Annotated in this window: 107 protein-coding genes, 2 tRNA genes, 2 pseudogenes and 1 other annotated feature (2 of these 112 cut by a window edge); of the genes and pseudogenes, 71 read left to right on the top strand and 40 right to left on the bottom strand. The window is 64.9% G+C overall.

Going from position 1 to position 114809, the window contains the following annotated elements; translation table 11 throughout:
- Positions 1-1327: the 3' portion of a DUF5719 family protein gene (locus ACOGI7_RS04055; RefSeq protein ID WP_419850645.1), read on the top strand. Its footprint begins 212 nt before the window's first position; 1327 of the gene's 1539 nt are visible here — the last part of the coding sequence; the start codon falls outside the window, past its left edge; it ends in the stop codon at positions 1325-1327.
- A 33-nt stretch (positions 1328-1360) separates the two neighbouring features.
- Positions 1361-3022 carry an AMP-binding protein gene (locus ACOGI7_RS04060; protein ID WP_419850646.1) on the top strand — a complete coding sequence of 554 codons (1662 nt, stop codon included), beginning with the start codon at positions 1361-1363 and terminating at the stop codon, positions 3020-3022.
- Between the two features lie 9 nt (positions 3023-3031).
- On the opposite strand, the gene ACOGI7_RS04065 is transcribed toward ACOGI7_RS04060, so the two are convergent.
- From ACOGI7_RS04065 to ACOGI7_RS04090, 6 genes are all read right to left on the bottom strand, one after another.
- Positions 3032-3763 (bottom strand): SCO6745 family protein, encoded by a 732-nt coding sequence (locus ACOGI7_RS04065; protein WP_419850647.1) that lies wholly within the window; start codon positions 3761-3763, stop codon positions 3032-3034.
- A 21-nt stretch (positions 3764-3784) separates the two neighbouring features.
- Positions 3785-4108, bottom strand: a complete 324-nt coding sequence (locus tag ACOGI7_RS04070) for a hypothetical protein (protein WP_419850648.1) — start codon at positions 4106-4108, stop codon at positions 3785-3787.
- A gap of 184 nt (positions 4109-4292) precedes the next feature.
- On the bottom strand, positions 4293-4577 hold the full coding sequence (locus ACOGI7_RS04075) for a hypothetical protein (RefSeq protein WP_419851451.1): 285 nt from the start codon (positions 4575-4577) through the stop codon (positions 4293-4295).
- The gene (locus ACOGI7_RS04080) at positions 4528-4827 is read right to left on the bottom strand and encodes a hypothetical protein (protein ID WP_419850649.1); all 300 of its coding nucleotides are present in this window, start codon (positions 4825-4827) and stop codon (positions 4528-4530) included. The genes ACOGI7_RS04075 and ACOGI7_RS04080 overlap by 50 nt, the downstream gene beginning before the upstream one ends.
- A gap of 172 nt (positions 4828-4999) precedes the next feature.
- A complete protein-coding gene (locus ACOGI7_RS04085; protein ID WP_419850650.1) occupies positions 5000-6205 on the bottom strand; it encodes a CaiB/BaiF CoA transferase family protein in 1206 nt (401 codons plus the stop codon).
- Positions 6202-7209 (bottom strand): D-2-hydroxyacid dehydrogenase, encoded by a 1008-nt coding sequence (locus ACOGI7_RS04090; RefSeq protein ID WP_419850651.1) that lies wholly within the window; start codon positions 7207-7209, stop codon positions 6202-6204. Before ACOGI7_RS04090 ends, ACOGI7_RS04085 begins: the two co-directional genes overlap by 4 nt.
- 342 nt (positions 7210-7551) lie before the next feature.
- On the opposite strand from ACOGI7_RS04090, the gene ccmA reads away from it, so the two are divergent.
- The 11 genes from ccmA to ACOGI7_RS04145 all read left to right on the top strand — a co-directional run bounded on the left by ccmA (position 7552) and on the right by ACOGI7_RS04145 (position 17727).
- Positions 7552-8256, top strand: coding sequence for a heme ABC exporter ATP-binding protein CcmA (gene ccmA / locus ACOGI7_RS04095; RefSeq protein ID WP_419850652.1), 705 nt, complete (start codon positions 7552-7554; stop codon positions 8254-8256).
- Positions 8246-8914: a heme exporter protein CcmB gene (locus tag ACOGI7_RS04100; protein WP_419850653.1), complete on the top strand. Its 669-nt coding sequence runs from the start codon at positions 8246-8248 to the stop codon at positions 8912-8914. The genes ccmA and ACOGI7_RS04100 overlap by 11 nt, the downstream gene beginning before the upstream one ends.
- On the top strand, positions 8911-9714 hold the full coding sequence (ccsA, locus tag ACOGI7_RS04105; protein ID WP_419850654.1) for a cytochrome c biogenesis protein CcsA: 804 nt from the start codon (positions 8911-8913) through the stop codon (positions 9712-9714). Before ACOGI7_RS04100 ends, ccsA begins: the two co-directional genes overlap by 4 nt.
- Positions 9711-9857: a hypothetical protein gene (locus tag ACOGI7_RS04110; RefSeq protein WP_419850655.1), complete on the top strand. Its 147-nt coding sequence runs from the start codon at positions 9711-9713 to the stop codon at positions 9855-9857. Before ccsA ends, ACOGI7_RS04110 begins: the two co-directional genes overlap by 4 nt.
- Positions 9850-10404 (top strand): cytochrome c maturation protein CcmE, encoded by a 555-nt coding sequence (locus ACOGI7_RS04115; protein WP_419850656.1) that lies wholly within the window; start codon positions 9850-9852, stop codon positions 10402-10404. Before ACOGI7_RS04110 ends, ACOGI7_RS04115 begins: the two co-directional genes overlap by 8 nt.
- A 37-nt stretch (positions 10405-10441) precedes the next feature.
- Positions 10442-12409, top strand: a complete 1968-nt coding sequence (locus tag ACOGI7_RS04120) for a heme lyase CcmF/NrfE family subunit (protein WP_419850657.1) — start codon at positions 10442-10444, stop codon at positions 12407-12409.
- Positions 12402-12989 carry a TlpA family protein disulfide reductase gene (locus ACOGI7_RS04125; RefSeq protein WP_419850658.1) on the top strand — a complete coding sequence of 196 codons (588 nt, stop codon included), beginning with the start codon at positions 12402-12404 and terminating at the stop codon, positions 12987-12989. Before ACOGI7_RS04120 ends, ACOGI7_RS04125 begins: the two co-directional genes overlap by 8 nt.
- Positions 12986-13477: a cytochrome c-type biogenesis protein gene (locus ACOGI7_RS04130; protein WP_419850659.1), complete on the top strand. Its 492-nt coding sequence runs from the start codon at positions 12986-12988 to the stop codon at positions 13475-13477. Before ACOGI7_RS04125 ends, ACOGI7_RS04130 begins: the two co-directional genes overlap by 4 nt.
- Positions 13470-14564 carry a tetratricopeptide repeat protein gene (locus ACOGI7_RS04135; protein WP_419851452.1) on the top strand — a complete coding sequence of 365 codons (1095 nt, stop codon included), beginning with the start codon at positions 13470-13472 and terminating at the stop codon, positions 14562-14564. Before ACOGI7_RS04130 ends, ACOGI7_RS04135 begins: the two co-directional genes overlap by 8 nt.
- Positions 14565-14699: 135 nt before the next feature.
- Positions 14700-16448, top strand: a complete 1749-nt coding sequence (locus tag ACOGI7_RS04140) for a GmrSD restriction endonuclease domain-containing protein (protein ID WP_419850660.1) — start codon at positions 14700-14702, stop codon at positions 16446-16448.
- Between the two features lie 76 nt (positions 16449-16524).
- Entirely contained in the window at positions 16525-17727 is a 1203-nt protein-coding gene (locus ACOGI7_RS04145; protein WP_419850661.1) for an HNH endonuclease, read from the top strand.
- 351 nt (positions 17728-18078) lie between these two features.
- Here the strand turns inward: ACOGI7_RS04145 and ACOGI7_RS04150 are convergent, their stop codons facing one another.
- Positions 18079-18909, bottom strand: coding sequence for an RCC1 domain-containing protein (locus tag ACOGI7_RS04150; RefSeq protein WP_419850662.1), 831 nt, complete (start codon positions 18907-18909; stop codon positions 18079-18081).
- Positions 18910-18951: 42 nt separating this feature from the next.
- Between ACOGI7_RS04150 and ACOGI7_RS04155 the strand changes: the two genes are divergently transcribed.
- Complete coding sequence (locus tag ACOGI7_RS04155) at positions 18952-19227, top strand: hypothetical protein (RefSeq protein WP_419850663.1); 276 nt, start codon at positions 18952-18954, stop codon at positions 19225-19227.
- A gap of 47 nt (positions 19228-19274) precedes the next feature.
- On the opposite strand, the gene ACOGI7_RS04160 is transcribed toward ACOGI7_RS04155, so the two are convergent.
- The 4 genes from ACOGI7_RS04160 to serC all read right to left on the bottom strand — a co-directional run bounded on the left by ACOGI7_RS04160 (position 19275) and on the right by serC (position 21613).
- The gene (locus ACOGI7_RS04160) at positions 19275-19502 is read right to left on the bottom strand and encodes a type II toxin-antitoxin system HicA family toxin (protein ID WP_419850664.1); all 228 of its coding nucleotides are present in this window, start codon (positions 19500-19502) and stop codon (positions 19275-19277) included.
- Positions 19502-19831 carry a type II toxin-antitoxin system HicB family antitoxin gene (locus ACOGI7_RS04165; protein ID WP_419850665.1) on the bottom strand — a complete coding sequence of 110 codons (330 nt, stop codon included), beginning with the start codon at positions 19829-19831 and terminating at the stop codon, positions 19502-19504. Before ACOGI7_RS04165 ends, ACOGI7_RS04160 begins: the two co-directional genes overlap by 1 nt.
- Before the next feature lie 94 nt (positions 19832-19925).
- Entirely contained in the window at positions 19926-20486 is a 561-nt protein-coding gene (locus ACOGI7_RS04170; protein ID WP_419850666.1) for a YqgE/AlgH family protein, read from the bottom strand.
- Between the two features lie 2 nt (positions 20487-20488).
- A complete protein-coding gene (serC, locus tag ACOGI7_RS04175) occupies positions 20489-21613 on the bottom strand; it encodes a phosphoserine transaminase (protein WP_419850667.1) in 1125 nt (374 codons plus the stop codon).
- A 99-nt stretch (positions 21614-21712) separates the two neighbouring features.
- On the opposite strand from serC, the gene ACOGI7_RS04180 reads away from it, so the two are divergent.
- The 4 genes from ACOGI7_RS04180 to leuA all read left to right on the top strand — a co-directional run bounded on the left by ACOGI7_RS04180 (position 21713) and on the right by leuA (position 28347).
- Positions 21713-22894: a pyridoxal phosphate-dependent aminotransferase gene (locus ACOGI7_RS04180; RefSeq protein WP_419850668.1), complete on the top strand. Its 1182-nt coding sequence runs from the start codon at positions 21713-21715 to the stop codon at positions 22892-22894.
- Positions 22891-24804, top strand: coding sequence for a S9 family peptidase (locus tag ACOGI7_RS04185; protein WP_419850669.1), 1914 nt, complete (start codon positions 22891-22893; stop codon positions 24802-24804). Before ACOGI7_RS04180 ends, ACOGI7_RS04185 begins: the two co-directional genes overlap by 4 nt.
- Positions 24805-24875: 71 nt before the next feature.
- Positions 24876-26456 (top strand): phosphoglycerate dehydrogenase, encoded by a 1581-nt coding sequence (gene serA / locus ACOGI7_RS04190; RefSeq protein WP_419850670.1) that lies wholly within the window; start codon positions 24876-24878, stop codon positions 26454-26456.
- A 187-nt stretch (positions 26457-26643) separates the two neighbouring features.
- Positions 26644-28347, top strand: a complete 1704-nt coding sequence (leuA, locus tag ACOGI7_RS04195) for a 2-isopropylmalate synthase (protein ID WP_419850671.1) — start codon at positions 26644-26646, stop codon at positions 28345-28347.
- 6 nt (positions 28348-28353) lie between these two features.
- Here leuA and ACOGI7_RS04200 read toward each other — a convergent pair whose 3' ends face one another.
- Complete coding sequence (locus tag ACOGI7_RS04200; RefSeq protein ID WP_419850672.1) at positions 28354-30660, bottom strand: beta-propeller domain-containing protein; 2307 nt, start codon at positions 30658-30660, stop codon at positions 28354-28356.
- 202 nt (positions 30661-30862) lie between these two features.
- Between ACOGI7_RS04200 and ACOGI7_RS04205 the strand changes: the two genes are divergently transcribed.
- Complete coding sequence (locus tag ACOGI7_RS04205; protein WP_419850673.1) at positions 30863-31300, top strand: hypothetical protein; 438 nt, start codon at positions 30863-30865, stop codon at positions 31298-31300.
- A gap of 19 nt (positions 31301-31319) precedes the next feature.
- Here the strand turns inward: ACOGI7_RS04205 and leuD are convergent, their stop codons facing one another.
- From leuD to ACOGI7_RS04225, 4 genes are read right to left on the bottom strand one after another with little or no spacing between them, the layout of a single operon-like run.
- Positions 31320-31913: a 3-isopropylmalate dehydratase small subunit gene (leuD, locus tag ACOGI7_RS04210; protein ID WP_419850674.1), complete on the bottom strand. Its 594-nt coding sequence runs from the start codon at positions 31911-31913 to the stop codon at positions 31320-31322.
- Positions 31910-33310, bottom strand: coding sequence for a 3-isopropylmalate dehydratase large subunit (gene leuC, locus ACOGI7_RS04215; RefSeq protein WP_419850675.1), 1401 nt, complete (start codon positions 33308-33310; stop codon positions 31910-31912). Before leuC ends, leuD begins: the two co-directional genes overlap by 4 nt.
- A 32-nt stretch (positions 33311-33342) precedes the next feature.
- Positions 33343-34287, bottom strand: coding sequence for an alpha/beta fold hydrolase (locus ACOGI7_RS04220; RefSeq protein ID WP_419850676.1), 945 nt, complete (start codon positions 34285-34287; stop codon positions 33343-33345).
- Positions 34288-34325: 38 nt separating this feature from the next.
- Positions 34326-34799 (bottom strand): GreA/GreB family elongation factor, encoded by a 474-nt coding sequence (locus ACOGI7_RS04225; protein ID WP_419850677.1) that lies wholly within the window; start codon positions 34797-34799, stop codon positions 34326-34328.
- Positions 34800-34855: 56 nt separating this feature from the next.
- On the opposite strand from ACOGI7_RS04225, the gene ACOGI7_RS04230 reads away from it, so the two are divergent.
- The 7 genes from ACOGI7_RS04230 to ACOGI7_RS04260 all read left to right on the top strand — a co-directional run bounded on the left by ACOGI7_RS04230 (position 34856) and on the right by ACOGI7_RS04260 (position 40845).
- Positions 34856-35836 (top strand): 3-isopropylmalate dehydrogenase, encoded by a 981-nt coding sequence (locus ACOGI7_RS04230; RefSeq protein WP_419850678.1) that lies wholly within the window; start codon positions 34856-34858, stop codon positions 35834-35836.
- A gap of 45 nt (positions 35837-35881) precedes the next feature.
- Positions 35882-36802 (top strand): branched-chain amino acid transaminase, encoded by a 921-nt coding sequence (locus ACOGI7_RS04235; protein ID WP_419850679.1) that lies wholly within the window; start codon positions 35882-35884, stop codon positions 36800-36802.
- Positions 36789-38423, top strand: a complete 1635-nt coding sequence (gene cimA, locus ACOGI7_RS04240) for a citramalate synthase (protein WP_419850680.1) — start codon at positions 36789-36791, stop codon at positions 38421-38423. The genes ACOGI7_RS04235 and cimA overlap by 14 nt, the downstream gene beginning before the upstream one ends.
- Complete coding sequence (locus tag ACOGI7_RS04245; protein WP_419850681.1) at positions 38420-38959, top strand: hypothetical protein; 540 nt, start codon at positions 38420-38422, stop codon at positions 38957-38959. Before cimA ends, ACOGI7_RS04245 begins: the two co-directional genes overlap by 4 nt.
- Positions 38956-40344 (top strand): glutamate--tRNA ligase, encoded by a 1389-nt coding sequence (locus ACOGI7_RS04250; protein WP_419850682.1) that lies wholly within the window; start codon positions 38956-38958, stop codon positions 40342-40344. The genes ACOGI7_RS04245 and ACOGI7_RS04250 overlap by 4 nt, the downstream gene beginning before the upstream one ends.
- A gap of 46 nt (positions 40345-40390) precedes the next feature.
- Positions 40391-40465 (top strand) — tRNA-Gln (locus ACOGI7_RS04255).
- 74 nt (positions 40466-40539) lie between these two features.
- Entirely contained in the window at positions 40540-40845 is a 306-nt protein-coding gene (locus ACOGI7_RS04260) for a DUF7124 domain-containing protein (protein ID WP_419850683.1), read from the top strand.
- Here ACOGI7_RS04260 and ACOGI7_RS04265 read toward each other — a convergent pair.
- Complete coding sequence (locus ACOGI7_RS04265; RefSeq protein ID WP_419850684.1) at positions 40842-41978, bottom strand: cysteine desulfurase family protein; 1137 nt, start codon at positions 41976-41978, stop codon at positions 40842-40844. The genes ACOGI7_RS04260 and ACOGI7_RS04265 overlap by 4 nt on opposite strands.
- A gap of 39 nt (positions 41979-42017) precedes the next feature.
- Here ACOGI7_RS04265 and ACOGI7_RS04270 point away from each other — a divergent pair, with 39 nt between their 5' ends.
- Genes ACOGI7_RS04270 through ACOGI7_RS04280 form a run of 3 tightly spaced genes read left to right on the top strand, consistent with a single transcriptional unit; the run spans position 42018 to position 44644 of the window.
- Positions 42018-42860: an Mrp/NBP35 family ATP-binding protein gene (locus ACOGI7_RS04270; RefSeq protein ID WP_419850685.1), complete on the top strand. Its 843-nt coding sequence runs from the start codon at positions 42018-42020 to the stop codon at positions 42858-42860.
- Between the two features lie 36 nt (positions 42861-42896).
- On the top strand, positions 42897-43127 hold the full coding sequence (locus ACOGI7_RS04275) for a DUF3107 domain-containing protein (protein WP_419850686.1): 231 nt from the start codon (positions 42897-42899) through the stop codon (positions 43125-43127).
- A 26-nt stretch (positions 43128-43153) separates the two neighbouring features.
- Positions 43154-44644, top strand: coding sequence for a sensor histidine kinase (locus ACOGI7_RS04280; protein WP_419850687.1), 1491 nt, complete (start codon positions 43154-43156; stop codon positions 44642-44644).
- Here ACOGI7_RS04280 and ACOGI7_RS04285 read toward each other — a convergent pair.
- A complete protein-coding gene (locus tag ACOGI7_RS04285; protein ID WP_419850688.1) occupies positions 44631-44936 on the bottom strand; it encodes a WhiB family transcriptional regulator in 306 nt (101 codons plus the stop codon). The two genes, ACOGI7_RS04280 and ACOGI7_RS04285, sit on opposite strands and share 14 nt — an antisense overlap.
- Positions 44937-45036: 100 nt before the next feature.
- On the opposite strand from ACOGI7_RS04285, the gene ACOGI7_RS04290 reads away from it, so the two are divergent.
- Positions 45037-45747: a glycerophosphodiester phosphodiesterase gene (locus ACOGI7_RS04290; protein WP_419850689.1), complete on the top strand. Its 711-nt coding sequence runs from the start codon at positions 45037-45039 to the stop codon at positions 45745-45747.
- A 15-nt stretch (positions 45748-45762) separates the two neighbouring features.
- On the opposite strand, the gene ACOGI7_RS04295 is transcribed toward ACOGI7_RS04290, so the two are convergent.
- The 3 genes and pseudogenes from ACOGI7_RS04295 to ACOGI7_RS04305 form a co-directional block, all read right to left on the bottom strand.
- On the bottom strand, positions 45763-46581 hold the full coding sequence (locus tag ACOGI7_RS04295) for a copper resistance D family protein (RefSeq protein WP_419851453.1): 819 nt from the start codon (positions 46579-46581) through the stop codon (positions 45763-45765).
- Between the two features lie 375 nt (positions 46582-46956).
- A pseudogene (locus ACOGI7_RS04300) lies at positions 46957-47289 on the bottom strand (copper resistance CopC family protein); the annotation flags it as partial.
- A 157-nt stretch (positions 47290-47446) separates the two neighbouring features.
- A complete protein-coding gene (locus ACOGI7_RS04305) occupies positions 47447-48706 on the bottom strand; it encodes a DUF222 domain-containing protein (RefSeq protein WP_419850690.1) in 1260 nt (419 codons plus the stop codon).
- A 218-nt stretch (positions 48707-48924) separates the two neighbouring features.
- Here ACOGI7_RS04305 and ACOGI7_RS04310 point away from each other — a divergent pair, with 218 nt between their 5' ends.
- Positions 48925-50697 (top strand): hypothetical protein, encoded by a 1773-nt coding sequence (locus tag ACOGI7_RS04310; protein WP_419850691.1) that lies wholly within the window; start codon positions 48925-48927, stop codon positions 50695-50697.
- The gene (locus ACOGI7_RS04315) at positions 50694-51011 is read left to right on the top strand and encodes a hypothetical protein (RefSeq protein ID WP_419850692.1); all 318 of its coding nucleotides are present in this window, start codon (positions 50694-50696) and stop codon (positions 51009-51011) included. The genes ACOGI7_RS04310 and ACOGI7_RS04315 overlap by 4 nt, the downstream gene beginning before the upstream one ends.
- Positions 51012-51032: 21 nt before the next feature.
- On the opposite strand, the gene ACOGI7_RS04320 is transcribed toward ACOGI7_RS04315, so the two are convergent.
- The gene (locus tag ACOGI7_RS04320) at positions 51033-53837 is read right to left on the bottom strand and encodes an N-6 DNA methylase (RefSeq protein WP_419851454.1); all 2805 of its coding nucleotides are present in this window, start codon (positions 53835-53837) and stop codon (positions 51033-51035) included.
- 112 nt (positions 53838-53949) lie between these two features.
- Positions 53950-54808, bottom strand: a pseudogene (locus ACOGI7_RS04325) (integrase core domain-containing protein).
- Positions 54393-54506 (bottom strand) — a sequence feature (AL1L pseudoknot). Its footprint overlaps the pseudogene before it by 114 nt.
- 56 nt (positions 54809-54864) lie before the next feature.
- Between ACOGI7_RS04325 and ACOGI7_RS04330 the strand changes: the two are divergent.
- Entirely contained in the window at positions 54865-55194 is a 330-nt protein-coding gene (locus ACOGI7_RS04330) for a hypothetical protein (RefSeq protein WP_419850693.1), read from the top strand.
- 5 nt (positions 55195-55199) lie between these two features.
- On the opposite strand, the gene ACOGI7_RS04335 is transcribed toward ACOGI7_RS04330, so the two are convergent.
- Positions 55200-56336: a diacylglycerol/lipid kinase family protein gene (locus tag ACOGI7_RS04335; protein ID WP_419850694.1), complete on the bottom strand. Its 1137-nt coding sequence runs from the start codon at positions 56334-56336 to the stop codon at positions 55200-55202.
- On the opposite strand from ACOGI7_RS04335, the gene ACOGI7_RS04340 reads away from it, so the two are divergent.
- Complete coding sequence (locus ACOGI7_RS04340) at positions 56236-57015, top strand: electron transfer flavoprotein subunit beta/FixA family protein (RefSeq protein WP_419850695.1); 780 nt, start codon at positions 56236-56238, stop codon at positions 57013-57015. The two genes, ACOGI7_RS04335 and ACOGI7_RS04340, sit on opposite strands and share 101 nt — an antisense overlap.
- Positions 57016-57038: 23 nt before the next feature.
- A complete protein-coding gene (locus tag ACOGI7_RS04345; RefSeq protein WP_419850696.1) occupies positions 57039-58001 on the top strand; it encodes an electron transfer flavoprotein subunit alpha/FixB family protein in 963 nt (320 codons plus the stop codon).
- Between the two features lie 7 nt (positions 58002-58008).
- Here the strand turns inward: ACOGI7_RS04345 and ACOGI7_RS04350 are convergent, their stop codons facing one another.
- Genes ACOGI7_RS04350 through ACOGI7_RS04360 form a run of 3 tightly spaced genes read right to left on the bottom strand, consistent with a single transcriptional unit; the run spans position 58009 to position 59896 of the window.
- Complete coding sequence (locus ACOGI7_RS04350; RefSeq protein ID WP_419850697.1) at positions 58009-58764, bottom strand: SCO1664 family protein; 756 nt, start codon at positions 58762-58764, stop codon at positions 58009-58011.
- The gene (locus ACOGI7_RS04355) at positions 58764-59255 is read right to left on the bottom strand and encodes a DUF3090 family protein (RefSeq protein WP_419850698.1); all 492 of its coding nucleotides are present in this window, start codon (positions 59253-59255) and stop codon (positions 58764-58766) included. The genes ACOGI7_RS04350 and ACOGI7_RS04355 overlap by 1 nt, the downstream gene beginning before the upstream one ends.
- Positions 59252-59896: an MSMEG_4193 family putative phosphomutase gene (locus ACOGI7_RS04360; protein WP_419850699.1), complete on the bottom strand. Its 645-nt coding sequence runs from the start codon at positions 59894-59896 to the stop codon at positions 59252-59254. Before ACOGI7_RS04360 ends, ACOGI7_RS04355 begins: the two co-directional genes overlap by 4 nt.
- An 11-nt stretch (positions 59897-59907) precedes the next feature.
- On the opposite strand from ACOGI7_RS04360, the gene ACOGI7_RS04365 reads away from it, so the two are divergent.
- A complete protein-coding gene (locus tag ACOGI7_RS04365) occupies positions 59908-60594 on the top strand; it encodes a uracil-DNA glycosylase (RefSeq protein WP_419851455.1) in 687 nt (228 codons plus the stop codon).
- Positions 60595-60645: 51 nt separating this feature from the next.
- Entirely contained in the window at positions 60646-61017 is a 372-nt protein-coding gene (locus ACOGI7_RS04370; RefSeq protein ID WP_419850700.1) for a hypothetical protein, read from the top strand.
- 35 nt (positions 61018-61052) lie between these two features.
- Here ACOGI7_RS04370 and ACOGI7_RS04375 read toward each other — a convergent pair whose 3' ends face one another.
- Positions 61053-62183, bottom strand: a complete 1131-nt coding sequence (locus ACOGI7_RS04375) for a Coenzyme F420 hydrogenase/dehydrogenase, beta subunit C-terminal domain (protein ID WP_419850701.1) — start codon at positions 62181-62183, stop codon at positions 61053-61055.
- A gap of 106 nt (positions 62184-62289) precedes the next feature.
- On the opposite strand from ACOGI7_RS04375, the gene ACOGI7_RS04380 reads away from it, so the two are divergent.
- Positions 62290-64041 carry a trypsin-like peptidase domain-containing protein gene (locus tag ACOGI7_RS04380; RefSeq protein ID WP_419850702.1) on the top strand — a complete coding sequence of 584 codons (1752 nt, stop codon included), beginning with the start codon at positions 62290-62292 and terminating at the stop codon, positions 64039-64041.
- Between the two features lie 422 nt (positions 64042-64463).
- Here ACOGI7_RS04380 and ACOGI7_RS04385 read toward each other — a convergent pair whose 3' ends face one another.
- Positions 64464-65033, bottom strand: coding sequence for a hypothetical protein (locus ACOGI7_RS04385; protein ID WP_419850703.1), 570 nt, complete (start codon positions 65031-65033; stop codon positions 64464-64466).
- 158 nt (positions 65034-65191) lie between these two features.
- Between ACOGI7_RS04385 and ACOGI7_RS04390 the strand changes: the two genes are divergently transcribed.
- Both ACOGI7_RS04390 and ACOGI7_RS04395 read left to right on the top strand, forming a co-directional pair.
- Positions 65192-65860 carry a response regulator transcription factor gene (locus ACOGI7_RS04390; protein WP_419850704.1) on the top strand — a complete coding sequence of 223 codons (669 nt, stop codon included), beginning with the start codon at positions 65192-65194 and terminating at the stop codon, positions 65858-65860.
- Positions 65861-65871: 11 nt separating this feature from the next.
- A complete protein-coding gene (locus tag ACOGI7_RS04395; protein ID WP_419850705.1) occupies positions 65872-67485 on the top strand; it encodes a sensor histidine kinase in 1614 nt (537 codons plus the stop codon).
- Between the two features lie 91 nt (positions 67486-67576).
- Here ACOGI7_RS04395 and ACOGI7_RS04400 read toward each other — a convergent pair whose 3' ends face one another.
- Complete coding sequence (locus ACOGI7_RS04400) at positions 67577-68944, bottom strand: serpin family protein (protein WP_419850706.1); 1368 nt, start codon at positions 68942-68944, stop codon at positions 67577-67579.
- Positions 68945-69028: 84 nt separating this feature from the next.
- Positions 69029-69101: transfer RNA gene (locus ACOGI7_RS04405), tRNA-Arg, on the bottom strand.
- Between the two features lie 50 nt (positions 69102-69151).
- Between ACOGI7_RS04405 and argS the strand changes: the two genes are divergently transcribed.
- Complete coding sequence (gene argS, locus ACOGI7_RS04410) at positions 69152-70774, top strand: arginine--tRNA ligase (protein WP_419850707.1); 1623 nt, start codon at positions 69152-69154, stop codon at positions 70772-70774.
- 10 nt (positions 70775-70784) lie between these two features.
- Positions 70785-72053, top strand: a complete 1269-nt coding sequence (gene lysA / locus ACOGI7_RS04415; protein ID WP_419850708.1) for a diaminopimelate decarboxylase — start codon at positions 70785-70787, stop codon at positions 72051-72053.
- A 15-nt stretch (positions 72054-72068) separates the two neighbouring features.
- Here the strand turns inward: lysA and ACOGI7_RS04420 are convergent, their stop codons facing one another.
- The 6 genes from ACOGI7_RS04420 to ACOGI7_RS04445 form a co-directional block, all read right to left on the bottom strand.
- Positions 72069-72347: a hypothetical protein gene (locus ACOGI7_RS04420; RefSeq protein WP_419850709.1), complete on the bottom strand. Its 279-nt coding sequence runs from the start codon at positions 72345-72347 to the stop codon at positions 72069-72071.
- A 44-nt stretch (positions 72348-72391) separates the two neighbouring features.
- Positions 72392-72523, bottom strand: coding sequence for a hypothetical protein (locus ACOGI7_RS04425; RefSeq protein ID WP_419850710.1), 132 nt, complete (start codon positions 72521-72523; stop codon positions 72392-72394).
- Positions 72524-72659: 136 nt separating this feature from the next.
- Positions 72660-76826, bottom strand: a complete 4167-nt coding sequence (locus ACOGI7_RS04430; protein ID WP_419850711.1) for an FtsK/SpoIIIE domain-containing protein — start codon at positions 76824-76826, stop codon at positions 72660-72662.
- Between the two features lie 62 nt (positions 76827-76888).
- Positions 76889-77158: a WXG100 family type VII secretion target gene (locus tag ACOGI7_RS04435; RefSeq protein ID WP_419850712.1), complete on the bottom strand. Its 270-nt coding sequence runs from the start codon at positions 77156-77158 to the stop codon at positions 76889-76891.
- Positions 77159-77256: 98 nt separating this feature from the next.
- A complete protein-coding gene (locus ACOGI7_RS04440) occupies positions 77257-78507 on the bottom strand; it encodes an amidohydrolase family protein (protein ID WP_419850713.1) in 1251 nt (416 codons plus the stop codon).
- A gap of 113 nt (positions 78508-78620) precedes the next feature.
- Positions 78621-78983: a hypothetical protein gene (locus ACOGI7_RS04445; RefSeq protein WP_419850714.1), complete on the bottom strand. Its 363-nt coding sequence runs from the start codon at positions 78981-78983 to the stop codon at positions 78621-78623.
- Between the two features lie 98 nt (positions 78984-79081).
- Between ACOGI7_RS04445 and ACOGI7_RS04450 the strand changes: the two genes are divergently transcribed.
- The 26 genes from ACOGI7_RS04450 (at position 79082) to ACOGI7_RS04575 (ending at position 107814) form a co-directional block, all read left to right on the top strand.
- Positions 79082-80392 (top strand): homoserine dehydrogenase, encoded by a 1311-nt coding sequence (locus tag ACOGI7_RS04450; RefSeq protein WP_419850715.1) that lies wholly within the window; start codon positions 79082-79084, stop codon positions 80390-80392.
- Positions 80393-80394: 2 nt separating this feature from the next.
- On the top strand, positions 80395-81795 hold the full coding sequence (gene thrC, locus ACOGI7_RS04455) for a threonine synthase (protein ID WP_419851456.1): 1401 nt from the start codon (positions 80395-80397) through the stop codon (positions 81793-81795).
- A gap of 45 nt (positions 81796-81840) precedes the next feature.
- Positions 81841-82971, top strand: coding sequence for a 2,3-bisphosphoglycerate-independent phosphoglycerate mutase (gene apgM / locus ACOGI7_RS04460; RefSeq protein WP_419851457.1), 1131 nt, complete (start codon positions 81841-81843; stop codon positions 82969-82971).
- 276 nt (positions 82972-83247) lie between these two features.
- The gene (gene rho / locus ACOGI7_RS04465) at positions 83248-84990 is read left to right on the top strand and encodes a transcription termination factor Rho (protein WP_419850716.1); all 1743 of its coding nucleotides are present in this window, start codon (positions 83248-83250) and stop codon (positions 84988-84990) included.
- Positions 84991-85003: 13 nt separating this feature from the next.
- Positions 85004-85264: a type B 50S ribosomal protein L31 gene (locus ACOGI7_RS04470; RefSeq protein ID WP_419850717.1), complete on the top strand. Its 261-nt coding sequence runs from the start codon at positions 85004-85006 to the stop codon at positions 85262-85264.
- 66 nt (positions 85265-85330) lie between these two features.
- Positions 85331-86398: a peptide chain release factor 1 gene (gene prfA, locus ACOGI7_RS04475; RefSeq protein ID WP_419850718.1), complete on the top strand. Its 1068-nt coding sequence runs from the start codon at positions 85331-85333 to the stop codon at positions 86396-86398.
- A 2-nt stretch (positions 86399-86400) separates the two neighbouring features.
- The gene (gene prmC / locus ACOGI7_RS04480; protein WP_419850719.1) at positions 86401-87273 is read left to right on the top strand and encodes a peptide chain release factor N(5)-glutamine methyltransferase; all 873 of its coding nucleotides are present in this window, start codon (positions 86401-86403) and stop codon (positions 87271-87273) included.
- A 2-nt stretch (positions 87274-87275) separates the two neighbouring features.
- A complete protein-coding gene (locus ACOGI7_RS04485; protein WP_419850720.1) occupies positions 87276-87809 on the top strand; it encodes an L-threonylcarbamoyladenylate synthase in 534 nt (177 codons plus the stop codon).
- Complete coding sequence (locus tag ACOGI7_RS04490; RefSeq protein WP_419850721.1) at positions 87806-88816, top strand: molybdopterin-dependent oxidoreductase; 1011 nt, start codon at positions 87806-87808, stop codon at positions 88814-88816. Before ACOGI7_RS04485 ends, ACOGI7_RS04490 begins: the two co-directional genes overlap by 4 nt.
- A gap of 61 nt (positions 88817-88877) precedes the next feature.
- Positions 88878-89336, top strand: coding sequence for a ribose 5-phosphate isomerase B (gene rpiB / locus ACOGI7_RS04495; protein WP_419850722.1), 459 nt, complete (start codon positions 88878-88880; stop codon positions 89334-89336).
- 35 nt (positions 89337-89371) lie between these two features.
- Positions 89372-90583: a serine hydroxymethyltransferase gene (glyA, locus tag ACOGI7_RS04500; protein WP_419851458.1), complete on the top strand. Its 1212-nt coding sequence runs from the start codon at positions 89372-89374 to the stop codon at positions 90581-90583.
- Positions 90584-90610: 27 nt separating this feature from the next.
- Entirely contained in the window at positions 90611-91717 is a 1107-nt protein-coding gene (locus tag ACOGI7_RS04505; protein ID WP_419850723.1) for a glycosyltransferase family 4 protein, read from the top strand.
- A 99-nt stretch (positions 91718-91816) separates the two neighbouring features.
- Complete coding sequence (locus ACOGI7_RS04510) at positions 91817-92107, top strand: AtpZ/AtpI family protein (RefSeq protein WP_419850724.1); 291 nt, start codon at positions 91817-91819, stop codon at positions 92105-92107.
- Positions 92100-92546 carry an ATP synthase subunit I gene (locus tag ACOGI7_RS04515; RefSeq protein WP_419850725.1) on the top strand — a complete coding sequence of 149 codons (447 nt, stop codon included), beginning with the start codon at positions 92100-92102 and terminating at the stop codon, positions 92544-92546. The genes ACOGI7_RS04510 and ACOGI7_RS04515 overlap by 8 nt, the downstream gene beginning before the upstream one ends.
- Positions 92543-93310, top strand: coding sequence for a F0F1 ATP synthase subunit A (gene atpB, locus ACOGI7_RS04520; RefSeq protein ID WP_419850726.1), 768 nt, complete (start codon positions 92543-92545; stop codon positions 93308-93310). Before ACOGI7_RS04515 ends, atpB begins: the two co-directional genes overlap by 4 nt.
- A 33-nt stretch (positions 93311-93343) precedes the next feature.
- On the top strand, positions 93344-93592 hold the full coding sequence (gene atpE / locus ACOGI7_RS04525) for an ATP synthase F0 subunit C (RefSeq protein ID WP_419851459.1): 249 nt from the start codon (positions 93344-93346) through the stop codon (positions 93590-93592).
- Positions 93589-94341 carry a F0F1 ATP synthase subunit B gene (gene atpF / locus ACOGI7_RS04530; protein ID WP_419850727.1) on the top strand — a complete coding sequence of 251 codons (753 nt, stop codon included), beginning with the start codon at positions 93589-93591 and terminating at the stop codon, positions 94339-94341. Before atpE ends, atpF begins: the two co-directional genes overlap by 4 nt.
- Before the next feature lie 4 nt (positions 94342-94345).
- The gene (gene atpH / locus ACOGI7_RS04535; RefSeq protein WP_419850728.1) at positions 94346-94870 is read left to right on the top strand and encodes an ATP synthase F1 subunit delta; all 525 of its coding nucleotides are present in this window, start codon (positions 94346-94348) and stop codon (positions 94868-94870) included.
- 45 nt (positions 94871-94915) lie between these two features.
- The gene (gene atpA, locus ACOGI7_RS04540) at positions 94916-96541 is read left to right on the top strand and encodes a F0F1 ATP synthase subunit alpha (protein ID WP_419850729.1); all 1626 of its coding nucleotides are present in this window, start codon (positions 94916-94918) and stop codon (positions 96539-96541) included.
- A 3-nt stretch (positions 96542-96544) separates the two neighbouring features.
- Positions 96545-97480: a F0F1 ATP synthase subunit gamma gene (locus ACOGI7_RS04545; protein WP_419850730.1), complete on the top strand. Its 936-nt coding sequence runs from the start codon at positions 96545-96547 to the stop codon at positions 97478-97480.
- 14 nt (positions 97481-97494) lie between these two features.
- Positions 97495-98922, top strand: a complete 1428-nt coding sequence (gene atpD / locus ACOGI7_RS04550) for a F0F1 ATP synthase subunit beta (RefSeq protein ID WP_419850731.1) — start codon at positions 97495-97497, stop codon at positions 98920-98922.
- Positions 98923-98930: 8 nt separating this feature from the next.
- Complete coding sequence (locus ACOGI7_RS04555) at positions 98931-99182, top strand: F0F1 ATP synthase subunit epsilon (protein WP_419850732.1); 252 nt, start codon at positions 98931-98933, stop codon at positions 99180-99182.
- A 91-nt stretch (positions 99183-99273) separates the two neighbouring features.
- Positions 99274-100965 (top strand): GmrSD restriction endonuclease domain-containing protein, encoded by a 1692-nt coding sequence (locus ACOGI7_RS04560; protein ID WP_419851460.1) that lies wholly within the window; start codon positions 99274-99276, stop codon positions 100963-100965.
- A gap of 223 nt (positions 100966-101188) precedes the next feature.
- Entirely contained in the window at positions 101189-102847 is a 1659-nt protein-coding gene (locus ACOGI7_RS04565) for a hypothetical protein (protein WP_419850733.1), read from the top strand.
- Positions 102848-102867: 20 nt separating this feature from the next.
- Positions 102868-104472: an Eco57I restriction-modification methylase domain-containing protein gene (locus tag ACOGI7_RS04570; RefSeq protein WP_419851461.1), complete on the top strand. Its 1605-nt coding sequence runs from the start codon at positions 102868-102870 to the stop codon at positions 104470-104472.
- Positions 104473-104538: 66 nt separating this feature from the next.
- Entirely contained in the window at positions 104539-107814 is a 3276-nt protein-coding gene (locus ACOGI7_RS04575; protein WP_419850734.1) for a helicase-related protein, read from the top strand.
- A 78-nt stretch (positions 107815-107892) separates the two neighbouring features.
- Here ACOGI7_RS04575 and ACOGI7_RS04580 read toward each other — a convergent pair whose 3' ends face one another.
- The 3 genes from ACOGI7_RS04580 to ACOGI7_RS04590 all read right to left on the bottom strand — a co-directional run bounded on the left by ACOGI7_RS04580 (position 107893) and on the right by ACOGI7_RS04590 (position 110178).
- Positions 107893-109389, bottom strand: a complete 1497-nt coding sequence (locus ACOGI7_RS04580; RefSeq protein WP_419850735.1) for a fibronectin type III domain-containing protein — start codon at positions 109387-109389, stop codon at positions 107893-107895.
- A 148-nt stretch (positions 109390-109537) separates the two neighbouring features.
- Positions 109538-109942: a type II toxin-antitoxin system VapC family toxin gene (locus tag ACOGI7_RS04585; protein ID WP_419850736.1), complete on the bottom strand. Its 405-nt coding sequence runs from the start codon at positions 109940-109942 to the stop codon at positions 109538-109540.
- A 5-nt stretch (positions 109943-109947) separates the two neighbouring features.
- Positions 109948-110178: a FitA-like ribbon-helix-helix domain-containing protein gene (locus ACOGI7_RS04590; RefSeq protein WP_419850737.1), complete on the bottom strand. Its 231-nt coding sequence runs from the start codon at positions 110176-110178 to the stop codon at positions 109948-109950.
- Between the two features lie 242 nt (positions 110179-110420).
- Here ACOGI7_RS04590 and ACOGI7_RS04595 point away from each other — a divergent pair, with 242 nt between their 5' ends.
- The 3 genes in view from ACOGI7_RS04595 to ACOGI7_RS04605 are tightly spaced (at most 23 nt apart) and all read left to right on the top strand, a layout consistent with a single transcriptional unit that may run on beyond the window.
- Positions 110421-112136, top strand: a complete 1716-nt coding sequence (locus tag ACOGI7_RS04595; protein WP_419850738.1) for an ABC transporter substrate-binding protein — start codon at positions 110421-110423, stop codon at positions 112134-112136.
- A gap of 12 nt (positions 112137-112148) precedes the next feature.
- Positions 112149-112955 (top strand): SDR family NAD(P)-dependent oxidoreductase, encoded by an 807-nt coding sequence (locus tag ACOGI7_RS04600; protein ID WP_419850739.1) that lies wholly within the window; start codon positions 112149-112151, stop codon positions 112953-112955.
- A gap of 23 nt (positions 112956-112978) precedes the next feature.
- On the top strand, positions 112979-114809 hold the 5' portion of the coding sequence (locus ACOGI7_RS04605; RefSeq protein WP_419850740.1) for an ABC transporter substrate-binding protein. 137 nt of this gene lie beyond the right edge of the window; the window shows 1831 of its 1968 coding nt (coding positions 1-1831); its start codon is at positions 112979-112981; the stop codon falls past the right edge of the window.

Consider the following 114809-nt stretch of genomic DNA (forward strand, 5'->3'; position numbering starts at 1 on the left):
CTCGGTCATCGTGGCCAATCCGACTGAGATCGCGGTGGCCGCCGCGGTGTCGGTGTTTCCGTCGACCCCGGTTGGATCGGTGAGGCCATCGGCCGGACCCGAGAAGGTCTTGCTGAACGTGCCGGCCAGGTCGCAGGCCACTCTTCGGCTCGCCGAGGTCGTGGAGTCGCAGTACACCGCGGCGCTGGTGGAAGTCGACTCGGGTTCCGCCGTGGTCGAACAGCGGGTACAAGGGCCTACCGGCATCGATGTCGTTCCCTGTGCCACCCGATCATCGGTGGTCTGGAACTTCGCCGCCGGGTCGACTCGACGAGACGCTCGGCTGATCTTCACTCTGTTCAACCCCTTCCCTGATCGAGCTGTGGTGAAGTTCACGTTCTCCACCGATGAGGGAATCCGCGAGCCGCAGGCGCTGCGAGGGGTTCTGGTTCCGGCTGGCTCGCTGGTAGTGGTGAATGCCACTGACTTGGTGCCCCGGTTCTCGTCGGTCGCCACCACCGTCGAGACGCAGGCTGGACGGGTCGTGGCCGGCAGGCTCCAGCTGTTTGACGGCACCGAGGGGTTGGAGGGCTTGACGGCGGGGCCGGGAATCCCGGAACCCCAGACACAATGGGTGTTCCCCACCGGACCTGCCGATGCGAAAGTGGCTGAGCACATCGTCTTGTACAACCCCTCAGACCGGGCGGCAGCCGCCGATGTCAGCATTCGGATGGACGCGTCCGGCATCGGCGATGCTTTGGCGCCTTTCGAAGTGTCGGTGCCTTCCCAGCAGCGAGTGGTCCTGGTGCTCGGGAACCAGGGCGGTTACCCCGTGCCACCCGCGCCCTTCTCCTATAGCGCAGCGGATTTACTGCCCGAAGGGGCGGGGTTCTGGGTCGCTGTCCAGGTGTACAACGGGGTTCCCATCGTCGCCGAGCGGGTGGTTGCCGCGTTGGCGGCAGAGTCTCCCGCGGGGGTGGCGACCACTGCGGGGACCTCGGTGACCGCTATGCGCCACCTGGTGGCGGGGAACACGGCCGACGGCGCGGGGGTGGTGCTGGTGGTGGTGAACCCGTCGGCTGACTCCATCGCGCGGATCACCGTTTCACAGGTCGCCGACGGGAGAATAACCCCGGTCGATCAGCTCGATCCCCGAGAAGTGGCCCCGCACAGCCGCCTCGTCGTGCCGGTGGACCGGCTTATCGACGGTGGCTCCTACGCGTTGCTGGTGGAGGCCAGCCAGCCGGTTGTCGTGTCCCGCTCGCTGCTGACCCGGAACGGCACAGGAACGGCCTCTGCCAATTCGGTTCCCATCGATCCCATTCTGCTCGATCCCTCCGCGTTTTAGCAGGTTGGCTCGACCTGTCTACGATCCCCGGTTGTGGACGCTCCAGCCGAGACCCTTCCCACTGTTCGAGACTTGGTGCTGAGCCGGGCCGACGACGACGGCCTGGCCATGCTGTTCGAGGACGAACAGCACACTTATCGGGAGTTCACCGCTGGGTGCGTGGCCCGAGCCCACCTGCTGCTGGACCGTCGGGGAGAGGGCCCGTTTCACGTGGGTGCGCTGCTGGACAACGGGCCTGAGTACTCCATGCTGCTTGGAGGAGCGGCCGTCGCCGGGGCAGCGGTGGCGGGCATCAACCCCACCCGACAGGGCGCGGAACTGGCCCGCGACATCACTCACGCCGACTGCGGCGTCATCGTCACCGAGAGCCGCCACCGCGGGCTTTTGGAGGGACTGGATTTGGGCGCGGCCAACGGGAAAGTGTTGGACGTGGACTCACCGGACTGGGCTGCCGCCCTGTCTGCCCACGCTGGTGTCGAGCCACCGGCGGTGGAGATCGACCCGCTGGCCCCCTATCTGCTGCTGTTCACGTCGGGCACCACTGGCGACCCCAAGGCGGCCATCTGCTCGCAGGCCCGGCTGGCCCGGATCGGCCAGGTGATCACCGAGATGCGAAGGCTGACGCCCGACGACGTGTTCTATCAGGCCATGCCCATGTTCCACTCCAATGCGCTGATGGCCGGCTGGGTTCCGTGTCTGACTGCGGGGGGCATCGCCACCTTCCGTCGTCGGTTCTCGGCCTCGGGTTTTCTGCCCGATGTGCGTCGCTTTGGCGTCACCTATTTCAACTATGTGGGCAAGCCCCTCACCTACATCCTGGCCACCCCCGAGCAGCCCGACGACGCCGACAACACCTTGCGAATCGTGTTCGGCAACGAGGGCGCGGTCCACGACCTGGAGCGGTTCTCCCAGCGCTTCGGGGTCCCGGTGGAGGACTCCTACGGCTCCACGGAGGGAGGTGTGGCGGTGAGCCGCACCCCCGACACGCCGCCCAACGCCTTGGGTCGGGCCGATGAGAGCGTGAAAGTCCTCGACCCCGACACCGGGGAGGAGGCGCCATTGGCCGTTTTCGACGACACCGGCAAGCTCCTCAATCCCGATGAGGCCATCGGCGAGTTGGTGTCGGTAGTGTCGGCGCCGACGTTCGAGGGCTATTGGAACAACCCCGAGGCCGATGAGGAGCGCACTCACGACGGCATCTACTGGTCGGGCGATCTGGCCTATCGGGATGCCGAGGGGTTTGTGTATTTCGCCGGCCGCAACTTCGACTGGCTGCGGGTAGACGGGGAGAACTTCGCGGCGGCCCCGGTGGAGCGCATTCTGGTGCGCCATCCCGACATCGACCTGGCCGCGGTGTACGCCGTGCCCAGCCCATCGGTGGGCGACGACGTGATGGCCGCGGTGGTGCGCCGCCCGGGTGCGGTCTTCGACCCGGAGGGGTTCGTGGAGTTCTTGGCCGGCCAGGACGATCTGGGCACCAAGTGGGCCCCCCGTTACGTGCGCTGGGCCGACACCCTGCCCCAGACCGAGACCAACAAGATCCTCAAGCGCGCCCTGCGCCGGGAGCGCTGGGAGTCGGGCGACGAGACCTGGGTGCGTGATGGCGACGGTTATCGGCGGCTGGCTGCTGGGGATGTAGCGGCGATCAGGGCCGAGTTCGAGGCTCGGGACCGCCTGTCGGTCTTGGACGTCTAGCTTGGACGCCTAGCCCAGGGCGATTTCGGCGATGGCCGCGACGGTGGCCGCCATGTGGGACCGTTGGCCGGCGTCGATGGCCTCGTAGACCTCGTTCATCCGGGCCGAAGTGATCTCCTCAGCCCGCTGGTGTACTGCTTTGAGGGGCTCGGGGTCGGGGAAGGGTCCGGGCCAACCGAACATCTGGGCCTGCTCGGACCCGAGTTGGGCGACCACAGCCTCGACGGGGGACATCCCCACCGCGCTCAGCCCATGTATGTGGAATCCGAATCGCAGTTCGCGCAAAGTCTGGAGGGCGAGGCCGGTCGCCGCGGCCGGATCATCGGGCACGGGCATGGCCTTCCACCCGGCGTACAGAACCTGGCTCATCGGGTCGGTGGCATCGAACACCGCCCGGGCTGCGGAGGCGAAGTCGGCCAGGCCGTCGAGGTGCCCGAACGTGTCGCTGGCCCACTGGCCGATGCCGCTGGCAAGAGCCGCAGCCGCATCCGGCGGCGACCCCTGCTCCTTGGTCTGGCTCCAGCCCATCTCGACAAAAGATGGGCTGAACAGGGCGAAAGCCGACACCACCACGTCGGCAGCCACATCACCCAAGACCCCGCCTCGGCCACCCACATATCCGGATAACCCGGAAAAGCCGGCTTCCGCCAGAGCGGCGTTCGTCGTTTCGCTGAAGTAATAGCTGCGTCCGAGACCAGCGATAGGGAGCGCAGTGGCAGCCGCCACTTCCTCTGGGGTCATGGCGCCGCAGCCTATCTGGTGCTATGAGGCGATGAGGAAGGGAAGCACAAGGCCCCAGTTGGTGAGCAGGAATCCAGCGAACATCATGATGTTGAGGCGCGTCTGCTTGGCCAATGAGGAGTCGATGTAGGCCCGGAGTTCCGCGAACTCGGCGCGATTCTCCGCCCGGTGCTCGGCGAACTCACCTCGCAAGGTGGTTTCGAGCACCCTCAGGTCGTCTTTGGTGGCGAGTTGATCACGCCCTTCGGGGAGGATGCACTGCATTAGGGTTTCAGTGGGCTCCTCTCCTATAACGGTGACCAAGCGGTTCACCAGCTCGGTGCGCTGTATTTCGCTGACCGGCATGTCGGGGTCCTTCTATGGCTATAGAGGGGGAACCCTGGTGCCGATAAGGCCGATGCCGGTTCCGATGCCATTTGCAGGCTAACGGCAGCAGTTCTTGCCAGCAACAATCAAACGAGTGAGACGAAACTGGCCTATCTTGCCTGAGCCGGACCCTCAAATGCGGATTGTCACAGTTGCCGGTCCTCTATTCAGGCACAGTTCCCCAACATGTGACGGTGGTCCGGTCGGCGCGGATGCCGCAGGAATGCTGGCCGCCGGTTGCGACGGCGATGAACTGGCCGCTGGGTGCGTCGGCTACGCCCGAGGCGTTTTGACCCCAGCAGGTGACGGTCTTGTTTGGGCGGAGGGCGCACGAGTGGATGCCGGAACTAGCGATAGCAGTGAATTGGCCGCGGGGCGGGTTGGCTTGCCCCTTGTCGTTATCGCCCCAGCAGGTGATGGTCAGGTTGGTGCGCAGCCCGCACGGGATTGGAGGAGTCTGAGGGGGGCTGCCCGTCTAGACAGCCCCCGGGGACGGCGTGGGTGTCGATGTTGAATCGGCAGCGGTAGGCGTTGAGCAGCGATTCCTGGGCGCGGACCAACTGGTCACGCACGGCGACGTCCCGTTGGGTGGGTGCTTGTTGTGCCGAAGCAGTGCTCGCAGCCGAGGTGATGGCTCCTGCTACCAGCGCGACCGTGACGAGTGCGACGACGAGAAGATTCTTGATGTTGCTGAACATAGTGCTTTGTTGTTTTTTTGGTGTTCCAGATAGACGTCTAGCTGGGGTCTCTTCTAGACAAACGTCTAGCTGCGATGTTTGGTTCCAACGTGTTTGAGTAACCGGACTGTCACTTTATGCCGCATCAACGGTGCCAAGGCCGCGGACAGCGCCAGAGTGAGGAGTGATGGGGTCAGACGAGGCCGTCGGCCTTGGCTTGGGCGAGGCGGTCGTCGTCCCAGCGGAGCAGTTCGGCGTAGACCTCGGCGTTGTGGGCGCCTATCGGGGGGCCGGGGTGGTCGATGGTGCCGGGGGTCTCGCTGAGGGTGGGGGCGGGGGAGGGCATGGGCACCGATCCCAGCACTTCGTGGGGCACCAGGGTGACGCTGTTGCGGGCCTGCACCTGGGCGTCGGCCAGGAGGCCGGGCAGGTCGTGAACCGGAGCCACTGGGATGCGGGCCTCGACGAAGACGGCTATGGCCTCTTCCAGCGTGCGTTCGGCAATCCAGTCGGCCACCAGGGTGTCGAGCTCGTCGTTGTGGGCCAGGCGGTCGGCCATGCGGGCGAATTTGGCCTGGTCTTCGGGGCCGTCTCGTCCGGTGAGGGTGAGGATGCGCTCCACTTGGCGGTCGGTGGTGCCCGACAGGCACAGGTAGCGATCATCGGCGGTGCGGTAGATGTTGCGGGGGACGCCGGTCTCCAAGCGGGAGCCGAATCGTGCCGGGGGAGGGTCGTCACCGTCGGGGTCCCAGGCGGCCAGGGTGCTGCCCATCAGGGTCAAGATGGGCTCGTACATCGACACGTCCACATGCTGTCCGCCGAGGCCATTCACATCCCGGCCGTAGCAGGCCACCAGCGCGCCGATGAGGCCGAAGATCCCGGTGAGGGTGTCGCCCAGCGGGATGGAGGTGAGCATGGGCGGCCCGTCGGCCTCGCCGGTCATGTGAGTGAGCCCGGCGAAGGCCTCGGCCATGGTGCCCGCGCCGGGCCGGTCGGCCAGCGGGCCGGTATGCCCGTAGGGGCTGACCGACACCATGACCAGATCGGGATTGATGGCCCGCATCTGCTCCCAGGTGCAGTCCCAGCGCTCGAGCATGGCGGGGGAGTAGTTGTGGACCAGCACGTTCACTTGGGCTACAAGCTGGCGGAGGATGTCGCGGCCCTCAGGCTGGTTCAGGTCGCAGGTGATGACCCGCTTGTTGCGCGACACCATGGCCCACACCAGCGACTCCCCGTTGCGGCTGGCCCCGATGCGGCGTAGGGCCTCGCCGGACGGTGGTTCGATCTTGATGACATCGGCGCCGAAGTCGCCCAAGAAGGTGGCTACCTGAGGCGCGGCCAGGAACGACGAGATGTCCAGCACCCGAAGGCCGGCGAGCGCTCCTCCGGATTGCGTCATTGGCTACCCAAGGCGAAGGGGAGGTCGGTGGTGAGCAATTGCATAGACGACACCTCGTTGACGAGCGGCTCACCGGCCAGCAGGCGCCGGAGGTTGTCGCAGAACAGCTCCGCGCCTCGATCCCAGCGCCCGATGCCCCCGCCGGAGGAATGGGGGGTGAGCACCACCTTGGGATGAGTCCAATAAGGGTGGTCGGGTTCCAGAGGTTCGGTGTTGAACACATCCAGAATGGCGGTGGCCAAGCGGTCGCCCTCCAAGGCCCGCAGCAGGGCCTCATCGTCGACCAGCTTGCCTCGGGCGATGTTCACCAGCACCGACCCAGGCTTCATGGCCGACAAGAAGTTCTCGTCCACCAGGTTCTCAGTTTCAGGGGTGGCGGGGGCGGCCAGCACCACCACGTCGGCCTCGGGCAGGGCAGCGGGCATCTCGGCGGGCGAGATCATGGCGTCCACCGGCTCGTCGCCAGTTGGGTGGCGGCGCACGCCGGTGATGTGGGCCTCGAACGCTTGGGCTCGACGGGCGGTCTCGGCGCCGATGGCCCCGAGGCCGATGATCAGCCAGCGGGATCGCCAAACCTCCCGGAAATTGTGATGCTCCCAACGGATTTCGGCCTGGGCGGCCCGCCAGCGTCCGGCGTCTTGGAACACATCGAGCACGGCCCGCAGCACGAATTCGGCGATGGGGATAGCGGTGAGATGGGCATTGCACATTCGAGCCCCTCGGCTCATGAGCCGTTGGTACTCCTTGAGATCTACCCCGGCGGCTGCCGACTGGAGCCAACGGAATTCGGGCGCGGCCTCCACAATCTCGAAGAACCGGTCGATCAGCCCACCGAAGAACACGTCGCTTGACAGCCACCCCACCTCGGGGTGGGCGTTGGAGGGGCCATGGAGCACGCCGTCGTCGGCCAGACGCAGCCACTGGAGGCCGTGATCCTCGTTGTCGAGAGCGTCGAAATAGGACCGGTGCTGCCCATAGGCCTTCTCGGTCACTAGCGCGAACACCTCGTGGATGTTATGGCACCGATGGGCTAGCTAGAAGACAGTGAAGAAAAATAGTCTATATCAATAATTTTCATTCACTATTGACTCAGGCAAGCCCCACTGGAATACTCCAAGCGGGGCTTGCCCCTGGCTAGGGCAAGCCTTAGGGCGGGGAGGTCCACTCTCCCCGCCCATCAGGGCTAGTTCCGAAAGCTAGCCCAACACCTAGCGGTGGGCAAGCGAATTATCTGAACTTTCAGATTGCTTCGGTCTTTCGTGAGATCCTGGCTAGCTGGGGAAACAGATGCCGCGGTTTGCTTGGTTTCTGCGTTGTGAGAGCACCCCTGTAGCCTGAGTGGAGTTGTGGAATCTGCTGTCCGGCTCCGGGCCGCTGTGACGTTGTTGGGGCGGTTTCCCGCCTTGGCCGGAGTTGATCTCGACATCACGCCGGGGGAGATCGTCCTGCTGAAAGGGCCCAATGGGGCGGGAAAGACCACCCTGCTGCGCCTCTGCGCCGGGCTGTGCGCGCTTTCCACCGGCCAGGGCTGGGTGCTGGGTCATGATCTGAGCTCGGAGCGGCGAATGGTTCGCCGCCGAGTGGCGCTGCTGGGCCATCGCACCGGGCTGTACGACGACCTCACGGTCACCGAGAACGTGGCCTTTTGGGCCCGAGCCGCGGGGGCAGGCCGCCAAGAAGTCGATGAGGCACTGGAGCGGCTCTCGCTCACCGGGCGGCTGGCCGACACCCGGGTGGCACGGTTGTCGGCCGGTCAGCGCCGGCGGGCCTCGATCGCCTCGCTTGTGGTGCGGCGGCCCGAGCTGTGGCTGCTGGACGAACCCCATGCCGGTCTGGACCAGCAGACCCGCGACACCGTGGACACGCTGGTGCGCGGTGCGGCTGGGGCGGGGGCCACGGTGGTGTTGGCCACCCATGAGCTGGAGCGCATTGCGGTGCTGGAGCCTCGGGTGGTGAGCGTGGTCGGGGGCATGGTGCGGGGTGACGACCCGACTGATTCTCAGAACCCGGATTTTCCTTCGGACGCAGAGGACGACCGCCGTGTTTCGTGATGCATGGCTGATCGCGGGCAAGGATCTGCGGATCGAGATGCGCTCTCGGGTGGGGCTCAACCAGATCGTGCCGTTCGCGGTCACGGTGCTGGTGCTGTTCGCCTTCGCGCTGGACACCGACCAAGAGGCCCTGCGCACTTATGCGCCGGGGCTGTTCTGGGTGACGGTGCTGTTGGCCTCGCTGCTGGCCATTGGCCGCTCGTTCGCAGTGGATTTGGCCGACGGGGCTGCCGACCGGCTGCTGTTGTCGGGCATCGACCCCATTTCGGTGTTCGGGGGCAAGGCGGCCGCCATCGCCGTCCAACTGGTGGTGCTGGAGGTGCTGTTGGGGGCGGGGGTTGTTCTGCTGTTCGACGTGACCGTGTACCGCTATGGCCTGCTGGTGTGCGCCGGGCTGGCCGCGGCCGCTGGAGTGGCCACCGCGGGCACTCTGTACGGAGCGCTGGTGGCCGGACTCGGGGTGCGGGAGACCCTTTTGCCGGTGCTGTTGCTGCCGGTGGTAGCCCCGGTGCTCATCGGCGCCACTAGGGCGTTTCAAGACGCATTCGGGGTGGCCGGTGCGGAAGGTTGGGCCTGGTTGGGCCTTTTGGCCGGTTTCGCCGCAATCTATGGGGTATTCGGAGCCCTGAGCTACGGGGCTCTCTTGGAGGAAGCGTGACCACGGCAACCACCGAGTCGACGGGGACCGGCGACGGCATCCCGGCGACCACGTCGTCGAGGGCCACGAAAGTGCTGGGCTGGCTGACGCTGGCCGGTTTTGCGGTGCTGGTGGCGCTGGCCTTCGCCTGGGTACCCGAGGACACCCGCATCACCGAGCAGGGCGACGTGGTGGGCCAGTTCGACGCGGTGCGCCTGATGTTCGTGCATGTGCCGTCGGCCATCTTGGCCTACACCGGTTTCGGGCTGACCTTCTTGGCCAGCCTGGCCTATCTGCGGTGGCGCACCGATTGGTGGGACATGATGGCCCACGCCTCGGCCGAGATCGGCGTGGTGTTCGGGGTGCTCACCCTGGTGACCGGCTCCATCTGGGGCCGCCCCACCTGGCAGACGTGGTGGGAGTGGGGCGATGTTCGCCTGGTGACCACTCTGGTGATGGTGCTGGTGTTCATCGGCTATCTGGCCGTGCGGCGCATCCCCGCCGACGCCGCGGTGAAGGCCCGTCGTTCGGTGGTGATCGCCCTGGTGGGGGCAGTAAACATCGTGATTGTGAACCGCTCGGTGGACTGGTGGGAGAACCGCACCCTGCACCAGCAGTCCACGCTCATCGCTCGCAAGATCAGAGACGAGACTCTGTTCACTCTGTCGTTCTCGTTCGCGGTGGGCATGGTGCTGTTCGCCTGGCTGCTGCTGCACCGCTTCCGCCTGTCCTACCTTCAGAGCCAGATAGAACAGCTCGAAGTGGACGAGGCTTTGGAAGAACGGCGAGCAGAGTCGAATATGCAGGACGGATATCTATGACGCATATGGGCTATCTCATCGCCGGTTGGGGCATATCGGTGGCCGCGGTGGTGGCGTACGCGGGTTGGGTGCTGGTGCGGGGCCGGTCGCTGAGCCGGCGGGTGCCCGAGAACCGCCGCCGCTGGATGATGCCCAATGACTGACGCTCCCCCCGAGGACACAGTCGATCCCGGCGAGGCGATGGACCTCAGCCCCCGCCCTGCCCGCCCTGCCCGCCGGGGTATCCGGCGCTGGGCGCCGGTATTGGTGGTGGCAGTCGTGGCTTTGGCCATCGGGCTTGTCCTTTGGAGGGTTCTGGCCGATGCCACCCTGGTATTCCGAGAGGTGGACAATGCGGTTGAGCTCCGGGAGGAGTTGGGCGACGACCGGTTCCGGATGATCGGGTCCCCGGTGAGCGGCTCGCCGAAGAACATCACCTTGGACGACGGTCGCCCGGCGGTGGCCTTCTCGGTGACCCTCGACGGGGTGGTGGCCGACGTGGTCCATACGGGTGCGACGTCCGACCAATTCCAGCCCGAGGTGCCGGTGGTCATCGACGGCCATTGGGTGCGTAGCAGCGCCTATGCCGGGGTGGCCGACGACGGCTGGTACTTCGCCAGCGATCGGATGCTGGTCAAACACGACAACGACTACCGGGTGGAGAACCAAGACCGCATCGAAGACGCCGAAGAGCGCGGGCAATACGAATGACCGGTGGCCGCTGCCTCCCGAAGGATGAGCTGAGGCCGTGAACGTGAACATAACCCTGGGGGTTTTGGGCATCGCGGTGGCGATGGCTTCTGCCGCCATCGGGCTGTTCATGGTGGCCGCCCGCCAACTCCAGCGGGTGCAGCTCTGCGCCTGGCTGGTGCTGGGCGGGGCGGCGTTGTCGGTGTTCGCCATGGAGCGGGCCCTCATCACCCGGGACTTCTCGGTGTCGTACGTAGCCGAGAACGGCAGCCACGCCACCCCCGCGCTGTTCAACGTGGCCACCCTGTGGGCTGCGCTGGAGGGCTCGATCCTGCTGTGGGCGCTCATCCTGGCGGGGTATCTGGTGCTGGTGGCCACCAAGTTCCGCCACCGCATGCACGACCCGCTGGTGGGCTGGGCCATGGCCGTGCTGTTCATCGTGTGCCTGTTCTTCTTCGTGCTGATGTTCAACTGGCCCAACCTCGACCTGGCCCAGCCCTTCCGGAGGGTGGACGTGCCGCCGGGCTACAACGGCCCCGGTCCCAATCCATTGCTGCAGAACCACTGGCTGATGGCCGTACATCCTCCGATGCTGTACCTGGGCTATGTGGGGTTCACCGTGCCCTTCGCCTTCGCGGTGGCTGCGCTGGCCACCGGGAGGCTGGGGGAGGGGTGGCTGGTGGAGACCCGGCGCTGGACCCTGTTCGCCTGGGCCTTCCTCACCGCGGGGATCATCCTGGGGGCGTGGTGGTCGTGGGACGTTCTGGGCTGGGGCGGCTATTGGGGCTGGGACCCGGTGGAGAATGCCTCGCTGTTGCCGTGGCTCACCGGCACCGCGTATCTGCACTCGGTGATGGTGCAGGAGCGCCGGGGAATGCTTCGAGTGTGGAACCTGTCGCTGGTGTGCGCCACGTTCGCTCTCACCATCTTGGGCACGTTCTTGACCCGCTCGGGGCTGGTGGACTCGGTCCACGCCTTCTCGGCCGACGCGGTGGGACCGGCGCTGCTGGTGTTCTTCGCCATCGTGGTGGTGGCCACCGTGGGGCTCATCGCCTGGCGGGGCGACCGACTGCGCTCGCCAGGGCAGATCGACTCGGCCCTGTCAAGAGAGGCCTCGTTTCTGGCCAACAACCTGCTGTTCGGGGTGTTCGCTTTCGTGGTGCTGTTGGGGACGGTGTTCCCGCTGATCGTGGAGGCGCTCAACGGCGACCGGATCAGCGTGGGCACCCCGTTCTTCGACCGGATGACCATGCCGGTCGGGTTGCTCCTGCTGTTCCTGATGGCGGTGGCTCCGGTGCTGCCGTGGCGCAAGACCACCGCCGAGCGGCTGTCGGAGCGCCTGATGTGGCCGGGGTGGGCGGCGGTGGCCGGACTGTTGATCGCCCTGCTGGTGGGGGCTCGGGGACTGGCCCCGCTGCTGGCGTTTGGCCTGGCCGGCTTTGCGGGGGGCGCAGCGGTGCGCCAGTTGGCATTGGCCACCCGACGGCAGGGCTGGCGAGGCCTGGTGGGGAGGGCCAACGGCGGCATGGTGGTGCACATCGGCGTGGTCGTGGTGGCGGTGGCGCTGGCCGCCAGCAACAGCTACCTGCACCAAAGCGAGCTGACCGTGGAGCCAGGGCAGACGGCCTACGTCAACGGCCACGAGATCGTGTATGTGGGCACCCAGGAGAAGGTGTTCGACAACAAGACCAAAGTCGAGGCGGTGGTGCTGGTGGACGGCTCGGTGGTGCGCCCGGGGGTGAGCCGGTTTGCCAACGGCGGCGTGGTGCGCACGCCCGGCACCAAGTCGTCGCCGGTTCGCGACATCCAAGTGGCGGTGCTGGACCTGCCCGACGGGCCTGATGGTCCGGCCGGGTTGCGGGTGACCGTGCAGCCCCTGACCTTGTGGCTGTGGATCGGCGGCGCAATCATGCTGTTGGGCGCGGTGTTCTCGGCCTTCCCCGGCCGCCGCCGCTCGCCCACGCAGCCGGTGTCGGCGCCGGTGCCGGGAGTTCCCCTTCGAGACCGCGAGGTGCCGGTTGCCTGAACCGTCGCAGCCCGCTGACCAGCCGGTCGATTCCGATCAGCCCGACCAGCCGCCGCGGCTGCGAACGGTTCGATGGGTCGTGCTAGCCGTCGGCGTGCTGGCTGCGGTCCTGGTTGTGGTGTTGGCGGTGTCGGAGCGCGACCGGAGGGGGCCGCCGGTGCCCGACTTCGCCCCAGAGTTCTCCGGTGAGACCCTCGACGGGGGCAGCTTCGACATGGCCGCGCAGCGAGGCCGATGGGTAGTGGTCAACTTTTTCTCCACCTGGTGCGTGCAATGCGTGGTGGAGCACCCCGAGCTGGTGGCGTTCCACGACCGCTATCGCGGCGAGGCCAATGTCCGGTTGGTGAGCGTGGTCTTCCAGGATGAAGTGGACGTCATTGCCCAGTTCTTCGCCGAGCGGGGTGGTGATTGGCCGGTGGTGATCACCAACACCGGCCGAACAGCAATCGACTTCGGAGTGACCGCGGTGCCGGAGACCTATCTGGTGGATCCCTTCGGGCGGGTGGTGTCCAAGTTCACTGGCGGCGTGACCCTGGACGGGCTTGAGGCCCAGCTTGGGCGGGCAGGGGCGCCGTTGTGATCTCCCGGCGCCGAAAGGTGATCTTGTCGTGGCTCCTGGTAGGTGTGGCGGTAGCTACCATGCTGGTGTTCGGGGTGGTGGACGGCCGCGACGACCGCACCAATGCCGAGCGGGCCCACGACATCGGGGCCACCATTGCTTGCCCCCAGTGTGTAGGGCAGTCGGTGGTGGAGTCGGACGTGGCCATCGCCCGGGAAATCCGAGCCGAGATTGGGCGTCTGGTGGTGGCCGGGCACAGCGACGACGACATCCGGGCCCGGTTCGCTGAGCGCTACGGGGACTGGGTGATCCTGACGCCCTCGACCTCGGGGGTGAGCGGGCTGGTATGGGTCATTCCGGTGGTGGGGCTGGTGGTCGGTGTGGGGCTGCTAGCGGTGACCCTGAGCCGGTGGCGGCGGGCGAGCATGACTGGTGAAGAAGTCTCGGATCAGGACCGCGCCCTGGTTGAATCTGCCCGAGCTGGAATGAGAGAGCGGCGTGATGGATGATGAGTGGGAGTTTTGGCTGGAGTCGCTGGATGATCTGGACGAGGAGTTGGACGCGGGTGACCTGGAGCAGGAGGATCATCAGGCTCTAAGCCGGAGCTATACCCGCAAGGCGGCTGAGGCGCTTCGGGGCGATCAGGAGCAATCCGAAGTGTCAGATGGCCGGGGGCGGGGCAAGCTGATCGCAGTGGTGGCGGGGTTGGTAGTGGTGGGTGTCGTGGCCGGGGTGTTCTTGGCTCGAGCGGTGGGGTCGCGTCATTCGGGGGACACCATCACCGGGAACGACGCGGTGACCAGTGTGCCCGGCCTCTTGAGAAACGCCGAAGAGTCGGCCGCGGCCGGAGACTTGACGGAGGCCATTGCCATCTACGACCAGGTCTTGGAGCGGTCGCCGTCGAACCCAACCGCGCTGGCCTACAAGGGGTGGTTCCTAGCGTTGGAGGGTCGAGAGGCCGAGGCCGCCGATGTCCTCGCCGATGCGGTGGTTGTCGCGCCCGACTATCCCGACGCCCGGGCGTTTCGCGCCATATTGCTGTACCGCACTGGCGACTGCTTTGGCGCGGCAGAGGAGATCGCCGCTTTCGATGCCGCTGATCCCCCCGAGTTCATCTCCCAACTGGTGGAAACCCAGGGCCTGAGGACCAACATCGGCCTCTGTCAGATCGCGTTGCAGGCCCAGGAACAGTTCCGGTCCCTCGCTGATCTCGGACTAGCCCCCGACGATGCCGTGGCCGCGGCCCGCGCCCTGTGGGACCCCACCACTCCCAACCAAGGCGACCCGGCACTGGCGCTGCGGGTATACGAGGCAGTCCTGGCCGACCACCCCGACCACCCCGGAGCCCTGACCTACAGCGGCGTGATGCTCACCCAGACCGGCCTCGACGATCAGATCGCCGAAGGCGCCCGCCGCCTCACCCAAGCAGTAGCGGCCGCCCCCAACCACCCCGAGGCCCGCCTCTGGCGAGCCTGGCTGGCCATCGGCCTCGGCCAAACCGACCAAGCCCACACCGACCTCGACTACCTGGACACCCTCAACCCCCCACCTGAGATCGCCCGCCTATCCGCCGACTTGCGCGCCCGACTGGGCTGACAAGCTCCGAATCCCCCCGAAGTACTTGGTTGATGCCGGAATTCTGTCGGATTCGTGAAGTACTGCCAGATGCAACTAGTACCACCCGGCCTCTTGGCATCTAACAGGTTCATCTAGCTACGGGAGCAGATTTGAATGGAGCAGGAGAAGAAGTTCGAAAGCAATGAGAAGCCGCTATTGGATCTTCTTAACATGGCGGCAACCGGTCGGCTCCAACTCCCGGACTTTCAGCGCGGTTGGGTCTGGGATGACAACCACATTGTGAGCTTGCTGGCGTCCATTTCACTCTCTTATCCAATCGGTGCGGTGATGACTCTTCGTACCGGCAATCCAGATGTGAAGTTTCGGCCTCGGCTATTGGAGGGTGTCGAGGTGGGCGGTGAGTTGGAGCCAGAATTTATGCTCCTTGATGGCCAGCAACGGATTACGTCGCTATTCCTGGCCCTACACTCTCCGAAAGCAGTACCGACCCGTGACGCCCGGGGCCAAGACATGCTCCGCCACTATTATGCGAATATCGATGCCTGCATCGATGAGTTTGATAGTCGCGAGGACGATGGCATTGTAAGTGTGCCCGAAGATCGCAAAGTCACCACCGACTTTGGCAGACGAGTAGTACTGGACTTGTCGTCACGAGAGGCCGAAATTGCGGCTGGTCACTTTCCATTGGACATCGTCCTCGACGGGAGCGCGACGATGGACTGGCAGATGGCGTATCTCACCGACGGGCCGAGGGAGCCTTCCGAGCGCTTGGAGAATTGGAAGCGGTTCGCCGAGGAAGTAATCAAGCCCTTCACCTCCTACCAAGTGCCAGCCATTGAACTTGCCAAGTTCACACCGAAGGAGGCTGTCTGCCAGGTCTTCGAAAAGGTCAACACTGGAGGCGTATCCCTCACTGTGTTCGAGCTGCTTACAGCGATGTTCGCCGCTAGTGATTTCAATCTCCGCGAGAACTGGAATACACGCAAGCAGAAGTTCGATGAACACCCGGTTCTGGGTCAATTCTCAGCAACGGATTTCTTGCAGGTTGTAACGCTGCTCTCCACGTTCGAAGCGCGAGCCAGACACATCGCGAGTGGGCAGGAAGGCGAACGCGCTCCGGCAGTCTCCTGCAAACGAAAGGACGTGCTGCTCCTCAATTTGGCTGATTATGAGAAGTGGGCTGAAGTTGCTGAGGAGGCCGTACTAAGGGCAGCACAATTTCTGCATTCAGAGCACATCTTCTCGGCGCGCGATCTGCCCTACACGACCCAGCTTGTGCCCCTTTCCGCGATCTTCGCCCAACTCGGACACGAGGCCGATGGCTATGCATCGTCCCAGCAGCTACGCCAGTGGTTCTGGTGCGGCGTATTTGGCGAAATGTACGGGGGTGTCACCGAGACACGGTTTGCCAATGATCTCCAAGACGTCGTCGCCTGGATTCGCGAAGGTGTTTCCACACCGCGCACGATTGAAGAAGCGCAGTTCCAAGACACGCGTCTGCTGACGCTGCGCACGAGAAACAGTGCGGCCTACAAGGGCCTGTACGCCCTTCACAGATGCTGCGCGGTGGCAGGGACTTCCGTACCGGAAAGCCAATCGATGTGCATGCCTATTTTGAACACAACATTGATGTGCATCACCTCTTCCCCGATTAACAGGATCATCGGAGGGGATGCACCGAGTCAGTATCTGGAGAGGTTGGAGGAGCGCTATGTCAAGGATCCAATTGAGCTTGATGCAATCTTGCAGTCGCATGACGTGGACTCGCCAGCACTGCGCCGGAACGACTTCAAGTCCTTCTTCAACCTTCGATTCGAGCGGCTTGTTGCCCAGATCGAAGAGGCGATGGGTAAGCCAGCCAACCGTTCAGCGGTTCTCGATGAGAGTCCCCTTGTTGCCTAGTTGTGGCGCCACGACCATGGGTGTGTGGCTGCCCTAGCCAGGATCAAGTTGTCACTGGTGTCGGTAGACTTGTGACATGGCTGTAGAGGCTTTGACCAGGGATAACGCTGCTGATGGTGTTGATGTTGCGGTGTTGGCGGCGGTGGATGTGCGGGGACTGGACTCGGCTGGTTTGGATGCTCGGTTGCGGGCGTTGGGACGGGTACAAAGCAGGGTCGCTGGGTTGATTTCCGAGGTGGTGGCGGAAAAGAAGCGCCGGTCTCGGGTGGGCGACACGGTGGATGGGTTGTTGGGCGGGTTGCGGATGTCGTCGCATCAGGCTCGCAAAACGATGAACGAGGCCGCGCAACTTGAGAAGCTGGCAGCAACCCGGGATGCGTTGATGGATAGCCGGATTACACCGGAGCACGCCCGGATCATGGGCACCGCTTCGCAGAACGGTCCGCTGAATGAGAAGAAGATGCTGGCCGCCGCGGAGGCTGAATCGCCGGATCAGTTCCGCAAGACGATGCGGGACCACCAAAGCGAGTTGGCCGGTGACGATGGGGAGGCCCGCCGGGAGCGTCAGCGCCAGGCTCGCACAGCTAGCTTTTCTGAGCGCGACGACGGGATGTGGCAGCTGTTCGCCTTGTTCGACCCGACCGCGGCGGCCCGTATCCGCAAAGCGATGTGCGCCAAGACTGATGCCGATTGGCGCCTCGACAACAGTCGCCGAGGCAAAGAGCACATCTCGCACAAGCATCGCAGGGCCGATGCGCTTGAGCAGCTGATCACCCGCCAGGCCAATGGCGACGGCAATGGCCAGCCCCAGGGCACCACGCTGGTGCTGATGGCCGACTACGACCTCGTAGACAACAAGATGGGGAACCCCCGCCTCGCTGACGGCACTCCGCTCCCGCCATCGGAGTCCCACACGCTGGCTTGCGACGCTGACATCCTCTGCGGTCTGTTTCGGGAGGCCGACACGGAGCCCATCTGGATGGGAACCACCAGCCGTCACCCGATTTTCGCCCTCCGAGCAGCCCTCGAAGCCCGCGACGGCGGCTGCGTGGGCTGTCGGGCAGGGCCTGAATGGTGCGTATCCCACCACATCGTCGAATGGCAACACGGCGGACCTACCCAACCCGACAACCTCGTGCTGGTCTGCCACTCTTGCCACGACAAGATTCACCACAACAACTGGGCAGTCGAAAAACATCCCGACACCCGTCGCAACTACCTCCGACCCCCCTGGCAAAAGCCGCCCGAGACAAGTGGGAGTCCACCTCTACGCTGCTGATCAAGGGCAGTAAGTTGGTAGCGCATCAAATGCGAGAGGCGGAGCAGAGAAAAGCTCGCCGACATCTGGTGAAGAATGGGCTTCCACCCGATGTGCTCAACAGGCCCTCGCGGTCTCTGGCCAATCAGCAATTCGTTGCTGGTTGCTTCTAGCAGTCTGGAGACATAGCCAGGGTCGGAATCAATTGCCTTGGCGAGTTTGCCCACTCCGAAGGGGGCAGCAATTCGGCCAATGTGTGCAGCAGCGCCCACGTTCGAGGGCCTCGGACGTGGGCGCTGCTGCATCGGCTAAGGAGATGGGTCGCGCCTAGCTCTGTCGGTGCAGACGACGAGCCCCTGGTCGGACATTGGTTTACTGTGGGGGATCGGCCTGCCCGGCATCGTTCCAGCCCCAGCAGGAGATGGTCTGATCGGCCCTTATGGCGCACGAATGGTAGTGGCCGGTTGCGATGGCAGTGTGTTGGCCTGCGGGCGGATTGGCCTGCCCGTCATCGTTCAAGCCCCAGCAGGCGATGGTTTGGTCAGCTCTTATGGCGCACGAATGAAAGGCGGTTGTAGCGATGGCGGTGTGTTGGCCTGCGGGCGGATCGGCCTGCCCGTAGCCGTTCCAACCCCAGCAGGCGATGGTGTCGTCGGCTCGGACGGCGCACGAATGGTCGCTGCCTGCTGCTATGGCGGTGTACTGGCCTATGGGTGGATCAGCTTGCCCGGCCCAGTTGTCGCCCCAGCAGGCGATGGTGCTGTCGGTTCGCAGCCCGCACGTATGGCGGCTGCCTGCTGCGATGGCGGTGTGCTGGTCTGTGGGCGTATCGGCTAGACCGGCGGCATAGGTACCCCAGCAGGCGATAGCGTTGTCGGTCCTTAAGGCGCACGAGTGGGAGTTGCCTGCTGCGATGGCGGTGTGTTGGCCTGCGGGTGGATCGATTTTCCCGAAAAGGTTGTCGCCCCAGCAGGAGATGGTTTGGTCGGCTCTTATGGCGCACGAATGGGAAACACCTGCTGCGATTGCGGTGTACTGGCCTGTCGGCGGATCGGCCTGCCCGTCATCGTTCCAGCCCCAGCAGGCGATGGTCTGATCGGCCCTTATGGCGCACGAATGGAGACCGCCTGCTGCGATGGCGGTGTATTGGCCGGCGGACGAGTCGGTTGTGGAGCAGGAGACGAGCACAACCGTCAAGGACACCAAAAGTGGGCTTATTCGCATAATGAGCGGAGGATAACGGCGTTGCACGCCACCGTTGAAGCCCTGAGCCCAGTGGGGGAACTCGTCACGGAGCTTATCGCCGCGCTTAAAGCGACGGTTGCCGCGGCCGGAACCGTTTTCGACCAGCACACAATCAAGGCTGTAAGAGACGACATGACTGCGCTTACCGAAGAAGTGGAACTGCTGCGAGACGGTATTCGCGCAGAACGAGACGAAGCCCGCCAAGAACTCGCCGAGATACAAGCCAAGGTGCAAGCACTGCCCGAGCGGGTTCGCAACAAACACGGTCTGAACTGACCCACTCACCGCGTCATCTCAAGTCTTCATGTGCCTCTAGCATGATCTCAACGCGATTGGAACCACTCTTCTCTGGATACTCCAGCGTTTCTCAAGATTGTCCTTAGAAGTCCAACGCTTATGTCTTCGGATCGATGATTGTTGGGGATGGTGATGGCCACGCCGTCCTTGTACATCGTGTCGTGTTTGGACCCCTTGAATGGGCCTTCCCAACCGAGATTCTTGAATCGCTGAATGAGTTTGACTCGGCTTATCGGAGCCAGTCTCTGACCCATTAGAGTTGGTTGAGTTCAATTCCACCCATTGGGGGTATGTCCTTGTCGGACTTGCTCAGTTTGATTGAGACCCAATCAAACAACGCTGATTCCAAGCTCTGCATGGCTTCTTCGTGCGAATATCCGTAGCCCAAAGCGCCCTGAACGCCTTCCACTGTGGCTTCTATGCCTCCGTCATCTTGGATGTCGCGGATCACTGCACAAGAAATTGCCGCGGCAATCCATTGACGAACGAGTTTTTCGTCGGCTACGGGAGTTGTCGGAACACTTGTCGACAGCGTTGGAGTTCTTGTGGGGAAAGCGTGAACAGGGTCAGGCTTCTGGGTCATATGCGCTCATCCTACTGTCGGCAATTTCATGCAACAACATGCATTTATGGCCAATTGAGCAGGGCACGGGAACCGAGGTGACCCATTCCGACAGTCAGTTGTGGCTGGGGTGGGTGGGGTAGTGGGTGAACCAGGAGATGGGGGAGGGCTGGCGGGCGAGTACGGCGGGCCAGAGGTCGCCAGGGTCTTCGGTAAGGAGGTCGTCGGGGTGGGCGTCGACCACGAACCAGGCGCCGGATTCGATCTCATCCTCGAGCTGTCCTGGGGACCAGCCGGCGTAGCCGGCGAACAGGCGGACTCCGTCTACTGCGTTGGCCACCTCGTCGGCGTCGGCTTCTAGATCGAGGGTGCCCACCAGGCCGAGCACGGGGGTCCACCATCCTTGGTCGGGGTCTTGTCGCACTCGGGCCAGAGCCACCACCGACTCGTTGGACACCGGCCCGCCGATGAACATGGTGGACGGCGGGGCCAGATGCGGGGCCCACTGGGGCAGGGCGTCGCTGACCAGCATCCCCGACGGACGGTTCAGCACCACACCGGCGGCGCCCTCCTCCTGGTGGGCCAGCATCAGCACTACCGTTCGCTCGAAGTTCCCGTCGCCGATGAGCGGGGTGGCCACCAACAGCTTTCCGGTGGTGTCAGCCCCAGCATCCACTGCTACAGATTCTCCACCACGTAGTCGATGCAGCCGCACAGCGCGGCGATATCCGATGGGGGGATGGCGGGGAAGAGGGCCACCCGGAGCTGGTTGCGGCCCAGCGCCCGGTACGACTCAACGTCGACCACGCTGTTGGTTCTCAGCACAGCGGCTACCTCGTCGGCCGACACTCCGTCGAAGTCGATGGTGGCCACGACATGGCTGCGAATAGCGGTGTCAGACACAAACGGGGTGGTGAAGCCGCGGCTCTCGGCCCAGGTGTAGATGATGTCGGCCGACTGGTCGCAGCGGGTTGCCGCCCACTCCAGCCCGCCGTTCTCGTTGATCCACTCCACCTGGTGTACGGCCAGGAAAATGGTGGCCAGCGCCGGGGTGTTGTAGGTCTCGTCTTTGCGGGAGCTGCCCAGGGCGACGCCCAAGTCCAAAAACGGGGGGATCCAGCGGTCGGACGCCGCGATCCGCTCGATGCGCTCCACGGCGGCGGGCGAGCAGCAGGCCAGCCACAGACCTCCGTCGGCGGCCAGGCACTTCTGGGGGGCGAAGTAGTACACGTCGGTCTCGGCGGGGTCGAAGCGCAACCCTCCGGCCCCTGAAGTGGCGTCCACCAACACCAAGCCGTCGGCGGCTGGGCGGCGCAGCTCCATCGACACTCCGGTGGAGGTCTCGTTGTGGGTGAGGGCGTAGGCGTCGACATCGGGGTTGGCCACCGCATTGGGATGGGTGCCGGGTTCCGAGCTGATGATCTCGGGCGCCTCCAGATGTGGTGCGCCGGCTACCCCGGCCGCGAACTTGGCCGAGAACGCCCCGAAGCTCAGATGTTGGCTGCGGGCCTCGATCAGACCGAAGACCGCCGCGTCCCAAAAACCGGTGGTGCCGCCGTTGCCCAACACCACCTCATAGCCGTCGGGAAGGGAGAAAAGCTCGGCCACCCCGGCCCGGAGCCGGTGGACCACGTCTTTCACGGTGGACTTGCGATGGCTGGTGCCGAGGAAGTCGTCGGCCACCGCGGCCAAAGCGGCGGCGGCGTCGGGCCTCACTCGGGACGGCCCGCTGCCGAAGCGGCCGTCTTCGGGCAGAAGGTCGGAGGGAATGGGGATATTGGCGGTCTGGGCAACGCTGCTCACGACCTCCAACGTTACCCAGCATGAGCCCGCTTTCGGCGTTGCTTGGGGGTCTGAGAATTAAGCACCAATTTCCCGGCGACGGTGTGAAAAGCTGCGCTCATGGCTCGCATATCCCAGCGCATCTCCGCGATTGCCCCCTCGGCCACCCTGGCGGTGGACGCCAAGGCCAAGGCACTGAAGGCCCAGGGGGCGCCGGTGATCAGCTTTGGGGCCGGTGAGCCCGACTTTCCCACCCCGGCGGCCATCTTGGACGCGGCCCGAGCCGCGGTGGACGACCCGAAGAACCACCGATACTCCCCGGCCGGGGGCCTGCCCGAGCTGAGGGAGGCCATCGCGGCCAAGACCATGCGCGACTCGGGCTACGAAGTACAGCCGTCGCAGGTGGTGGTGACCAACGGGGGCAAGCACGCGGTGTACAACGGCTTCGCTGTCCTGCTGGATCCCGGCGACGAGGTGCTGTTGCCCGCGCCGTACTGGACCACCTACCCCGAGGCCATCGCCCTGGCCGGGGGGATGAGTGTGGAGGTGCCCACCACAGCCGACGACGGGTTCATGGCGACTGTGGACCAGCTCGAGGCGGCCCGCACCGACCGCACCAAAGCACTGGTGTTCGTGTCGCCGTCCAACCCCACCGGGGCGGTGTACCCCCGCGACCGGGTGGAGGCCATCGGCCGGTGGGCCGCCGACAACGACGTGTGGGTAATCACCGACGAGATTTACGAGCACCTGACCTACGACGACCACGAGTTCTGCTCCATGCCGGTGGTGGTTCCCGATCTGGCCGACCGCTGCCTGGTGCTCAACGGCGTGGCCAAGACCTACGCCATGACCGGTTGGCGGGTGGGCTGGCTGATCGGCCCTCCCGACGCCGCCGCCGCGGCGGTGAGCCTCCAGTCGCACCAGACCTCGAATGTGTCTAATGTGGCGCAGCGGGCCGCGCTGGCCGCGGTGAGCGGGCCCTTGGACGCAGTGGCGGAGATGCGAGCGGCCTTCGACCGGCGGCGACGAGCCATGCACAAGATGCTGAACGGAATCAACGGGGTGACCTGTTTAGAGCCCCAGGGTGCGTTCTACGCCTTCCCGTCGTTTGAGGGAGTACTGGGGCGTCCGGGGGTGCCCGACAACACCGCTGAGTTGGCCGGTTGGATCCTGGACGAGGCGCAAGTGGCTATCGTGCCCGGCGAGGCCTTTGCTGGCCCCGGCTATGCCCGGCTCTCGTTCGCCTTGGGCGACGACGACCTGGGCGAGGGCATCGGCCGCATCGCCGATCTCTTGCAGTGAGCGAGCCGGCAACCCTTCCCTACGGCAGCTGGCCGTCGCCCATATCGGCCCGGTCGATGGTGGCCGGCGCCGCCTTGCCGGTCAGTCTGTGGCACCAGCGGGGCCGGATGTGGTGGACCGAGTCGCGACCGGCGGAATCGGGTCGCAGCGCGCTGGTGTGCGACGGCGTCGACCTGTGGAGCTCAGCCTCGGTGCGGACCCGGGTACACAGCTATGGGGGAGGCGCTTGGTGGCCCGACGGCGCCGACGGGGTGTACGCCTGCGACGACGCCGACGGCCGCCTGTGGTATGTGTCGGCCGACGGTGCAGCCCGCCCGGTGACGCCCGAGCCCGCCTTCGCCCACGGATGGCGCTACGCCGACGGTCGAGCCCTTGGTGATGCCGCGGTGTGTGTGCGGGAAGACCACCACGCAGCCCGGGCGGCCCAACAAGAGGGGCGCACCCTGGAAGAGGCCAACCAGATTGTGCGGCTGAGCGGCGACGGATCGGCTGAGCCGGAAGTAGTGGCCACCGGAGCCGACTTCTACGGCTGGCCCCGGCCCAGCCCGGATGGCCAGCGACTGGCATGGGTCCAGTGGAACCACCCCAACATGCCCTGGGACCAAACCGAGCTGTGGGTGGACGGCCAGTGCGCGGTGGCGGGCATCGGCTCAGTGGTGGAGCCCCAGTGGGGCCCCGACGGCCGCCTCTACGTGGTGAGCGACCACAATGGCTGGTGGAATCTCTATTGCGTAGAAGGCACCGATCTGGTCGCGGTCTTCGAGCTCGACGCCGAGATGCACCGTCCGGCCTGGGTATTCGACGACCCCAGCTACGCGGTGTGCGACGACAACACGGTGGTTGTGGCGGCTATGCAGGGGTCGCTGGGCGAGTTGTGGGCCGTGCCCCCCGATGGTTCCGAGCCTGAGCTGCTTGATCTGCCCTGGACGTCGTATGTCAGTGTCCGCCCCGCCGGACCCCATGCCGTCTGCGCCATCGTCGCCTCGCCCACCCAGGAGCCCACCGCAGTGCGCATCGATGTCATTGATGGGACGCACGAGGTCATCCGTCCGCCGGCCCGGTCCGCAGTCGATTTGGCCTACCTGTCCTCCCCCCGCCCAATCACCTTTCCCACCACCGACAACGCCGAGGCCCACGGGCTGTTCTACCCCCCGGCCCATCCCACCGCTCAGGCCCCGGCTGGCGAGAAGCCGCCGCTGTTGGTGCTGGGCCACGGCGGGCCAACCGGTGCGGCCCGCAGCCAGCTTCAGCTCGGCATCCAGTACTGGACCAGTCGGGGGATCGGCGTGGTGGATGTGAACTACCGGGGCAGCACCGGCTACGGCACTGCCTACCGGGAAGCTCTCCAGGGCCAGTGGGGGGTGAGCGACGTGGACGACTGCGTGGCCGCCGCCCGGCACCTGGTGCGCACCGGCGATGCGGACGGCGACCGCCTCATCATCCGGGGCTCCAGCGCGGGCGGCTACACCACTCTGTGCGCGCTGGCCTTCCACAAAGTGTTCGCCGCGGGGGCCAGCCGCTACGGGATCGCCGATCTGGCCGCGCTGGCCACGGACACCCACAAGTTCGAGGCCCGCTATATGGACAGCCTGGTGGGGCTGTACCCCGAGGACGAAGAGGTGTACGAGGCCCGTTCGCCGATTCACTTCGTGGACGACTTCGAGGCCCCCATGATCGTGCTCCAGGGCTCCGAAGACGTGGTGGTGCCCCCCAACCAGGCCGAGATGATCGTGGCCGCCTTGGAGCAGCGGTCGATCCCGGTGGCCTACCTGCTGTTCGAAGGCGAACAGCACGGATTCCGCAAAGCCGAGAACATCGTGGCCGCGCTGGAAGCCGAACTCTCATTCTTCGCCCAGATCCTGGGGTTCGACCTGGCCGACGACATCCCGCCGGTGGCCATCCGCCGCTAGCAGGCAAATTCACTGGGGCGTCGCATATTGGTCCCCGGCCGGTCACAGGTCGCGGTTTATCCTGAGGGCCGATGGCCCGGGTATTGGTAGCAGAGAAGATCGCTGACATCGGGGTGGCCAAGCTCCGCCACGCGGGGCACGAGGTTGACGTCCGCACTGGGATGGGTCCCGACGAGCTGCTGGAGGCAGTGGCAGGAGTGCAGGCGCTGATTATCCGGTCGGCCACCCAGGTGACTGCCGAGGTGTTCGACGCGGGCAGCGACCTGGTGATCGTGGGCCGGGCCGGGGTGGGGTTGGACAATGTGGACGTGGACGCCGCCACCGAACACGGGGTGCTGGTGGTGAACGACACCTTGTCCAACATCATCTCGGCCGCCGAGCACACCATGGCGTTGATCTTGTCCCAGGCCCGGAACATCCCCCAGGCCCACGCCGCGCTAACCGACGGGCGGTGGGAGCGGGGCCGATGGGAGGGGATCGAGCTGAGCGACAAGACGCTGGGCATCATCGGGCTGGGCCGGATCGGCCGGCTGGTGGCCGAGCGGGCTATGGGATTCGCCATGCGGGTCATTGCCAGTGACCCCTATGTATCCGAAGAGGTGGCCCTCCACAGCGTGATGGACCTGGTGTCGCTGGAGGAGCTGGTGGCCCAGTCGGATTTCATCACCATTCATGTGGCCCGCACTCCCGAGACCGTCGGGCTGATCAACTCTGAGCTGTTGAAGCTGGCCAAGCCCAACCTACGGATCGTCAACGTGTCGCGTGGCGGCATCGTGGACGAGGCCGATCTGGCCGAAGCAGTGGCGTCGGGGCGTATCGCCGGGGCGGCTCTCGACGTGTTCGACGGCGAGCCCATCACTGAGTCCCCGCTGTTCGACCTCGACTCGGTGGTGGTCACCCCCCATCTGGGGGCCAGCACGGAGGAGGCCCAGAGCAAGGCGGGCGACGCCATCGCCGAGCAGGTGATGTTGGGGCTGGCCGGGGAGTTTGTGCCCGCGGCGGTGAACGTGCCGGCCAAGAATGTTCCCGACGTTTTGCGGCCCTATCTGCCGCTGGCCGAGCAGCTCGGACGCCTATTCGGAAATCTGTGCGATCGCCTGCCCGACGTGCTGGAGGTGGAGCTCATCGGCGAGATCGGCAAGCCCGACAACACGGTGGCGGTGATGTCGGCGGTGAAGGGGCTGCTGAGCGCGGTGTCGGACATGCAGGTCAGCTATGTGAACGCGCTCACCATGGCCCAGGAGCGGGGGATGGAGGTGCGGGGGATCAGCACGCCCACATCGAAAGACCATGTGAATCTGCTCACCGTGCGCGGCGCCGGGCACAGCCTCGGCGGGCGGCTGACCGGGGCCCGCCAAGAGCCCGTGCTGGTGCTGGCCGATGACCACAGCCTGCACATGCCGCCCGCCGCCCACATGATTTTGATCGCCAACGAGGACCGTCCCGGCATGATCGGCGCGGTGGGCACCCTGCTGGGCGACGCGGGCATCAACATCAACGACATGGACGTCGGCCAGTCGCCCACTGGGGAGGGCGCCTCTATGGTGATCGCCACCTCTCAGCCGGTGCCCAAGGCCGTGGCCGACGCCCTGGTGGCCATTGACGGTGTACAGGCTGCCCGCTACTTGGGCCTGGCCCCAGCCCAATCGTGACCGACCCGGCGGTACAGCCCAGGTGTTTGGAAAATACCGAGTGCTGACCTAGGATTGAACCGATGAGCCGCATCCACACCCACCTGCTGCTCTTGTAGGGCGAGCACCCAGAGGTGCTCGCCCCGACCCCCTGAACCCGCAAGGGCAGGGGGTTTTTTCGTGAGTCAACTCCAATCGAGGCCATTTCATGAAAACCGGATTACACCCCCAACAGCCGTCGGGAATGCCGATCCACAAATATCAGGCGTTCGAGCCGGTCAAGCTGATTGACCGGACCTGGCCCGACGCGGTGCTCACCGGCGCCCCCCGGTGGTGCTCGGTGGATTTGCGGGACGGCAACCAGGCCCTCATCGAGCCCATGAACCCCGAGCGGAAGTGGAAGATGTTCACCGCCCTGGTGGAGGCCGGCTTCAAGGAGATCGAGGTGGGCTTCCCCTCCGCGTCGGAGACCGACTTCCGGTTCGTGCGGGAGATCATCGAGCAGAAGGCCATCCCCTCAGATGTGCGCATCCAGGTGCTCACCCAGGCCCGCCAAGAGCTCATCGAGCGCACCTATGAGTCCATCGACGGCGCGGCCGACGCCATCGTCCACCTGTACAACTCCACCTCCACCGTCCAGCGCCGGGTGGTGTTCGGCCTCGACATGGACGGCATCGCCGAGATCGCCACCCGGGCCGCACAGTGGTGCCGCTCGCTGGAGCCGCAGGTTCCCAGTACCGAGGTGTATTACGAGTACTCGCCGGAGTCGTTCACCGGCACCGAGCTGCCTTTTGCCAAGCGGGTGTGCGACGAGGTGGTGGAGATTCTGGCCGACGGCCACGACAAGCCGGTGATCATCAACCTGCCGGCCACCGTGGAGATGTCCACCGCCAACATCTACGGCGACATGATCGAGTGGATGCACCGCAACCTGGCCCGCCGCGACCGGATCGTGCTCAGCCTGCACCCCCACAACGACCGGGGGACCGCGGTGGCCGCGGCCGAGTTCGGGCTCATGGCCGGCGCCGACCGGGTGGAGGGCACCCTGTTCGGCAACGGCGAGCGCACCGGCAACGTGGACGTGGTGAACCTGGCCATGAACCTGTTCAGCCAGGGGGTGGACCCCGAGTTGGACATCTCCGACATCAACGGGCTGCGCCGGGTGGCCGAGGACTGCAACCAGCTTCCCATCCACCCCCGCCACCCCTATGTGGGCGATCTGGTGTACACCGCCTTCTCGGGTTCGCACCAAGACGCCATCAAAAAGGGGTTCGAGGCCATGGAAGAGAGTGGCCAGACCTTGTTCGAGGTGCCCTACATCCCCATCGACCCCAAAGACGTGGGCCGCACCTACCAAGACGTGGTGCGGGTGAACAGCCAGTCGGGCAAGGGCGGGGTGTCGTACCTGCTCCAAGCCGAAGTGCAGCTGGACTTGCCCCGGCGGATGCAGATCGAGTTCAGCCGGGTCATCCAGCAGATCGCCGACGACACCGGCGAGGAGATCACCGCCGACCAGATCCACAGCGAGTTCGCCACCGAGTACCTCGACTTGGACGAGCCCTACCGGCTGAACGGCTACGAGTCGGCCCAGAACGCCCGGGGGGCCGACCGCACCGTGGTCACCGCCCGGCTGACTGCCGGCGACGACCAGGTGGTGGTGCACGGCGAGGGGGCTGGATCGCTGGACGCGTTCGTGAGCGGGCTGAACGAGATCATCGACTCCCCGGTCAAGGTGGTGGACTACCACGAGCACGCCCGGGGCGGCGGCACCGACGCCGAGGCGGTGGCCTATATCGAGCTCCTGGTGGATGGCCGCGAGCTATGGGGCTGCGGCATCCACACCGACATCACCACTGCGTCCATGCGGGCCATCGTGAGCGCGCTGAACCGGGCCTGTGCTGGGTTGGGGTGAGGATGCTCACTCGGTCGAGGCAAGGGGGAGGTGATTCTCGACTTCGAACGTGTCGAGGTCATTGGCTTGGAGCGCTTGTTCGGACATGGTCCATAAGGTGTCGCCGATCACGAGAAGGCGCTGGATGGGTGGAGCCCATATCCAGCAGATGATGAGTTTCTCGTCGTCGGCGATGTCGATCGAGGGCCACTCTGTTCGAACCCACCCGGGATAGAAGATCTGACAGTCCTGGTCGCCGTAACTGTCGGGGGCTTCGAAGGGGCAGATGCGGGTCTCGTTCCTGGCTGTGGGATAGCGACTGGGTTCCCCATTGTTCACTGGGCGGCAGCCCTCGACCACGAACTGCTGCTCTCGGTGCGACACCCGGCCGAGTTCGGCCACGCCGTCGCGGTTCACCCGCAGAGCCACTGCGCCGAAGAAATCGTCGTCGCCCTCATGGTCATAGCGAGAGAGCGGGATGGCCACCATTTCCTCGGGGGCCCAGTAGAGGAAGGCCCGGTGGTCCCACTCGGCTTCGCTGTTGGCGTTGGGGAACACGATCACGTCGAGCTCGCGGGGATCGGCCGGATTGCTCACGTCGAACAGCGACACCTTGGCGCCGCGGGTGCGGCCGGTGTCGTCGGCGTCTTGGCCCACGCCGATGAGGAGGCCATCGCCTATGGGATGCAGATAGGTGGAGAAGCCCGGGATCTTCAGCTCACCGGCCACCGAGGGGGCGGTGGGATCGGCCAGGTCGATCACGTAGAGGGGGTCGACCTGGCGGAAGGTCACCACGTAGCCGATATCGCCCGCGAAGCGGACCGAGAAGATGCGCTCGCCCCGGCCCAGATCGCCCACCAAGCCCACCTGAGTGAGCCGTCGGCCCTGCTGTTCGAGCACCACCACCTGGCTCTCGGAAGTCTCGGTATTCCACGGCTCGCCGATGGTGGTGGCCACCCGGAAGTAGCCGTTGTGCTCGTCCATGGAGAACTGGTTGAGCAGGTGGCCCTCCACCGTGCCGGTGGCCTCGTAGCGAGCCGGGCCGTCGGTCGACACGGAGAATTTGTGGACAACCGTCTCCCATTCAGAGGGCGCCGGAATGATCACGTCACTGGTACCGTCATCAGCGGGCTCGGCCTGAACCGGCGTGCTGCCAGCCAGATACAGCGACTGGCCCGAGCCGTAGAGGGTGTGGCCGTCGGCCAGCACCGAGGCGGCGTCGCCGGTGCCCAGCGGCTCGGCCAGGTTGAAGCTCAGCACCGACAGCACGGTGAACCCGTCGAACTCGGCGGGGGTGTAGAGCTGGTCGCACTCCGGCAGCAATCCGGCCCGGGTGCCGCCCGGTCCGTCGAAGCGGTAGGCCGGCAGCCAGGCGCCCAGTTCGGCGGTGGCTGCGATCGCTTTGTTGGCCCGCTCGGCGGCTTCCTCCGCGGCCGGGCCGCTGGGGTACACGAACTGGAACTGCGCCGGATAGCTGGACATCGACATCCACACCACGTCGCCCACCGCCCGGGCGCTGAGGTAATTGCCTTCCACCCGCAGCTCAGACACCACCTTCATAGAGGCCGGGTTCGACAGATCCACCTCCTGGATCAGCGACACCGGGCTGCCCCGGAAGATGACGTCCTCGGCAGTGACGTGGTCGCCTTCGAGGTCGCGGGCCGCCACCGGCTCCAACCGGTCGCCATAGCTGGTGGAGAACACCATGGCCCGGTCGCCCCGAATGAAGATCTCCTGGCCCCAGCCCTCGGCTGATTCGCCCACCAAATCGACGCTGCCCAAGTACCGGGGCTGGTTGCCGGAGACGTCCACATAGTGCAGCCGGCCCTGGGCCACGGCCAAAATGCGGTTGCCGTCGGTCTTGATGATGTCGGGCTCGTCCACCCCGGCCACCTGCACGTTGGTGCTGGAGAAGTCGCCGTCACCACCGGTAGGCGCGGCATCGGCGGCGAAGTCCGCAGAGTCATCGGCCGCCATCTCGGATTCTTCAACCATCATCGGCTCCGGGATGCCGAAGCGGGGTCCGTCGTCCAACCCATAGGGCCCCACCCTGCTGACAGTCTCGGTCCGCAGATAGTCCAACAGCGCGGCGCAATCCATAAAGCTCCGCAGCGCCGACAACAGCTCGATGTCGTCCAGCACCACCGTCGGCTCCGACGTCCCACCAGGCTCGGCCGTCGGTTCCGACGTCCCATCAGGCCCAGCCGTCGCCTCTCCCGCGGGCTCGCCGGCAATTCCCCCCGTTATCCCAGGAGTGTTTCCACCATCAGACGAGCAGGCCCCAGCCAGCAATGCCAGCGCAACCAGGACATGGACAAGCTTCAGGAACTTCATCATGTCCTCTAAGACGAAGCCCGAGCGCCATCGGGTTCCCAATTTGCGCAGATACCCATGCTGAGCACCCTACCCACAGGCAGCGACAGCTCGGGGTCCAAGGTGGTTGTGGCTTTCTGCCGTCAGCGGTAGGGTGCGAACAACCACTCGGGGACGTGGATCAGTCCTCCTCTAATGACAACGACATCCGAGGAGGCTGGCAATGTCCTTGAGTGAGCAGAAGCGCCATTTGCTGCGCAATCGTCTGATCGAGATCCTGGGGGAGGAGGAGGCAGAAATTCTGATGGACAGCCTTCCCCCCGTCTACTGGCACGACCTCGCCACCAAAGCCGACCTCAAGGCCACCAACGAGACCATTGAGGCCAACAAGGCGGCCATCGAGGCCAACAAGGCGGCCATTGAGGCCAACAAAAAGGCCATCGAGGCCAGCGAACAGCGTCTTCGCTCCGAGATGCAAGCCGGATTCGCTGGCATTCGCACCGAGATGAACGGCAAATTTGCCCAGGTTGAAGGCGAATTCACGAAATTTCGGGGGGAGATGGCGCTTCAGTTCGCCCAGCAGACCCGGACGATGGTGTTCACCATGCTGGCCTTCGCAGTGCCGACCTGGGGCTCGATACTGGCCGTCGGTCTGACGTAGCTGTCTTACTGGCAGGACGCTAGGCCAGCGACGGCATCCAGGCTGGGCGGGTGGCCTCGAAGGTGTCAATGGCCTCGGTGTGGTCAAGGGTGAGGCCGATGTCGTCGAGGCCGGCCAGTAGGCGGAGTTGAACGGCGGTGTCCAGGTGGAAGTCGGCTTTGATGCCGGCCTGGAGGCTCAAAACGGTGAGCTCCAGGACGTCGATGGTGATCTCAACGGTGGGAGCGGAGGTTGCCCAGAAGAGCAGGGAGCGGACGGTCTCCTCGCTCACTTCCACCGGGACCAGGCCGTTCTTGACGGCGTTGTTGCGGAAGATATCGCCGAAGCGAGGGGAGATCACTGCTTCGAAGCCGTACTGCTGGATGGCCCACACCGCGTGCTCTCGGGAGGAGCCGGTGCCGAAGTTGGGGCCGGCCACCAGGATGCGGGCATCGGCGTAGCGGGGATCGTTGAGCACGAAGTCGGGATCTTCGCGCCACTCGGAGAACAGGCCCTGCTCGAAGCCGGTGCGCTCCACCCGCTTGAGCCAGTCGCTGGGGATGATCTGGTCGGTGTCCACGTCGCTGCGGTCCAGAGGCAATGCGGTGCCGGTGATCACTCTGACGGGCTTCATGACAGGTCTCCCGGGGTGGCGAAGGTTCCGGCTACCGCGGTGGCGGCGGCCACGGCAGGCGACACCAAGTGGGTGCGGCCCCCCCTGCCCTGGCGGCCCTCGAAGTTGCGGTTGGAGGTGCTGGCGCAGCGCTCGCCGGGGGCCAGCTTGTCGGGGTTCATGGCCAGGCACATCGAGCAGCCCGGCTCCCGCCAGTCGAACCCGGCCGCTCTGAACACCTCGTGAAGGCCCTCCGACTCGGCTTGAGCCTTGACGGCGCCGGAGCCGGGGACCACGAAGGTGCGGACGCCGGGTCGCACCCGCCGGCCCTCCACCACCGCAGCGGCCACCCGGAGGTCTTCGATGCGGCTGTTGGTGCAGGAGCCGATGAACACGGTGTCCACCGGGATCTCCTTGAGCGGAGTGCCGGGCTCGAGGCCCATGTAGTCGAGCGCTCGGGCGGCCGCCTCCCGCCCGCTGCTCTCGGTGAAGCTGTCGGGGTGGGGCACCGCGCCGCTGATGGGTGCCACCTGAGCCGGGTTGGTGCCCCAAGACACGTGGGGCACCAGATCCGAACCGCTGATCACCACCTCTTTGTCGAAGGCGGCGTCGTCTTCGGTGCACAGGGTGCGCCAGTCGTCCAGGGCGGCCTCCCATGCCGAACCTGAGGGTGCGCCCGGCCGCCCCTGGAGGTATTCGAAGGTGGTGTCGTCGGGGGCGATCAACCCCGCCCGGGCGCCGGCCTCGATGGACATGTTGCACACCGTCATGCGCCCCTCCATCGACAGCGAACGGATGACCGAACCGCGGTACTCGATCACCGAGCCGATGCCCCCGCCGGTGCCGATGCGACCGATGATGGCCAAGATCACGTCCTTGGCCGTGCAGGTCACCGGCAAAGCACCGTCCACGGTCACACTCATGGTGCCAGGGCGCTGCTGGGGGAGCGTTTGGGTGGCCAGCACATGCTCCACCTCGCTGGTGCCGATCCCGAAGGCCAGGGCGCCGAACGCCCCGTGGGTGGAGGTGTGGCTGTCGCCGCACACGATGGTCATGCCCGGCTGGGTGAGGCCCATCTCCGGTCCGATCACATGGACGATGCCCTGACCGGGGCTTCCCATTGGGTAGAGGGTGATGCCGAATTCCTCGCAGTTGGCCCGTAGCGTCTCCACCTGCTGGCGGGAGATGGGATCGGCGATGGGCCAAGCAATGTTGTCGGTGGGGACGTTGTGATCTTCGGTGGCCACCGTGAGGTCGGGCCGCCTCACGGAGCGGCCGTTCATGCGGAGCCCATCGAAGGCCTGAGGCGAGGTCACTTCGTGGATGAGGTGCAAGTCGATGTACAGCAGGTCGGGCTCGCCGTCGGCTTGGTGTACTACATGGCGGTCCCAGATCTGCTCGCTGAGGGTTCGGCCCATTTTCGCTCCGATTTCTTGCGTTATGGCTGAGGCTATCGGCTGGCCTCAGACGTGGATGGGTCAGACAATTGACTGCTCTCAGAAAATTGACTGCTCTCAGACAGCGAACTGCTTTCGGTGGGGGGCCGGTCGGGTACTCCCACCGAGTCGAGGGCGTTGCTGAGACAACCCCAAAAGCTGTCAAAATCGGTGACCACCGATGCGTGGCCGCCCCGATAGGAGAAGGCGCTGATGTCGGCCACGGCGTCGGCCAACTCCTGTTGCAGGTAGTCGGGCACCACGTTGTCGCCCAGGGTACGGACCTGGGCGATGGGCATGGGCAGCTCGGCGATCCAGTCGGAGGAGTCGAAATTGAACAGCTCAGTGCCGGCGTCGAGCATCGCCTGGGGGTCGCCCTTCAGCACCTCGGTCTGGGCCCATCTTCCGATATTGGTGCCGATGACGTTGAACACGGTCTGCTCCCAGCCCCAGTACCGCAGCTTCATGGGGGCCAGACGGGAGGCTGCGGCCACCACGGGGAGCAGCGAGAAGCGGATGGCCCGGAGCCCTCGGCCCCGGAAGTTGGTGGAGGTGGCGCCGAGAACCAGTCCGGCGATCCGATCGGGTGCCAGCCGGGCGGCCAGCTGGGCGATGGCGCCGCCCATGGAATAGCCCACGCACACAAAGCGGTCGATGCCCAGGGCGTCGGCCACGGCCAGAACGTCGGATGCGCAGTCGGAGAACTTGAAGCGCCGGGTGGGAAGGCCCTCGCCATGGCCCCGGTGGTCGAACGCCACCACGGAAGCCCGCTGCGAAATCGGCTGGAAGGCCGGGTACCAGTTCAAATCAGCGGTCACCGTCCAGCCGTGCAGCAATATGACGGTGGGCGAGCCGGGCGGCCCCTCAGCCTGTCGGACGAACATCTGCCCTCGCCCGGGCAGGTCGATGAACTCGCCCGGCGGCAGGCTGGGGCCTATCGGTGCTCCGCTACTGCTCAAGGGAGACCGTCCGACCTGCTCTTCGGGCGAGGTCGCCGCTACTGCTCAAGGGACACGATTTGAACGGCCAGAGTCCCGCCTGCAGGGCTCTCAAAGGACACGGTGTCGCCGACGCTCGCCCCGATGATGGCCGCTCCCATCGGAGAGGCCGGGGAGATTACGTCGAGTCCGTCGTGGCGCTCCTCGATCGACCCCACCAGATAGGTCTCGACGTCATCGGGGTCGCCGTCATGGGCCACGGTGATCACCGATCCCACTGCCACCCTGGTCCCGTCGCCCGCCTCGACGATCCGGCAGTTGTTCAGCAGGGCGCTGAGCTGGGCGATGCGGGTCTCCATCTTCCCCTGTTCGTCTTTGGCCGCGTGGTAGTCGCCGTTCTCGCTCAGGTCTCCCAACTCGCGGGCCGCTTCGATCTTCCGGGCGATGTCAACCCGTCCGACCGTGGTGAGCTGTTCGAACTCAGCCCGCAGGCGGTCGTGTGCCGTCTGGGACAGCTCATGGGTTTCCGGCATAAAGAACGATTTTAGCGTTCGCCTTCGGGGAGGCTGTATTCGTATTCTGATGGGCTATGGCCCACGTCATCGGAGTACTAGGCGGCGACGGCATCGGACCCGAGGTTGTCGCCGAGGGCCTGAAGGTGATGGACGCGGCTGGCGTGGAGCTGGACACGGTGCCCTACGACCTCGGGGGAGCTCGCTACTTGCGGGACGGCACCGTGCTCACCGACGAGATCATGGAGGAGTGGCGGGGGTTGGACGCCCTGTATGTGGGGGCGGTGGGCACTCCCGACGTTCCCCCCGGTGTCATCGAGCGGGGGCTGCTGCTGAGGATGCGATTCGAGCTCGACCTGTACGTGAACCGCCGCCCGTTCCGAGCGTCCGACGGCTCCTTCGAGTTCGAGGTGATCCGGGAGAACACCGAGGGCACCTACGCCGGGGAGGGGGGTTTCCTGCGCCGGCACACCCCCCATGAGGTGGCCACGCAGGGATCGGTGAACACCCGGTTCGGCGTTGAGCGCTGCGTCCGCTACGCCTTCGAACTGGCCCGCAGCCGCCCGGGCCGCCACCTCACCCTGGTGCACAAGACCAACGTCTTGACCTTCGCCGGCGATCTCTGGGAGCGCACGTTCAACGAAGTGGCCGAGGAATATCCCGATGTGGCCACCGCCTACAACCATGTGGACGCCGCGTGCATCTACTTTGTGGAAGACCCCAAAAGCTACGACGTGATCGTGACCGACAACCTGTTCGGCGACATCCTCACCGACCTCGGCGGGGCAGTCTCCGGGGGCATCGGGCTGGCCGCCTCGGCCAATCTGAACCCAGATCGCACGGGGCCGTCGATGTTTGAGCCGGTCCACGGCTCAGCACCCGATATTGTGGGGACCGGCCGGGCCAACCCCACCGCCGCGATTTTGTCGGCCGCAATGATGGTCGAATTCCTCGGCGAGGTCGATGCCGCCAACCGGATTCGGGCCGCCTGCGCCGATCCCACAACTCAATACGGGACCACCACCGAGATCGGCGACGCCATCGCCGAGAGGGTGTGAGCCCCAGATGATCGAAGCAATGCGCGCTGAAAGGAACTGAGCACGATGCCAATCGAGACCACCGAGAAGGTGTGGATGGACGGCGAGCTGGTGGACTGGGCGGATGCCACCGTGCACGTGCTCACCCACACGCTCCACTACGGCAACGGTGTTTTCGAGGGCATCCGGGCCTATGAGACCGACGAAGGCGCCGCAGTGTTCCGGCTCACCCCCCACATCCGCCGGCTGTTCGCCAGCGCCAAGATCCTCCAAATCGACATCCCCTACACGGTGGACGAGCTGGTGGCCGCCACCAAAGAGACCGTTCGGGTCAACAACCTGAAGAGCGGCTACATCCGTCCGCTGGCCTACCTGGGATACGGCGAGATGGGGCTCAACCCGCTGCCCTGCCAGGTGAACGTGGCCATCGCCGTGTGGCCGTGGGGCACCTATCTGGGCGATGAGGGAATCAGGAACGGCGTGCGGCTCATGGTCAGCTCCTGGCAGCGCCACGACCCCAACTCCATGCCCACCGCGGCCAAGGGCTGCGGGCACTACATCAACAGCCAGCTGGCCAAGGTGCAGGCGGTGAAGGCCGGCTACGACGAGGCCGTTTTGCTGTCGCCCCAGGGCTATGTGAGCGAGTGCACCGGTGAGAACCTGTTCGTGGTGCGCGACGGCACCATCGTCACTCCGCCCACATCGGTGGGCGCGCTGGAGGGGATCACCCAGGACGCCATCCGCACCATGGCCTCCGACCTGGGCATTCCCTATGTGACCGACAACCTGCTGCGCAGCGATCTGTATCTGGCCGACGAGGCCTTCTTGTCGGGCACGGCGGCCGAGGTGGTTCCCATCCGGTCGGTGGACGATCGCGAGATCGGCGACCCCGGTCCGGTCACCCGCAAGATCCAAGAGGTGTTCCAGGACGCGGTGAGGGGCCGGCAGGCCCAGTATCGGCACTGGAACGAGCATGTCGACCGCTGAGGCGACCGGATCCCGGTTGCTGCCCGCCTCGGTAGAGATCTACGACACAACCCTTCGCGACGGGAGCCAGCTCGAGGGGATATCCCTCACCGTCGAGGACAAGCTCCGCATCGCCCGCCAGCTCGACTTCCTCGGCGTCCACTACATCGAGGGCGGCTGGCCCGGCTCCAACCCCAAAGACGACGAGTTCTTCGCCCGAGCCCGCGACGAGCTGAACCTGGAGACCAGCACCCTGGTGGCCTTCGGCTCCACCCGAAAGGTGAAGGGGCGCACCGATGAGGATCTCACCTTGGCCAACTTGGCGGCCTCCGGTACCGAGGTGGCCTGCATCGTGGGCAAGTGCTGGGACTACCACGTGCTCGAGGCTCTGCGGACCACTCTGGACGAGGGAGTGGCCATGGTGGCCGACTCGATCCGGTTCTTGAAGGACAGCGGCATGCAGGTGTTCTTCGACGCCGAGCACTTCTTCGACGGCTACCGCCACAACCGGGAGTACAGCCTGGCCGTGCTGGAGGCGGCCGCGGTGGCCGGCGCCGACCGGCTGGTGCTATGCGACACCAACGGGGGCTCGCTGCCCACCCGGGTGGAGGACATCGTGGGCGCGGTGGTCGACTACCTGGACACCCCGGTGGGAGTCCACCTCCACGACGACACAGGGTGTGGCGTGGCCAACGCCCTGGCCGGGGTGCGGGCCGGGGCCATCCAGGTGCAGGGCACCATCAACGGGTACGGCGAGCGCACCGGCAACTGCAACCTGGTGCCTATCATCGCCAACCTCAGCCTGAAGATGGGGGTGGAGACCGTTCCCGCTGATCGCCTGGACAGGCTCACCGCGGTGTCTCACCACGTGGCCGAGCTGGTGAACTTCACGCCCGACCCCCAACAGGCCTATGTGGGGTCGTCGGCTTTCGCCCACAAGGCGGGCCTCCACACCAGCGCCATTGCCCGCCGCCCCGATGCCTACGAGCACGTCGACCCGGCCGCGGTGGGCAACGGCACCCGCTTCGTGGTGTCGGAAATGGCGGGGCGCTCAACGGTCGAGCTCAAGTGCGAGGAATTGGGCCTCGAACTCGACGGCAAGGCCGTGGGCGAGATCGTCGACACCCTCAAGAAGCTGGAGCACGCCGGGTACCACTTCGAGGTCGCTGATGCCTCCTTGGAGCTGCTGATGCGGGGAGCTTCGGGATGGAAGCAGCCGTACTTCGAGCTGGAGTCGTTCAAGGTGGGCACCGAGCACCGCTCGGGCACGGGCGCCCGGGCCTGGAACGAGGTGGCGGTGGACATGGAGACGGAGGCCACGGTGAAGCTTCACGTGGAGGGCGAGCGCATCGTGGCCACCGGCGAGGGCAACGGCCCGGTCAACGCCCTGCACGCCGCGCTGATGATGGCTTTGGGCGACCGCTATCCGGCGTTCCGGTCGATCTCACTCATCGACTACAAGGTGCGGGTGCTGGACACCGCGGCGGGGACCGCGGCGGTCACCCGGGTGATCATCGACTCCACCAACGGCGACCGGGTTTGGACCACCATCGGCGTGTCCACCAACATCGTGGAGGCCAGCTGGCAGGCCCTGGTGGACAGCCTGGTGTTCGGGCTCCTCCACAGCGAAGACGGAGGATGACCTTGGCTGCACCCGATTACGTGCCCAACAAGACCGCAGCAGCCGATCGGCACTACGTGTCCCCGCCCCGGCGCCCCCAGCCGTGGCTGGCCGATCGCCCCGGCGAGCTGACTGAAGGCCAGCCGATGGGTGCCGGCCTGGGCGTGCCCGGCCCCGATCAGGGGTACGCCCTGCGGCTAGCCCGCCGCTTTGAGGACCAGTTGCTGCTGGACGCCGGTGAGCACGCCGCCGATGCTGTCGCCGGCTGCGTGGGCGTGGCATTGAGGCGAGCGGCCGTATTCGGACGGGCCCCGGTGGCCGCCGATCTGGAGGTGGCCTTCAGGGTGTTCGGTTTCCTGCCACCCGCTCCCGACGACTCGCTGGTGGCTTGGCGCAAGGAGCTGTTTGCCGGCGTCAGTCATCCCCACCACTACGCCGAGGCCCGGCACATAGTGGACCTGGTTCCCGAGGAGGCTCTGCGGATGCCTCCCAGCGAGGTCGAGGCCGCCTGCCTCAACAACAGAGCTGAGCTGTTCGCGGTCAGCATCAGCCGGTGAGTCCGGCTGAGCCATCAACCTCGGCTGAGCCACGGAGTCCGGCTGATTCGCCGCGGGTTCGGTTCGCGCCGTCGCCCACTGGCTATCTCCACGTCGGCTCGGCGCGAACGGCCCTGTTCAACTGGCTGTACGCCCGCTCCGCTGGCGGCACCATGGTGCTGCGCATCGAGGACACCGACGAGAGCCGCAACCGCCCCGAGCTGACCGACGCCATCTTCGAATACCTGGAGTGGCTGGGTATCGACTACGACGAGGGGCCGTCTTACCAGTCGGACCAGCGGGAGCGGCATCGTGAGGCAGTGCAGCAGTTGCTGGATGACGGTCGGGCCTACTTGTGCGACGCCGACGACAACGAGCTTGCCGGCACCGAGATGGCCGATGGCCGGGCGGTGCGGTTCCGAACCCCGGAGGGCGCCACGGTGATCGACGACGTGGTCCGGGGCGAAGTAGCCGTGGACCATGCTCAACTGGGCGACTTCGTGATCTGGCGCTCCGACGGCTCACCCACGTTCGTGCTGGCCAACGCGGTGGACGATGCCGACATGGCCATCACCCACGCCATCCGGGGCGAGGATCTGCTGTCGAGCACCCCCCGGGCCGTGCTGGTGGCCGAAGCGCTGGGGGCGACCCCGCCGATCTACGCCCATCTGCCGCTGCTGGTGAACGAGCAGCGCAAGAAGTTGTCCAAGCGCCGCGATGACGTCTCATTGGAGAGCTACCGCAAGCGAGGGTTCCTGGCCGAGGCGATGGCCAACTACCTGGCCCTTTTGGGCTGGGGGCCGCGTGACGGCGTGGAGATCCGCCCCATGGCCGAGATTATCGGGCAGTTCCGGCTGGAAGACGTGAACAAGGCGCCGGCGTTTTTCGACATCGCCAAGCTGGAGCACTTCAACGGCGTCTACATCCGTGAGCTCGACGCTGAGGAACTGCTGGTCGCCCTCGAACCCCACCTGACCAGCGAGGATGTGCCCTGGCCCCCCGAGCGCTACCGCCCCGACGTAGTCGCCGCCATGGCCCCCCTAGTCCAAGAAAAACTCCGCACCCTCGACGGCATCATCCCCCAAGTGGACTGGCTCTTCCTCGAAGAGCCCACCATCGACGAGCAGTCGTGGGATAAGGCCGTCGTGCGCGGTAAGGCCGCCCCCGAAATCCTCGACGCCACCATCGCCACCCTCGCCGACTGCCCCTGGGACCCCGACACGGTGAAAGACGCTGTTTTCGCCGCTGGCGAAGCCCACGGCGTCAATCGTTCCAAATCCCAAGCCCCCGTCCGAGTAGCCGTCACCGGCCGCTCAGTAGGCCCCCCACTTTTTGAGCCCATGGTGGACCACCTCACCCGCGAAGAAGTCCTCCGTCGCCTCCAAACCGCCCGCTCTCACCTCTAAAGCGTTGTCCCCCCGCCGGGGGAGGGGAGTACACTGGCCGCTGCTTTCGGGAGTGGTGTAATTGGCAACACACCGGGTTCTGGTCCCGATATTGGGGGTTCGAGTCCTCCCTCCCGAGCCAACTAACCTGCCCGCATCCTGATTTCGTTTGATATTGATGGCACGCTGGAGTGCGGGGATCCTCCGGGGCCGATCTTGCTGGAGGCCATGCGCCAGGCCAAGGCCAGGGGCTATGTCATTGGCAGCGGGTCTGACCGGGTGCGCTCTGACCAGCAGCGACTGTGGGACATCCATGGGATCGATGTCGACTTCGTGGGCGGCAAGCACCACTTGGACGAGGTGCGGAATCAGTTCGAGGCCAGCCGCTACATCCACATCGGCGATACCGATGTCGACCGCTACTACGCCGAGGCGGCGGGATTTGAGTTCCTGCACGTGGAGGATCTCGACGGCGTCTCCAACGCGCTGGCCGGAGCGGATTTCTTCGACTGGCTGGGCTAGGCCCGCAGTTTGCGTAGCTCTGCTAGAGACTCTTGTAGCGCCTGAGCAGCAGCTTCCACGTCTTCGTCGGTTGTCGACCAACCCACCGAAAAGCGCAGCGAGTGGTGGGCGTCGACTCCCATAGCTTCGAGCACTGGCGACGGCTCCAGCGACTCGGAGGCGCACGAGCTGCCGGAGTGGGCGGCCACGCCGGCCCGGTCCAGGGCAATAAGCACGGCCTGAGGCTCCACGTCGCTGATTCCCAGGCACACCAGGTGGGGCAAGCGCTGGGTGGGATGGCCGTACTCCATGACGCCCTCGATACCTTGGGCCAGGTCGCGCAGCTTGTCGGTTTGGGATTGGGCCCGGCTGGCCTCCTGCTCCAAGCCGCCGTCCTCCAGCGCCGCGCACGCCGCTCCAAATCCGGCGATGGCCGCGCCGTTTTCCAGCCCAGCCCGCCGAGCCCGCTCCTGGTCGCCGCCCTCCAACAGCGGCACCAGGCGCAGGCCGCGGCGCACCAGCAGGGCTCCGATGCCCGGCGGCCCGCCGAACTTGTGGGCGCTGATCGACATCAAGTCGGCGCCAATCTCGGAAAAGTCGACCCGAATCCGGCCCGCGGCCGCGGCGGCGTCCACATGGATTAGCACCTCGGACGACCGCTCTCGGCAGGCCGCAACCACCTCGGCTACCGGCTGCACGGTGCCCACCTCGTGGTTGGCCCACTGGCAGTGGACCGCGGCGGTGTCGGGCTCAACGGCCGCGGCCATCTCGTCGGGGTCCACCCGCCCGGTGCTGTCCACCCCGACCGCTGTGGCCCGGTGGCCACCCGCTTCGAGCCTCCCGACCGACAGCCGCACCGCAGAGTGCTCCACCGCGCTGAGCACCTGGTGGGTGCCGTGGTGCGACGCGCCCCGCACTGCGGCGGCGATCGACTCGGTGGCCCCGCTGGTGAAGACCACTTCTCGAGAGCGGGCACCGAAGCAGTCGGCCACCTGCTGGCGGGCCTGTTCGATCTCGTAGCGGGCGGCAAGCGCCTCGGCGTGCATCCGGGAAGGGTCGCCGTGGCCAGCGGCCCACCATCGGTTCATGGCCGACAGCGCCTCGGGCCGAATGGGCGAGGTGGAGGCGTGGTCGAGATAGTGGCGACCGGTCACGGCACAGGGATTTCTGAGTCGATGCCGTAATCTACCGGCATGGCTCCCGAAGGCGACACCCCCGCTCCGCCGCGCCGAACCATCCCCTTTGCCGAGCCCACGTCCACCACACGCGTGATGTTGATCGCCTCGGGCAAAGGCGGCGTGGGCAAGTCGTCGGTCACCGTCAATCTGGGGGTGGCTTTGGCGGCCGCCGGGCATCGCACTGCGGTCGTGGACGCCGACGTATGGGGTTTCTCCGTGCCCCGAATGCTGGGCATCGACCAAGACCCGCAAATGGTCGGCGAGATGATCGTGCCTCCTGAAGCCCACGGCGTGCGATGCATCTCCATGGGATTCTTTGCCGAAGAAAACCAAGCGGTGATCTGGCGAGGCCCCATGCTCCACAAGGCGCTCGAACAGTTTCTCACCGATGTGGCCTGGGATGATCCCGATTTCCTGCTGGTGGACCTGCCGCCGGGTACCGGCGATATATCCATCTCATTGGCCCAATTCCTGCCCCGCTCTGAGGTCTATGTGGTGACCACCCCCCAACCAGCCGCTCAGCGGGTGGCTCAGCGGGCTGCGTTTATGGCTGAGAAGGTCAACCTCACCGTGCGCGGGGTGATTGAGAACATGAGCTGGTTCACTGGCGACGACGGAAAGCGGTATGAGCTATTCGGCGCCGGGGGAGGCCAAGAACTGGCCGACCAACTTGAAGTGCCTCTGATCGGGCAGGTACCGCTGTTGCCCGCGTTGCGGGAGGGAGCTGACGAAGGCCGGCCCATCGCGGCAGAGGCCCCTGCCTCAGAGGCCGGACGGACGTTTGCGGCCATGGCTGTCCACCTGGTGGACAACCCCCCGCCCCGGCGCATCTACAGCCCAGAGCTCAAAATCAACTAGGTCCCAAGGAGAGTGCTCAATGGAAGGGAAGGCCCTATGAATGTCCGAATCGGCGTGATCCGGAGCCAGAAGGAGATTGAAGTGGAGATGGATCCCGACTCCGATTTGGAGTCGGTGAAGAAGGCCATCACCACGGGTCTGGCATCGGGCGAGATGCTGTGGCTCACCGACAGTCGGGGCCGCGAAGTGGGCGTGCCGGCCGCCAGCGTGGCCTACGTGGAACTCGACCCCTCATCGGCCAGTCGGTCCATCGGCTTCGGGGGCTGATTCGCCCCGGCCCGTAGACTCAGGCAATGGCGAGCCTGGAGGAGTTGGCCCCCGGTCTGGCCAAGTCGCGCCTGAACCATCTCCAGCGGCTCATGCGCACATGGGCGCCCCTGGCTGACATCTCCTTTGCCGACTTGCTGCTGTACGTGCCCGCCGGGCTGGCTACCGGCAACCCGGCGAGCTATGCCATCGCCGGGCAGATCCGGCCCACCACGGCCCGGTCGATCCATCGCAACAACTTGGTGGGAGAGGTGTTCACCCCCGAGCAGCGTCCGCTGGTGGACGTGGCCTATCGCGAGGGGCGGATCACCGACGGCGGGCGCATCGGCCACGCCGACCAGCCCCGCATCCGCACGCTGACCGTGCCGGTGAACTGCCATGGCGAAGTTGTTGCGGTGATGGCCCGGGAATTCGATCCCGACACCCAGCGCAACCCTGGCGAGCTGGAGATGAGCTACTTCAAGTTGTTCCGGCGGCTGGCCGCCATGATCGCCGAGGGGGAGTACCCGTTCCCGGTAGACGACATCGAGACCGAGGAATCCCCCCGGGTGGGCGACGGGCTGATGCTGCTGGACGCCTCGGGCCGGGTTCAGCTCATCTCGCCCAACGCCGCCTCGGCGCTGCACCGCATTGGCCTCCACAGCGACGTCGAAGGTCGCCGGCTGGTGGAGATCGGCCTGGAGCAGCGGGCCATCCGGGCCGCGTTCGCCTCCCGCCTGCCTCAGACCGAGGAGATCCAGCACGGTGACCGGGGCACGGTTGTGTTGCGCTGCCTGCCGCTGATGGGCCGGGGAGAGGTTACCGGTGCCCTGGTGTTGATGCGGGATATCTCCGAGCTGCGGCGGCGAGACCGCCTATTGATGTCCAAGGACGCCACCATTGCCGAGATCCACCACCGAGTGAAGAACAACCTCCAAACGGTGTCTTCGCTCCTGCGCCTGCAAGGGCGCCGGGCCATCGCCGCGGAGGCTCGCGACGCCATTGAAGAATCGGTGAGGCGCATTCGGGCCATCGCCATTGTCCACGAGATCCTGTCGCGCGACGCCAGCAGCGACGTTCCGTTCGTGGAGATCGTTCGGTCGTTGGTGCGGATGGTGGAGGAGGGGCTGACCGGCCCTGACCGGCCGGTGGAGTTCAAGGTAACCGGCGATGCCGGAGAACTGGCTGCCGAAGTGGCCACGCCGCTGGCGGTGGTGCTGAATGAGTGCTTGCAGAACGTGATGGACCACGCCTATCCCGAGCCGCCCGGCGGACAGGTGCGGATCGAGCTGGACAACGACGGCGATCGAGTGCAGGTGCGGGTGACCGACGACGGGGTCGGGCTGCCACCGGGTTTCGACGTGGACAGCGCCGATGGGCTGGGCATCGCCATCGTGCGGAATCTGGTCAGCGCCGATCTGCGGGGGAGCATCACCATGAGCAACGGCGAGGGGGACCAGCCCCGTCCCGGGACTGTGGTAGAGGTGGCTATTCCTCTGCTGGGGGCCGTTCCCCGCCAGACTTCTAGGCCAGGATGATGGACGCTTGGCGCTGCTCGGCAACCCAGCGGCGGCGGAGCGGGCGGCGTTCTTCCTCAGAGGTTCCGCCCCAGACGCCGGAGTCCTGGTTGGTGGCCAAAGCGAACTCTAAGCAGGCGGTTTTCGCGTCGCAGGTTTGGCACACCACTTTGGCCGACTCGATCTGCTCGAGAGCCAGACCCGTGCTGCCAACAGGGAAGAACAGGTCGGGATCGGTGTCACGACAGGCTGCTTGGCATCGCCAGTCATCCCCCGCGGTTTCTAGTTTTTCAAGCAAGGTCTTGGATATCACGCGGGCATAAGGATAGGGGTGGTCTACTGGTGTGGCAAGAGGGGCTGATGGTGAACATGTTGATAACTGATAATCGTGTTGCTTTTGTGAAGGTGGCTTCGTGAAGGTGATCGCCCACCGAGGGGCGTCGGCCGTGGCGCGGGAGAACACTCTGGAGGCGTTCCGCGCCGCGGTGCGGTTGAACGCCGACGGAGTCGAACTGGACGTGAGGCGGACGGCCAACGACGTGCTGGTGGTGCACCACGACGCCCACCTGCCCGACGGACGGGCCATCGTCGAACTCCTTGATGACGAACTGCCCGATTGGGTCCCGACGCTCGCCGAGGTTATGGACGTGTGCCGAGACCCCGCAGTGGATCGGCCGTTCGTGATCAACATCGAGATCAAGAGCGCGCCCAATGATCCCGACTACGACGCCGAGCACCAGGTGTCGGCCGCAGTGGCCGGACTGGTGCTGGGATGGGGGATGGGGGAGTCCGGCGGGGAGGTGATCGTCTCGTCGTTCGACATGGAGGCCCTCGATCGAATCAGGGCCATCGACCCCGCCATCCCAACGGCCTATCTGACCTTCGAGGTGCTGACCCCCGACCTGCTGGTCGGCCGGGTGGTCTCCGCCGGCCACACCGCCATCCACCCGTACTTCGCCTCAACCAGCCACGCTCTGGTGGAAACCGCTCACGCCGCCGGCTTGGAAGTGAACGTGTGGACGGTCAACGATCCCGATCAGATTGCCCAACTGGCCGCCATGGGCGCCGATGCGGTGATCACCGATGTACCCGATGTGGCCCGCGAGGTGCTGGCGACCCCTTAGCTCGGTGTATGCCAACTAGAGCGCCGACGCAGCAACCAAGAACGCGGTAATGACGGCGACGCACAGCAAAGCGACCGCCTCGACCACCGCCGCTCGCCTCAGGCGTCGATGGACGGCAGGTTCTCCATGCCGCTCGACTGCGGGGATGAGCACCCAGCGGTTGTGGCCGCCAATGGCCGCGGCCACGGCGACGAGGGCAATCTTGGCCAGCAGCAAACGGCCCCACGGGGTTGACCACAAGTCGGCGAAGCGGTTGAGCACGAGAATCGCCATGACTGTGCCGGCCGCGCCGGCAAGCACAAGAGCGCTAGCCGCCATTCGGGAGAATCGCATCAGCGGCCGGATTACGTCTGCGCCGCGGCGGTGTCGACGCCACAGGAGGTCGGCCAACAACACGACGCCGCCGCTCCAAACCGCTGCGGCGCTCACATGGCTCACGCTGGCTATGGAATGCAACCACCTCGGTCCCTCGGTAACCGTGTGGCCGTCGAAGGCAAACGAGGCAATCACGAGTGCCCCGCCGATCAGCGCGGTCACAACAGTCGGCATCCTCGGTGGGTTCGCCACGGCGCGGAACAGGGCCAGTACTACGACGAGCCCGCCGAGCAGGCGAAGCCCAGCTGCCACACCGAAGTGAGTCGATAGGGCATCGGCTATCGCGTCAGGTGACCAGAACGCCGACCACTCCCGTTCGATGACCACCGCTCGGTTCAACGAGGCCACGGCCGCGCTGACGGTGAGCATGATGCCGTTCCCGCTCACCCATCTCCGCACCCGGTGCGAGTCCAGCGGCTCGCCACGAACGATGAAGGCCAAGAATGCCAGCCCGCCCACGATGCCCATTGTGGCCAGGAAGATCAGGATTCGAGTTACTTCAGCTATGCGGTGTGACCCCGTCGCTGCCGAATTGCTCTGCGGTGCGAATGTCGATGTGCGGCGCGTTTCAGCGTTGGGCTCCGCGGGGCCCATGGTTGGCGATGGGGATGAGCTTTCCGGGCCCATCGAGCCAGATGTGGTTGGTTGTGGCGTCGATGGAGCTTCGGTGCGGCTTGGCCCTTCGGGTGATTTGGTTGCCGCCGAGGGAGAATCATAGGGCACGGGTGTCGTGGGTTCGACAATTGCTGGGGTAGACCCGGTGTTCTGCGCATCTTGAGGGCCAGGAGACGGCGCGATCGTGGGCCCGCTCTCGGCCCGGAGGACCGTGAACGCGAACGTGCCCTCCAGAATGTGGCCATCGGCGGCCGTTACCCGCCAATACACCTCAATTCTGCCGTTGGGCAGCGGTGCTTCATAGCGCATAAGCCAGGTCTGCCCATCGGTTGAGTCCACGGTGTCCGGAGTGCGTCCGTGTCCTTCCTCATCGAACGCGATAAAGCCGTCCGAGACTGGCTCAACGGGACGAGTGAAAGTAAGCGAGATTTGCGAGACCGGTTCACCGACCGTATCGCCGTCAGACGGATGCGACGACTGCAACTCAGTGTGAGCGGCTGCCGTTGCTGTCCAGACGGTCGTCAAGGCGAGGCTGCCCAGCAACACCCACATTGTGACCGCCACCCGCCGAACAAATTGACGCCTTTGTCTGATGAGTTGCGATGCTAGTTACCGAAACCGCTCCCGGTAGGGCGGGCTTGGCCCACCCGGCCCGGTCCTTCAACTGAAAACTCGGCACCGGACCGGGATCGGGCCGAGTCCAACTTACTCAGACAAGAGCGGGTTGGCGCGATGATTTCCCCAAGTCATCACCAATGGGCACTTGAGCACGCTGGCGGGTTGGCGGTGGATGACTATCGGGGAAGGGCTCAGAGTCTGCAGGTTTGGGTGGCGGTCGCAATTCGTACGTTCCGTCTCGGCGTCGGTGTACTGCCCAGTTGTCGTCGTGTACTTGATGGTGACAGGGCGTGCAGAGCAATACCAGGTTGTCAAGGTCGGTCGGGCCGCCCCGCGACCATTCGTGGATGTGATGGACTTCGCACCAGGTGGCGGATTGACCGCACCCAATGCAGTGTCGGTCTCTGATGATGAGGGCGGCTCGCTGAGCCTCGGTAGCCGAGCGGAGCTTGCGCCCGACCCAGAGCTCCTGGCCTTGGCGGTCGAACGCCGCGGGCAGGATGTCGGCATCGCAAGCCAACCGCAGGGCTTCACTCATGGGAAGTGGCGTGCCGTCCAGTAGCCGGGCATCGGCCATCCGTTGGTTCACTGCGTCCCAATCAGCAGTCAAGATCAAGTTCGCGCCCAGCGGCTTGCCGTCACCAGGTTCGGAGCACACCAGCGATTCCAATGCGTCGGCCAACCGCTGATTGAACGACGTCTGATCAGCAGCACCCTTGTCGTTGCGCAAGCTCCGCTCCTTGGCAGCCAGCGCAGCCTCAATTCGGTGACCGGCGACGGGGTCAAACTTCCCGGAGAGGATGAACATGTCGTCGTCGGGCGATTTGAAGAAGCTGACCGAGCGGCGCTCCCGCTGCTTCTCGAACTGGCTCTTGCCGTCGTCGCCGGACTGTTCTTGCTGGTGATCGCGCAGCGTTTTGGAAAAGGTGTCGAAATTCTGACTACGGGCTGCCTCGACTAACACTGTTTCATTTACCGGCCCCTGCGACGCGGCCCGGGCAATCTGCTTGGCGTGGGCCTCGGGGATCTCCCCGGAACCCAACGCCTCCAAAGTCTCAGGGACCTGAGTGAGTTGCTCTGCGGTCTCGACCTCGCGCTTGGCCTGTCGCCGGGAAACTTGCAGTTCCTCACAAGCCATCCGCCGAGCCAACCCATCGGTGCTTCGACGGGCGTATTCAGCTAGCGACGCCGTCTTCATCGCCGCCAACCGAGACTCAGCCCGCTTGATCACTCCTAGCCGCTCCCGCAACCCCGAAAGCGTCAATCCAGCAACATCAACCACCTCCGGCCACACCGGCACGGTAACTTTCTCCTCAGCCCATTTCCCCTGTTCAGAGGCCATAAACTCCATGCAACAAGTTTACCGATGCGGGTGACAGTTTGATCTTGTCGGTGGTTACAGGGGCTTGAAGCCAATCAATCGGGTCGGCCCTTTAAATACAGCAATGATCTAGCCACTGAAGTTCGAAGAGGACAGACTTTGCGCATTGTCTGACAGCGCAAGAGCCCCAGCATCATCCGCCCTTGGTTCACCTGCAATCAGGTGCATGCCTTGTAGCATTGTGCTTCGTGGCTGACTACGACGATGGAGAAATCACCAAGATTGCTCGCAGGGTGCTTCTAACGCGCCAGCATGCGTGTCAGATCTTCATCTCTAACGAGCCCAAACCAGACCTCTCAGCCGAATACATGGCCATGCAGATGGAACTATTCGTGACGCCTTGCTACAACGGGATCGAGCAGGCACTAAAGCTGGTCTTGCTGTCTCAGGGCATCTCTGCGGACGAACTCAGACAGGAGTATGGACACGACCTTGTCAAGCTGTTCCGGGACCTGAGTCAGGAGGCCCGAGACCATATAGAGCTTCACTTTCAGGAACACCGCAGCCTTCATAACTACGACAGTGGCGATGTCTCGACTCAGACGGCCGAACAGTTCATAAGCCACATCAACTCTGGTGACGACCAGGTCGGGTCTCTTGAGTGGCGGTACTTCCAGTTGGACGGAACTGATGGGCTTCCCCCTGTGTACATCTGGTCAATGCACGAAGTCTGGGCTGCCGTCTGTTGCTGGATCAGAAACTCTGTCCTAGAAGGCAACGGCTGTTCACGCCTGAGTTGCAGGCTTGAACATAAGTTCCTCCGGCTGTTCACCCGAACGGCCGTTGAAGACTGGAGTGTCGATGAATTGAACGCGTGGATTCGGCACAAGGACAGAAGTCCGCTGGCTGCAGTAGTTGACCTCCTAGTGAAGGCAGACCGGGCTCTGCTGGATGCAGTTGAAGCTCCAGAAGCTCTTCGAGCGATGCTGGGAGAGACCGCAGATGCGGCTCTGGAGCAGATGGAGAAAAAGCCGGAAGATCCGGATGAACGTGCACTTTTCTCTCGCATCCGAACAGGAGAGGGGATCCTTGAATGGTCTCAGGAGAGAGGGGCATTCAACCAATTGCTTCAGACAGAGCCTGAAATCGAAACCATGGAAGAGGAGGCCAATGGTGTTCGAATCAGGGTAGATGACATCTGTGTAGATGACGTGATCAGGATACCGGGCCTAGGCAAGATGGGGTGGTTGGTTGAGACAGGATCTGACCCGGAGCGCGGTTCGGCCAGAAGCGTGCAAACTGGGTTGGCGGAATGTGAGTTTGTCTGGCCGGAGGACCACCAAGATCGACAGGCAAATGGTGAGACAAATTTGCCCCATCTAGGTAGTGCGTGGTGGCGGGTTACTGGTGTCGATGCAGTTGCAAAACCATATTCGCGGCTGAGGGAGAGGTGGATCGAGGCCCAAGGTTGGAGGGAAACCAAGCTCATGATTCGACTGCGCGATGTTCAAGAGGTTCTTGATGCCAGCCTTTACGCTCACAATGGGTTCATGTCAGGTGCCGATCCCGCCCTTCACGAGAGCGGAAGGCTCTTCTGTTTCACACCTGAGAAATTCTTGGCTGAAGAGGAGCTAGTCGCCTTACGAAGGATGGGTTTTCGTTACAACACTTGGGCTTCAGTCGGGGTAGGACCGGGCCACTGGGTATCTGACGAAGGTTCAGTACTTGAACCAAGTACCCATGAATACTGGACAACGATCTTGCTTCCTCAGGCTGTATCGCCTACACAGGCCAAGGATCTCGTGCAGGAGATCCTCGACTCAGGCCTGTTGGGCTCTGATCAGAGCTACTACGTAGAGCCAGTATTGAAGTTCTTCAACCGCAATGGTGATTGCTGGGAGGTTACCCAGGAAGAAGCCGACCAGGACGCCTGGAGCTTCGAGCCTCGCAAGATAGGGATTATCCATACCCGGAGAAACACCGATCCGCCTCCCTCTCTCCAAGATTCAAGGATCATATGAGCGGCCAGGGCGAAAACGCTCGTGAGCAAGGAGATCATGAAGCGATTCTGCAGTCGGAAAGCCCGAGCCTTGTGTTCTCGGAAGAAGTGATCCGCGTGGCATGGAATGACTCTCAGGAGCCTGAATTTGAAAGGAGGCGTACCGAGCTAAGGGTTTTCGGGTTGGACTTAGCAGCCCCTAGCCAAGACGAGGATTCTGAAGATGATGAGGGTGGTGCTTCCGACTCAAATCGAAACTTCCTGTCGAGACTGGCGGAGGCCATGGGCAGCGGTGCAGCGGCATCTGGGGTGCAGCAAATTTTGAACCAACTCTGACCAAGCAGGGTTTTCGGTCCTCTATCCCCGTACCGACGGCTCGCGGCTCAGTTCAGAGCGGACCTGAGCGACAGCATCAAGTGAAATTTCGAGGGCCTGAGCTACGGACTCGTCCAAGGCAATGCGGACAGGGTCGTCAGCCACATCGGCCAAGGTGAAGAGCTCGGCTTCTGCATTGGCATCAAATACACCGGCCAGGGCCTGTGCTTGTTCGTCGGTCAGGTTGGGGACAGGCAAGCTCCTGATCGTGTCCAGGGAGAAGTTCACGCGAGACAGGATGTTCGGAGCAGCTGCCGCGATTGCGCCAGTGATGCCGAGCGTGGAGTTGAGGTAGACGCTGAGCGCCTTCTCTCTCTCTTTCTCTCTTTCTCTTTCTCTCTCTCTCTCTCTCTCTCTCTCTCTCTCTCTCTCTCTCTCTCTCTCTCTCTCTCTCTCTCTCTCGGCGCGGATTCGAATGGGTATCCAGCGTGATCCCACAGTCCTCTCGGGAGTCCAGGCTGCGAAGACTCTGGCTGTGTTCAGACGGGCCTTGTCGCAGAACAGCAGATTTGATCGTTGCAACCAGTAGGAATCCGCGAGCCGTTGCTCCCGTTCTCCCGGTTTGGCGTGGATGTAAACGTCGCTGTGCGTTTGTAACGAGCGGATCTTGTCAGTGTCGTTGTGCCAGAGGGCACGGTTCCCTGTTGTGTCGGCAACGTCGTGCTTCGTGTAAACGTCGCGGATACGCTGGCCAGCGGGGCCGATTTGGGCGATGTTGCCTAGAGTGGTTATTGGGAACAATTCGCCACTGGAAATTGCTTTAGCGGTTTCCACTAGTGCTGGTGATGTCAAGCCAAGCGGCCGCCACTCCCCATTTGCCATTCTTGCGGCGGGCCACTCTGAGACGCTTCCAACGGACTCTTTCAGCTCGCCCCGGTGGAGTGCGGTTGCTGTGGCCAGTGCGTCCGTTGCTAGTTCGGAGTTCTGCCTCAAGCACACGAATCTTGTCGGCGGCCGCCGTGATGGGACAGATTCGGTGTGACGGCGGGCTACCACCAACATTTCTGAGATGCTGGTGTTCTCAGAGAAGCAGTAGCGGTTGGGATCGTGGCTTGCGATTACCCACTCGATGTGAAACCACTCTGCCAATAGTCTTCGAACCTCTCTACCCGATGGGTCCCCGGCGGCAGAAAGAGGGAGGACGCTGGCTACAGCACCGCCAGCCAACTTCGCCAAGTGCTCGCCGAGCACGCAGAACGCGGTGGAGCCGCTCTCGCCTCGGGCCGCGGTTCCGGCCATCAGCTCCTTCTCACGTTTCTTGAGGTGCTTCTCGTCGGCAGCGTTGAATTGGTCGTGGCGGAGGGAATCGCGGGTATAGGGCGGGTTCATGATGACGAGGTCATAGGAGTTATGCCTGGCCTCGACTTGGACTTCGGTGTCTACTTGTCGGCCAGCTGACCAGCCAACGAAGAGCCGTTTGTCAGTCTCAAGTAGCTCCAGCGATCCGACCCTGGCCTCATCGGACCGGCTTTTGCCTCCAGCCTCCAGTGGCATCATGTGGATATTCATGTTCTTGAATGCGGTGGAGGGTGACATCAGGCCGAGCGTGGTGGCTGCCATGTGACAGGCGGTGGTATTGACATCCAGGCCCCAAATCACGTCCTCTATGAGTGTCTTGGCATCAGCCTCCCGTCCCGTTCCCGGGCGCAAGTCGCGAATGCGTTCAGCGGCGGCCATCAGCAATGTGCCCGTACCGCAGGCGGGGTCGATCACTCGATAGTCGGATAAGTCCTCGTTTAGGTCCTCTGACCGGATTGCTAGTCCCGCCAAGAGCACCGCAGCGGAGGTGCTGGTGTAAAAGGAGCCGTCGTAACGGGCTGAGTCGAGTAGTCGATGGAAAATTCGTCCGATCAGGTCGTGGCTTCCACTCGACGGTGCCGCCGCCGCCGAAAGAGCCGCCCGAGCAACTCGGTGCACAGCCGACGTCCAACCTTCGTCGCGAGATGGTGCCATCAAGGCGCGGCATGCCGCTTCAAAAATCGGGCGGTAGTCCACCGCCAAGATCATCTGCCAGGAATCATGAAGTGCCCCGACAGGATCACCTTGTTGAAGGCAGACTGCCAGCTTGTCCGGCGGCCATCGGCCTTTGTAGGGCTGGTCTGTGCGTGCGTCAATCTCAGGCCGCAAGGCCCGCAAATGATCATCTAGGCGGGAGTGAAACATGGCTGCCGCCGTTATCGCCAAGAGGCCGCGCTTGGCGGCTGCTCTGGTGGTATCTCTTTTCTTACCTCTCACAGTCTGAGATACCGGCAAATCCAGTTCTTCTGCCAACTCCCGCATCTGATTGGCAGTGATCTCCTCGCACGCTTGCGTCAGCGAATCATCTAGAGACCGGGCCACAGCTTCGGGGTCTCCCCGCTGCTCCGGCATCAGCCGTACGACCCGAGCGAGGTCAAGGGGTCGGCCCGAAGCAAATTGCTCTGAAGGAAGCACAGCCCATTCCAGAATTGTCGCGTCGTCAAATCGTTCAACCCGTAGGCCGCCGGGATAGCTCACGGCCACAGCCTCATGGGCGACAGCCGCACCTTGTTCGTGCTCCCTTAACCGCTTTCGAGCATCAGCCAGTGCCCCGCGCCGGTTGTCTATCTCGGCCTCAATGGCCACGACTAGTGCCCCGATTTTTGCTTCGATATCGAATCTCTTTTGGGCCGAACCTGGCTGCTGCTGTTCTGTTCGAACTATGTCGACGCCCTCTGCTTTGAGGAGTTGAGCCAAGCGAACGTTCAGTGCGGCTTCGAAATCCGCTCCACCAATACTGGTTGAGGTCTCGTTACCCGCGTTCCCCATATCTCTCCTTGCGCAGCTGCCTGGCGACTTGTGGGCATGGTAATGGCCCTCGCTGTTGTAGAAGTGCGGCGCTAGTACCCGTGAACCGCCCTGGTTTTTCTGGAGGGTCGGTTTATTGGTTTCCAATCGGTTGTCGGTTGGGTTGTCGGGCAGCATAGGCCGCTTCGAATTCTGCTGGCGGGATGTTGCCCAGGTAGGTGTGGAGTCTTTGGTGGTTGTGCCAGTGCACCCATCCCAGGGTGGCGAGCTCGATGTCTGTGCAGTCGTGCCAGGGCCCCTGGTCGGGGCCGCGGATGACCTCGGTTTTGTAGAGGCCGATGACGGTCTCGGCCAGCGCGTTGTCGTAGGAGTCGCCCACCGACCCGACTGAGGCCGCGGCGCCGGTCTCGGCGAGGCGGTCGGTGTAGCGGATGGAGGTGAACTGGCTGCCGGCGTCGGAGTGCACCGCCAGGCCCTCGAGTTGGCCGCCCAGATCGACACCAGCACCGCACCCATCGCCCGGTGGCGGCGAGCCCTCTGCGACTCGGGCCGCGACTTGGCGTCGTAATACGTCGACGGGGCGAACTGCAATGCCCCCCAGATCGGCTCGACCCCGAACTCGCCGCGGCGGGCGTCGATGAACTCCACCATCACCGGTGTGGGCGGTCGAGCTCCGCCGCGAAGAAAGCCGACGCCGACTTCAAGATCGCGTTCGCCCGGCGAAGCTCCCGCACCTCCTGCTCCAACGCCTTGATCCTGGCCCGCTCCTCGCTGGTGACACCCGGGACCGAGCCGTCGTCGACATCGGCCTGGCGCACCCAGGCCCGCACCGACTCCACCCCGTAGCCGAGCTGCTCCGCAACCCGCTTGACCGTCCCCCGGTCAGAACCCAGCTCAGCGCGCAACTGGCGAACCAGCCGCACCGCCTGGGCCTTCTCCTGAGCCGAATACCTCCTCGTCGAAGGACGCCCCGGCAATCTCTGTGTAGGCATAGCCATAGTCTCGCTTCCAAGCTTGAGACCCTCCGGCCATACCAGGGCGGTTCAAAGTGAACGAACTAACTGCGTTTGCTCGCTACAAGACTGAGCTCGGAGGAGGAGTTCATGAAAATACCGGCGAAGCTGCTGTGTTGGCTTGGACGAGCGTTCATGGTGGCGTGGCTATCATCGACGAGCGTGCCGGCAATCGGTTAGCCCAACAGGAGGGGATATTGGTTCAGGACTCAATGTGGTTGGTTGCTCAGGGCGTCCAGTCGGGAGTGCTCAACCGCTCCGAAGCAGAGAATCTGGTAGATGACTTGCGGGCAACTGAAATGAGGTTACCGGCAACTGGAAAGGAGTTTTTTGCCTGGGCGCACCAGGAGGGGTTGATGTCCTGATCCACTCAGCCCAGGGGCAGGGCCAGGGCGAGGGCGTTGGCGGCGTGGTGGAACTCTAGGCGGGTGGTTTCGCCGAGGTAGTCGCCGTCGAGCTGGTAGGGGAAGGGGGTGTCGCTGGCCACGACGGCGCTGATGACATCGTTGCGGGAGTGGACATGGCGATAGGCGGTGACCGGGGGGCCATAGCCGAGGGCGCTGGCCGCTACTCGCAGGAGGCGGTTGGCCCGCAGCGACCGCAGGGTCACCATGGAAAGGGGCACATCCAAGGTGGTGTCGGGCATCACGTTGAAGGGGCGCGAACCCAGGTAGGTGTAGGGATTGGTGTTGAGGCAGATGGCGAACTGGCCGGTCACCGCCTCACCGTCGGCGTGGTAGACGGTGAACCGGGGACGCGACCGGTCGTAGTGGCGAAGCCAAGTGTCCACCGCCGCGAAGGCGAACAGGGCGTGGTTGGCATACCGCTTCAGCCCGGCCCGCCGCTCCACTTGCTGTACGACGGCAGCGTCATATCCCACTCCGGCGTGAAACAGGAAATACCTTCCGTTCACCTGGCCGAGCCCAACCCGCTTTATGTGGCCGGCGGCGAGCGTTTCCAGCAACATGGCGGCCGCCTCCACCGGGTCGTCGGGTAGTCCGATGGTGCGGGCGAAGACGTTGGTTGATCCGCCCGGGAGGGGGGCGAGCGCCACATCTGAGCCGGCCAGACCGTTGATGGCCTCATTGAGAGTCCCGTCACCTCCCAGCACCGCCACTGCATCGCAGCCTTCGGCCACCGCCCCGTGGGCCAGGCGGGAGGCGTGGCCCCGCCGATTCGTGGCAGCCAGGGTCACGTCGTGGTCGGCAGCCAGTGCCTTTTGGATGACAACCTGGGTCCGGGCGGTGACCGACGAAGCGTGGGGGTTGACGAGGAGGAGGACCTTCAGGCCTTCTACGCTACCGCTTCCGTCCGATAGCCAAGAAAACCCATTCGTCGGAAATTGCCCATTTCTTCGGCTCCGTTTGGTTTTGCACCGCTGGGGCCGGGTGGGAGACTTGCACGCTATGGACATTGTCGTCTGCGTGAAGCAAATCCCCGATCCGGCCGATCCCGGGGAGCTCGACCCGGAGACCAAAACCCTCAAGCGGGACATGAAGCTCATCATGGACGAGTCGGACTCCTACGGAGTGGAGATGGCCCTCCAGTTGCGCGATGCCGCCGGCGAGGGTGAGGTGACCCTGGTATCGATGGCCCCCAATGAAGAGGTGAACGGGCTGCGCTCCGCGCTGGCCATGGGAGCAGACAAGGCCATTCTGGTCAGCGACGAGGCATTGGCCGGAACCGACGCCCTGGGCACCGCCAGAGTATTGGCGGCTGCTATTGGCCGGGCTCAGGCCGATCTGATTCTGGCCGCCACTGAGTCGTCCGACGGCTACACCGGCACGGTTCCCGAGCAGGTGGCAGAGTTGCTGGGCCTGCCCTCGGTCACCTTTGCCAAAGAGATCCAGACAGACGGTGGCGAGGTGGTGGTCAAGCGCCAGACCGAGGCCGGCTATGACGAGGTGCGGTGCCCGCTGCCCGCCGTGGTGTCGGTGACCGCCGGGGTGGTCGAGCCCCGCTACCCATCCTTCAAGGGCATCATGGCGGCCAAGTCCAAGCCCATGGACCAAGTGGGCATCGCCGACCTGGGCATCAGCGCCGATCAGGTTGGCTGGGCTGGCGGTGGCCAGGAGATCACCGACGTCAGCCCGGCACCCGAGAGGGAGGCTGGCGAGATCATCACCGATGAGGGCGACGCCCACGAGCGCATCATCGCCCTGCTTGAAGAGCTCAGGATCGTCTAGGACACGGGACGCTAGGAGACAGTATGGGAACCATCTGGGTGTTTGCAGAGGCCTCGGGCGGCAAGGTCGCCTCGATCAGCCTTGAATTGTTGACTAGGGCCCGCGAGCTGGCCGACACCGTGGAAGCGGTAGTGGCCACAGACGGAGAGCCGGTGGCCGCCGAGCTCGGTGCCCACGGGGCCACCACGGTCCACGCCACCGGCGACCTGGGCGACGGCCTCCCTGGGCCGGCAGTGGCCTCGGCCATCGCCGCGGCCATCAACGGAGGCGCCGGCCCCGATGCGGTGTTGTTCGGCACCACCTATGACGGTCGAGACGTAGCTGGACGGCTCTCGGTCAAGCTGGGCGCGCCGGTCATCACCAACATCGTCGAGTTAGAGCAAGCTGATGGCTCCCTCGTCGGGACCGAGCCGGTGTTCGGCGGCACGGTCAACGTCAGCACCCGGTTCAACGGGTCGGGTGTCGGCCTATTCCTGGTTCGCCCCAAGTCATTCGCAGCCGAGGAGTCCGGCGGGGGTCCGGCGGCGGTGTCGCCTTTGCCGGTGCCCGATCTGGGCGCTACCGGGGCGGCCCGGGTAGTCGACCGATTCGCCGAGGAGTCCTCTGGCCCCAAACTGGACGAAGCCGGCGTGGTGGTCTCGGGCGGGCGGGGCCTGGGCGAAGCCGAGAAATACTCCATGATCGAGGACTTGGCCAAGCTTCTCGGCGGTGCCGCTGGCGCGTCGCGAGCCATCGTGGACGCGGGCTGGGTGCCCTATTCCCACCAGGTGGGCCAGACCGGCAAGGTGGTCAAGCCCGATGTGTATGTGGCCTGCGGAATCTCCGGGGCCACCCAGCACATGGTGGGCATGAAGGGCTCCAAGAACATCATCGCCATCAACAAGGACGCCGAGGCGCCCATATTCGGCATCGCCGACCTCGGCGTGGTGGGCGACGTCCACAAAGTGCTGCCCAAGCTGATCGAAGCTCTGCAAGCGCGGGGATAGGCCAGCCTCACACCAGCGGCCAGGGGTGACGGCGGCCGCTGGGATCGACGGGAAAGCGACCCTCGCCCACTAGGGCGTTTGCCCGGGTTATCAGGGCATCGCGCTCCAACAGGGTGAGCAGACCGGCCACGCTTTCGGGCAGGCCCTCTTCCAGCATGGCGGTCACGTCGTCGGCCAAATCGTCTGGCAGGAGTTCTCCGGCCCACTCCCAGATCACCGTGCGCAATTTGAACTCGCAATGGAACGACAAGCCGTTGTCGATGGCGTAGAGCCGCCCGTCGTGGCCGAGCAGGATGTGGCCCCCCTTGCGGTCGGTGCTGTTGATGATGAAGTCGAAAGCGCACAAACGCTGAAACCACCGATGGTGGACCGGCTCCTCCCGCAAGGTGAAGTAGTGCTCGTCGTAGTCGGTGGGCACATAGAGCTGTACCGACCCCTCGCCTAGCGGCCCGTCTCTGAGCACCGTGGGCGGCACCAGATCCCAGTCCAGGGTGCGGGCCAGTTCGAAGGCGGCGATCTCCCGGTTGTGCAGTCCGGCGGGAAAGTCCCACAGAGGCCGCTCGCCCTTCACCGGTTTGTACACCCCTTGGACGATGGGGAAATCGGGGGAGTGGACGTCCACCAGAAACGTCATGTTGGAGCTCCATGGCATGCGCCCCAGCACTTCCAACTCCCCGGTGGTCAGTATTTCGACGGCAGCCTCGTCTTCGAGCGCGGGCCGGTCGCGAAACGGCGATTCGGTGTTCGACGGGGCGGGATCCATCAGTTAAAGCAGGGACACCAAGTGCCGTCGTCATTGAGGGGTGCGCCGCAGAAGCGGCACGGTGGCCGGCCCGAGGCCACTACCTGTCGGGCCCGGTTCACAAACCCAGCCACTTGGCCCCTTGTGATCCGGAATTGGGCGGTGGCCAGGTCGTCGGCCTCTTCTTGGGCGGGCCTCTCGGTGATGATGAGCAGCATCCGATCGGCGTCGGGGTCATAGCCGAACCGGAATTCACCCGCCGTCCACTCCGCCTCCACCGGGTCGATGAGGCCGATGTCGACTTCAGGCTCGATGGCGTCGGGGTCTTCGGAGATTTCCCGCAGCACCGCGGCGAAGTGGTCGGCCAGCGCCGACACCTCCTGCTTTTCCAGCTTGAGCGTCACCAGGGTGCCGGTGACTCCGGCCTGGAGATAGAACACCCGTTGGCCGGGAGGCCCGATGGTGCCCACCGTGAAGTGCTCAAGATCGTTCAGGTCGAAGGATTCGCTCATGACGGTACGAGAGCCTTCAACTCAGACGTGCTGTTGACGGCCAGCACTAGCGGGCCTTCGTCGCTGTAGAGGATGGCGGTGATCGAGCAGGGCGAGACCACGATCCGCTGGAACATGTCCAGGTGGGCGCCCGAGGCATATGACACTGCCGCTTTGATGGTGTCGGCGTGCGACACCGCCACAACAGTCGAGCCGGGATGGCGGGCCGACAGCGACTGCACCGCTTCGGTCATCCGGGTCTGCATCTCGGCGAACGACTCTCCTCCGGGAAATCGGAAGCTGCTGGGAGTTCGCTGCACCTGGCGCCAGTCGCGGCGGCGGCGCAGGTCGCTGAGGCGGCGGCCGGTCCAGCGGCCGAAATCGCACTCGTTGAGGCTGTCGAGCACCCGGACCCTTCGACCCACCGCCCGGGCGATGGGGGCCGCGGTCTCCCGGGCCCGCTCCATGGGGGAGGCGTACACCGCTCCGATGCGTTTCGGACCCAGGGCGGCAATGCGGGCCGCGGCCTGCTCGGCCTGCTCCCGACCCCGGTCGCTGAGATGCAGCCCGGGGGCCCGTCCGGGCAGCACCGCGCCGGTGGTGGGGGTCTGGCCGTGGCGCACGAACAGCACCAGGGTGGGTTTGCGGGACTTGCTGGCCATTGTCTTCTATCTTGCCGGGAGTGGGCTCAGCAGACACATTCGACGAACTGGCCGCTGATGTTATCGCCTGCCGGGCCTGCCCCCGGCTCGTGGCCTGGCGGGAGGAGGTGGCCGTGCTCAAGCGGGCCGCCTATCGGGATTGGGACTATTGGGGTCGGCCGGTGCCGGGCTTCGGCGACCCCGAGGCCCGCATCGTGGTGGTGGGCCTGGCCCCGGCCGCCCACGGTGCCAACCGCACCGGGCGTATGTTCACCGGCGACCGTTCGGGCGATTTCCTGTATGCGTCGCTGCACCGGATGGGCTTGGCCAACCAGCCCAATGCCACTGACAGGGATGACGGGCTCGTGCTGCGCGACACCTACATCACCGCCCCCGTGCGGTGCGCCCCGCCCCAGAACAAGCCCACCCCAGCCGAGAGGGATGCCTGCCGTCCATTTCTCGAGCGAGAACTGGCCCTGTTGTGCCGGGCCCGGGTGTTTGTGGCCTTGGGGGCCATCGGCTACGGAGCGGTGGCCACTGAGCTCGGAGTGAGGCCCCGCCCCAAGTTCGCCCATGGCTTGGAGGTACCCACACCCGATGGGCAAACCGTGGTGTGCTCCTACCACGTGAGCCAGCAGAACACCTTCACCGGCCGGCTCACCGAGGAAATGCTCGACGAGGTGTTCGCCCGGGCCCTCGCGCTGGCCGACGCCGTGTAGCCCCTGGGATTGGTTCGCGACTTCGGGGAATCGGGCGATACCGTTGGGTCCGTGAAGAAGACCCGCCTGCTGGCGATTGTGGCTGCGCTGATCTTGATAGCAGCCGCCTGCGGCAACTCCGGCGCCCCCACCTCCTGGGATGACAACCCCGCTGAGTACAAGGGCGTGCCCGACGTGGGTCAACCCGAGCGAAACTTCCGGACGGGCTGTGAGGAAGAGGGCAAGGACAACCTGGATGCGCAGGTGCAGGAGAACCTGGCCGACGTGTGCAAGTGCGGCTTTGACGGGATCAGGGAGGCACTGACCTTCGAGGAGTTCAAGGATTTGGACGACGATCTGCGCAGCGACATCAACGCCGACCTCACCATAGAAGTGAACCAGATCATGCGTCAGTGCATCCTGGAGGAGTCCGGGCTCGGCTGACCGCTTTCAACAGCGAGCCGCGGATGGCTCCGCCCTCAAACCCCTACTTTGACTGCGCTCTCGGCCCAGTCGGGCCAGCGTTGGCGGCTCTTGGCGGCCAGCTTGTGCATGAGGGCCACCGCTCCGGGGTCGTCATCGCCCGGTCGGGCCTGGATCACCCCGTCCTCGAGCATGGCGTTGATCACGGCCCGGCCGAGCTCGGTGCGGACCACGGTGAGGGTCCAGTCGGTGGCATCGCCGATGCCCCCGGTGGAGATGTCGGCGTGCTCGGCGGCGAAGTCGGGGCACAGGTTGCAGCCCTCCCGGGTCCAGGCGTGGCACTCCTTGAGGTTGATCTCGTGGTAGTCGCCGTTCTTCATCCACACCTGGAACACGCCCTTGATGTTCATCTTGGCGATCTGGTCGGTGGGCAGACCGTACTTCACCCAGAACAGCTCCTCGAACATGGAGTCGTCGAAGCTCTTAGAGCACAGCAGTCCGATGTTCAGCTTGATGGGGCGGCCCACCTTGCCCACCTTGCGGTTCCACATCACCGGGCCGATGGAGGTCTGGCAGCTCATGCCCACCAAGGCCAGGCGCTCCAGCCCCCGCTCTTTGGCCTCCCGATAGGCCAGCGGGTTGGCCGAGTAGGTGTAGCGGCTGCCCGCGCCCCGCAGCACCTCCTCCCGGTTGGCGGCCAGGCCGGGCACCGCCTTCCAGCCGTCGGTGTCGCCCCCCTCCAAGAATGAGGTGAGGGCCCCGTCGATCACGTCGTTCTCCAGGCACCAGATCAAGATGGCCGACACCAGCCCGCCGTCCTGGCCCACCTCGTATACGTAGTCGTCGCTGGCCCGCACCAACAGGATGTCGCTGTAGATTCCCGACACCTCGTCCTCGTTGCGGATGCGCCCGAACAGGTGCTCGTCGGCCTCGGCCTCCCAAGTGCGGAACCGGGGGCAGGCCCGGGTGCAGGAGGTGCATCCCTTCTGGCCGTGGATGCAGTCGGAGAGGCCCAGCTCCTCTTCGAGGTGGAAGGGCTTGTACTGGCCGGGCTCGTGCTTGTAGCCGATCACATCGTGAGGGCAGGCGATCACACAGCCCGCGCAGCCGGTGCACAGCCCCGAGTCGATGACTTCCTCGTAGAGCTCTTTCCACTGGTGCGTCCAGCGAACCTTGGCCTCAGCCACCCAGAGACTTTGCCACGCCCAGCATGTGATTTGGTCATTCAAAGCGCATTTGCGGGGGAACCTTCAACACTTCCGATAGGGTCACGCCGGACAGGAAGGAGTCGCTTTGAAGACCCTCGTCGGAGTTGTCCTCGTCCTCGCCCTCATAACAGCTTGCAGTGGCTCCGAACCGAAGTCGGCACCCTACCCGCAGGCCGAGGTCGACGCCCTCGAAGCACAGAACGACGAGAAGAGGGCCACTATCGACGACCAGAACGAGACCATTGTCGAACAGCGATCCACCATCCAAGCCCAGAGGCAGGCCATCGTCGAACAACAGGACGAGATCGACCGGCTCATTGCCGCGCAGGAGACCCTGCTGAACACCTACCGATGCCAATTCGACATCGAAACCCAGAAAGTCCCGGACGGATGCCAAGAAGGAACACTGGCGGCCCAGCCGAGAGCCGAGACCCAGTCGACTGTCGAAACGCTCACGGCTACCCAGATTTATGAACTTCTGGCACCTTCGATTGCTTATGTTGAATCCGCAACATTGACCGGAATCTTTGGTGAGTCCACAACACTGACCGGAAGCGGGATATTGGTCGAAGGCGGCTATCTGGTAACGAACTTCCACGTAGTGTGGCCTCACCAGCAAGTGCGAGTGGTATTCCCCGACGGCACTGAGTTTGAAGAGGTGCCAGTGGCCGCGCACGATTACGTGGCTGATATTGCCTTGCTGGGACCGATAGAGATTGACGCGCCGGCCGTGGTTCTCTCCGACGGTGAGGACATGCCGCTCGGCAGCGATCTGTTTTTGATCGGCTATCCCGCCGAATACGAGCCGTTCCCACAGCCCTCGATCACCAAGGGCATCCTTAACCGGTTCCGCCAGTGGGATACTTACGAACTCACCTTGCTTCAGACAGACGCAGCGATCACCGGAGGGCAGAGTGGAGGAGCATTGGTCAATACGCGGGGCCAGGTAGTCGGCATCTCTACTTGGATTTTCGGCGGTGCTGGGACGATCCTCGGGCCGACCGGCGCCGGATTCGGAGTTGCCAGTTCGGCTAGCGATGTTGCCGACATCGTAGATGGACTTATCCGGGTGGCCACTTTGCGAGAATCCGGTGGCTTCCGCGGAGTATCGGCCCTCGATGGCGAATTTGTGTTCGAAGTGGACCCTGTTACCCCTCAGGCTTTCACCTTCACAAGCACGGCGGGATCGCACGTAGAAATCACCCTTTTGGGTGCATCAGATGGCATTGTCTCGATCTCCAACTCTCTCGGAGTGCTCGCTGAAGCAGATCAAACCACCACCGGCGAAGAGACCTTGTTCTTTGAAGTTCCTGATGACGGGACGTACTTCGTTGTGGTCTACAGCTGGGGGAATGATACAGGTGACTATAATTTCGACCTGATCAGTTCGGTGCCGCTACAACCCTATGAGGATCCCGATGACGACGCCGACTATTTGGGTCGTGGTGGCTGGAAAGTGGACCCCGGAACAGTTTTCGACTTAGTGGTCAGTAGCGGCGGCGGTATTGGCGGCTGGAATGTAGGCTCTAGGACAACGACATTTGGACTGTTTGATTACTATTCTGATATCGATGCATACACCATCATACTAAATGCAGGTGAAGTGTATTCTGTGAGCACTGAATCAGTTTTTGCCGACACTGAAATTTCCATATTTTCCCCAGAACGTGAATCCTTCAATGACGACGACAGCGGGCACGTCACAGTTTTGGGCAACACGTTCAATGCACTGGTTGAGTTTACGGCACCAACCACTGGAGAATACATCGTCTGGGTCTCTGAAGTCTTAGACCGGTCCGGCGATGGCTACGCCTTGATCGTCGAGCGACTCGCATAATCAACCAGATGCGCCAGTCATCGACCACACCACCGGCGCCCAACGCAGGCCCTCTAATGGGAGCATGATACCGCCGCTTGCGTGGAGCCTCCCACGAACAACCGCCTAGCTATCATCATGTGCTGGGGAGCGGGACTGTTCGCTCTGATCGCTGCCATCGGAGCACTTCTACCCTAGGCGACTGTTGGCGGTCCTTTTCCGACTTCTACGTCGAAGACTCCGACACGCCAGAGACCACGGTGCTGGTCTCGGCTGCAATCGGCGCTCTGTCTGCCACCGGATTCGCGCAGTGGAAACTGCTGTGCAGGCTAGTGAATCCGAATCGGAGCCTGCCCCGCCGGGCGGGACTGCGGGGGGAACAGCCCGGCCCAGCGGGGCGGGGAGATGGGAGGTCTCGCAGGGTGCGATGCCTCGGGTTGGGGCTAGAAGGCGGGGGCCTCTTTCGGCTTGGGTGTCTGGGAAACGGGGTCGCCTTCCGGATCGGGGTTCTCGAAGCTGATCGTCTCGACATCCTCGTCGCGGATGACAATGAACTCTTGGGGCCGGGCGCACTGCTCGTCTTCGGGGCAGTCGGCAGTACACCACTCGTGGGCCGGGCTGTTCGGATGCGGCTCTTCGATGTCGGGCGCTTCGGGGGCTGCCTCAGACCCGCCCGGCTTGTCGGGGGTTGTCCCGGCATCGCCCGGTGCTTGGGGAGTTGTCCCGGTATTGTCGCTGCCCGCGCTGGAGGCCTCTTCGGGCGGGCCGAACGCGGCGAGGGCGGCGGCCACGCACTCCTCATACGACGTGTTGTCCCCGTCGTCGGCGGGGGCCGGCACGTCGCTTTGGGCGTTGGCCGAGACGGCGCCCCAGCCGGCGATCACCAGGGCCAGCCCTGCGATCGCAGCGGCGCCGACCAGCACCGGGTGGCGTCGCAGACGCGACCGCCACTTGGGCTTCGCGGCTTCCGGCGCCCCGGTGCTCTCAATGGGGGAGGGGTTGGTGGTTGACATTTCTGTCTCCTTGTCTTGTGGGGTTCAGCAGACCGGGCTTCCCCGGCCTTTTGGGTGTCCCCACGTTGGCAGACACCTCCTGAGACCAGGCTGAGAGCGGCTGAGAGCGTTCTCAGGTTCGCGAAAACCGATCAGGGCAATTCGGGCAGACTTGGGGTGTGAGGATTCTGGTTGTCGAAGACGAGCAGCGGCTGGCCACAGCAATCCAGCACGGCCTCGAAGCCGAGGGTTTCAGCGTCGATGCGGTGTACGACGGGCTCGACGGCCTGTGGCGGGCCCGCGAGGGGCTGTATTCGGCAATCGTGTTGGACATCATGCTGCCGGGCATGAACGGCTATGAGATCTGCCGCACCCTGAGGGCTGAGGACAACTGGGTGCCGATTCTGATGCTGACGGCCAAAGACGGCGAGTACGACGAGGCCGAGGGCCTCGATCTCGGCGCCGACGACTACCTCCGCAAGCCCTTCTCGCTGGTGGTGCTGGTGGCCCGCCTGCGGACGCTCATGCGCCGGGGGCAGGGCCAGCCCTCGCTTGTTCTGGAAGTGGGCGATCTGAGCCTCGACCCGAGCACCCGCCGATGCCTGCGGGGCGACACCGACATCGAGCTGACCCCCCGAGAGCTGGTGGTGCTGCAAACGCTGATGAGCCGCGCCCCCGAGGTGGTTCCCAAACAGGAGCTGCTCCACGCGGTCTGGGGGTTCGACTTTGACGGAGATCCCAACATCGTCGAGGTCTACATCGGCTATCTGAGGCGCAAGATCGACCGGCCGTTCGGCGCCCGCTCGATCCGCACCGTCCGCGGCGTCGGCTACCAGGTGACGAGATGAAGCTGCCCCGGATGACGGTGCGGGTCCGGATGACCGTGCTGGTGGGGCTGGCCGCGGCGCTGGTGCTGATACCGGCAACCGTGTTCGGCCCAAACCGGGTGGAGCAGGCGCTGCTCAACGACGTGTTCGACGACGAGGCCGCCGCCCAGGCTGAGAACATCGAGCCCCTGCTCGACCTGATGCGCCAGCCAATCGCGGCTGGAGCAGTCCCGGCTGAGCAGTCCGGGCAGTCAGACGTAAGTCCGCCCCAGGACATCCCGCTGGAAGTCGAGATGGACGGATTCACCAGCAGCGAGGCCTCCTACCTGCGAGACGAGGCGGGGCGCATCGGCGAGGCCCTGGGCGACCTCGACCGCCTCGGACATCTCGACGGCCTGCTCCGCATCACCCGGTCGAACCGCCAGTCGGGCGTGCCGGTGGTTTTGAGCAACGGCTCTTTGGCGGCCTTCTCCCTCGGGGACCGCGCCGAGGTGAGGCTGCTGGAGCCGGCCTCTGTGGATTCTCCGGTCATCACCGTTTTCGGCCTGAACGATCTGGTGTACAAGGCGGGCGGGTTCGAGCCACCCGGGTTCGCAGACAAGCTGGGCCGCGCTGGCCTCGACGATGATGCGGACCGCGCCTCCCAGCAGATCGCCTATGCCAGCCGCAACGCCGGCGGCACCGATTTCGTGGTCGCCGCCGACATCGGCAATGTGATCCGAAGCGTTGACCGCATCCAGTCGATCATGTGGCTGGTCACCCCGTTGGCGGTGCTGGCCGTGGTACTGGTGGCCTGGCTGCTCACCGGGCGGGCTCTGCGCCCGGTGGAACAGATCACCGAACAGGTCCGGGAGATCAACGCCGGGACGCTGGGTGAACGGGTCCCCCAACCAGGCACCGGCGACGAGATCGACCGGCTGGCCACCACCATGAACACCATGCTCGACCGACTCGAGCACAGCGACACCCGGCTGCGGCAGTTCGTGTCCGATGCCTCCCACGAACTGAGAACGCCGGTCGCGGTGCTGCGCAGCGAAGCCGAGGTTGCCCTGCGCAGGCCCGGCGACACACCAGTCGAAGACCTCGCGGCCGGCGTCCTCACCGAGGCCCAGCGATTGCAGCGCATTGTTGACGACCTGCTGGTACTGGCCCGCCACGACGAGAGCCGCAGCCGGTTGTCAGCCGAGGCAATCGACCTCGACGACATCGTCTTGGAAGAGGCCGCTAGAAGCCGGGCCGTTCCCATCGACGTGAGCGCCGTGTCAGCCGCAAGGGTGACGGCATCGTCTGACCGCGCCGGACGCATCGTCGCCCACCTGCTCGACAACGCTGCCCGCCATGCTCGCGAGGGCGTCGCGGTGAGCCTGACCACCCGCTCGACCTCAGACCCGGCCTCGACGGCAGACCAAGAAGCGGTGCTGACTATCGACGACGACGGGCCTGGAATCAACGAGGCCGACCGCGACCGGATCTTCGAGCGCTTCACCCGCCTGTCCGAGGCCCGCAGCCGCGACACCGGAGGCGCCGGGCTGGGGCTGGCGGTGGTGAAAGCCCTCGTCACCGAACTCGGCGGCCAGATCGCCGTTGACGACTCCCCCCTCGGCGGCGCCCGCTTCATCATCACCCTGCCCGCCGCCCCGGCATGAAACCCGCTGGATCGGCCGCCTACGGCACCTGGGCGATAAACCGGCGCGTCTAAGGATTGATCCCAAATGCGTCAGCGGAACGCGGAGCTGGTCACGCCGTGGGGTTGACGAGGCGGCCGACGAACAGGATTGCTCCGGTGTCTTGGTGGGTGATGGCCCACAGGAAGGGGCGGTCGGCGACGACGGTGAGGTCGGGATCAGGCGGGGCCGATTCGGCGAACCCCATGGCGGTGGCCGCGGCGGCCTCGGTGCCCTTTTCGTCCACGATCACCTTGGCGCCGTGGAGGGCGCCGGTGATGAAGATGCCGGGGGCGATGTTGTCGAAGCCTGCGCCGGGGCAGAACCCGCGCGGGCAGAGCCATTCAAACAGGTCGGTGGGCGGCAGGGTCTGCTCCCACTTGGGCATGGCGAGATCGACATAGCCCTTCCTCGCCGCGCCGCGCAGACCAGCGAGCGCCTCCGCGTCGAGCGATTTCTCGACGGCGGCCAGGCCGTCGACGTCGTGGGGGACGATCAGCCACATGGCCAACTCGCCCCCCTCATAGGGCAGTTCCACCGCGTCGGCATCGCCAAGGCGGACATACCGGCGGTAGAGCGGCTCATAGTCGTGCATGAACGGAACGGTCACCGATCCGCCGTCGGCGGTGGTGAACTGGCCATCGTCGGTCCACTCGGCCAAGAACGGCACCGCCCAGTCGGCCTTGAGGTAGACGGTGTTCACCAGAATCAGCTTCTGGTCGTCGACCACGTCTTCGCTGACGATGGTGGGGATGAGCCCGCGGGTGCTGTCCGACACCCAGCGGTTGACGGCATCGGCCGCCGGGCCGGGCTGGGCGGTGTCTATGGGCTGGATCCCCGCCCCGTACTGGCTGGACGCGATATCGAGGAATTCGGGCCGCGGCGAGAACTCGTCGTCGGGGAACAGGCGGTTGGCCACCTCCAACACGTTGGGTTCTGCCGAGGCCCCGGCCAGGCTGAGACTGACGGCATTGGCCGCGCCGTGGGTATCAGCCGCAGGAAACCCGAATATCCCGTCGAGCACCGCGCCCGTGTCAGCAGACGCCCCGGCCCGGCTCAGGCTGAAGGCGATGCCGATGCTCATAGGGCTGGACACCGCGTTACCCTCCAAGTGCCGGTGGAAGTCCCACCCGGCCGCGTTGACCCCGCCAACCCACTCTTGCGATGGCGCATTGGGATCGGCGGGCAGCCGCGCCGCGGTTGACGGCAACACGGCCGCGCCAGCAGGCTCATCCGCGGCAACAGGCGTCGCGTCGATGGGGTCATTCGCCTCATCACCACCAGCCGGCGCCGCATCGGTAAGCGGTGCCACATCGGTGGTCGCGGCGGGCTCATTCGCGGCAGCCGACACGGTCGGCCCCGGTGTGACGGTCGTCTCCGAGGAACCACAGCCCAGCGCAATCGTGCCAAGCAGAATCAGCATTCCGATCAGCTTCGCCATGTTCCCCTTATGGTTCTTCATCTTGGTCATACTTATATGACGACGCCGATACGCCAAAGGTTCCCGAAAACACGGTACGGAAAGCGCCCACGGCAGGATTCGAACCTGCGACCCCTTGCTCCGGAGGCAAGTGCTCTATCCCCTGAGCTACGTGGGCAGTAACTGGGTGAGTATACCCAGCGGGGCGTCGGTACCATGTGCCAGTTCATGGCCGACATCCGCACCTCCCTTTCTGATGCCCTGCGCGGCGCGCTCGTTGTCGCGGGTGTTGACCTGCCTGCCGACTTCTCGGTGGGGTTGGAGCGACCGGCGCGGCGGGAGCACGGGGACTGGTCGTCCAACGCCGCGTTGGCCATCGCCAAGGGGGCGGGGCGCAATCCTCGGGAGCTGGCGGCAGAGCTGAGCGCCTGGTTGGAGGAGAACCGGCCTGAGCACGTGGCCGAGGTGAGTGTGGCTGGGCCCGGATTCGTCAACTTCAAGCTGGCCCCGAGTTGGCTGCACAGCGTGGTCGTTGACGCGGTGGTGGCCAGTGTTGACAACTACGGGCGCCAGAACTTGGGCGAGGGGCGCACGGTGATCGTTGAGTTTGTGAGCGCCAACCCCACCGGGCCGGTTCACGCCGGCCATGGCCGGGGAGCGGCCTATGGCGACGCGGTGGCCCGTTTGCTGGAGTGGTGCGGCTACCACGTGCAGCGGGAGTTCTACATCAACGACCGGGGCACCCAGATGGACCTGTACGCGGCCTCGTTGGCGGCGGCCCGCGCTGGCCAGCCGGTGCCTGAGGACGGCTACAACGGCCAGTACATCGCCGAATGGGCTTCGGAGATGGCAGTAGATGCCGATGCCCGCCAGTGGGGGCGGGAGCGGGCCCTGGACGACCAGCGGGATGTGCTGAGTTCGATGGGAGTGGAGTTCGACACCTGGTTCAGCGAGCAGGCGCTGGTGGACTCTGGGGCTATCGACGACACGCTGGCCGCGCTTGACGCCGCTGGTGCCTCCTACGGGTCAGATGGCGCCTTATGGCTGCGCTCCAGTGACCATGGCGACGACAAAGACCGGGTGCTGGTGAAGTCCGATGGGGAGTACACCTACCTGCTGCCCGACATCGCTTACCACCGCGACAAGCTCGATCGAGCCGGCTCAGACGGGTTGCTGATCAATGTGTGGGGGGCCGACCACCACGGGTACGTGGCCCGGATGAAGGCGGCCATGGCCGCGCTGGGCTGCGATCCTGCCAGCCTGGAGGTGGTGGTGACCCAGCTGGTGCGACTGGAGCGCGACGGCGAGGAGGTGCGGCTGTCCAAGCGGACCGGCGACCTCATCGAGCTGCGCGATGTGATCGACGAGGTGGGAGCCGACGCCGCCCGGTTCACCTACCTGCTCCAATCCATGGACACCGCCCCCACGTTCGATTTGGCCAAGGCTGCCGCCCAGGTGATGGAGAACCCGGTGTTCTACGTGCAGATGGCTCACGCCAGGGTGTGCTCCATCGCGGCCCGAGCCCAGGCCGATGGGGTGGAGCGCTTGAGCATCGATCAAGTGGACTTGAGCCTGCTGGTCCACGAGCGGGAGCTGGAGATAATGCGCCAGCTCTCCACGCTGGGCGAGGTGATCGCCGCCGCCGCCGAAGAGCGAGCCCCGCATCGGATGACCGCTTGGCTGAGGGACTTCGCCGCCGCGGTCCACAGCTTCTACCACGACTGCTATGTGGTGGGCACCGGCATCGCCCCAGAGCTGACCCAAGCCCGCCTGGTCCTGATCGACGCCGCCCGGGTGGGCTTGGCCGTTGGCCTCGGCACCCTCGGCGTAAGCGCCCCCGAGTCGATGTAGGGGATTGGTCATGTCGGCTCTGCCTCAGCACCTGCTGCCTGACAACGCCTCGGTTGGTGACGACGGGCGACTCTCCATCGCCGGTTGCGACGTGCTTGACCTGGCGGGGGAGTTCGGTACCCCGCTGTTTGTCTACGACGAAGCCCACATGCGGGATCGGTGCCGCCAAGCCCGGGCTGCGTTCGCCGGGTCGGTGGCCTATGCCTCCAAGGCGTTCTTGTGTCTGGCCATGGCCCGTCTGATTCACGAGGAGGGCCTCGATCTGGACGTTGCCACCGGGGGAGAGCTCCATGTGGCTCAAGCCGCCGGAGTGCCCGCAGACCGGTTGGTGATGCACGGCAACAACAAGTCGGCTACCGAGCTCGCGGCCGCGGTCGAAGCCGGGGCGGGCCGCATCGTGGTGGACTCGTTCGACGAGCTCGACCGCTTGGACGCCCTCCACGCCGCCACCGGCACCCGCCCCAGGGTGCTTCTGCGGATCACCCCGGGAGTGGAAGCTCACACCCACGAGTACGTCACCACCGGAGTGGACGACACCAAGTTCGGCTTCACCGCCTCGAACGGGACAGCCGATGCTGCCATCCGCCGGGCCCGGGAATCGGAATCCGTGGAGTTGGTCGGACTGCACGCCCACATCGGCAGCCAAGTTTTCGAGCTGCGCTCCTTCCAGCAGGCCGTTGAGGTGATCGCCGGATTCGCCCAGCCTTACGGCCTGCCCGAGCTGTCGCTGGGCGGCGGCTTGGGCGTGGCCTACGTCGAGGGCGAATCGGCGCCCACTATCGCCGAGTGGGCTGAGGCTATTGCGGAGGCTTGCCAGTCGGTTGGCTTCACCGCTCCAGTGAGCGTGGAGCCCGGCCGGGCCCTAGTGGCGGCCGCCGCGGTCACCCTCTACGAGGTGGGAACCATCAAAGACTTGTCCGGTATTCGCACCTACGTTTCAGTGGACGGCGGCATGAGCGACAACCCCCGCCCGGTGCTGTACGGCAGCGGCTATGAGACGTTCCTGCCTCGAGCCACCAATGGCGACCGTGACAAGACCGTCCGGGTGGTGGGCAAGCACTGCGAGTCGGGCGACCTCTTGGTGCGAGACGGCCGGGTGCCCAGCGACATCTCCGTGGGTGACATCCTCGGCACCCCGGTGACCGGCGCCTACGGCCACTCCATGGGCTCCAACTACAACAAGGTTCCCCGCCCCGCCGTGGTTTTCGCCCGCAACGGTGACGCCCGTCTAGTCGTCCGCCGCGAGACCCACCAAGACCTCCTCCGCAACGACGTTTAGTTAGCTGCCGAGGCCTTACGGCAGGATCTCATGTCCGCCAATTCTCAGCCAGACGATGTGAATCTTGCCTTCGGCGACAGGCTTGCCAAAGGCGAAGGTTGCTCGCCCGCCCGGGGACCAGGTCATCTCCCAGTTATCTAGGGCACCTTTGATCTTCTTGACGCGAAGCCCGGCCCGGAACCAGATGATGTGGCCGGCTTCGATCGCGAGCAGATCGGCCTTGAACGCTCGTAGACGGTCGTTGAATTGAGACTGCTGGGCTGGGGTAAGCCGTCTCAGGTCGCGTAGGAACAAAGAGTTCTCAAAATGAGTGGGCAATTTGTGGTGTTGGGGAGGGTTTACTGGGCTGCGTCGCGGCGGCGCGCTTGCATTGCAGCGATAAAGTCCTCTGTGCTGGCGTGGAAAACGCCCTCTTCCAAATCTGGGGGAGTTCCCTTGCCCATGCTGGCGTAGATGTCTTCAATGGTCATTGCCTCAGACTCGACGTCCTCGTGCTGGACACGGGTTGAAGTGCGCCGGTCCTCTGGGCGGTCAATGGCCATTGCTGACTCTCCTGGGTCTGCTCTTCCCCTGACTCTACCGGGCGGGGAACATCTTGTCGGTCGGTCAGCCATGATGGGCGATCTGGATGATGGTGGGTTGACCGTTTTGGATGAGGTAGCCGCGGCCGGGGATTGATGGGAGGGTGGGGCGGGTGGGGAGTTGGAGGGTGAATAGGTCGCCATCGAGAGGGGTGGGTTGGAGAAGGACACCCGTGCGGGAGAAGCGGATTTCGGCGGTCCAGTGGCCGTAGGCGGTGCGGAGGCGGTCGGCACGGCCGGCGGCCACGATGTGCAGGCCGGAGGGGCTGTTGGCGGCCAGCGATTTGAAGGCGCTGTCGGGGTCGGGGACCGTCTCGGCGTCGTCGATCAGCACCAGGGTCGGGGGATCGGCCCCACCGGTCGGGGCATGCAGTTCTTCTAGGTCGATAGCCACGTGCTGGACGCTGGGGCACCTGGCTAGGGGAGATTCCGCAGGGGCGAGAGCGACCACCCGCGCTCCGGCTTTGGATGCCACATCGGCCAGCAAGGCCAGTGCCCCGGACCGTCCTGACCGGGCTGGTCCCAGAATGAGCGCGTGCTCGCCGGGGTAGAGGGTGAGGCCGGTTGGGGCCAGAGTGTCGTCGCTCAACCCCAGCGGGAGGTACCACGGGGAAGCGTCCAGGCGGGGCTGGTCCAGGCGGGTGGGATCGACGACCGCAGGCAGGCTCTCCACCGGTGGCGGGCCGTCGGACAGGGGGCAGGTCTCGGCGATGGCGGTTGCCGCGGCGGCCAACCCGAGGTCGGGCGCGGCAATCTGGAGTTCGATTCCCGACGGGACGGCGAATCCCCGACCGGGAGGCAAAGTTGCGGGATCATCTACGGCCACGCCCCACTGGCGGTACAGAGCGGGGTCACCCAGGCGGAACACGAATGTTTGGGGTGTGGAGGCCTGGATGGCCCGACTTACCTTGGACAGTTGGTCGGCGGCTGCGGCGAGGAACAGGCCGACAGCCGGGCCCTCGGCCCACACCCTTTCTAAGGAGGCCAGCAAAGCGTGGTCGGCCACGTTGTCCAGGCTCTTGGCCAGGCCGCCCCAGTTGTCGATCAAGGCTAATACCAGCGGAGAGCTAGGTTCCGACGACGTCCGACCCCGGCCCAGCCGTTGGTCGAGCCCGTCTTCCAGCCGCCGGATCAGCCGCCGGATTCGGTCGCGCTCGTCGGGGCCCACCACCGCGCCGCAGTGGGGCAGGGCCATCAGGGGGGCCAGCTGGCCGGAGCCGGAATCAATGGCGTAGAGGTGGCAATCGGCTGGTGAGTAGCGGCTGGCCATAGAGATGCCCAGCGTCCCCAGCGCGGTGGTGGTGCCGCTGCCCGGGTTGCCCGCGAAGAGGACATTGCCCTGATCGGGATCCCACTCCAAGGGGTACTGGGTCTGCTGGTTGGGGTCGTCGGCCAGGGCGAACACAGCGCTCGGGCCAGTCTCGACGGTTAGAGAGTTGAGCGAGACGGTTGTCGGCAGGGGATCGGGCCAGGGCTGTCGGGGCGGAAAGCCGTCCCAGCCGTCCCAGGCGGTGATCGCGGCCTCGGCAAAACGGGTCAGGTCATCGGGGGCCTGATCGCCGGAAGCGGTCTCGACCTCAGAGGTCGGTATGCCGTCGGGAGCGGGGACGACCCGGACACCTCCCTGGGCGGAGGTCACCCCGGTGACCAGGGCGCACTGGAACTCCACCAGCTCGCTCGGGCCGAAGCGGGCGAACGCCCTTCCGGGCCGGTGCCGGCCGATCGCCGCGGCCTCCGGGCTGTCGAGCACGTCGGTCGAGTCGGCGGTGTCCAGCACTCGAAGGGCGATTCGAAGCGCGGTGTTGGTGCGGATGTTGGCGCTTACCGCCCCCGCGGGCCGCTGGGTGGCCAATACCAGGTGCATGCCCAGGCTGCGGCCCCGTTGGGCCACGTTCACCAGGGCGTCCATGAAGCCGGGCAACTCGGCGGCCAGGGCGGCGAACTCGTCGATGATCACCACCAGACGCGCCAGCGGCGGCCAGGGTTCGTCGCGCCTGGTTTGGGCCAGCGACCAGTGATGGGCCAAGTCGGTGGCCCCTCGGTCTCGCAGCACTTGCTCGCGGTGGCGGAGTTCGGCTTCCAAACAGCGCAGGGCTCGTTCTGCCAGCCGGTCGTCAAGATCGGTGACCAACCCCACCACGTGGGGCAGCGAAGCGCAGGCGTCGAATGCGCTGCCGCCCTTGTAGTCCACCAGCATGAAGTTGACCTGTTCAGGGGAATAGGTGGCGGCCAGCGAGGCCACCAGCGTGCGCAGCAATTCGCTTTTGCCCGACCCGGTTGTGCCGCCCACCAGGGCATGGGGGCCGTCGGTGGCCAGGTCGGCGATCAGCGGCCCGTGGCCGTCGGCCCCGATGGGAGCGGCCAGGCTGTCGGCTTGGCGGCCCTCTCGCCAGCGGTCGGCGATCGCCTTCGACAGCGCCGACGAATCAGCCGATGGGTCTGGGCCGCGAATGGTGGGCAAGCCGAGGAGATCGAACAGCGACGAATGGTCGGGAATGCCGGCATCAGCGCCGGGCTGCTCGGGGTCTTCGTAGCGGGCCAAGCCGCGGGCGGTGTCCCGGGCCAGGCTCAAGCTCATCCCGGTGGCCAGCACCGAGCAGAAGGTCTCGCCCGATTGAGACAGATCGACGGTGCCGGAGTGATCGCGGGCTTCGATGACTGCGGTGGCGGTGGCCGGCAGTTGGTCGACGCTGGTGGCCAGCACGATGGCCGAGACCGGCCCGGACGAGCCTTGGAGCAGGGGCCGCAGAGGCGGCGCTCTGCCGGTGGCCAGATTCTCCCCGTCGGCCACCACCAGCAGTTGTGGCCAGTGGCCATCTCCTCGGCGATCCCAGGCCTCGGCCAGCTCTCCGGCGATCTCCGCCGCGGCCGAGCGGTGTTCGGCCATCAGCCGCGGCTGCCCGATGGCGTAGTGGGTGGTATGGGGGAGCCAGGCGGTCCACCCCCAAGCCGGTGCGGTGACCTCATCGGCGGCCACCAGGACGGCCAGATCGACCGGGCCGTGGTGGGCGACCGCTTGGATGACCAAACTGCGGGCCATGGCGATGGTGGCGCTGCGGGGACCCACCAAGCCGAGCAGCTTGCTCGGACCCAGATCCACGGCAATTGGAGAGTCGGGCATCGGGCCGAGCTGATCGAGCACCTCGGTTGCCTCAATGGCGGGTTGCTGTCCGTCGACGGCCAGCTCGGGATCAAAGGGCACAGGGCCATGGGCGGCAACCAGCGACAGGAAGTCGTCGTCGGCGGGTCTTCGCTCCCAGAGCCGAACGCTGGGTTGGCGGATTCGCCGAATCGCCTCGGCGAGATGGGGGTGCAGATCGCGCCGACGGCGGGTTTCCGCCCCGTGGGCAGTCTCGGCTGCTGCTTGGAATTCAGTCAGCGATGCCTGCGATCGGTCTTGGGATCGTCGGCGCTCGGTGCGGTCGCGGCGGCGGTTGTCGAACCAGTTGGCGCCCATCATCAAAGGGCTGAGCAGGGCGAACAGCGCCATGTAGGGGCTGTAGAGCACAGCCATCAACAAGCCGATCAGCAGCGGTCCGGCCAGTGCAGCCCACCCGAATGAAAACGATCGGGACGACCGCCGCGGTTCGGTGGCGGGGGTTGGGAGTGGTTCGGGCTGCGGAGGAGGCAGTGGCCGGGGAGGGCGGTTGAAGGCGATCCTCCCAGAGGCGGTGCGCCCGACGATGGCGGCCAAGCGGGTCGGGCGGTCGTCGGGGGCGTTTGAGACTTGGATCAACGCACCGCTCAACCTCAGCGGCGCGGAGTGCTCCAAAGCGGTCGGCTCGTTGTCGCCCACAACGGCGAAAAACCGTCCGTCTTGCCCCTCCAAATGGGCATGGCGGGGTCGCAATCCGACGTGAAGCAAGGTGACATCGGCGTCGGGGGAGCGGCCAAGGCTCAACCCCTCGGTGGTCAGCGGGCGGCGGACGCCGGCGCACAGCCCTCCCACCACCTCCAGAGCCCACCCCGGCTGGTCGGGTGACGGGCCGGGGCGGACGCCCACTCGGATGCCATCGGCTACCCCGGCCTCGTCGAGCCGGCGGTCGGAGTCCACCCACTGGTCTTCAACCCACAACCCGGCTACCGGAGGGGGCAAACCCAGGATCTCGGCCAGCTCCCCGACGTGGGCCACCAGACCGCCGTCGATGCTCACCTCACGGGCACCGTCCGGTCCGTCGTAGAGAAGGCGCACAGAGCGAGGAGACGGTGCGGCCTGGTTGCGGGCTCAGATCTGGGCGAAGGCGATCGGCATCGTCAGACTGAGTCGAGAGCCGCGATGGTGTTCTGGCGCTCGAGGCCTATCGCGGTAGCCAGCTCGGTGAGCGCCTCTTGGAGCTGGCCTAGCGAGGGCGACCATTGCTCGTGCCACGTTCCCCGGAACCGCTCAGAGCGGCTGCCCGTCCACGTGGTTCCCTCCAGGGTGGCGGTGAGGCGGGTGCGGAGGTCTTCCACCTGGCCGGCAAAGGCGGTGAATTGCTGCTGGAGATGGTCCATCTCCTCGGTGTTCATGGTGAGTACAGACATGGCGGGGCCTTTCGGTCGGCTGATCCCTCGGGCAGATCAGGCGGGACCCCCTTGATAGCCTCTTGAAATGGAAATATCAAGAAATATACTGAAAAAGCTTATTTAGCCATATATTCGTCGAGGGCGGTCTTCACCCACGACAGATCATCGGAGGCGACCCGGCTGCGGGTCAGGTTCGGATCGATGCCGTATACCCGGGCCGCGTTCAGCCCGAGGATCTTCTCCTTGATGCGGCCGGTGAGTTCCGGATAGCCGTGGCGTTGGCGCAGCTCCTCGGGTATCTGAAAGGCCCGAAAGGCGTCAATGAGGGGCTGCGGCGATCCGTACCAAATCGAGTCGCTGCCCCACAGCACGTTGTCTTCGCCGACCGCATTGAGCAGCTTGCCGATCACGTGGGCTGCCTCCCGAGGCCGACGCGCCAGCACATACCAGGTGCTTCCCAGCTCGGCGAAGACATTGCCGCCAGGTCTGATTCCGGCTTCGTCCAGGCTCTTGATCAGCCGGTCGGTGCCGACAGGGGCCTGGTGGTCATAAGGACCTTCTTCTTCATCGCCGACCGGTGTCTCATATCCAGAGTGGTAGACGAGGAAGTCGATGTCGGGATAGCTGGCCGCGGCCGGGCCGATGTCGGCTGGCGACCCGGCGGGAGCCAGGGCGCTTATTCCCTTGTGGGCACAGACGATGCCCACTCCCAGCTCGCGGCTCCTCTCCAAGAACGGCAGTCCGCACTCTTCGTCGTCGAGTCGCCATCCCGGCTGATCCCCCCACCCTGCGATGGTGTAGACCTTCCATCCCGCAGGGCTGTTGTGCTCTTTCAACGCTTCGAGCCGATCCAGCTCCTCTGGTGCGTTGGGGTGGACGATCGAGTGGTTGATCAGCCGGCCGGTGCCCGCCAGGCGATCAATCAGCTCGCGGGTTGCGGTGATTTCGGGGTTGGTGAGAATGGTGTGGCCATCGTCTCCGGGAGTGCAGGTGAGCACTGCGGCCGCGGTCTCGCTCTCCAGGAAGATGTGACGCAGGTAGCTGCCGAGATCGAGATGGATTGCCGGATCCAGCCCCTGCCAACGATCGGGGGCCACGTCGCGAATGAACCCCATGATTCCGTCGACGCCGGGGGCTCCGGCCCGATGGCGGGCGATGTAGTGCGTTTGAACATCGATCACCAGCTCGTTGCTGCCGAACGCTGCGTCGGCGGCTTCCGGGTCGGTCTCGGCTTGCGGGTCGACCGCGTAGTACCCCCCGCCCCAGGCCTTGTCTATGGCCCTCAGCGCGGTGGCCGTCCCCCGTCGGCTTGCCGCGTACTGGTACTGGCGGGGAAACGTGTCGCCCGCGGCCTCTGCCCGTTCCACGGCCTTTCCCACTGCCCACAGGTCTCGCTTCGACCACGCCAAGGGTCGGTACTCGTCGCTGCTGCGATGCTGAAGGAGCACCGGGATGGGCAGGGGTCTGGCAGGCGAGATAGCTATTGAAAGTAGCTTGCTTGCAGCTCGAGTTCACGAGCTTCTTCCCGCAGCGCGGCCTCGGCAGCCTGCTCGACTCTGGCCGCGTCGGCGTGCAGTTCGTCGGCCCGGGCTTGGAGCCGGCGGGCCACTTGTTCGATCTCGTAACGCAGCCGAACCAGATGGGTGTGCCGGTGCCGGAGCCGGAGGCGGCTGGCGTCGGCGGCAGCCGAAAGCCATACCGCGGGTTCATGGCGGGCCACTGGCCTGTCGAGCACTTGGTCCAGCCCGTACCAGATCCGGTCGACGTCGACTCGAACCCGCTCGCACGACGCGGCCTGCCGACGCAGGTCAGCAGCTATGGAGAACAGCTCGTAGGACGACATATCGCACTTAAAATATATAGTTTAGATAGAAAATCAATGAAAACTCTCAAATGGGGGAAATCTTGCCGGTTGGGCCAGGCTCAGCCGGTACGGTGGAGATGGTGAGCGAATCTTCCAAGACGCGAATCGGCGTGGGCGTTCTGGGCTGTGGAAACGTTGGCTCGGCATTGATCGGACTGCTCGAGGAGCAGCGGTCGGCGATCGCGGAGCGCACCGGCATGGAGCTGGACGTGGTGCGGGTGGCGGTGCGCAGCGCCTCGCGCGACCGAGATGTGGTCTTGGCCGATGGGGTGCTGACCACCGACGCCGCCTCGGTGGTGAACGATCCCGAAGTGGACGTGGTGGTGGAGTTGATCGGAGGCATCGAGCCGGCCCGAGAGCTCCTGGCTGCCGCGCTCAAGCTGGGCAAGCCGGTGGTCACCGGCAACAAGGAGCTGCTGGCCAACTATGGCGCCGAGCTGTACGCCGCCGCCGACGCCGCCGGAGTCGACCTGCTGTTCGAAGCCGCCGTCGGTGGGGGGATACCCCTGATCCGCCCGCTGCGGGAGTCATTGGCCGCAGAGCCGGTCCGCCGGGTGATGGGCATCGTCAACGGCACCACCAACTACATCCTGAGCCAGATGACCGAGCACGGCACCAGCTATCACGACGCGTTGGCCGACGCTCAGTCGCTGGGCTTCGCCGAGCGGGACCCGACCGCTGACGTGGAGGGGTTCGACGCCGCGGCCAAGGCATCCATCATTGCCACGGTGGCTTTCGGCGCCCGAGTGCTGGCCGGAAGCGTTCACCGAGAGGGCATCTCCGGCATCAGCGCCGCCGACATCGCCCACGCCCAGCGGTTGGGGTATGTGGTCAAGCTGCTGGCCATTGCCGAGCAGGTGGGCCAGGTCGAGGGCAAGCCCGAGCTGGCCGTGCGGGTCCATCCGGCGATGGTGCCGCTCGATCATCCGCTGGCCTCGGTTCGGGACTCCTTCAATGCGGTGTTCGTGGAAGGCGATGCGGTGGGAGAACTGATGCTCTACGGCCGGGGCGCAGGCGGACGGCCAACGGCCAGTGCCGTGCTAGGCGACCTCATTGACGCGGCCGGCAACCGCTGCCGGGGAACCTGGACTCCGATCGGCGACTTGGGAGAGGCAGTGATCTGCTCCATCGACGACTTGGAGTCGGAGTACTACATCATCATGGAGGTGCTCGACCGGCCGGGCGTGCTGGCCGCGGTGGCCGGGGTGTTCGGGCGCCACGGGGTGAGCATCCGCTCCATGGAGCAGGAGGGCTTGGGCGACCAGGCTCGACTGGTGTTCATCACCCATCAGGCGACCGAGCGCGATGTGCAGGCCACACTGGGCGACCTTCGGGAGCTGGATGCGGTGCGGGGCGTGCCCGCCCTCCTGCGGGTCGTCAGCCAGTGAGCGTGAAGTACATCAGCACCCGGGGCCGGGCCCCGGTGTTGGACTTCGGCGACGTCTTGTTGGCCGGGCTGGCCGCCGATGGGGGGCTGTACGTGCCCGACCGGTGGCCGGAATTGTCGCCCGAAGCGCTAAGCGGCAACCCCGGCCGGGGAGACTACGCCGATCTGGCCGCTGAGGTGATGTGGCCGTTCGTGGACGGGGCCTATCCCCGCGCTCGGTTCGACGAGTTGGTGCGGGACGCCTACGAGGGGTTCAACCATTCCGAAGTCGTGCCGATGGTGGAGTTGGGCGACGGGCTGTGGCTCATGGAGCTGTTCCACGGTCCGACGCTGGCCTTCAAGGACATCGCCCTCCAGCTCGTAGGGCGCCTGTTCGACGAGGAACTGGCCCGGCGGGGCGAGCGGGTGACCATCGTGGGGGCCACCTCAGGCGATACCGGATCGGCGGCCATTGAGGCGGTGCGCGACCGGGAGAACATCGAGATCGTGTTCTTGCACCCCCACGGTCGGATCTCGGAAGTGCAGCGGCGGCAAATGACCACCGTGGACAGCGCCAACGTCCACTGCGTGGCCATCGAGGGAACGTTCGACGACTGCCAAGACCTGGTGAAGGCCATGTTCTCCGACGCCGCCTTCCGAGCCGAGCACCGGCTGTCGGCGGCCAACTCCATCAACTGGGCCCGAGTCATGGCCCAGACCGTGTACTACGTGGCCGCCGTTACCCGGTACGGCTTGGAACGGGTGTCGTTCTCAGTGCCCACCGGCAACTTCGGAAACGTGCTGGCCGGACACGTCGCCCGCCAAATGGGCCTGCCCGTGCACCGGTTTGTGGTGGCCAGCAACCGCAACGACATCCTGACCCAGTTCTTCACCACCGGGTCGATGGCCATCTCCGAAGTGCGCCCGACGATGTCGCCGAGCATGGACATCCAGGTGTCGTCCAACCTCGAGCGGTTGCTATTCGAGCTCCACGACCGTGACGGAATCCGCACCGCTGAGATGCTGGAAGACTTTCGGGCCACCGGCGAAATGCGCATCGACGCCCACATCTCCTCTGAGTTGAACCGGAGCTGGTCGGGAGTCCGAGTGGACGAAGACGAGACCACCTCCACGATGGCCGAGTTCTACCGGGCCACCGGCATGATCATCGACCCCCATACTGCGGTGGGACTGGCTGCCGCCCAGCGCTCCAAGCACGACTTCGGCGGGGCCACGGTGGTGCTGGCCACCGCTCACCCGGCCAAGTTCGGCGACGCGGTGGAGGCGGCCATCGGGATCCAGCCGCCACTGCCGCCGGCCCTGGCCGAGCTGGCCGATCGGCCCGAGCGGTGCCAGCTTCTGCCCAACGACTTGGCGGCGGTGAAGGCCCACGTTGCCCGATGCTCGGGTCAGGGCTCCGGATAGCGGCCAGACCAAGGTGATCTGGCAGAATCGGGCATCGTGAAGTACATGGTGTGCATTCCCGACGGGTGTGCCGATTTGCCGGTGCCCGAGCTCGACGGGGCCACGCCATTAGAGGCGGCGCACACCCCGGTGCTTGATGCCCTGGCCGCCCGAGGACAGGTGGGATTAGCCCAGGTCATCCCCCCGGGAATGCCGCCGGGCAGCGACGTGGGGAACATGTCCATCTTCGGGTACGACCCCACCCGCTACCACACGGGACGCTCGCCAATTGAGGCCGCCGCAATGGGCCTCACTCTCTCTTCCGAACAGGTGGCCTACCGCTGCAATCTGGTCACGGTCACCGACGACGGCATCATGGCCGACTTCTCCGGCGGCCACCCCGACTCCGACCGGGCCGCCGAGGTCATCGCGGCCCTGGACGCGGAGCTAGGGGGTGAGGTCCGCTTCCACGCCGGCGTTCAGTACCGCCACACGATGATCGCCCCGGCCGAGTGGGCCGACGCAGAGTGCACGCCGCCCCATGAGCTCTCCGACCAGCCGGTGGTCGGCCCCCAGGGTCCGGCCGGCCCCAAGCTGGCCGCGTTGGAGGAGGCCTCCCGGTCGATAGTGCCCCGATTCGGATTGAAGGCCAACCGGATCTGGCTGTGGGGACAGGGCTTCCAGCCGGAGATGCCCTCTTTCCGCGAGATGCACGGGGTGGAAGCCGGGATGGTCAGCGCGGTCGACTTGGTACGGGGGATCGGAGCGCTCACCGGCATGACGGTGGCCGATGTGCCCGGCGCCACGGCCTGGTACGACACCAACTACGAGGGCAAGCGGGATGCGGCTCTGGCCGGATTGGCCGACGGCGCCGACCTGTACGTGATTCACGTGGAAGCCAGCGACGAGGCTGGCCACGAGGGCAACGTGGCGGAGAAGGTCAGATGCTTGGAGAACTGGGATCAGCGCATCCTGGCCGGGCTGGTGGATGGCCTCGACCGAATGGGTCCCTGGCGGCTGCTATTGCTGCCCGACCACGCCACGCCGCTTACGACGCGGAGCCACATCGACGACCCGGTTCCCTACCTGCTGGTGGACTCGGAGGTCGACGGCCCCGGTGGTGTCTACACCGAGCGGGGCGCGGCCTCGGGTGATGTGGTTCCCGGCCACCATCTCATGGCGAAGCTGATTTCGTAGCGCCCAAAACGCCTGGAATGTTGCCAGTAGAGGCGGATTGCGGTATTCTTCCCGGCGTTGGGACTGCGGTTTCGCTAGCAGTCCTACGGGAAGCCTTCTGACCACTCGGTCGATTTCGACATTCCTTTTTGTCGGCGTCCCGGTGGTTAATGGCTGCTTAATTCATGCTGCCCGCACTCGCGGATGGCGTGCCGAACAAAACCAAGTGCTCCTACAGTCGTGGCACTTCATGGGAGAAACGAGTGCCCTCCTGTTGTTGCACATCAAGGGAGAAATGTGAGCGTAGAGACCACTGAGCTGTCTCGGTCGAAACTTCAGCGCAAAGACCGGGCGCAGCTTCAGATCATCGCAAGGGCCATGGGTGGGCGCCCTGACGCCAAAGCCCGCAAAGCAGACATCGTGGACATGATCCTCGAGCTTGCCGGCATCGGTGCCGACGGCGACGGCCAGGCCGCAGCCGATTCCGCCGGCAACGGGGCTGCGCCCTCTCAAGCTGAAACTACCGAGGATTCCAAGGACCAGAGCGAAGAGGCCGCTTCCGAGCCCGAGCCAGCCGAGGTCCAGCAGACCGATGAAGCTGAGACGCAGCAGGATGCACCGGCCGAGGAAGCGGGCGATGACGAGACAACCAATCGCGGCCGCTCTGATCAAGACCGCCCCCGCCAGGACCGAGACCGCCAAGACCGCTCCCGCCAGGACGGAGACCGCCAAGACCGCCCTCGCCAGGACCGAGATCGCCAGGACCGGGATCGCCAGGATGGGGATCGCCAGGACCGCTCCCGCCAACAGGAAGACCAGCCCGAGATCGGCAACCGTCGCCGTCGGCGCAGGGGCCGCAATGATAGGGACCGGCCTGAGGAACCCTGGGAAGGCGACCCCATCGCAATCTCGGGCCATCTGGACTTGAGAGACGACGGCTACGGCTTCTTGCGGATAAAGGGGTTCCAACCCAGCAAGGAAGATGCCTACGTGTCGGTCAAGCAGGTCCGCCAGTTCGGGCTCCGCAAGGGCGACTTCTTGACTGGCGGCTGCCGTCCTGCCACTCGCAACGAGAAGAACCCGGCTCTCTTGCACATCGACAGCGTCAACGGACAGCCGCCCGAGTCGGGCAAGCAGCGCCCCAAGTTCGAGGACCTGACCCCGCTGTTCCCCGATGAGCAGCTCCGGCTGGAGCGCGATGACGACCCGGCCAACATGACCTGTCGGATCATCGACCTGCTGTCGCCCATCGGCAAGGGCCAGCGCGGCCTGATCGTGTCTCCCCCCAAAGCGGGCAAGACCACGATCATGAAGGAGATCGCCCGGTCGATCGAGCTGAACAACCCCGAAGTCCACCTGCTGGTGCTGCTGGTGGACGAGCGGCCGGAAGAGGTCACCGACATGCGCCGTTGGCTGCTGCGGGGCGAGGTGGCAGCGTCCACCTTCGACCGCCCGGCCGACGAGCACACCCATGTGGCGGAGATGACCATCGAGCGGGCCAAGCGCATGGTGGAGCGAGGCGAGGATGTGGTGATCATCCTCGACGGCATCACCCGTCTGTCGAGGGCCTACAACCTTGCCGCGCCGGCTACGGGGCGCATCATGTCCGGCGGTATCGACACCGGCGCCCTGTATCCGCCCAAGAAGTTCTTCGGCGCGGCCCGCAACGTGGAGGAGGGCGGCTCGCTCACCATCCTGGCCACCGCGCTGGTGGAAACCGGATCCCGCATGGACGAGGTCATCTTCGAGGAGTTCAAGGGCACCGGCAACATGGAGCTGCGCTTGGACCGGCACATTGCCGAGCGGCGCATCTACCCGGCCATCAACGTGGACGCCTCGTCTACTCGCCACGAGGAGCTGCTGTTCGAGCGCCGTCAGCTTCAGCAGGTGTGGAAGCTGCGTCGAGTGCTCAACGGCCTCTCCAGCGATGGGAACGGGGGCGGCGCGGCCGGCTTGGAGTTGTTGATGGATCGCCTGCGGACGTTCCCCAACAACGCCGCATTCCTCGAGGAAGTGGCGAAGGGCCCCGCCGGGGTGTGAGGCTAGGAGCAACATGAAGCCCGAAATCCATCCCGAGTACCGCCTGGTGGTGTTCCAGGACACCTCCGCGGGCACGTCTTTTCTCACCCGGTCCACCATCGAGACCAACGAGACCGTGGTGTGGGAGGACGGCAACGAATATCCCCTGGCCAAGGTGGGGATTTCCAGCGCCAGTCACCCGTTTTTCACCGGCCAGATGACCATCGTGGACACTGCTGGACGGGTGGAGCGCTTCGAGCGCCGCTACGGCCAGCGCAAGCGCTCGTCCAACTAGAGCTGACCCCGCACGACTTCGTTTTCCATTCCCGCTGACAACTCGGGCCCCGGGTAGCTTGGAAGCATGGAGGAGAACGCCGCCTATGAGGAGATCGAGGCGGAATTCGTCGCGCTCGAAGCGCGGCTGGCCGACCCCGAGTTGCTGGCTGATCGGGACGCCTATACCGCCGCGGCCCGGCGCTTCAAGGAATTGGAGGCCAAGGCCGTCCGCATCCGGGAGCTGCGGGGTTATCGGGAGGACATTGAGACGGCCACCGAAATGCTGGCCGAGGCGGATGCCGCCGAACAGGGGCTGCTGGAAGCGGAGATCGAGACCGCGACCGCCGCGGCCAGCGGGCTGGAGGCCGAACTGGCCGAATTGTTGGCGCCAAAGGATCCCAACGACGGCAAGAACGTGATCGTGGAGATCAAGGGCGCTGAGGGGGGAGAGGAGGCCAACCTTTTCGCCCGCGATCTGTTCGACATGTATTCGGCTTTCGCCGGCCAGCAGCGCTGGAAGTTGGAGATGATGAATGCCCAGGGCTCCGACATGGGGGGCTATACCGATGTGGTTTTCATGCTGCGGGGCGATGACGTGTGGCGCAAGATGAAGTACGAAGGCGGACCGCACCGGGTGCAGCGGGTGCCGGTCACCGAGTCGCAGGGACGGGTGCACACCTCGTCGGCCACCGTGTCGGTGCTGCCCGAGGCCGAAGAAGTAGAGGTCCACATCGACGAGAAGGATCTCCAGGTCGACGTCTACCGGTCGTCAGGGCCGGGGGGCCAGTCGGTGAACACCACCGACTCCGCCGTTCGAATCACCCACATGCCCACCGGGCTGGTGGTGTCGATGCAAGACGAGAAGAGCCAGCTCCAGAACCGCAACAAGGCGATGGCCGTTCTGCGGGCCCGCCTGCTCCAGGCCGAGCAACAGCGCCGCCAAGACGAGCTCTCCGAACAGCGCCGCGACCAGGTGGGCGGCGGAGGCCGGTCGGAGAAGATCCGCACCTACAACTTCAAGGAGAACCGGGTCTCCGACCACCGCATCGGCCTGACCCTGTACAAGCTCGACCGCATCTTGGCCGGCGACTTGGACGAGGTGGTGGACGCCCTGGCCGAGGCCGAGCGCCAGGAAAACTTGGTGGGGTCGTGAGCTTGACGGCCCCGCGGGCTGTCTGGGGCGATGTGGCCAAAGACGCCGCCCGTCGCCTGGGGGACGCGGGCATATCAGATGCGAGGGAGCAGGCCCGCCGACTGGTGGAGCAGGCGTCGGGGTACGAGGGCGGCGAGTACTTCGTCGGCCTGACCAAGGTGCCTGCCCAGCGTCAGATGGCCTACCTGGACTCGATGCTGGCTCGCCGGCTGGCCGGGGAGCCGCTGCAGTACGTGCTGGGCCGCTGGGGGTTTCGGGGATTGGACCTGATGGTGACCCCGGCAGTGCTCATTCCGCGCCCGGAGACCGAGACCTTGGCCGGGTTGGCGGTTGCCGAGTTGGCCCGCCGCAACCCGCCCGGTGGCCTGGCGGTGGACTTGGGTACGGGCAGCGGGGCGGTGGGCTTGGCAGTGGCGGCGGAGTGCGAGACGGCCCGAGTAGAGCTGACCGATGTGTCGGTTGAGGCGCTGGCCGTGGCCCAGGCCAACTTGGCCGGATTGGGCCGGGCCGCGGTGCGGGTATCGGCCCATTTGGGATCGTGGTTCGAAGCCCTGCCCGAGTCTCTGATCGGGACGGTTGATGTGGTGGTGTGCAACCCGCCGTACGTGTGCGACCACGAAGAGCTGCCCTCAGAAGTGGCCGAATGGGAGCCGACGATGGCCTTGCGGGGCGGTCCCGACGGGCTGGATGCTGTTCGCCGAATTCTGGCCGACGCTCCCCGTTGGCTGAGCCCGGGGGGCTCGATGCTGCTGGAGCTGGCACCCGACCAAATGGACGCCGCCGCGGCCATCGCCCGAGCCGGCGGGCTGGCCGTCGAGGCGGTGCACCCTGATCTGGCCGGGCGGGACCGGGTGCTGCAATGCCGAGGCCGTTGAGCATGGAAGGCCCAGCCGAGCTGGTGGAGATGGCCGCGGCCGAGTTGCAGGCGGGACGGGCGGTGATCATTCCCACCGACACGGTGTATGGACTGGCCGCCCTGCCCGATAACGTGGACCTGCTGTTCGAGCTCAAACAGCGCCCCGCCGACAAAGCGGTGGCCATCTTGGTGGCCCGCCCTACCGATGCCGAAGAGCTATTCGACCCGCTGCCTGCCACCCGGCGGCTCATGGAAGAGTGCTGGCCGGGGGCCCTCACCATCGTTCAAGACGGCCGCGGCGTGCGCTGTCCCGACCACCTGCTAGTGCAGGCCCTGGCTGCGGCGGTCGGGCCCATCGCCACTACCAGTGCAAATCTGAGCGGACAGCCCACCCCCCACACCGCGGCGGAAGCGGCCGCCTCATTTCCCACCGTGCAGTTGGTTATCGACGGCGGTTTGTGCCAAGCCCCTGCATCCACCGTCGTCGAGGTGACCGAAGACAGGGTCTCAGTCCTTCGCCAAGGGGACGTGGTTGTTGAGGGGATGGCGGATTGACCCGGTCCGAGAGCGCCGCCTCGCGAGGTCGCAAGACCAACTTGGCCTTGATGATCACGCTGACATTGGCCTTGATAACCGGTGGTGCCTCCTTTTTGCTCGGGAGTTCTTCCACGGCGTGGCTTGTGACCTTGCACGGCGTGCTCGGATTCGTCGTTTTGGTTCTGGCCCGCCCAAAGTCGCCGGTTGTGCAACGCGGCCTCAGTCGCCGTCGTCCCAATCGCTTTGCCTCTATTGCGCTGGCCACCGTGGTCGCCGGTGCGCTGATCACCGGGGTGATCCACACGCTCGACGTCTGGGAGCCGTTCGGGGTGTGGTCGCCCATCGGCCTGCACGTGATCTTCGCCATCGGCGCCGTGCCGCTGGCGATGCTGCACGTTGTGACCCGCCCTCAGCGGGTCCGCCCGATAGACCTCTCCCGACGCACATGGCTTCAAGCGCTGGGAGTGGCCGGGATCGCTTTTGGGCTTCGTTCGGTCTTTGATCGATGGGTTGCGGCCGACCGGCGCTTCACCGGCTCCCATGAAGTGGGCTCGGGCCAGCCTCGGCAGATGCCGGTGGTGCAATGGTTCAACGACTCGCCTCCTCGCATCGACCCCGCCGACTGGGTGCTCCGCGTGCGGGGATCGGTCGAGCGAGACGTGGACTATGAGGAGCTTGTTGCCCACACCACGACCAAGGAGGCAACGCTGGACTGCACCAACGGGTGGTACAGCACGCAGGACTGGACCGGGGTCATGGTGTCGGAGCTCCTCGGTCCGGGTGCCAGGGGCCGCAGTCTGGAGGTTCGCTCGGCCACCGGCTACACCCGCCGCTTTCCCCTCGGCGACGTCGACAAGATGATGTTGGCCCATCAGCTGGGCGGGAAGCCGCTGTCGCGTGGTCACGGGGCTCCGGCCCGCCTGGTGGCCCCTGGGCGGCGGGGGCTCTGGTGGGTGAAGTGGGTGACCGAGATCAGAACCAGCGACCGCCCCTGGTGGTTGCAATCGCCGATCTCCTTCACCTAGGAGTTGGGAGATCGCAGTAAAGAGTCATCAAACAGGCAGCGGGCTGGGTAGATTGGCCCCTATGGCGCGTATCGCCGCCGGGGCCGACCACGCTGGAGTGCAGTTGAAGGATGCGCTGGTGGCCCATTTGCGGGAGTTGGGCCACGAGGTGATCGACTGCGGAACCCACGGCCCCGATCGGGTTGACTATCCCGATTTCGGGGAGGCCGTGGCCCGCAAGGTGGCCTCCGGCGAGGCGGAGATGGGGCTGTGCGTGTGCGGCACCGGCATAGGGATCTCAATGGCGGCCAACAAGGTGCCCGGCGTGCGGGCGGCAACGGTCCACGACGTGACCTCGGCCCGGCTGACCCGGGAGCACAACGACGCCAACGTCATCTGCCTGGGCGAGCGGCTGGTCGGCCCCGAGCTGGCCAAAGACGCGCTGGATGCCTTCTTGGAGGCGTCATTCGAGGAGGGCCGTCATGTGCCCCGGGTAGCCAAGATCGATGCCCTATTGCCCAATGAAGAGGTAGCCCCGTGATCTGGCCGGATAGCAGCAACGACCCGGTGTTCGACATGGTCCGCCGGGAGGTGGAGCGCCAGAACACCACTGTGCAGCTCATCGCCTCGGAGAACTTCGCCTCGCCCGCGGTGCTCAGCGCCACCGGATCGGTGCTCACCAACAAGTACAGCGAGGGGTATCCCGGTCGCCGCTACTACGGCGGCAACATGGTGATCGACGAGGTTGAGTCCATCGCCCGGGAGCGGGCCACCGCCCTGTTCGGCGCCGACCACGCCAATGTGCAGCCCCATTCAGGGGCCAACGCTAACCTGGCGGCCTATTTGGCGGTGCTGGAGGCGGGGGACACCGTGCTGGGCATGAGCCTGGACCACGGCGGTCACCTCACCCACGGCTCACCGGTGAACATCAGCGGGCGCACCTACCGGTTCGTGGCCTACGGCGTGACCCCCAGCGATGAGCGCATCGACTACGACCAGATACGGGATCTGGCCCTCGAGCACCAGCCCAAGCTCATCGTCGCCGGCGCCACCGCCTATCCCCGCATCATCGATCCGGCGCCGTTCCGCGCCATCGCCGACGAGGTGGGCGCCCTGTTCATGTTCGACGCGGCCCACATCGCCGGGCTGATCGCCGGGGGCATGCACCCCAACCCGGTGCCCCACTCCGACATCGTCACCTTCACCACCCACAAGACGCTGCGCGGCCCCCGGGGCGGGGCCATCCTGTGTACCCAGGATCTGGCCCCGGCGATAGACAAGGCTCTGTTCCCCGGCCTTCAGGGCGGCCCCCTGGAGCATGTGATCGCGGCCAAGGCGGTGGCTTTCGGCGAGGCCGCAACGTCGGAATTCGCCGACTATGCCGCCCGAATCGTGGAGAACAGCGGCGCGCTGGCCAAAGGCCTCGCTGAGGAGGGGTTCCGCATGGTGTCGGGCGGTAGCGACAACCACCTGTTGCTGGTGGATCTGCGGACCTTTGACGAGGACCTAACCGGCAAGGTGGCCCAAGAGGTGCTCGACCGGGCGGGCATCACCCTCAACAAGAACACCGTGCCCGATGATCCTCGCTCCCCGTTTGTGGCCAGCGGGGTGCGGATCGGCACTCCGGCCACCACCACCCAGGGCATGGGAACGGTGGAGATGGGCCTTATCGCAGACATGATCGGCCGCACCTTGCGCCAGCGCGACGACGAAGGCACCGTCGCCGAGGTCCGATCTGAGGTTGCCGACCTCTGCGGACGGTTCACCCCCTATTCCCTGGCCGGATAGGCGCGGAACAGGGCGCCTCCGAACGCCATGGCCCCCGGTATTGACAGCTATCTGGTCGTCTTCGCCGTAGCCGCGGGGGTCACCTTTGTGACCACGCCGGTGCTGCGGCGGTTGAGCGAGCGCTGGGGCTTGATGGTGGAACCCGATGCCCGCCGTGTCCACGAGCGCTCCACGGCCGTGCTGGGCGGTGTGGCCATGTTCATCGGTTTTCTGTCGGCCATGGGAGTGGCCTGGCTGCTGGGAGACTTCGACGTGGTGTTCGCCACCGCTTCAGAACCGGTGGGAATTGTGATCGCCGCACTGGTGATGATCGTGTTCGGCACCTACGACGATGTCAAAGAGATGTCGGCACCGGCCAAGGTGGCCTCCATGGTGCTGGCCGGCAGCGTCCTGTCGTTTGCCGGAGTGACCGTGCTGAACCTGCGGCTGCCAGTGCTGGACGCGCTGATCCTGTCCCAGGACCTGGCCTTTGTGGTCACGGTGCTGTGGCTGGTGGCCATCGCCAATGCCATCAACCTGATCGACGGCCTCGACGGTCTGGCCGCGGGCATCGTGGCCATAGCCGGGCTCACTTTCTTCGTGTACTCCATCAAGCTCACCGATGAAGAGGTGCTGTTGCCCAACAACATCGGGCCGCTAGTGGCGATCATCGCCGCCGGGGTGGCGGTGGGCTTTCTGCCCCAGAACTTCCACCGGGCCCGCATCTTCATGGGCGACGGCGGGGCGCTGTTTCTGGGCACGCTGCTGGCCGCCTCCACGGTCTCGGTGGGTGGTCGCAGCAGCGAGCCGTTCGCGGGCCAGACTTATTTTCTGTTCGCCCCCATGCTCATCCCGCTCATCATCCTGGCCGTGCCGGTGGTGGACGTGCTGTGGGCCGTGCTGCGGAGGACCCGGGCCCGCACCAGCATCACCACCCCCGACAAGGAGCATCTGCACCATCGGCTGATGAGCCTGGGCCACGGTCATCGCCGCAGCGTGTTGATCCTCTGGCTGTTCACCGCCTTGATGTCCACCCTGGTGCTGTATCCCACCTACACCGGGGAGGGGGAGGTGATCATGGTCCCGGCCGCCGCAGTGCTGGTGCTGGTGCTCTACACCGTTTTCCACCCCATCCTGCGCCGCCGCACCCCCTGAATTGATTTCTTGCTGGGCCGGTCTGATGATTTGGCCCGGTAGCCTGGTACGCGAAACCATTTTGGCGAGGCCAATCCGCTTGCCATAGGGGCCCAATCCGTGCCAACTGCAATGACGCAGAATCGCCAGCTACACGACCGCCAGAGCGCGGGAGACGCCCTCTCCATCGCCTTCGAGTTGGTGGCCACCCCGGCGGTGTTCGCCTTCTTCGGCTGGCTCATCGACGGCGCGCTGGGAACAAGGCCGTTGTTCACATTGGTGCTCTGCCTATTGACTGCGGCTTATGCCGGATGGAAGGCGTTTCGAACTTACAGCGATCGCATGGAGGCCCACGATCGCAACCTGCCCAGCCGCCGAGCTGAATCGACTTCGGAGGGTGGCGATGGCTGAGCAAGCTGCCCAGCAACCGGCGATGGGCGAGGAGGCGCCGGAGCGAGCAATAGCTATCGACATGGTTCGCCGAGGCCTGATCGGCGGTCCGGTGCTGGTGGGGGTGTGCGCCGGGGTATGGGGGCTCGACGGTCTGTGGTCGAGCGGCTACGCCCTCGGGCTGGTCCTGGTCCACTTCTGGCTGGCTGCCTCGTTCATCACCTGGTCGGTGCGGATTTCTCCCACCATGTTGATGGCCGGGGTAATGGGCGGGTACTTCATCCGCCTGGGGATTCTCATCGGGGCCTACTTCCTGGTGCGCAATACCGGATGGTTTGAAACGCTGCCGTTTGCCATCACACTGTTCGTGGCCTATAGCGTTCTGCTCGTTTGGGAGACCCGGTATGTCTCCCTATCCCTCGCTCACCCTGGCTTGAAGCCGCAAGGAGCCCGTTCGTGAACATCTTCGCCTTGGACTTCCCCCCGGTATCGCATCTGTTCCAGTGGCCCGACATCTTGTTCGCCGGCAACGACTACATCGGCCTCAACAAGACCGGGTTGATCTATATCGCTGCGCTGCTGCTGACCGCCGGGCTGTTTTGGGCGGCGGGCCGGCGCCGGTCGCTGGTGCCCACCGGGGCGCAGACTGTGGCCGAGGCGGGCATAGAGTTTGTCGAGAACAGCATCATCATGCAGACCATCGGCCCCGACGGTCGCCGGTATCTGCCCTTCTTGACCACGCTGTTCTTCTTCGTCTTCTTCAGCAACATCTTCGAGGTCATCCCCTTCATCCAGTTCCCGGCCAACTCCCGCATGGCCATCCCGCTGGCTCTCGCCTTGGTGGTGTGGGCCATCTACCACGTGGTGGGCATCCGGGCCCAGGGCTTCTACCAATACTTCAAGGGGGCACTGTTCCCTCCAGGAGTGCCCAAGGCGCTCTACGTCTTGGTGACTCCTATCGAACTGCTCCAGATTCTGCTCATCCGCCCGTTGTCTCTGGCCATCCGGCTCTGGGCCAACATGGTGGCCGGCCATTTGCTGCTGGTGACCTTCGCGGTGCTGTCGGCCGCCCTCTGGGGGACCCTCTACGTGCCCGCAGTGCTGCCGTTTGCCGCGCTGATCTTGGTCACCGCGTTCGAGATCTTCGTCTCAGCCCTCCAGGCCTTCATTTTCACCATTCTCACCGCCGTCTACATCGGCGGATCACTACACCCCGAGCACTAGGAGACATTTACCTTGCTAGCACTCATATCCACCATCCTTGCCCAGCTGACCGGCGACGGTGAGGCGGGCCTGAGCGCCATCGGCGCTGGGCTCGGCTACGGCCTCGCCGCCATCGGACCCGGTATCGGTATCGGCATCGTGGTGGGCAACGCCATCACCGCCATGGCCCGTCAGCCGGAGTCAGCCGGCGTGGCTCGGACCACGATGTTCTTGGGCATCGCCTTTACCGAGGCGCTGGCTCTCATCGGATTCGTCGTCTTCATCCTCCTCTATTCAGCATGAGCCGGCGGCTTTGGGCCGCGGCTGCTGTGATAGTGGCCGTGGTGGCGCTCAGCGCGTCGGCGGCAAGTGCCGCGGAGACGGTGGGATCGTGCATTCTCGATGAGATTGCTGCGGCCGAATTCGAAGGGATCGAGGGAGAGGGCTTTACCGCGGCCAAGAACCTGAAGACGCTGGCCGCGGCGGGCGACGAGCACGCCGAAGAACTCAAAGTGGCCCTTGGCGACGACCTTGAGGGCTGCTTTGATGCACCCAACCCGATCATCCCGGAGGTCAAAGAGATCGTCTGGGGCGGCTTGGCATTTGTGGTGCTGCTGGCGTTGATGTACTGGAAGCTGTTCCCGGTGGTGAAGAACCTCATGGACCAGCGCACCCAGCGGATCCAGGACGCCATCGACGACGCCGACCGTCAGCGAGCCGAGGCCGCCGAGGTCAAGGCCAACTATGAGGCCGAGCTAGCCGACGCCAAGACCGAGGCCGCTCGCATCGTGGACGAGGCCCGGGAGCAGGCGGGGGCGGTGCGAGCCGACCTCCAGGCTCGGGCCGAGGCCGATATCTCTGAGATGCGGGAGCGGGCCGCGGCCGACGTGGAAGCGTCCAAGCGCCAGGCCATCGCCGACTTGCAGTCGGAGGTGTCCGACATCGCCCTCGGAGCCGCCGAGGCAGTGATTGGTCGCAGCTTGGAAGACCCCGAGATGCAGCGCCAGTTGGTCGACGACTACATCGCCAGCGTGGGCGCGGGCCAGGACTGAGCTAATGGCTGAGCGATCTGCCAGCTACGCCGATGCCGTGGCCGCAGTGGCCCGGGCCGAGGGCAACCTCGACCTGGTGGCCGACGAGCTCTTCCGCGTCGCTCGGGCGCTGGAGGGCTCCGACGAGCTGCGCATGACGCTGTCCGACCGGCAGGTGCCCGCCGCTCGCCGCCAGCAGATCGTGGAAGACCTGCTGGGCGGCCACGCCTCCGACACCACCACCGCCATGGTGTCCATGATCGTGGCCGCGGGGCGGTCGTCCGATCTGGCCGGCATCGCCCGGGAAGCGGTGGAGATCAATGCCCGCGACCGGGGCCGCTCAGTGGCCGAAGTGCGGTCTGCCGTGGCCCTGTCCGACGACCAAGCCGAGCGGCTGGCCGCCGCGCTGAGCGCGGCCACCGGCCATCAGGTGGACATCAAGGTGATCGTCGATCCCAGCATCATGGGCGGCGTGGTGGCCACCATCGGCGATGAGGTGATCGACGGTTCGGTGCGCCACCGCCTGAGCCAGCTCCGGGACACCTTCTAGTCCTGTGAGCATGACTGTGAAGAACATTTCTTACCGAGGAGAGCAATGGCAGAGCTGACCATCGACACCGGTTCCATCGCCGAGGCCATCCGCCGAAACCTGGAAGGGTTCCAACCTGAGGTCGAATTGGCCCAGGTGGGGCGGATCACCGAAGTGGGCGACGGCATCGCCCGCATCTCCGGGCTGCCCGGCGCGGCGGTGAACGAGATGCTTGAGTTCGAGAACGGGACCATCGGCTTGGCCCTGAACTTGGACGAGGATTCCATCGGCGCGGTGGTACTCGGCGAGGTGGACGAGATTGAAGAGGGCCAGGCGGTCCGCTCCACCGGCGACATCTTGTCGGTTCCAGTGGGCGATGCCCTTTTGGGCCGGGTGGTGAACGCCTTGGGCGAGCCGGTGGACGGCAAAGGACCCATCGTCGGTGCCGACACCCGCCGCATGGAGGTGCAGGCGCCCGGCATCACCGGCCGCAAGCCGGTGCATGAGCCCATTCAGACCGGCATCAAGGCCATCGACTCGCTCATCCCCATCGGCCGGGGTCAGCGGGAGCTGATCATCGGCGACCGCAAGACGGGCAAGACCACTGTGGCCATGGACACCATCTTGAACCAGAAGGGTCAAGGGGTGAAGTGCGTATACGTGGCCATTGGCCAGAAGGCCTCCACTGTGGCCCAGGCGGTGGCCACGCTGGCCGAGCGGGGTGCCATGGAGTACACGGTGGTGGTGGTGGCCCCCGCCTCCGATCCGGCCCCATTCAAGTATCTGGCCCCCTACGCCGGCTGCGCCATGGGCCAGCACTGGATGGACAACGGCGGACACGCGCTGGCGGTGTACGACGACCTGTCGAAGCAGGCCGAGGCCTACCGCCAGATGGCGCTGCTGCTGCGCCGCCCGCCGGGACGGGAGGCCTACCCCGGCGACGTGTTCTACCTGCACAGCCGGCTGCTGGAGCGGGCGGCCAAGCTGAGCGACGAGCGGGGGGCGGGGTCGCTGACCGCGCTGCCCATCATCGAGACCAAGGCCGGCGACGTGTCGGCCTACATCCCCACCAACGTGATCTCCATCACCGACGGCCAGATCTTCTTGCAGGACGACTTGTTCAAGTCGGGAGTGCGGCCCGCAGTGGACGTGGGTATCTCGGTGTCCCGGGTGGGATCGGCCGCCCAGATCAAGGCCATGAAAACCGCGGTGGGCACGCTCAAAGCCGACCTCCAGCAGTTCCGCGAGCTCGAGGCCTTCGCCGCCTTCGGCTCTGACCTGGACGCAGTGTCCCAGGCCCAGCTCGACCGGGGTTACCGCCTCACCGAGTTGCTCAAGCAGGGCATCCAGACGCCCATGCCGGTGGAAGAGCAAGTCGTCTCGCTGTACGCCGGCACTCGGGGATACCTCGACAACATCCCCGTCGAAGACGTGGCCCGCTTTGAGTCTGAGCTGCTGGAGTGGGTCCGGGCCCGCAATGCCGACCTGATGTCGGCGGTAGTGGACACCGGCGCGGTGGACGAGGATGCCTTGGAGGCCGCGGTGTCGGCCTTTGCCGCCCAGTTCGAGTCATCGGCCGAGCCCGAGGGCGACGAGCCCGACGCCGAGGCGCAGGCCGAGGCAGCATCCGGTGTGGTGGACGCCGACCACACGCTTCCCGAGACCGACATCCAGCGTCCCGAGGAAGACTGATCTATGCCGGGTGGTCAAGAGAGGGCGCTTCGCCGGCGGATCTCGTCGGTGCAGTCCACCAAGAAGATCACCCGTGCCATGGAGCTGATCGCCGCCACCCGGGTGGTGAAGGCCCAGCAGCGGGCCCACGCCGCCCGGCCCTATTCAACGAAGCTCACCAGCGTCATCGAAGACGTGGCCGCCGGCGGGGCCGAAGCCTCGCATCCGCTGCTGGAGCGGCGCGATCCGGTGCGCCGGGTGGGGTTCGTGGTCATCACCTCCGACCGGGGTCTGGCCGGGCCGTACAACAGCTCGGTGATCAAGGCCGCCGAGCGGGAGCTGATGGACGCCCAAACCAAGGGGCAGGACTACTCGCTCATGCTCATCGGCAAGAAGGGCCAGGACTACTTCCGGTTCCGCAACTACCGGATCGACGAGGCCTTCACCAGCATGAGTGACACCCCCACCTACGACGACGCCCGCCAGGTGGCCGAGATCGTGGCCGACCGGTTCGAGTCGGGCCACATCGACGAGGTGATCTTGGCCTACATGGAGTTCTTCACCATCGGAACCCAGCGAGTGGCGGTGCGGCGCTTTTTGCCGCTGGAGAGCATCGACGTGATCGCCGCCGCCGGAACGGGCGAGCTGCGGGCCGCCTTCGAGTTCGAGCCCTCCCCTGAGGGAGTGCTGGAGTCGCTTTTGCCCCGTTATGTGGAGTCGCGGCTGTTCTCGGCGCTGCTGGACGCGGCCGCCTCCGAGCACGCCAACCGCCAGCGGGCCATGAAGGCGGCCACCGACAACGCCGAGGAGCTGATCACCAAGCTCACCCGGGCCATGAACCGGGCCCGCCAAGACGCCATCACCACCGAGATCATGGAGATCGTCGGCGGTGCCGAAGCTCTCAAAGAAGAGGACGATGACGGTGACATCGCCGATCTCCTCGCCACCGCCAACCAGTAGGAGAAGAAGCACAGATGTCGGAGAACCTCAAAGACGGCCGGGTGGTCGCAATCGCCGGCCCGGTCATCGACGCCGAGTTCCCCCCAGACGCCCTGCCCGAGATCAACACCGCCCTCGAGTTCGACGTGAACGTCGATGGAGAGACGGTGACCGTGAAGGCCGAGGTGGCCCAGCAGATCGGCGAGGGCCGGGTGCGGGCCATCGCCCTGAAGCCCACCGACGGCCTCACCCGGGGCACGGTGGTGCGCAACACCGGACAGGGCATGACCGTGCCGGTGGGCGACGTGACCCTGGGCCATGTGTGGAACGTGGTGGGAGATTGCCTGGACACCGACCGCAGCACCCTGGACGTGGACGAAGAGTGGGAGATCCACCGGCCGGCCCCGTCGTTCGATTCCCTGGAGCCGTCCACCCGCATGTTCGAGACCGGCATCAAGGTCATCGACTTGCTCACCCCTTACAAGGAGGGCGGCAAGATCGGCCTGTTCGGCGGTGCCGGCGTGGGCAAGACCGTGCTCATCACCGAGATGATCAACCGGGTGGCCACCCAGCACGGCGGCGTGTCGGTGTTCGCCGGGGTGGGCGAGCGCACCCGTGAGGGCACCGACCTGTTCTTGGAGATGGAGGAGTCGGGCGTTTTAGACAAGGCCGCTTTGGTGTTCGGCCAGATGGACGAGCCTCCCGGCGTGCGGCTGCGGGTGGGCCTGGCCGGGGTGACCATGGCCGAGTACTTCCGCGACGTGCAGAACCAGGACGTACTGCTGTTCATCGACAACATCTTCCGCTTTGTGCAGGCCGGCTCCGAGGTGTCCACCCTGTTGGGCCGGATGCCGTCGGCGGTGGGCTACCAGCCCACGCTGGCCGACGAGATGGGCGAGCTCCAAGAGCGCATCACCTCCACCCGGGGCCGCTCCATCACCTCGTTGCAGGCCGTGTACGTGCCCGCCGACGACTACACCGACCCGGCGCCGTTCACCTCGTTTACCCACTTCGACGGCACCACCGAGCTGAGCCGTGACATCGCTGCGCTGGGCATCTACCCGGCGGTGGACCCGCTGGCCTCAACCTCGACCATCCTCACTCCCGAGGTGGTGGGGGACCGCCACTACGGCGTGGCCCGCCGGGTGCAGGAGATCCTCCAGCGCTACAAGGAGCTTCAGGACATCATCGCCATCTTGGGCCTCGACGAGCTGTCGGAAGAGGACAAGGTGATCGTGTCCCGGGCTCGCAAGGTGCAGCGGTTCTTGTCCCAGCCCATGTTCGTGGCCGAGGTGTTCACCGGCCTGCCCGGCGTGTTCACCCCCGTCGGCGAGACGGTGGACTCGTTCGAGGCGCTGGTCAACGGCGACTTGGACGACCTGCCCGAACAGGCCTTCTTCATGGTCGGCGGTGCCGAAGACGCCCACCGCAAAGCCGCCGAACTCGAGGCCCAGGCAGCCTGATCGTGGCGATGAACGTCGAGCTCGTCTCCCCCGAGGAGATCGTCTACACCGGCGAAGCCGAGATGGTGGTGGCCCGCACCACCGACGGAGAGATCGCGTTCCAGCCCGGCCACGTGCCCTTCCTGGGTGTCCTGGTGCCCAGCGACGTGCGGGTGTACACCACCGACGGCGCCAAGACCACCATCGCCGTCGAGCGCGGCTTCGTGGAAGTCTCCCACGACAACGTCGCCCTACTAAGCGACTCCGCCGTTTTGTCCTAGCCTCTAGTCTCGAGCCTCGTGGTGCCGCAACAGGGATCGAACTCGACTCACTGGCTGCGGTCGGCGGTCGGGTCCGCTTGGAGATGTGGACGTGGAAGCGCGTAACCGGACGCTTACAGACTGGTTCACCCGGGTTCGAACCGGTCAGGTTTTGCTGCCGAGGTTCCAGCGCCACGAGGCCTGGGGTCATCGTGAAATTACATCTTTGCTTGAGAGCGTGCTGCGTGGTCTGCCTACCGGAGCTGCGCTTACGCTTGAAATCGGAGATGACCCGCCATTCATAGCGCGAACCCTCGTGGGTGCACCGGCTCCAACCGAGCGAGTTACTGAGCACCTTCTCGATGGACAGCAGCGCTTGACTGCACTGTGGCGCGCACTGCATGACGACTACGACGATCGGACTTACCTCGTGGGCATCGAAGACGACAATGACGGAAACGCGACGACCATCGTGCGCGCCGAGCCCACCTACGACAAGAAGGGCCAGAGGTATCCGCTTTGGCTTGAGGATCCTGCAGAGTGCTGGAAGCGAGATTGGATTCCGTTGTCGTTGTGTAGGCCAGGTATTCCGGATGACGATGTCAATGCGTGGGCGTACGCAGCAGCGGACGGCGACAGCCGCGAGGCCTGGGCAATCGACAAGACGATCAGTCGTTACTCCACGACGATCGGAGCCTTCAATATTCCGTTTCTGAGCCTCCCCCCAGGCACTCCAAGAGAAACGGCACTCGACGTGTTTATCAACATGAACACGAGTTCAGTGAAGCTGCGTTCCTACGACATCGTCGTTGCACAATACGAGGCTGCGACTGGAGAGTCGCTTCATGACCAGGTGGCTGAACTCGAGGCTGCTGTACCGCGACTCGCGTCCTATCGAGAAGCTGAGAACCTACTCCTCGATGTCGCAGCCCTCAGGGAGGACCGAACTCCCAGCCAGGCCTCTTACCACCGACTTGATCTGCGACACCTTTCAGAACAGTTCGAAGAGCTGACAAGGGGGGCCGCATTTGCTGTCGGAGTCTTAGAAGCTGAAAGCATCTTTGACTCGGATCGTCTTCCGACCGTCGCGGTGCTACCTATCCTCGGCGCACTCGAGCCGCACGTACCCAAAGGGGGGGACGAACGAGGCAACGCTATGTCGCTGATTCGCGCCTACCTGTGGCGTTCGTTCACCACGGGCCGATACGAGGGCGCGGCAGCCACCCGAGCACTTCAGGACCTCCGCGGGCTGATCGATGCGCTCAGAGGTGGTGACAACTCGGCCCCGATCTTTGATGAGGAGCTATACCACCTGCCCCAGCCCGAAGAGCTTGTCAGAGCCCGCTGGCCGAAAACGCGCCAAACCCTCGCGCGAGCCATGCTCTGCGCAAGCCTTCGGCGAGGTGCATTTGATATTGCAGACGGTGCCAAAGCAACACCCGGCAACATGAACTCCCGCGAATACCATCATCTCTTCCCTGACGCCTATCTCGAACAAAAGGGTGACCTTGAGTCAAGCGAGATTGACCGAGCGCTGAATTGCTCGCTCATCACGTGGACCACAAACCGCCGCATCGGCGCTAAACCTCCACTTACCTACCTTAAGGAGCGCATCGAGCTCGGGTCGCTCGGAGAAGGTGAAGTACGCCGGCGGCTCGAGTCACACCTCATTCCCTGGGACGAGTTCGTCAGTTCCTCAGGGGATGATGTGGCAGGGTCGTATCGAAGCTTCCTTGAGGCGAGGTCGATACTCGTCGCCGATTACCTCACCGACCTATGCCACGGGCGTGAACCGAACACATGAGCGGGTTTGACCAGCCCTAACCCTCGATCCAACACCATATATTCGATCAACCCTGATTCATCTCTAACCCGTCGGCCTGCTCGACCTAGATAAGCATTTCATGATTTAAATCTGGCTAGAATGTGATCTCGTGCTGGGCGCAACGATGCGTGTGTTTTCCCTGGCAGCAAGGCAGAGGTAGAGGGTTGGTTGCGAAATGCCAGAGCCAGTCGAGTGGGAGGACATGCGACGGTTGCTCGACTCTGGCAATTTCGGGCGACTGTTTCGGGAGGTGCTGCTGTGGCATGGTCCTCCTGACGGGCAGCGGGAGGACCGTCCGCTAAGGGGGGTGAACCCGGCCGCAGACTGCGACGACGACGGGATGGTTGCTCGAGCGGTGGCCGAGATGCGCGGGGTCACCGTGTGGGCAGTTACCTGTGTGCAGATCCCTACCCGGGCGGGACAGCATCGGGTGGTTCGTGACCTGGGTAAGCAGTCGGGCGACCGGTTGGTGGTGTTCATCGCCGGAGACGAGCAGCTTTGGCTGTGGCCCGAACAGCGGCCCTCCGGCACCGGCCATCGGCTAGTGGACCACTACTACCGGAGGGGCCGGGGCAACGACGCCTTGTTGCAACGGCTGGAGCGGGTTCGGTTCACCGTGGCCGAGGGCCGCACGCTCACCGGCCCGCAGGTGCTCAACCGGGTCCGCCAGTCGTTCAACGTTGAGAAGGTGACCAAGAGCTTCTACAAGGAATTCCAGAAGCATCATCAGCGCGTTACCGCCGGTATCGAGGGTATCCACGAAAGCCGCAGCCGGGACCGGCGCTGGTATGCGTCGGTGCTGTTGGATCGGCTGATGTTCATCTACTTCATCCAGCACAAGGGATTCATGGCCGGCGATCCCGGCTATCTGCGGACCTGTCTGGGCAAGGTGCGTGACCATTTCGGTGCTGACCAGTTTTACGCTTTCTTCCGCCAGTTCCTGCTGCCGCTGTTCTACGAGGGGTTGGGGTCGCCGCCGGCTGAGCGGGTCTGGGACGATCCGGTGGCGGAGCAGATTGCCGGTGACGTGCCCTATGTGAACGGGGGGCTGTTCGAGCAGCATGCGCTTGAGCGCGACTACGACGTGCAGATTGCCGACACTGTGTTCGAGGAGTTGTTCGACTTCTTTGACCAGTGGCGTTGGCATCTTGACGAGAGCCCAACCGGGGAAAACAACGAAATCAACCCCGACATCTTGGGGTTTATCTTCGAGCAGTACATCAACTACACCGACAAGGGCCAGAAGGAAAAGGGCGCCTACTACACCAAGCCCGACGTCACCGGATACATGAGCGCCACGGCCATTATTCCCGCTGTGGTCGACCGACTGGTGGCGGCTGGTTTGGAAGACCCTTGTGTGCTCCTGCCCGGTTCCGGCGAGCGCTACCTGCATGACAGCCTCGGGTTCGGGGTGGGCAAGCCCCTTCCCGAAGGGGAACTTCCGCCGTCCGAGTTTCCCGACGAGTCTTTGGATCTTGCCTTGCCCGGGGAGCGTTGGTGCGATGTGACTCACCGGCGTAAGCGACATGCCGAGTTGGTGGAGCTTGTGGACAGCGACGGGGTGACCGGTATCGACGACGCGGTGACTGCCAACCTGGACATGGCCGGTCTGATGACCGACTACTTCAACTCACTGGCTTCGGCCGATGAGTGCCAGCAGGCGTTTGAGGTGCTGCAAGGGCTCACGGTGTGCGACCCCACAGTGGGATCAGGGGCGTTCTTGCTGGCTGCGCTCGACGTGCTCGACCCCATGTACACCGCGGTATTCGACCGCGCAGATGAAATTGCCGCGGGGGGGGGGTCAATGCCCAATTCCTGGAGGAGGCCCGAGGCCATCGCAGCGACCGCTATTGGCTGCTGAAGACCATCTGCCTCAACAACCTGTACGGCGTCGACCTGATGGGCGAGGCCGCGGAGATCGCCAAGCTACGCCTGTTCTTGAAGCTGGCCGCCCAACTCGACGACGCCACGCTCATGGAGCCTCTGCCCGACCTGGACTTCAACATCAAGTCGGGCAACCTGCTTGTGGGTATAGCCGACCCCGACGATGCCCAGCGACGCTTTGGTGCCTCTCTGCTGTCGGCGCCAGGCCTAGCAACAGCCGAGGAGGCCGCTCAACAAGCCGCTGAGGCTTACGACGAATTTGCCGCCGCCCAATTGGCTGAGACGGCAGATGGGATCTCTCATCCTTGGGGTGACAGCGGCAAGGAACAACTAACCGCTCAGATCGACGCCGCCCGCAATCTGGCCGACAGTGCCTTGCACGAAATGCGGGACGAGTTGGTCGGCTTCGAGCATTGGCGTGAGTCGCACCAGCCGTTTCACTGGTTCGCCGAGTTCCCCTCGGTGTGGCGCGACCGCGGTCACGGCCGCGGATTCGACGTGGTCATCGGCAACCCGCCCTATGTCAAACCCGGCGCGGTAGACGGTTACACCTGGCAGGGCTACGAGACCCAAAACTGCCCCGACCTCTACGCCGTATGTACCGAGCGAGCCTCCACCCTGCTCAACGATCAAGGCCGCTTCGCCATGATCGTCATGCACTCCATTTGCTTCCACAAGAGGTTCTTATCACTGCGGGAATTTTTGGAACGGCAATTCCCAACTACTTGGGTTTCCACATATTGGGGAGGGAGGAGTGGCTTGTTTGCGGGCTCAGCCGGAGTGAGAAACTCCATCTTGATTGCCAAGCTCGGGGGCATGGAAGAGGGAATCTATACAACGACGTATAGAAGATGGTTAACGGAGGGAAGAGATTCGCTATTCCCTACTTTGGAATACGCCCATCCTTCCCTGAAGTTGTTTTCCGCTGGCCCTTCGCCGATGTGGCCATTTGTCGGACCAGGACCAGTTCTCGAATCTCTTACCTCGCTCGTTGAAAACTGCAATCAACTGAAAGATGTCTTGCAAAGGCGAGGTGACTTCCAGCTGGGCTACAAGACCACAGCGCTCTACCAACTCGGCGTGTATGTGGAGGAGCCACCAACTGTCGATCCCGTCACGCGATTACCTGCCTACACATCATCGCAGAGATCGGGGTGGTTCTATTTTGACAATTCCACACAGCAGCACCTGGCTCTGATGGTCTTGACAGGTCGATGGGCGTATCTATGGTGGCTGGCCTACGGAGACGAGTTCGATGTCACACGGGGTGTGCTGGCCGCACTCCCGTGTGACATCGAACGGCTGGCGTCTGCGGCAGCGTCGGGGGGCTTGCCCTCCGACCCCCCGTGTGACATGGAACTCGTAACTTTAGTCGAGCAGCTTTTGGCCTGTTCAGAGGCGCTACAAGCCGAGATGCCTAATCACATTCGGTGGATGGTGAAGGCAGGCGTTGATGTGGGTAGGTATGACCTTGGGGAGTTGCGCCACATCACCGACGAGGCCGATTGGTTGTTGGCGCAGGCGTGGGGGTTGACCCAGGAGCAATACGAGGCCGCGGGCAATCTCCGGGATCGGATGACGTTCGGGCAAAGGGAAGACTGAGCCGTGCCGCGCATTCTGGACAATCTCACCGCTGATGACGATGACTCGCAAATGGAAGCGGCGCTTGTGGCTACGTTGGCAACTTCTCGGTCTTTGGACGCGGCGGTGGGGTACTTCAATTTGCGGGGTTGGGGGCTGATTGCTGATCGGGTAGCCGCCTTGCGGGGGGAATCGGGTCGGGATGCGGGCAAGAAGACGCGGCTGTTGGTGGGAATGACCGAGAATCCCCAGGAGGAGATGCGCCGCCTGGTGAGCACTATGCCCTCTTCTGAGCCCGACAGCGAGATGGCAGGGAAGCGGATGGACAGCACGGTGGAAGAGTTCCGGTCTCAGCTTCAGGTGGGTCTTCCCACTCCAAGTGATGAGGCTGCGCTGCGGACGCTGAGGCACCAGATCGAAAGCGGCGACGTGGATGTGCGCTTGTATCTGCGCGATCGGCTCCACGCCAAGCTGTATTTGGCCCACCGAGAGGATGTGCCCGTTCCCCGCATCGGCTATGTGGGATCGTCCAACCTCACTCGGGCGGGCCTGCGTGAGCAGGGCGAGTTGAACGTGGACGTGACCGACACCGACTCCACTAAGAAGTTGGCCGACTGGTTTGCCGAACGGTGGGACGACCCGTTCACGGTGCCGGTCAACCCCGAACTAGTGGCGTTGTTGGACGAGTCTTGGGCTGCCGAGGCGCCGCTTGATCCTTATCTGGTGTATCTGAAGATGGCCTATCACCTTTCCAGTGAGGCCCGGGAGGGGCTGATCCAATTCGGTCTGCCCGCGTCGATGGCTCGCGAATTGCTGAAATTCCAAGAGGCCGCGGTCAAGATCGCGGCCCGAATCGTGACCGAGCGGGGCGGGGTGATGATCGGCGACGTGGTAGGTCTGGGCAAGACCATGGTCGCAACTGCTATCGCCCGACTACTCCAAGAGGACAAGGGGTGGGAGACGCTGGTTGTGTGTCCTAAGAACTTGGTACCCATGTGGGAGGCGTACATGAGGAAGTACCGGCTCCACGGCGAGGTGATGTCGCTGTCGATGGTCACCAGGGACCTGGAGCGGCTTCCACGGCATCGGCTGGTGGTAGTGGACGAGTCGCACAACCTCCGCAATCCCAAACGCAAAGACCACGAGGCCTTGCGTCGGTATATCTCCGATAACGACTCCGCGGCCGTGTTGTTGTCGGCCACTCCCTACAACAAGAGCTTGGAAGACCTGGACGGGCAGCTCTCGCTGTTCCTGGACGATGCTACGGAGTTGAGCGTCCGCCCCGAGCAGGCCATCAGGGCGATTGGAGAGGATGAGTTCTCCATTCGCTGCGAGGGGCGCATGGCATCGCTGGCCGCGTTCCGGCAGTCGGAGTATTCCGAGGACTGGCAGTCCCTGATGTCGCAGTACATGGTGCGCCGCACCCGGCGGTTCATCGAGGACAACTACGCCCGCTCCGACCGCTCGGGTCGTAAGTACCTCACCTTTGGTGACAAGAGCAGGTTCTATTTCCCCGAGCGGCTGGCCCGACCCATCGAGCGAGCGGTGGCCGAGGGCGACCCGGTGGCCCAGATGCTCTCGGACGAAACTCTGGACGCAGTGAGGTCGCTCCGCCTGCCCCGCTACGCCATATACGACCACCTGATCTCAGATGCCCTTGCCGCTGCGGCCGACGACGCCGAGCGGGAACTCATCGCCGACCTGTTGCGTTCAGGCCACGGAAGTGTGGCGGGGTTCAATCGGGTGATGATGTTCAAGCGGCTGTCGTCGTCCGGTCCGGCATTCTTGGCCACTCTCCGCCGCCACCGTCTGCGCGACCAGGCGACCCTCCACGCCGTCGAAAATGAGATGCCAGTGCCGGTGGGCTCGGTGGACAAAGCGGTGTGGGCTGGTCGGGCCGTTGTCGGGGAAGACGAAGGAGACGACGGTATGTTCGGCGACCAGGACATCGACATCTCACCGGGGGATGCCTACGCCCGGTTGGCCGCCAAGAACCCCAAGCCGGTGCGGTGGCTGCGAGCCGAGTGTCTCAAGAATGAGTTTGCTTCCCATTTGGAGCACGACATCGCCGTGATCGATCAGATGCTGGCCCGATTTGGGCGGTGGGAGCAGGCCGCCGACGGCAAGATCGATGTACTGGCTCGATTGATATTGGAGGACCATGCCGACGAGAAGGTACTGGTGTTCACCGAGTATTCCGATACGGCCAACTATGTGACCCGGTCGTTGCGCCAGCGGGGGGTGGAAGGTGTGGAGGTGGTGACCGGTGAGACCGGCGCGGCTACGGAATTGGCCCGGAAGTTCTCACCAGGGTCCCACCCGTTCGGGCTTCGCGAGGGAGAGGGGGAGTTGCGGGTACTGGTGTCCACCGACGTGCTGTCTGAGGGTCAGAACCTTCAGGATGCGCGCATCGTGGTGAACTACGACCTTCCGTGGGCCATCGTAAAACTGGTGCAGCGGGCGGGCAGGGTGGATCGAATCGGGCAGGAGTCCCAGACTGTGTTGCTGTACTCGCTGATGCCCGCCGATTCGTTGGAGTCGGAGATTGAATTGCGAGAGCGCATCCGCGAGCGGTTGGGGGAGAACGCCAAGCTCTTGGGCTCCGACGAGCAGTTTTTTGGCGACGAACGAGAGCGGGAGGTGGTCGCCGGCCTCTACGACGAGCACTCCGAGTGGGACTTGGGGGGCTACGAAGATGTGGACCCGGTATCAATGGCCTACGAGATCTGGCGGACTGCTGAGCAGCGCCACCCCGAAATAACCAAGAGGGTGGAGTCCATGCCCGACGTGGTCTACGCCACCCAGTTGGCTGAGCCTGACAACGGAGAAGGGGAATCTCGCTCGCCGGGGGTAGTGGTCCATTCGCAGACCGTGACCGGATCGGACGCGTTCGCCTTCGTGCGCCACAGCGGGGAGGCCCACCGGATCAGCCCCCAAGAAGCCCTCCGGCTGGCCCGCTGTGAGCCCGACACCCCGGCACGCCCGCCCCAGGATGACCATCACGACATGGTGGCCGCCGCCTTTGATGGCCCATTGACCGCACCACCGGAGAAGACCGCAGTAGTGCCAACCGGAGTGCGGGGCCAGTGCTACAACAAGCTGAAAGCCCATGCCTCCCACTCCCAGCTCAATCTGCTGGTGTCTGAAGGCGATTTGAACGCCGCGCTGGAGGACTTGCGCCGGTTTCCCCTGCTCCCCACCACCATGCAGACCCTCTCTGGTGCCCTAAGGGAGCGGTCGCTGGCTGACTTGGCCGATCTGATCGTCAAACTCCACAAAGACAACCTGCTTTGCGCCTATCCCGATACCGATTTTGCCCGCCGCGAGCCTCGGGTGATCTGCTCGATGGGGTTCGTGCAATGAGCCCTACACCGTCAGCTGAGCGCGCAGGCAGCCTGCGAGTCGCAGGTCAGGAGCAAGTCCGGCACTTGTCCATTTCAGTCACCCACCGGGGTGTACTGGTTTGAAGTAGCAAGCGCTGTCGCCCTCATACTGGGCGCCGTCGGGCAAACATTGACCCGCTGGTGGTGGCGTCAGGAATGATCTCCGAAATATCCAGTATTCCTCGGTGTCGTCGGTTGGGGGCTGGGCAGGACGCGTTGAGTCGGTTGGGGGCTGGGCAGGACGCGTTGAGTCGGTTGGGGTTTGGGGTCGAGGTGGCACGCCCCCTGTTCTTGTCCGGGTGCTTGCAGTCTGTTGGTCTGCCTGTCCTGAGGACCCGGACGAGTAGTAGACGTCGATACCGAACGAGTGGTGGCTGTCGAGGAGGTTGATTTTGGTGCCTCGCACTGCCACGCCCGGCGCGGTGGTGCTGGCGGTCAAAATGATGGTCTCGGTGGATTCGGTCACGCTCCGTCCCCGTCCCTCGGGCCGGTCGGTCCACTGCCAGGTCAAAATGATGGTCTCGGTGGATTCGGTCACGCTGTCAAGCCGCGGATGGAGACGGGCGCTGCTGGACGTGCTGTTGCCGGGCTCGATGGTGATGATTTGCGGGACCAGGGTGAAGTCGCGTCCCTCCTCAGCAGTGGAGGAGGGGTGGACAGCCAGCGTGATGGGCACCTCGGCTGGGCTGGCGACGACACTAGCGTGCAGACGGGCGTATACGGTTGCGCTGCCCATGCCCTCCCTGATGAAGCGGGGGCTTTTCAGCTGGGCGGTGTGCAGGAGGCTGACCTCGACGGCATCGCCATCTGCCCAGGCCAGGCCGCTGGCAGGCCAGTGGTGGCTGCCGATGTCAGGAGCGTCGCAGGCCTCTGCGACCGGCTTGCAGGGGTTGGAGTCGACTAGGTGGAAATCCCGGTGTTTCTGGGCCGAGGCAACGCGCAGCGTTACCCAGCTCGTGGGCAGGCGGGCGTCGAACTTTACCCTCAGTTCCCCGTCGGGTTTGAGGATGAGCTCATTGACGGTGGACTCGGTGCCCCGGTCAAAGAAGGAGTCGTTGGAAAGCGCCGATGAGCAGGCCGCCGCGGCCGACCCCTGGCAGCCGGCGCCCTCGGCTGACTCGGTGACCGTCAGCATGGCAGACCAGATCGGTTTCTCCGTCGACGGTGCAAGGGGGTCGTGGGGGATGCCCGACGCGACCGAGCTGTGGCCTGTGGCGCTCGTGCTTTGCGCGTTGAGGTTGATCGTGTACGCGACGCCGTTTTTCAGGCCAGTGATCGTATGGCTCCAATAGTGGGTGCCGTCGGTATCGCTGATCGCCTCGCTGCCGACCTTGGTGCCGAGGTCTGACGTTTGGTACCAAGCGAGGTTGTAGCCGACCGGGGTCCCGGTGCCCCACGTCTCCGGGGGCGTCCAGACCACCGTCAAAGCCCCGTCGCCGGGCGCTACCTGCCATATCGTGGGCAGCCCCGGCAGCGTGCTGGTCTGTGCGGCGGCAACCTCCCCCCCCCCCTGGGAGCAGCGCCAGTCCTGCCACCGCGAGCGCTGTGGCGGCACCCAGCGCCACCCTTCGGAGATACTGCCTTCGACACCCCCGGGATGTTTGCGAAGACCTTGAGCTCATCGAAGACTCCCGCAATTGAACATATTGAACATGCTGAACATTATTCACAAGTGCAACATGAATCAAAAGCGGTGAATCAGGCTAGGAGCTGATCTCGTGCTGCCCGATGATGTCGATTTGGCAGCGGGGCCCCGGTGCCTTGGCCAGTTTGATGTCGGCGGTTAGGAGGGGACAGTCGAGCGTTTCAGCGAGGGCTACATAGGCGGCGTCGTAAGGGGTGAGATTGGAGCGAAGCTCGTAGGCGCGAGCCATGAGCGGCAGGGTTGGGTAGTGGGCAACATCCAGAGCGGCCAGGTTTGCGATGGCTTCGCGCATGTTCTGGTCACTCAATTGTCCCCGTTGCCACCACTGGCGGAGCACGGATACGACTTCCACATTCATGAGGTCAGGGGCGGCGAGGTCGGGGTCTGCCAGCAGTGCGGCCCGCGCTCGGTCGCCATCGGATGAATTGTCGGCGAGGGCGTTGACCGCCACCGACGCATCCACCACTATCAACGCTGCTGGCGTTCTTCGGCCAGATACTCGACGGCCTCGGCGAGACCGATCCGTCCGCCGCTCTGCCGCCTGGCCCGTTCCAGAACATCTTGGACTGATGGCCGCTCGGCTAGCCGCTGCAATTCTGCCACTAGGAACTGTTGGAGTGACTTGCCCTCGCGGGCCGCGCGCTGCTGGAGCAGCGTGTGCGTCTCGTCGGGGAGGTTGCGGACCAGCACATTTGCCATGCTTGCATTATGATATCAAAAAGCGGCACTCTGCAACCCGTGTCGTGCGAGAAGGCCGCTGAGCCGCCACTGCAATGGATGGAGTTCGGCCAGACGCTAGCTTGGCGGGGGTGAATTCATCAGTTTTGGGTCGTAAGAGGATGCTCGGAACAGCACGGCGATGCTTGGCTGTCTTTGCGCTTGTTGCGATTCTCGCTGGTTGCAATGACGATTCTGGGCCGGCTGACTCTGAGTCTGCTCCATTGACCACCCAGGAGATCGTAGAAGGGCTTCGTCACAACGCCGCTGAGTTCTCCTATGAGATCGGCGCCCACGGAGGCACTCTCACCACAGCAACGATCTCCAAGCCGCTCACCTTCAATCTGGCCTTGGCCGTTGAGGGCGGCTCATCGGGCGCGCTGTCGTACTTGTTCGAGGGCCTTACCCAGACTTCATGGCTGGACGACGCGGTCGAGCCGCTGCTGGCGCAGTCGTGGGAGCGCTCCGACGACGGTCTGCGCTGGGTGTTCCATCTGCGCGACGGCGTGCGTTGGCATGACGGCACCCCGTTCACTGCGCACGACGTGGAGTTCACGTTCAACCAGGTCATCTACAACGACGACTTCGAGGCGACGAGTCGAACCATATTCGAGTTCCGACACTTGAACTCAGAATCCGGCGAATGGGAGCAGTCGCCGATGACGGTGACGGCCCTCGACGACCACACTGTCGAGTTCGTGCTGCCTCATCCCTTTGCACCGTTCTTGCGGTCGATGGGAACCGCCATCTACCCCAAGCACATCCTGGAGGGTCCCATCGCCGCGGGCACATTTGAAGAGTTTTGGACCATCGACACCGATCCCATCGAGATAATCGGTACCGGTCCGTTCACCATCGCGGAATATGCGCCCGGAGACAGGATCGTCTACCAGCGAAACCCCGACTACTGGCTCACCGACGACGCCGGCGGGAGACTGCCCTACCTCGACCGGGTGGTGAGGTTGCAAGTTGACGACTTCGCGGAACAGCTTGAGTTGTTCCGCGACGGCGTCACCGACTTCCACGGCGTCCTCGGCGAGGAGTACACGCTGCTGGCTTCAGTGGCCGAGGACGAGGACTTCGCCCTGCACCGACGGGGACCCGGGTTTGGCACGACCTTCCTGGTCTTCAATCAGAATCCAGGCGTGGACGACGCCGGCGAGCCGTATCTCGATCCGGTCAAGCTTCGCTGGTTCCAAAATGTCGCATTCCGGCAGGCCGTCGCCCACACAGTGGACAAAGCGGGCATTGTCGACGGCGTCCTGAACGGCTTGGGGTATCCCCAGTGGTCCTCGATCAGTCCCGCGGCCGGCGACTTCCACAATCCCGAAGTGCGCCGGTACCCCTACGACTTGGACCGGGCAAACGAGATTCTCGACGGGCTGGGCTGGCTGGACACCGACGGCAACGGTATCCGTGAGGATGATTTGGGCAACCCGATCTCTTTCAAGCTCGTCACCAGCGAGGGCAACAGTGTGCGGGTCGGAACGACTCAGATCATCCAGGAGGGGCTGGCTGCTCTGGGCCTGGATGCGCAGGTCGAATTGGTGGACTTCGGCCAGATGGTGTCCCAGCTGAGTTTCACCTTCGACTGGGAAGCCATGGTTTTAGGCCACGGCGGCGGACCAGACCCCTATTCCGGCATCGGGACCTGGCACAGCAGCGGTGAGTACCACGAGTGGTACCCGCACCAGCCCGAGCCTGCCACCGAGTGGGAGGCCCGAGTAGATGAGCTGTACGTGGCGGCGAGTGCGGAACTGGACCACGATCGGCGCGTTCGGCTCTATCAGGAGGCCCAGTCGGTGATTGCCGAGAACGTGCCGATGGTATTCACCACGCTCGGCGAGCGGCTGGGCGCGGTTCGAGACGTGCTCGGCAACTACACGCCGACGCTGTACGGCTTCTGGGATCTGCGCTACCTGTACCGCACCGACCTGTAAAGCCTGTTTGGAATGATTTTGGGAACATCGCGCAAAACCCGGTGGGAACGGGCGCTGGTGACCGGTGCATCGGAGGGGATCGGGCGGGCCATAGCCCAGCAGCTGGCCGCTGCGGGGGTGGACTTGGTGTTGGTAGCCCGTAGCGGCGACCGGCTAGAGGAACTGGCTGCTGAGTTGCAGGCCAGCGGGGGGCAATTGGACGTTGAGGTGATGGAGGCCGACTTGTGCGATCCAGAGGGATTGGCCGCCGTGGAGAAGCGGGTCGTCTCCGAGGAGGTGTCCATCGATCTGCTGGTGAACAACGCCGGCTTGGGGTACGAGGGGCCGCTTTACGCCCAAGACGGAGCTGAGGTTTCGGAGACCATCGGGGTGAACGTTGTGGCACTGACGCGGCTCACCCATGCTGCTCTGAGAACGATGGCCGATCGGGGCCGAGGCCAGGTGATCCTGGTGTCGTCGATGGCCTCGCTCCAGGGCATGCCCACAACCGCGGTGTACTCGGCTACCAAGGCATTCATCACCAGCCTGGGTGAAGCCCTCTACGAAGAGCACAAGGGCACGGGGGTGACGGTCACCACCGTGTTGCCGGGGCTGACCCGCACCGAGTTCCACGAGCGGGGTCGGTGGGATCTGGACAAGTGGCCTTCGGTGGGATGGCAAGACGCCGATGAGGTGGCCGCCGAGGCGCTGCGCACCGCGGCTCGATCCCGGCCCGAGGTTGTGACTGGCTGGCACAACAAGGTGTTAGCCTTGCTTTCCAGTAAGTCCCCGCGGCGTCTGCGGCGGTCCATAATCGGATGGGCCGCCCGCCGCAACTAGCCATTCCCGTAAGGACCATTGGAATGAACCGCAAACGGTGGCTTGGTGTACTGCTCGTGCTCGCCTTTGCCTTCGCCTGCTCGAACGATGATTCGGCACCCACTTCGTCGACGCCGGAGGCAACCGTCGCTCCGGACACGGATCGTGTTGAGCCAGATGACGCCGTCCCGACTGCTGTCCCGAGCGATGACAGCGAGGCAATCGACCCGGTGGGCGAGTCAGCTCTAGAGCAACTCCGTCGTCGCATGGCGGCGGCGGCTCAGTTCGGGGGACTTGTTCCCTCCATGGTCATCGTGGAGGAACTGCACCGGAATGCCGAGGGGTTCTCCTATGAGATCGGCGATCATGGCGGCACGCTCACGGTGGCGACGATCTCCGAGCCCCTCACGCTCAACCTTGCGCTAGCGAGGGATGCCGGATCGTCAGGCGTGCTCGGGTACCTGTTCGAGGGACTCACCCAGACCTCGTGGCTGGATGATGAGATCGAACCGCTGCTGGCATCTTCGTGGGAGCGCTCCAACGACGGCCTGCGCTGGGTGTTCCATCTGCGCGACGACGTGCAGTGGCACGACGGCACCCCGTTCACCGCCTACGACGTGGAGTTCACGTTCAACCGGGTCATCTACAACGACGACTTCCAAGCGGCGAGCCGAGCAGCCTTCGAGTTCCGGTCCCTGAATGACGAGACCGGCCAGTGGGAGCAGTCGCAGATGACGGTGACGGCCCTGGATGACCACACCGTGGAGTTCGTCCTCCCGCAGCCGTTCGCGCCGTTCCTGCGCTCAATGGGCACCGCCATCTACCCCAAGCACATTGTCGAGGGTCCTATCGAGGCGGGCGCCTTCACGGAGTTTTGGGGCATCGACACTGATCCCACCGAGATAATCGGCACCGGCCCGTTCACCATCGGGGAGTACACACCCGGCGAGCGCTTCGTCTTCGAGCGAAACCCCTCCTACTGGCTCACCGACGACGCTGGCGGGCAACTGCCCTATCTCGACCGAGTAGTGCGGCTGATCGTGGAGGACTTGGAGGCCGAACTCGCGCTGTTCCGCGACGGCACCACCGACATTCACGGCGTTTTGGGTGAGGAGTTCGCATTGCTCGACCCGGTGGCCGAGGCGGAGAACTTCACCCTGCATCGCCGCGGCCCCGGGTTCGGCACCAATTTCTTGGCGTTCAATCAGAACCCCGGATCGAACGATGCCGGCGAGCCGTATGTCGATCCGGTTCAACTCCACTGGTTCCAGAACGTGGCATTTCGACAGGCCGTTGCCCACTCCATGGACAAGAACGCCATGATCGAAAGCGTTCAGCATGGTCTGGGCTACCCCCAATGGTCGTCGGTGAGCCCGGCGTCCGGCGACTTTCACAATCCCGAAGTGCGCCGATACCCCTACGACTTGGACCGTGCCAACGAGATTCTCGACGAGATGGGCTGGGTTGACACCGACGGCGACGGCATCCGCGAGGACGATGAGGGCAACCCCATCTCGTTCACGATGGTCACCAACGAGGGGAACAGCGTGCGCGCCGACATCACCGGCATCATTCACGAGGGGATGACGGCAATCGGCCTCGACGTTGATTTCCGCATCGTGGACTTCGGTGCCATGGTGGCCCAGCTCACCGCCACCTACGACTGGCAGGCCATGGTGTTGGGGCTGACCGGCAGTCCCGACCCCTTCGGCGGAATGACTGTGTGGCACAGCGGCGAAGACCTGCACCTTTGGCATCCGAATCAGCCCGAGCCCGCCACGGAGTGGGAGGCCGAGATCGACGAGCTGTACATCGCTGGCAGCAAAGAGCTCGACCACGAGCAGCGCGTGCAGCACTACTGGGATGCGCAGGCGA

The sequence above is a fragment of the Candidatus Poriferisocius sp. genome (assembly GCF_965204145.1).
Classification (GTDB): Bacteria; Actinomycetota; Acidimicrobiia; order Acidimicrobiales; family Bin134; genus Poriferisocius.

What these genes read in the sequence shown, in the direction of transcription:
- argS (WP_419850707.1), top strand. Translation starts at nt 69,152, where the DNA reads ATGGCCGACATCCGCACCTCCCTTTCTGATGCCCTGCGCGGCGCGCTC.
- ACOGI7_RS04135 (WP_419851452.1), top strand. Translation starts at nt 13,470, where the DNA reads ATGGATGATGAGTGGGAGTTTTGGCTGGAGTCGCTGGATGATCTGGAC.
- ACOGI7_RS04450 (WP_419850715.1), top strand. Translation starts at nt 79,082, where the DNA reads ATGGTGAGCGAATCTTCCAAGACGCGAATCGGCGTGGGCGTTCTGGGC.
- rpiB (WP_419850722.1), top strand. Translation starts at nt 88,878, where the DNA reads ATGGCGCGTATCGCCGCCGGGGCCGACCACGCTGGAGTGCAGTTGAAG.
- cimA (WP_419850680.1), top strand. Translation starts at nt 36,789, where the DNA reads ATGTCGACCGCTGAGGCGACCGGATCCCGGTTGCTGCCCGCCTCGGTA.
- ACOGI7_RS04140 (WP_419850660.1), top strand. Translation starts at nt 14,700, where the DNA reads ATGGAGCAGGAGAAGAAGTTCGAAAGCAATGAGAAGCCGCTATTGGAT.
- ACOGI7_RS04200 (WP_419850672.1), bottom strand. Translation starts at nt 30,660, where the DNA reads ATGAAGTTCCTGAAGCTTGTCCATGTCCTGGTTGCGCTGGCATTGCTG.
- ACOGI7_RS04600 (WP_419850739.1), top strand. Translation starts at nt 112,149, where the DNA reads ATGATTTTGGGAACATCGCGCAAAACCCGGTGGGAACGGGCGCTGGTG.
- ACOGI7_RS04065 (WP_419850647.1), bottom strand. Translation starts at nt 3,763, where the DNA reads ATGACCCCAGAGGAAGTGGCGGCTGCCACTGCGCTCCCTATCGCTGGT.
- ACOGI7_RS04115 (WP_419850656.1), top strand. Translation starts at nt 9,850, where the DNA reads ATGACTGACGCTCCCCCCGAGGACACAGTCGATCCCGGCGAGGCGATG.
- ACOGI7_RS04320 (WP_419851454.1), bottom strand. Translation starts at nt 53,837, where the DNA reads ATGGGGAACGCGGGTAACGAGACCTCAACCAGTATTGGTGGAGCGGAT.
- serA (WP_419850670.1), top strand. Translation starts at nt 24,876, where the DNA reads ATGGCCCGGGTATTGGTAGCAGAGAAGATCGCTGACATCGGGGTGGCC.
- ACOGI7_RS04080 (WP_419850649.1), bottom strand. Translation starts at nt 4,827, where the DNA reads ATGTTCAGCAACATCAAGAATCTTCTCGTCGTCGCACTCGTCACGGTC.
- ACOGI7_RS04565 (WP_419850733.1), top strand. Translation starts at nt 101,189, where the DNA reads ATGCGACGGTTGCTCGACTCTGGCAATTTCGGGCGACTGTTTCGGGAG.
- ACOGI7_RS04555 (WP_419850732.1), top strand. Translation starts at nt 98,931, where the DNA reads ATGAACGTCGAGCTCGTCTCCCCCGAGGAGATCGTCTACACCGGCGAA.
- ACOGI7_RS04160 (WP_419850664.1), bottom strand. Translation starts at nt 19,502, where the DNA reads ATGGGTCAGAGACTGGCTCCGATAAGCCGAGTCAAACTCATTCAGCGA.
- ACOGI7_RS04345 (WP_419850696.1), top strand. Translation starts at nt 57,039, where the DNA reads ATGGGAACCATCTGGGTGTTTGCAGAGGCCTCGGGCGGCAAGGTCGCC.
- apgM (WP_419851457.1), top strand. Translation starts at nt 81,841, where the DNA reads ATGGTGTGCATTCCCGACGGGTGTGCCGATTTGCCGGTGCCCGAGCTC.
- glyA (WP_419851458.1), top strand. Translation starts at nt 89,372, where the DNA reads ATGGTCCGCCGGGAGGTGGAGCGCCAGAACACCACTGTGCAGCTCATC.
- ACOGI7_RS04360 (WP_419850699.1), bottom strand. Translation starts at nt 59,896, where the DNA reads ATGGCCAGCAAGTCCCGCAAACCCACCCTGGTGCTGTTCGTGCGCCAC.
- ACOGI7_RS04245 (WP_419850681.1), top strand. Translation starts at nt 38,420, where the DNA reads ATGACCTTGGCTGCACCCGATTACGTGCCCAACAAGACCGCAGCAGCC.
- atpF (WP_419850727.1), top strand. Translation starts at nt 93,589, where the DNA reads ATGAGCCGGCGGCTTTGGGCCGCGGCTGCTGTGATAGTGGCCGTGGTG.
- ACOGI7_RS04355 (WP_419850698.1), bottom strand. Translation starts at nt 59,255, where the DNA reads ATGAGCGAATCCTTCGACCTGAACGATCTTGAGCACTTCACGGTGGGC.
- ACOGI7_RS04280 (WP_419850687.1), top strand. Translation starts at nt 43,154, where the DNA reads ATGGCGAGCCTGGAGGAGTTGGCCCCCGGTCTGGCCAAGTCGCGCCTG.
- prfA (WP_419850718.1), top strand. Translation starts at nt 85,331, where the DNA reads ATGGAGGAGAACGCCGCCTATGAGGAGATCGAGGCGGAATTCGTCGCG.
- ACOGI7_RS04505 (WP_419850723.1), top strand. Translation starts at nt 90,611, where the DNA reads ATGGCCCCCGGTATTGACAGCTATCTGGTCGTCTTCGCCGTAGCCGCG.
- lysA (WP_419850708.1), top strand. Translation starts at nt 70,785, where the DNA reads ATGTCGGCTCTGCCTCAGCACCTGCTGCCTGACAACGCCTCGGTTGGT.
- ACOGI7_RS04315 (WP_419850692.1), top strand. Translation starts at nt 50,694, where the DNA reads ATGAGCGGCCAGGGCGAAAACGCTCGTGAGCAAGGAGATCATGAAGCG.
- ACOGI7_RS04085 (WP_419850650.1), bottom strand. Translation starts at nt 6,205, where the DNA reads ATGACGCAATCCGGAGGAGCGCTCGCCGGCCTTCGGGTGCTGGACATC.
- atpD (WP_419850731.1), top strand. Translation starts at nt 97,495, where the DNA reads ATGTCGGAGAACCTCAAAGACGGCCGGGTGGTCGCAATCGCCGGCCCG.
- ACOGI7_RS04340 (WP_419850695.1), top strand. Translation starts at nt 56,236, where the DNA reads ATGGACATTGTCGTCTGCGTGAAGCAAATCCCCGATCCGGCCGATCCC.
- ACOGI7_RS04425 (WP_419850710.1), bottom strand. Translation starts at nt 72,523, where the DNA reads ATGACCATTGAAGACATCTACGCCAGCATGGGCAAGGGAACTCCCCCA.
- ACOGI7_RS04225 (WP_419850677.1), bottom strand. Translation starts at nt 34,799, where the DNA reads ATGCCGGAAACCCATGAGCTGTCCCAGACGGCACACGACCGCCTGCGG.
- ACOGI7_RS04435 (WP_419850712.1), bottom strand. Translation starts at nt 77,158, where the DNA reads ATGTCTGTACTCACCATGAACACCGAGGAGATGGACCATCTCCAGCAG.
- ACOGI7_RS04335 (WP_419850694.1), bottom strand. Translation starts at nt 56,336, where the DNA reads ATGATGAGCTTCATGTCCCGCTTGAGGGTTTTGGTCTCCGGGTCGAGC.
- ACOGI7_RS04180 (WP_419850668.1), top strand. Translation starts at nt 21,713, where the DNA reads ATGGCTCGCATATCCCAGCGCATCTCCGCGATTGCCCCCTCGGCCACC.
- ACOGI7_RS04400 (WP_419850706.1), bottom strand. Translation starts at nt 68,944, where the DNA reads ATGGCGAAGCTGATCGGAATGCTGATTCTGCTTGGCACGATTGCGCTG.
- ACOGI7_RS04485 (WP_419850720.1), top strand. Translation starts at nt 87,276, where the DNA reads ATGGAAGGCCCAGCCGAGCTGGTGGAGATGGCCGCGGCCGAGTTGCAG.
- ACOGI7_RS04385 (WP_419850703.1), bottom strand. Translation starts at nt 65,033, where the DNA reads ATGTCAACCACCAACCCCTCCCCCATTGAGAGCACCGGGGCGCCGGAA.
- ACOGI7_RS04445 (WP_419850714.1), bottom strand. Translation starts at nt 78,983, where the DNA reads ATGTCGTCCTACGAGCTGTTCTCCATAGCTGCTGACCTGCGTCGGCAG.
- ACOGI7_RS04395 (WP_419850705.1), top strand. Translation starts at nt 65,872, where the DNA reads ATGACGGTGCGGGTCCGGATGACCGTGCTGGTGGGGCTGGCCGCGGCG.
- ACOGI7_RS04515 (WP_419850725.1), top strand. Translation starts at nt 92,100, where the DNA reads ATGGCTGAGCAAGCTGCCCAGCAACCGGCGATGGGCGAGGAGGCGCCG.
- ACOGI7_RS04230 (WP_419850678.1), top strand. Translation starts at nt 34,856, where the DNA reads ATGGCCCACGTCATCGGAGTACTAGGCGGCGACGGCATCGGACCCGAG.
- ACOGI7_RS04275 (WP_419850686.1), top strand. Translation starts at nt 42,897, where the DNA reads ATGAATGTCCGAATCGGCGTGATCCGGAGCCAGAAGGAGATTGAAGTG.
- ACOGI7_RS04350 (WP_419850697.1), bottom strand. Translation starts at nt 58,764, where the DNA reads ATGGATCCCGCCCCGTCGAACACCGAATCGCCGTTTCGCGACCGGCCC.
- leuA (WP_419850671.1), top strand. Translation starts at nt 26,644, where the DNA reads ATGAAAACCGGATTACACCCCCAACAGCCGTCGGGAATGCCGATCCAC.
- leuD (WP_419850674.1), bottom strand. Translation starts at nt 31,913, where the DNA reads ATGAAGCCCGTCAGAGTGATCACCGGCACCGCATTGCCTCTGGACCGC.
- leuC (WP_419850675.1), bottom strand. Translation starts at nt 33,310, where the DNA reads ATGGGCCGAACCCTCAGCGAGCAGATCTGGGACCGCCATGTAGTACAC.
- ACOGI7_RS04110 (WP_419850655.1), top strand. Translation starts at nt 9,711, where the DNA reads ATGACGCATATGGGCTATCTCATCGCCGGTTGGGGCATATCGGTGGCC.
- atpH (WP_419850728.1), top strand. Translation starts at nt 94,346, where the DNA reads ATGGCTGAGCGATCTGCCAGCTACGCCGATGCCGTGGCCGCAGTGGCC.
- ACOGI7_RS04070 (WP_419850648.1), bottom strand. Translation starts at nt 4,108, where the DNA reads ATGCCGGTCAGCGAAATACAGCGCACCGAGCTGGTGAACCGCTTGGTC.
- ACOGI7_RS04545 (WP_419850730.1), top strand. Translation starts at nt 96,545, where the DNA reads ATGCCGGGTGGTCAAGAGAGGGCGCTTCGCCGGCGGATCTCGTCGGTG.
- ACOGI7_RS04305 (WP_419850690.1), bottom strand. Translation starts at nt 48,706, where the DNA reads ATGGAGTTTATGGCCTCTGAACAGGGGAAATGGGCTGAGGAGAAAGTT.
- ACOGI7_RS04270 (WP_419850685.1), top strand. Translation starts at nt 42,018, where the DNA reads ATGGCTCCCGAAGGCGACACCCCCGCTCCGCCGCGCCGAACCATCCCC.
- ACOGI7_RS04165 (WP_419850665.1), bottom strand. Translation starts at nt 19,831, where the DNA reads ATGACCCAGAAGCCTGACCCTGTTCACGCTTTCCCCACAAGAACTCCA.
- ACOGI7_RS04470 (WP_419850717.1), top strand. Translation starts at nt 85,004, where the DNA reads ATGAAGCCCGAAATCCATCCCGAGTACCGCCTGGTGGTGTTCCAGGAC.
- ACOGI7_RS04145 (WP_419850661.1), top strand. Translation starts at nt 16,525, where the DNA reads ATGGCTGTAGAGGCTTTGACCAGGGATAACGCTGCTGATGGTGTTGAT.
- ACOGI7_RS04235 (WP_419850679.1), top strand. Translation starts at nt 35,882, where the DNA reads ATGCCAATCGAGACCACCGAGAAGGTGTGGATGGACGGCGAGCTGGTG.
- atpA (WP_419850729.1), top strand. Translation starts at nt 94,916, where the DNA reads ATGGCAGAGCTGACCATCGACACCGGTTCCATCGCCGAGGCCATCCGC.
- ACOGI7_RS04205 (WP_419850673.1), top strand. Translation starts at nt 30,863, where the DNA reads ATGTCCTTGAGTGAGCAGAAGCGCCATTTGCTGCGCAATCGTCTGATC.
- ACOGI7_RS04590 (WP_419850737.1), bottom strand. Translation starts at nt 110,178, where the DNA reads ATGGCAAATGTGCTGGTCCGCAACCTCCCCGACGAGACGCACACGCTG.